Genomic DNA, 115,343 nt, shown 5'->3' on the forward strand with positions numbered 1-115,343 from the left:
TTCGAGTTGTTGTCCCCATCTTAGAGGCAGGTTATCTACGCGTTACTCACCCGTTCGCCACTATTTGTTGTTCAACACCCAACCTTCAACTGAAGTGTTATCCTCTTTGATAACGCGTTCCCTCTTCGCTTTCGCTCATCGGTAACGCCTCCGCAAAGATTCGGTGTTAAACAACAAACCGTTCGACTTGCATGTGTTAGGCACGCCGCCAGCGTTCGTCCTGAGCCAGGATCAAACTCTCCATAAAATTATGAAGAAGCTTCATCAGCTCTTTATAACAAAAACATTATTGTTTGTTGAGTCATCATCACCGAAGCGATGACGTCTCCGCACATCTGGCTTTTCATTCTTTTCCACATTATTCAGTTTTCAAGGAGCACCACCGCTTTCGCGGCCGGAACATCAGTTTAGCACAGTCACTCGAACCATGTCAACTACTTGTTTCCGTTTTTCTTTTTCAGTTGCTGCCGCCGTTTGGCGACTTGCTTATGTTAACATTTCGTAGTCGCCGCTGTCAACCTTTTTTTCTCTTTTCTCAAAGAAACATTATAGCCAATAAAAACATATCCCGATCAGGAGGTATACCGCCATCAATTGGACTCCTTCCAGCCAATTGGATTGTCCGTCTCCGGCCACCCGATTGGCAATCCAGACAGCTACAAGAATCGACGCCACTTCTACATCGATAAAAACAATACTCATTGTCCTGTCAATTAACGCGCCAAGTATGACCAGCAACGGCATGACAAAAAGCAAGATCTGCAAACTGGATCCAACGGCAATTTCTATCGCCACATCCATCTTATTCTTCATCGCCATCCAAATTGCAGTGCTGTGTTCCGCTGCGTTGCCAACAATCGGGATCAGAATAATGCCGACAAAAAACTCGCTGATTCCCCACTCTTGCGTCACCGGAATGATCGAAGCAACGAGGAATTCGCTTTCCACAGCGATAATGATCGTCGTAGCGAGCAAGACTACGATAGCTTTTCGCACGCCCCACTGCCCTTCAAATTCTCCGCCATTCTCCTCTTCCTGTCGATAAAATTCTCGATGCGAGCCAAAAGAGAAGTACATCTTCAGCAAATATATCCCCAGCATGATAACTGCAATCAATAAACTAAGCGGTTCATATCTCCACGAATCGAGCGTTCCCGTTCCTACGCTGCGCAAGAAAATCGCCGGCACGCATAAGCCGATTGCGCCAAATGTCAGCATACTGCTCGACACTTCGACTAAATCAACATTGAACGTCTGTACCTTATGGCGCAGTCCACCAGCAAACATGCTCGCGCCCAGGACAAGCAGAATATTCCCCATCACAGAACCGGCAAGCGAAGCTTTTACCACATCATATAACCCTGCTTTCAGCGCAAAAAAGGCAATGATCAGTTCTGTTGCATTTCCGAACGTCGCATTGAGAAAACCACCCCACTGATAACCGACAACGTGCGCAATTTCCTCTGTCGCTATGCCCATATACATGGCCAATGGAATGATCGCCATACAGGAAGCGATAAATACAGTTGCCGACGACCAATGCAAGACTTCCGCTGCAATGCTCAGCGGCACTGCCAGCAGCAAAAATTTCATCATCATCATTTCACTCACTTCCCTTCGCTGCCGTTTCATTTCGCCTACGAAGCTGACGAGACCGCATTTTTTTATCCTTTGTCAATCGGATTGTGCAGCACTTTAACTCCATTCTTTCTATTTTTCTGCAAATATTTTACATATCCTTTTCGCTTCAACCTCTTTGCTCGATAAATGGCAAGATAAAGACCGGGCTTTCGCCCGGTCTTTATCTTGCCATTTTTTAATCGTTGTTTTTCATCCCCGCACGCAACATGGTGATCGAGGTATAAAGGATTACACAAACAACAACCCATTTCAAAATCTCAAGCGGCATTTCTTTAACGATGTACGCAGCGATCAGGACGCCGACCGATCCGGCAATCGTGATGGCAATCGAGGCTTTGATGTCATAAGCAGCTTCTTTGACGAATTTAATGCTCGCTGCCGGCATCAGGAATGCGCAGGAGCACATCATGATCGGAAATGCGACTTTCGGACTCATACCCAGTGCATAGACCAACGCCATGCATGGCGCGTACAGGCCGATACCGATTGTCATCAGCGCACCCAGGATGAAGTTGCCCACTACGCCAATGCCTAATTGAGCACCTTCCAGACCAATAGCTTCGCCGCCAACCGGCATCCACTTCAGTAAGCCGGCGACAAAGACGAACGCTACGATCATCAGCGCAATGCCCATGCCCATCTGTATTTTTTTCTCCGGCAGATGCGATACTATTCCCGCACCAAAAATTGCGCCAACCATGGAAGCGGCAACCATGGCAATTAACGTCGTCGGATCGACTTTAATAACGGTTATAAATATCAAGGCTTCCACTACAACCGGAATCGTCATGCTGACATTCAACGTACCGGGAATCAGACGATCCGGCACAAGGTCCATGGCTTTAAACATGGCTGTGGTCGGGGCAAAGCTACCGATACCGAGGGTATCAAAGAAGTTAGCAATGAAGCCTACACCAGAAAGTTTTCCCCAGCTCTTGTCAGACATTTGCTCCTTGTTCTTGGCAGCATGGCCGAAAAACACCACGCCGAACCAAGCAGTTACCAATACTAACGCTCCTTGGACCGCAGCAATAATTGACATACTGTCCCTCCTCTTTTTCTCTTATTCGTTCACCCTAACATAAATCCATGTTTTACCGGATCATTGGGATCGATGACAAATTGATTGAAACCCGTAATGTAGGCACTGCCGGTTATTTCCGGCACGACCGCTTGAAACTCGCCGACCATGGCTGTTTCTACCAAGCGACCTCTAAATAAAGTTCCGATAATGCTCTCGTATACAAACTCCTCCCCTAATTTTAAATGCCCTTTTGCATACAAAGTCGCCATTTTAGCACTGGTTCCCGTGCCGCATGGTGAACGGTCGGCCTGTCCTTCACCGAAGATAACCACATTTTTGTAGTTCGCCTCCGGATTTGTCGCTTTGTCATAAATCTCCACCAAATCAATCGTATTGATATGCGCCAGCGTCGGATGCTGAATCTGCAGTTGTTCATTTGCAGCCTTGCGAATCGCAAGTCCCAGTTTCGTCAGTTCGTCGATATTGCCCGGCGTTACTTCAAGCTTTAACTGCTCCGCATTCACAATCGCGAAAAAACTGCCGCCAAACGATACATCCAACGTGATTTCACCCAAACCTGGAACATTGACCTTGGCATCCTTTCGATAGAGAAACGCCGGTACATTGCGAATCGTCACCGATTTAACAACGCCATTCTCCACTTTTGCCCGTGCAGTGATAAGTCCCGCCGGCGCATCAAATTTAACGCTTGTTTCCGGTTCTACCGTCGGAACCATCCCGGTATCAATGGCTACCGTTACCGCTCCGATCGAACCATGACCGCACATATTAAGATAACCGCCGCCATCCATAAACACAATGCCAAAATCGGCATCTTCGTGCACCGGTCGGGTAATAATCGAACCGAACATGTCTTTATGCCCCCGCGGTTCATGCATTAGCGTTGTCCGCACATAATCAAGATTCTTTTCCAGATATTCTTTGATGTCTGCCATGGTTTTACCCGGAATGTTAGGCAGGCCGCCTACCACGATCCGCGTCGGTTCTCCCATCGTATGGGAATCCACCGCCATAATCGAACGGTCAAATTTCATAATGAACGCCTCCGTTTAATGGTAATCCGTTTCTTCAATATTTTCAGAGCTCTAATCACATCGGCGGCCTGGACGCCGTTGTCCTCCACCACCTCCGTTTCCATGCCCTGAAACGTCTTGTCCAAATCAACCAAGTCCTGCATATATTCATTTTCCACAACGAGTCCGTTCCCCTTGTAAGTCAGGCCGACTACCGGAATGCCTCGCCGCCCCACTTCTGCCATATGCGCCGCGAAGTCAACATGTTGGTTGCCAAAGCCTTCGACATGAATCAGAACGCCATCGACATTCATCGCTTCCGCCAACATTCCGATTCGTTTTGCAACATAGTCTTTGTCGCTGTTTTCTCCCGGGCTGCCCACTATGGCTACGCCAGCCAATTCAAGCTCCGGATCGCGCCTCGTCAATTCCAGTAAGGGATCGCGGAAATGATGCAGCGTAGTTTCTTTTGTCGATGGACTAACGCCCATTTCATCCCCTCCTATGTCATAGAACGAATCGCTCCATCCTTGATTTCATTCGCCGACAAAAGTACCGGCACATTGCCAAGATCGATAATCGACCGTCCACCTTGCACACCGCCCGGTTCCAAAGGCAAAAGCAATTTTTCATGCATCGCGCCCTGACCGCCAACCTGCTTTACTATCAGGATTCGCATCTTCCCCGGCTTTCTTTCATCCTGGTAAACAGTCTCACGCACCGCCTGCTCCAACGGCAAGCGCTTTAATTCCTGGCGTACCGCTGCTATGATCTGGTCACACGCCTGATGCGCCGCCAGAGGCCCGCGCCGTTCCATGCCGCTGCCCCGTTCAATCACCACATCGATGCGCAGAATGATGTCTTGCTGCCCTGGCGTTCCCGGCATGCCGAACCGTATCTTGCGATCCAGCCGCCCATGCGACGAGCCGAATTCCGCCACCTGTTTCCCATCTTCATCCACCCCGGTAAGAGCCACGACAACGCCGCTCAAACTGTACGTCACGCCTTCCCCCAAATCGCCTTGCACTTTAGTTGCGATCGGCAACAAATCCATGATCGTGTTCGTCATCACGTCACGTTTTTCCGGCGTTATGACATCAATTGTGATTTTCTTCACCAACGGGGTATGAAAAAGGACGCTCTTAGTCAATTCCTGATCCAAATATAAGGTATTGCCGCGAATCGCCGTCTCTGTACTCAATTCTATTCTATTGATCGAAAATTCGCAAATTTTCAGTGTGCGGAGTATTTGACTTTTTTGCGCGCCGTTTATTACTGCTTGTTTTTCCCGCTGTTCACGCGCAGCCTGTCTCGTCGATTCCATCAAGTGATCCGGCGCTTCCAGCGTCACACCTTTAGCCTGGGCTGCAGATAACTTAAACATGCTACCACCCTGCCCTCAGGCTCGGGTCGGGCGGCGCGTAGTGCACGCCGCCCGCCGGCCTGGATATTTTAGACCTTGGACTTATACTCGTATGGCAATGGTATGATCTTGCCAAAGGATTCAATCGTTTCCATCGCATGCAGCGTGTCTTTCAACACGCCGGTTTGCATCGGGATATCGTGCGGCGCCCCCACGTTGGCTCCCATCGGAACCAGCGGTGCGGAAACGCGCGGCGATCCCTGTTGTTTGGCTACCGGAGGCAGTGCGGCAATAATAATTGTAGGAATGCCGGCGGCCTCAATCGCTCTCTGCACAATCACGGCAGAGCGGTGACAGGTGCCTCAGCCAGCGGTTAGGAGCGCGATATCGACTTTGTCCTCTTTGAGGGCAGCCGCGATGGCCGGTCCTGTTTCCTCCTCGAATTTTTTTATGTTGCCGCCGCCACCCATAAAGCCGATGTGATGAGGCGCAACTTTGCCGATGAATCCTTCCGCAGCGAGTTCGCGGATTCGGTCAACGGCGAGCATCGCATTGATGTCTTTGTTAACATCGCTGTTATCGTAACCGCCATGAGTTACCATCAGCTCTTCCGTTTTGACATCGCAAGGAATCATGCGATACGTGAAATCGCCCGCTAAGGCAAAGGGATCCTGTGTCTTTAAGTGGACGCCGCCTGCAGTCAGCAAGGCTACGGTACAATCCTTGACCGCTTTGGTCATGACCGTGTAGACTGCCGGAGGCGTGATGGGCACGAATATTTCTGATTGCAAACCTTCTACAACCGAAAGCTTCATGTTTTCCCCTCCTCTTGTTTTATTATTTTTCTTCTTATTTCGAGGTTACGTTGACATAGCTGACGTAAAATTCTACTTCATCGCCGACTACCAGTGGCTTGTCGGTAAACACCATCCGCAGCGGAACGCTAAGCATTCCCAGTCGTCCGTTGATTTCAATTTTCACGCCAACTTCGGTTACCTCAACCAGTTTTCCATTGACCAGTCGGGGCGTCAGCTCTATGTCCATATTACTTCAACGCCGCATCGACAAGTTTTTGATTCCCCTCGATAACCGACTGTTCCCATTTGCGCCCCGGCCCCTTAATCTCAACGCCTGCCATTTTCGTCTTCAGCATCAGCAAGGCACGTTCGGCATCCCAGGGGCAAAGCGTATTGTCACCAAGGATTTCCGATTCGAAACCGCGATCGTTCTTGTTGAGATCGATCATCGAGTTCATGTACTTGTTGCCGACAACCAAAGCTCCTTGATAGGCGGAATAAGTAACGCCGACAACTGCAACACCACGTTTGCCGATTTGTTCAATGTGGCTGGCAAAATCGATATGATTGTTGCCGAAGCCTTCGGTCGTCACGATCGCGCCTTCTACGCCAAGCGCTTCGACAATCGCGCCGATCCGGCCGGATACATACATTTTCTCATCATTGATCTGCGGGCTTCCGACGAATACGACGCCCACCAGATCGATTTCTTCATCCTTTGCCATCAGATCGACCAACGGTTCGCGGAAGTAATGCCGGGTGTTTTCTTTCGATGCCGGACCAATGCAAGTCAGTGCATGCACGCCGCCGTCCCGCACTTCATTCGCCGACAGGACCACCGGTACATTGCCTAAATCGACGTTGGGACGACCGCCCATGATGCCTGCCGGTTCACTTGGTAAAATGACATTGTCATGCATCGCGCCCTGTCCCATGATTTCTTTGACCAAAACGACGCGCGGCCGGCCCAGTTTGCGGATATCTTGATATTCTTTCGTCTCTACTGCGCCTTCTGCCGGCAGTTTCTTCAATACTTCGCGGATTTCCTGAATGATCGTGTCGCATGCTTTATGCGCCGCGAACGGTCCGCGGCGTTCCATGCCGGTACCGGCTTGAATCGTCGTCATGACCCGTACGATGATATCCGCTTTATCCGGACAGCCCGGACGGTCATAGCGGATTTTTTCATCCATGTATCCTTCACAGGAACCGAATTCGTGTACCTGCATGCCGCTTTCATCCACACCGGTCAAAAGCACTACAACGCCGACCAGTGAATGGCTGACGCCTTCGCCCAGCTCGCCTTCCACCTTGGTCGCCATCGGAATGACGTCCATGATCGTCGGCGTATAAATATGCTGGTTGTCCGGCGTAACAATATCGAGTTCAATCTTCTTCACTAGCGGATCGGCTTTAAGAGCCTCCTGGCAAAGCGCCTTGCGAATCGTCAGTACGCCGTTTTCAAAAGCGGTCGCGTCGCCAAGCTGAACCTTGTTCACCTTGTACTCACGCTCGATCAGCGTGCGCAACACTTTGTTCTCGGTTTTCACTACAGCGGTTTCCGGTGCGAGCGCAGCTTGGCTCGCCGAAGCCGCAGGAGCATTGCCGCTCATGACGACTGCCGGAAATTCGAGGTTGATGCCTTTGCCTTCTTCGATATGAATGCGAATCATTCCGCCGGATGACATGGTCGCGGCCGCTGGCTGCTGCACCTGCGGAGCGCTTGTTTCCGGCGCCGCCTTTACTTTTGCCGCAGGAGCCTCTCCTGCCATCTCCTGCATGCCTTCCAGAAATTCACCGGTCAGCGGCGTCAATGCGTCAACCGTCTTTGTCAGTTTCGCTCCGATGACCTGGCCAATCTTAGCCACATTTGCAGGCAGCGTCAAAAGCCCCGAATCTTCAAGATCCGGGAAAATGCCCGGGTCTTCCAAGTCGGCAGGACTGATGACCGTACCGGCAGTTGTCAGACAGCAAACCACTGCCGGATCATTCTTGTGCTCTGCCGCAGTTTCCTTGGTAATCGACATCGTTTATACCTCCTTCTGCTTTCCTATTCCTCCGTCTTCAAGCGCCTTACAAGGCGATGTCCCACCGTCCGCATGACATGGTCGGTATGGTGATATACGGGGATTTTTAATTTCGGAGCTACGCCCATGACCGTATTGGTACAGTCGCTGCAATTGCTGACCAGTACCACTTCAGCTCCAGCCTTTTTCAATTTAAGGATTTTTTCCGCTTGCCCCGGGCAATTGCCGGGATTTTCGCACTTAATGGCATTTTTTACATCCATCACCTGTTTACAGCGCTGTACGCCGACAACCGGCGCTCCCATCTTATCGGCCAGTTCCCGCAGGCGTGTTTCATTAGCGCCGCAGGCACAGACCAAAAGCCCCATCTTGCGTCTTTCATTCGGTAAAGGCATGGTAACGATGATGCCGCCGCTGGTTTTGGTGACAACCGCGTTTAAATCGACACTCTGTCCTGTAAACGGCCCGCCCATAATGATTTCGCCATAAGCTCCATCAATGCCGCCTGCCTGTTCGATCAATGCCCTGATTGGAGTACCGATTGCAACATTCTCAAACACCATCGATTGACGGCCGTTTTTCAATTGACCGACTACCGTCAAACTCTTGCTTAGTACCGGTTTTTTCAATTCGACTGCTTCGCAGATTTTCACAAGAGTCTCCACATTGCTGATCACGGCTTGCGCTGCCGACGGCAGCTGATCCGGAGCCAAGACCACGCCAAGGATTTCACGGACGATGGCTCTCTCCTCACCCATTGGATACATATCCGGCAACGTTTTCACTTCGATACGCGGATCATCAATCACCGCATTCAACGCGGCTACCGCATCCTTATTCTTGGCCTTAACGGCAAAAATCCCCTTCGCCGCCCGGGTCGCTTCCATTGCATACTTGAGTCCGCGATACATCGTGGCCGCCTGCTCCTTCATCTGCTTCACATTATGTTTCAGCAGCGGCTCGCATTCGACGCCGTTAGCAATGACCACGCCGCCCTGCAAATCAATGTTCATCTTGACATGCGTCGGAAATCCGGCGCCGCCCATTCCCACAATTCCTGCTTCGGCAATCATCTCAACGATAGTGCCCTCTTTAATCGGCACGAACGTATTCGGTTGGTTATCCGCCGCTTCAATCGTGATTTCTGTTTCCGTGATACCTACGACCTTCCCTTTTACGCTGGCATGAATCTTAGCGCCAAGTTTCGGCGGCGTCGCAATCAGTTGCCCCCGTTCCACCTGATCGCCGACCGCGACGACAGGCGTACACGGTGCGCCGATATGCTGCTGCAAGCGCAGTTGATATAACTTGCTCATCTCTCCATCTCACCTCCTTCACTATACCCCGCTTATACATAACGCAATTATCATGCCAACTCCTTTTTACTTTGCAAATTTAGCTGTTTTATGGCATTTTCGCATTTTTTCTCTCACTTTACCGCTTTTTTCACCCCTATCCATTTACTCACTATTTTTAAGCTAAATATTTTATCTATCGTTGTTTTTTAACTTATCTGATTATTGTAAAAAAACCGTCAGCATTCTGACACTTTTTTCTAATTTATTCCTTTAGACAAGCTTCTATTCCCTATTTTTTCTAGAAAAAGAAAGAAGTGTCCAATAAACTGACACGCGTCAATTTATTGGACACTTCTAAGCTATGCATTGCTTTTTTTCGTTTCCATCTTTTGTAATTTATAATAAAGCGTGCTTCTTGGTATGTCAAGTATTTTCGCCGCTTTGGCCTTATTGTTCCCAGCGGCTTCGAGCGCTCGCATAATCGCCTGCTGTTCCGCCGCAAACAAGGTCTCTTCCAGTTTTAACAATGTCTTAAACTGCGCAGCCAGTTCCGGCTTTTCGCCATCCTCCAGGCGCTGCAGATTTTCCAAGACCATCGGCAACTGCTTTGCCGATATCGAATTCCCATCCGCTAGTACGACCAGACGCTCCATAACATTTTTCAATTCGCGCACATTGCCCGGCCAGTGATAGTGGCGCAGAATCGCCGTCACTTCAGGATCGATGCGGTCAATAATTCGGTTATTGAGCACCGAATAACGCTTAAGATAAAAATCGATCAGGAGCGGAATGTCATCCGGACGTTCTCGCAGCGCCGGTATCTTTAACGTGAAAACGTTCAGACGGTAATAGAGATCCTTGCGAAAAGTTCCCTGCGACAGCATGGAGACAAGCGCTCGGTTCGTCGCAGCAATCACCCGCACATCCACCTTGATCGGCTTCACGCCGCCAACCCGGTAAAATTCCTGACTTTCCAAGACCCTAAGCAATTTCGACTGCATCTCAAGCGGCAATTCGCCAATCTCATCGAGAAAAATCGTTCCGCCATTGGCAATTTCGAATTTACCCTGCTTGCCTTTTTTATTGGCGCCGGTAAAGGCGCCGGCTTCATAGCCGAACAATTCACTTTCCATCAGCATAGCCGGAATCGAACTGCAATCGACAACCACAAACGGACGTTCCTTACGCATGCTTTCGCCGTGAATCGCCTGGGCAAACAAATCCTTGCCCGTACCGCTTTCACCAACGATCATCACTGACGCATCGCTTTCCGCAACACGTTGCGCCAGCATGATCAGATCGTACATCAGCTTGCTCTTGTACAGCACTTTTTGAAAGCCGCTCTTGCCATGAATCGTCTGAATGATTTCTTCCGCATATTCCAAGTACTTAATCCGGTTCTTCGCCTCTTCCAGCTCATTGCTAATCCTACGAATTTCCGTGATGTCCTGATCGATCGAAACGGCGCCGATCAGTGCATCATTCTCATAGATTGGAATAGAGCTGATCATGACCACATTGCCTTCGCGCGGTCGATGTTCGACATATTCAACTGCTTTGCGTTGCTGCAGAACTTTCAGACATAATGCATTCGGGAAAAAGGTATGTACCGTTTTTCCGACGATTTCTCCTCTTTTGATCCCGTATGTCGCTTCGAAGCTCTTATTGATATAAGTAACTACCGCGTCTTTATCAACAACGCATATTGCTTCATTGATATTTTCTAAAACCTGTTCAAAGGATATTCGCAAAGGCGTCTGCATCATCAGCTGATTGCTCCCCTCTCTGCCGCATCCGTCGGAACTATTTCGCCTTGGCAGCTTGGTATTCTGCCACTTTAGCAAAAGCAACTTCCGCCGCTTGCAGTGTCCGTTCGATTTCAGTTTCTCCATGTGCATAGGACATGAAGCAGGTTTCAAATTGTGACGGCGACAGGTAGATTCCCTGTTCAAGCATTGCATGGAAATAGACATTGAACGCGCCGACATCCGAAGTCTTTGCGGTCTCATAGTCATATACCGCTTTGTCATTGAAGAAGATGCCGAACATACCGCCAATGGCATGTGCCTGAACGATCACGCCCTGCTTTTGTGCAGCGCGCTGCAAGCCGGTCGCCAACTTCAGCGACATGGCGGTGACTTTTTCGTACAATCCTTTTGTCTCGATCAATAGCTGCAATGTTTTTGCACCCGCCGACATTGCCAGAGGATTGCCGCTTAACGTGCCCGCCTGATATACCGCGCCAAGCGGCGCAATCTGTTCCATGATTTCACGGCGTCCGCCATAAGCGCCGACCGGCAGACCGCCGCCAATGATCTTACTGAGGCAGGTCAGATCCGGCTTAATGCCGAATACGGCTTGGCAGCCGCCAAGCGCAACGCGAAACCCGGTCATGACTTCATCAAAGATCAAAAGAGCGCCATAGCGCGCGGTGATTTCCCTTACGAATTGCAGATACCCTTCCTGCGGCAGAATCAGTCCCATATTGCCCGGCACGGCTTCAATGATCACTGCAGCAATATCACCGCCGTCCTTTGCAAAGACTTCTTCCATCGCCGCCTTGTCATTAAAGGCGACGGTCAGCGTATTTCCGGCAATGCTGGCCGGAACACCAGGGCTGTCCGGCACGCCGTATGTCATTGCGCCCGAACCGGCTTTGACGAGCAGACTGTCATGATGACCATGGTAGCAGCCGGCAAATTTGACGATTTTATTCCGTTTTGTATACGCCCGCGCCAGACGCAGCGCACTCATAGTCGCTTCCGTGCCGGAGTTGACCATGCGCACCATTTCCATTGACGGGATCGCTTTGTTGACAAGTTTGGCCAGTACCGTTTCCACTAGAGTCGGCGCGCCAAAACTGGTGCCGTTATCCACTGCCTCATGAATCGCCGCAATGACTTTCGGATGGGCATGACCGAGAATCATCGGCCCCCAGGATAAGACATAGTCGATATATTCATTGCCGTCCACATCGTAAATCCGGCAGCCTTGACCGCGTTCGATGAAACGGGGCGTTCCGCCGACACTGCCGAATGAACGCACCGGACTGTTGACGCCGCCGGGAATATATTGTTTCGCCTCGGAAAAAGCCTCTGCTGATTGCTGTACTTTCATGTTTATCGCTCCTCTTCGCAGCAAACAGCCGCCCTTCGGCCGGCTGTTTGCTCTTTTTTATTAGAGTTGTTTAAATAACGCCTGAACATCGCTCAGGTACGTATCGACATCGATCAAATGCACCTCGCCCGTCTTACGCACACGGCATTCGACTTTATTTTCCTTCAGCGCCTTTGGTCCAATCGTAATGCGCAGCGGATAACCGATCAGGTCGGCATCCTTGAATTTAACGCCGGCACGATCGTCGCGGTCGTCAAGTACCGTCTCCAGGCCGGCTGCATTCAATTCTTTGTACATTTTTTCCGCAATCGTCCGTTGCGCCTCATCGGCGATGCTGACCGGAACGATAATCACATGGTACGGCGCAATCGCAACCGGCCAGATGATGCCGTCCTTGTCGTTGTTCTGCTCGATCGAAGCCGCCATCGTACGACCGACGCCGATGCCGTAACAGCCCATAACCATCGGCTTTTCTTCGCCGTTTTCATCGACAAAGATTGTATTCAGCTTTGCGCTGTATTTTGTCTGCAATTTAAAAATATGTCCGACCTCAATACCGCGCTTAATATCCACTGGCGCACCGCAACGCGGGCAGGGATCGCCCTTACGAATCAAGCGGATATCCGCTACAATATTGGGTTTGAAATCTCTTCCCGGATTGACGTTGATATAATGATGATCAAGTTTATTAGCGCCGCACTCGGTATTGCACATGTTCATAACCGTATTGTCAGCAACGACGATCGTTTCCTTGCTGATGCCGATCGGTCCCAGATAGCCGCCCGCACTGCCCATCAGGTCATTGATGACGGTCGCATCCGCCATGTTCAGGAACAGACAATCCAATTTATTCTTCAATTTAATTTCGTTAACTTCGTGATCGCCGCGCACCAAAGCCAGGATCGGACCTTTGTCCGAATAAAAGGCCAACGCTTTAATCGCATGTTCCGGTTTAAAGCCTAAGAATTCAGCGACTTCTTCCATCGTCTTGCAATTCGGCGTATTGACGATTTCCAGTTCCTTCATGGGTTCTTTTGTCGCTTCAATCGGATGCATTTCAGCCCGCTCGGTATTGGCGCCGTAATTGCATTCGTCGCAGAAACAAACATCGTCTTCACCGGAATTGGCCAGCACCATGAATTCATGCGAACCGCTGCCGCCGATTGCGCCGGAGTCGGCTTCTACCGCACGATACGTCAAACCGCAGCGGGTAAAGATGCGGCTGTATGCATCATGCATATCCCAGTAACTCTTGTTCAAGCCTTCATCATCCCGGTCGAACGAGTAAAGGTCTTTCATGATGAACTCGCGTCCGCGCATCAGGCCGAAGCGCGGGCGGATTTCGTCGCGAAACTTGTCTTGGATCTGGTATAGCATAATCGGCAACTGGCGATAGGAACGAACATCCTGACGCACCAGCGTTGTGATCATTTCTTCATGCGTCGGTCCAAGACAAAAGTCGCGACCGTGACGATCCTTCAAACGAAACATTTCGTCGCCATAAACATCCCAACGCCCGGTTTCCTGCCAGAGTTCCGCCGGTTGTGCAATCGGCATCATTAATTCCTGGCCGCCTTTTGCGTCCATTTCCTCACGGATGATTTGCGATACTTTACGCAATACCCGCCAGGCTAAAGGCAGGTAATTATAAATGCCAGGCGCCACTTTGCGGATCATTCCGGCCCGCAACATCAGCTGATGGCTTACAACTTCGGCGTCTGCCGGTGTTTCTCTCAGGGTGGGAGCATACAGGTGTGATACTCTCATTTGTCTTCCTCCTCTTACTGTTCGCACCTTGACCGTCGCCAGCCAAAATACACCAATGAAATTATTATAACAAAAAAAATGCTTCGCTAACAGCTAGTTTCCGTTTTCGTTAAGATTTTAGATATATTGTAGAAGGGAAGATCTTTATACTGCCAAAACTCGTCCCTCTTTCTTTTTTCTTCAAATCTTCATGTTGAAACACCATCGCGTCCCTGCAAGCACGCGCAGCGCTCCGCTTCGCCCATTGACAAAGACAGACGACCTCACGGCCGTCTGTCTGGTTCGCTTACTCTTTATGACGCATGTGCGGGAACAGCAGAACGTCGCGGATGGAGTGACTGTCGGTCAAGAACATCACCAGACGATCAATGCCGATGCCCAGTCCGCCCGTAGGCGGCAGACCGTGTTCCAAAGCCGTTACATAATCCCGATCCATCATATGCGCTTCATCATCACCAGACTCGCGCTGTTCAACCTGACCTTGGAAACGTTCTTCCTGATCGATCGGGTCATTCAGTTCAGAGAACCCGTTGGCAACTTCGCGCCCGAAGATAAACGCTTCAAAGCGATCGGTAATTTCCGGATTTTCTTTGTTGCGCTTAGCCAATGGTGATATCTCGGTCGGATGACCCATGACGAAAGTCGGTTGGATCAGTTTTGCTTCCGCCACTTCTTCGAAGACATTATTCACAATGCCGCCGATGCCTTGCTTCTTTTCATATTTTACGCCAAGCTGATCCGCCAGCTTACGCGCTTCTGCCAAATCTTTCACATTGCGGAAATCAACTCCGGAATATTTTAAAATCGCATCCGGCATTGTAATTCGATTCCAAGGCGGAGCCAATTCAATATCCTGTCCCTGGTAAGTAATCTTAGTCGTCCCTAAGACTTCCTGCGCAATTCCGGCAACCACTTCTTCAGTCAAACGCATCAGATCTTCATGATCTGCATAAGCCTGATACAGCTCTACCATAGTGAATTCCGGATTATGTTTAATTGAAATTCCTTCGTTACGGAACACGCGACCCAGTTCATAAACGCGTTCAAAACCGCCGACAATCAGTCGCTTCAGATACAGTTCCGGCGCAATCCGCATATAGAGCTTCATATCCAGCGCGTTGTGATGGGTAACAAACGGACGCGCCGCCGCCCCGCCGGCGATCGGATGCAGAATCGGCGTCTCCACTTCTAGGAAGTTGCGTCCGTCAAGAATATTGCGCAGTGTTTTTAAAATCTTACTGCGCGCAATAAACGTCTTTTGCACATCCGGATTGACAACCAGATCCAGATAACGCTGACGGTAACGTGTTTCCACGTCTTTTAAGCCATGCCATTTTTCCGGCAAGGGTCTAAGCGCCTTGGATAAGATTTCAAAGGATGCCACCTTGATGCTGATTTCGCCTTTTTGCGTACGGAACACTTGCCCGGTAACGCCAAGAATATCGCCGATATCCGCCAGTTGTAATATTTCATACGCCTCTTCGCCAAGTGCATCCTGGCGCAGATAAATTTGAATCTTGCCGCTCATGTCCTGAACATGTGCAAACGTCGTTTTGCCATGACCGCGTACGGTCATCATGCGACCGGCCAGACTCACGGTTTGTCCTTCCAGCGTTTCAAACTCCGCTACAATCTCGGCCGCATGATGCGTTACATCATAACGACGGCCAAACGGCTCCAAGCCTTTTTCCGTCAGTGCAGCCATTTTTTCGCGCCGCACTTTCATTTGTTCGTTTAATTCTTCCGGTTGCCCGGATGTCGTAGTATTCTCTGCCATATTACCGTCTCCTACTCACGCTCGATATCTATGATCTCATACTGCAAAATTCCTGCAGGTACATTCACTTCGATGACGCTGCCGACTTTCTGTCCCAAGATCGCTTCGCCGACCGGCGATTCATTCGAAATTTTCAACTCGGACGGATCCGCTTCTGCCGATCCGACGAGCGTGTATTTCAGCTTGTCGCCATATTCCAAGTCTTTCAAAGTGACCGTACAGCCAAGGGCGACCATTTCAGTGCCGATTGCCGCACCATCCAGTACTTTACTGTTGCGCAGCATTTTCTCCAGCGTCAGGATCTCGCCTTCGATGAAAGCCTGTTCGTTCTTAGCATCCTCATATTCCGAGTTTTCGCTAATGTCGCCAAATTCAATCGCTTGTTTGATCCGTTCTGCTACTTCACGACGACGTATCGCCTTAAGATATTCCAGCTTGGTCTCGATTTTTTTCAAGCCTTCCGCAGTTAGGATGACTTCCTTTTCTGCCATCTGTTCCAGCTCCCCTTTTGCTCGTAATTCATAATCACTTCTGCTGTCATTTACAATATAAAGTTGTTTGGCTGCCTATAGACCAGCCAAACAATAGAAAGAGTGTCAAGTGATGACTTGACACTTGGCGCAGGCATAGCCTGCTTCTTTTATGCAACTAATTATAGGTTTAATCCGCTAGCTTGTCAATATTTTCTAACTTATTCAACCAATCTCTCTAGCGCCCACCCTGCGTTGCTGACTCTGCAGCGCATTTTTGCGGATGATTTCGATTTCCCGTTCCGTGATCGCTCTTTCAAAGCTGCGAAAACCAGCTAGCTTGAAACCATGTTTCTCTGCCAGTTTGGCAATCGTTTCAATCTGCTCAACCGATAATTCACGCCCCAGCGTAAAAGGCTCATAGCGTCCTTCCAGCGCTAAAATCATCGTTTCCGCCATACACGCATACGCGGTTCCCGGCGGAAAACCGAACTGCAAACCAAAGTCGACATTTCCCGGCACCTCGACGACGCCGCCTTCAATCACTAAGACATCGTTGCGTTTTTCCGCCACTTGGCGCGACACATTGCGCGGTCTGGCCACGTCGCAGACAATTGCGCCCGGTTTCAGGTCTTCCGGTTCGATGATCGTATCGAGCGCGCTGGTGACCGCAATGATGATATCGGCCGCTCGGACCGCCGTCTTCACTTGCGAAGTTGTTTTTGCACTGCAGCCGCTTTCTTTATACAGCTCTTGCGCCAGCTGTTCCAAACGCTGTTCATTCCGCGCCGCGAGCGTTAGGTTGCGCACTTCCCGTCCCAAAATTCGCGCACAGGCGGCTCCGATCGAGCCGGTTGCCCCGAGAATCAAGACATTCGCCTGACGCAAATCGACGTCCATCACCTTCGCCGCCTGGCGGGTTCCCTGCAGCGCAGTCGCCACCGTATAGCTGTTTCCGGTGGTCACGGCAATATCCAAATTTTGTGCAATCGTAATCCCGGCATCGCCGACAATCGAGGTGAATGCACCGAGGCCGACGATCTTCGCGCCCAATTTTTCAGCCGCTTTGCCGGCCTGAATGATTTTTTTCAACACTAACTCTTCCGGCAATTCTATCATTTGACGCGTCGTCAGCGGACACGCCATGAACCAGCCTTCCGCTTCTGCGTGGGCCGATTGAATTCCGGTTATATGAGACGCCTTAAACGACGGCACATGACGAATGATTCCTTCAATGACACCATCGGGTAAGCGCTGGCAAATCGAAAACTTCCGTCCGAAATCTTTGGCTGCCAACGGATGCAATATAAAGGCGAATTTTTCCATCTTATTCCTCCCCTTCCCCTTACGTCCAGCACTCAATGCGCGGTTTGACGGCCAAACGATCCAATAACGCTTCATAATCTTGCGCAGTCAGTTCCGCAGCCTTTTTACCCGCCATCGCGACAAGCACCGCTTCCATCACATTCGTCCCGAAGGAACGACCGTCAAGTTCGGGCGTTGTTGTAATCAGAAGCGATGCGCCGCTTTGCCGCAGCAGTTCTTTGTCTTTGTCCGTCACCGTATTCGTAATGACGATTTTTCCTGGCAGCCGATCCGGCATATAGCGCCGGATAAAATGAAGATCACCGGCAATAATGTCTGCAGCGTTAAACGCCGCAGCAAATTTAGGTCGTCGTTCCTGTTGCGTTTCGCCTGTCGGATAAAAAAGACTGACGGGCAGTCGCGTCACAACCGGCGCCAAGATCCGCGCAAGACGATCCAGCGCCTTCAGGCTGTGCAGCGGAAGCGGCAGGCCAAGGCCAAACATCAGATCGCCATAGCTATTGATGCAGCCCACTTCCTCTAAGGCTTCCGCCATGCCAAAACGGTCAACCGCGCACACCATCAGAGCCCGCTTGCCCTTAAATTGAACAATGCCGTCTTTTGCCAACTGGCGAATGACGCGCCGTTCCAACGTATTCTTCAGGCCGCTGCCGTCAACAATCGGCGTTTCCTTTGCAACCGCCGCGATTTCAGCCGACTCCCGAAAGGTATAACGGCGGTTTCCTGCATAAATAAATAAATCGGTACCGCCCAGACCGAACGCATCCACTTGACCGTCCAGTCGCCGCAGCAAAGCTTTAGCTGCGGCTTTATCGCCATCAGTCCCGATCCGTTCCAGTCGGACTTTCTGTCCGGCAAATTCGCTGACTGCCACGTGATTGCGGCTCGACGAACCCAGACTGATGCTGACCACATGCTTTTCCATTAAACTACCAACTCTCTTATCAAACTACGCAAGCGTTCCGGATCAACATAGCGGTCATCCTCAATCGGAGACTCGCCGATCTGCAAACCAATCACAGCCTTATCAAGCAGCGTCTCCATCAGCTTGATCCTAAGGTTTGATCCCAGCATGATGATAATGTCATATTTACGTAAAGTCGCCATAATTTCCATCAAGCCATTAAACAACTCTACGCCGCTCTTGCTTTGTAAAAAATTCCAACGTTCTTTTTCCGACATCAGCAGAACGAAATCTACGCCTTCTTCTTCAGAAATTTGGCGTAGTTCCTGGCAATTTTCAATAGGAAATCCGACCAGTGCCAAACGGGCTCCTTTGCGCACTTCCCCGACCGTTTCCAGTTTTGAAACCAAGCTACGATCGATGCCAAGTGAATTCGCCGCTTCCTGCTGTGAAAAGCCTTGACGACGCATATCCAACATGTCATCGACTAATTGATAAATTTTATTACGGTTAACAATTTTGTCTCCAATTCGAAGCAACATAGGAAACCATCCCGTCATTTCTATTGTGCGCATAAATGCGCACATAGTTATTCTACCATTCTTTCCGTAAAATAACACGTGAATTTTTTCTTATTACCCCCAAGGATCAAACGGAAAACGGGCGATGACTTGCTGATATGTCTTAAGCTGCAAGACCGTATCATCATGGCTCATGCCTTTTTTCAAACCCTGCATGACCCTAAGACCCGGCGCTAAACTAAGCCCGATTTCACCGGTCAGCTCCGACATCGTCTTGCGCCGCGCCTCGCTTAATGAACGCGCCATTCCTTTACCGCCTCTAAGGTTGTCGGTAAAATCGCGCGCCAGATAAAAGCGGGCCAGATTCGTCATCGGATTTCCGCAAATGCCGCTATCGGTATGCCCGATGATTTCCGGCAAGGTAAACCGGATGCTGTTTTCAACCGACTGCTTCAACTCCGTCGTTTCGCGAATCACCGACATCAGCAACGTCTTCGCCGTGCACAAGCCATAGCCGCTCAGCGCGCGAATGATGGCATGTTCGATCGTGTGCGCCTGCTCTTTCGAGACCAGTCCGCCCAGATTCGCGCTCACGCTGACTTCCCGCTCGCTCTCCAGATCGGTGCCGTAAATCGTCACCGGCAAATCAGCTTCACTTCTAAACTCGGTATAACCGCCTTGCGGCAGCCAACCGGCGCCGGAAATCACCGGATATGTCTTGCGGCTTTGACGAAAATTCATCCGCTTTAGCTGTCCGGCAAAAAAGTAACCATCCTCTTCCCGCAGACTATGCCAGCGTACGTGTTCGCAGCCTTCGAGCGTCGCCAAATAAACGACAAGCGGCGTACCGTCTTCTGCAACCGCCTGTTCCTGAGAGATTTCCCTGATGCGAGCACTGACCCCCACCGGATAGAGACTCTCCTCTTCCGCCTGCCAAGGACAAAGCAAGACTTCATTTTTCGCGCCCACTTGAAACAGCGCATCGCCGCCCTGTTCCGGCAAAAAGACGCCGGCAATGATGCCGCCGCCCGGCCGCGGCAATATTCCATTGGCTACCGGCAGGACCAACATCGCTTCCATTCGGCGTCCTCCCTTATTGTTTGAATTCCGCCATGACGGCGGCAAAATCCGCTTTGCTCTGCGCCTGATTAAAGCGCAGGCGCAGTTCGGACGCACGCCGCAACCCTTTCGTATACCAGGACGCATGGCAACGCATTTCCCTTACGGCAATATATTCACCCTTATGTTCCGTCAGCATGTCCAAATGACGCAATACCATATCGATTCTTTCATCCAAATTTGGCCCCGGCAACAGCGTGCCGTCCGCCAGATAACGGACCACCTGGCGAAAGAGCCAGGGGTTCCCCTGTGCGCCGCGGCCAATCATCACCGCGTCGCAACCGGTTTCTTTCAGCATCCGCGCCGCATCCTGCGGACTGCGTATGTCGCCATTGCCGATGACCGGAATGGACACGCTCTCTTTCACCGCTTTAATGATGTCCCAATCCGCCTGACCGGAGTAAAATTGTTCGCGCGTTCGGCCATGCACGGCGATGGCGGCAACGCCGGCCTGTTCCGCCAGCTTCGCCATCTCCACCGCATTGCGGTTTTCTAAGTTCCAGCCGGAGCGGATTTTGACCGTCACCGGGATATCGACCGCTTCAACGACCGCAGCCATGATGCGATATGCCAAATCCGGCGTCCGCATCAACGCGGATCCTTCACCGTTTTTAACGATTTTCTGCGCCGGACAACCCATATTGATATCGATGATCTCAGGTTCTACTGCGGCAACAATCTTAGCCGCTTTGGCCATTGCCGCAGGATCTGAGCCGAATATTTGAAGCGCAACCGGACGTTCTTTCTTTTCGATGCGCAGCATTTCCAATGTTCGTTCGTTTTGGTAAACCAGGCCCATATCGCTGACCATTTCCGAATAAACCAAACCACACCCCATCTCGCGCACCAACAAACGAAATGGTTGATCCGTAACCCCCGCCATCGGCGCAAGAATTACCGGATTTTCTAAAACAAGCTTACCGATCTTCATTTCTTTCTCCTACGTTATTAAAAATAGCAAGCGGCACCCGGAATTGGGCCGGATGCCGTTATCTCATGCAAACGATTTTACTGGTTGCGTTCATAGATGATTCTGAGGCCTTCGAGGGTTAAGAAATGTTCAACCGCATTAATCGTCTTCGATTCCTGCGCAATCAAATTTGCCAGACCACCCGTAGCAACGACAAACGCTTCTTGTCCCATTTCTTCCTTCATGCGGCGAACAATTTCATCCGCCTGGCCGACAGCGCCAAAAATAATGCCGGACTGCATGCTCGTTACCGTATTGCGGCAGATCACCGATTTAGGCGTGACCAACTCGATTCTTGGTAATTTCGCCGCACGCTGGAAGAGCGCTTCGGTTGAAATTCCGATTCCCGGTGCGATCGCACCGCCTAAATAAGCGCCTGTTTCACTGATTGCACAAAAAGTGGTCGCCGTACCAAAATCGATAATAATAAGCGGACCGCCATAGCGATGAACCGCAGCGACTGCATTTACAATCCGGTCAGCGCCGACTTCACGAGGATTTTCATATTTAATACAAATTCCTGTTTTAACGCCCGGTCCGACAACCAACGGCTCGACCTTGAAGTAGCGCTGACACATCTTGACCAACGGCACAATCAATGGCGGCACAACCGATGAAATGATTATGGAATCGATATTCGCAATACTTAAACCGCCATACGTAAACAGGTTATTTATCAGCATACCGTATTCATCGCCCGTTTTTTGCCGATCGGTCGAAATGCGCCAATGAGACAAAAGTTCTTCTCCGTCGTAAACCCCAAGAACGATGTTAGTATTGCCGATATCAAACACCAGAAGCATGATTGAAATCCTCCAGAATCACTTATTCGCCACGGTCAGGCCGGCCTTCAGCAACGATTGACGCACCCGCATGCCCAGATAGCTGGCCATGACGGCTTTTACAAGATCAAACGGCAGAAAAGGAAGGATTACAAGTGACGCCGCCTTTTCCCACGTCATCGGTTTGTGAAGGAAAAACTCAAAACTAGCCATAAAACCTGCCCACCCTAGTATATAAACTGCACCCACTCCTGTCAATATTGCAATGGCGCTTCCAAACGAAGTAATCTCACGTCCTTGCGCATAACGACCGACAAGGTAAGCGCATACGACAAAGCCAATCAGAAAACCGCCTGTCGGGCCTAACAACACCGCGGCCCCTGCCTTGCCCTGTGAAAAGACCGGCAATCCAAAACAGCCAATTACAATCCACAAGGCTACGCTAATCGCGCCGAGTCGCGCGCCAAGCACTAAACCCGCCAAGATCACGACAAAAACCTGCAGCGTATGCGGTACCGCCCCTAAGGTGATGGAAAACTGAGAACTCACCGCCAATAGCGCGGCAAACAAAGCCGCAAGCGTCATTTCACGCACATTCATTTTCGCTCCACTCCTTTTTGCGCTCGAATCGACACGTCTCCAGCCAGGACGCGTCGCAATCCTTTCTCCGTCTTCACCAAAAGCGCACCATCCTCGTCGATATCTTGCGCAAGGCCGACAAACTCTTCTTTAACACCGCTTACCGTAACTATTTCTCCCAACGTGACCGAAAGCTCGCGCCACGCCGCTAAGAGCGGGCTAAAGCCTTCGCGCATCACTTGCGCATAGACAGCTTCCAACTCGATAAGCAGCGCCTGCAAGACATCCACCCGACTGATTTCATGTCCGGCAACCGTCGCCAACGAAATGCCGATATCCTGCAATTCACTGGGGAAGTCGTTTTGCGCGATGTTCACATTGATCCCCATACCGATGACAACATAGTTGATCGCATCCATCTCCGCACTCATTTCCGTCAGGATGCCAACTATTTTGCGCCCCTGCCACAAGATATCATTCGGCCATTTTATGCCGCATGCGACGCCGCTTACTTTCCGAATGGCCCTAGCAGTCGCCACGGCCGCCATCAACGTACATTTTGGCGCTTCCTGCGGCGCGAACGGAGGTCTGAGAACTACGGACAGCCAAACCCCTCGCCCTGGCGGCGAAAACCAGCCTCGCGCCAACCTGCCGCGCCCTAGCGTTTGTTCTTCCGCTACGACCAGCAAGCCTTCCGGGCAGCCTTGCGCCGCTACCTGCTTCGCCACATTATTGGTCGAGTCGACTTGATCAAGATGTACAATGCCATGTTGGCCCAAAATCTTTGTTTGCAACTTGTTCCGGATTTCCTCCGGCAAGAGTCGATCCGGCGCCTGGCAAAGGCGGTATCCTTTGCGGGCATGCGCTTCTATCTCATACCCTTCTTCTTTCAGCGCCCGCATATGTTTCCAAATGGCCGTCCTTGAGACAGACAGCCGGCGGCTTAATTCTTCACCAGAAAGATGACCTTCGCCCAAATCACGCAACAGCTGCAAAATCTTTCCCCGCATCGTCATTTTCCTCCCGTTTCATTCGTCAACTATATAGTAAATGCACGTTAACCAATTGTCAACCTTCTATCTTTTTTACCGAAGAAGGCAGCCCCTTTGGCGTCTACGTCAGAGAAAAAACGAAAACGGCCGCCTCAAAGCCAATGAGACGGCCGTTCTTTTATTCCGCGTAGAGCGGAATCTTATTCTTTTTTCGCTTCAACCAACGGTTCCACCGTTGGTTGAGCAGCAACCGTTTCCGGAGCCGCTACGTTTTCAACTACAGGTGCCGCTTCCGACTTGACTTGCGCTAAAGGCACTTCCGCAACGTCTGCGTCCGCGATAATTTTCTTCGGCAGTACGCCTTTTTCCAACAGTTCATCAAGCTCGCTGCCTTCCAATGTCTCACGATCCAACAGCGCTTCCGCAATCAAATGCAGCTTGTCGATGTTTTCGCTCAGCAGCGCTTCCGTCCGGTTGTAGGCATCTTCGATGTAAGAGCGGACTTCGCGGTCGATAGCCGAGGCTACTTCTTCACTATAGTTGCGGTCACGAGAAATGTCGCGGCCTAAAAAGACTTGCTGTTCCTGTTTGTGACCGAAGGTAATCGGCCCCATATTTTCGCTCATGCCGTATTCGCAAATCATTTTACGCGCCAGACCGGTGACCCTCTCCAGATCGTTTTGTGCACCAGTGGAAATTTCTTTCAGCACCAGCGCCTCCGCTACGCGGCCGCCTAGCATGACCTTCAATTGATCCAAAAGTTCCGAACGCGTCGCATAGTTGCGATCTTCCTTCGGCAGCATCAGCGTATAGCCGCCTGCACGACCGCGCGGAATGATCGATACTTTATGAACCGGATCCGCATGCGGTAAGAGGATGCCGATCAGCGCATGACCCGCTTCATGATACGCCGTTAAGCGGCGATCCTTATCGCTAACCACCTTGCTTTTCCGTTCCGGTCCGGCCATTACGCGCTCCACGGATTCCTCGAGTTCATCCATTTCAATGCGTTTCTTGTTGCGCCGCGCCGCCAAGAGAGCGGCTTCATTGACCAGATTGCTCAAATCGGCTCCGGTAAACCCAGGCGTCCGGCGCGCCAACACTTCAAGATTGGCCTCCTTGGCCACAGGCTTGCCTTTGGTATGCACCTTGAGAATTTCAAAGCGCCCCTTGACATCGGGTTTATCCACTACGATGTGGCGGTCAAAGCGACCCGGACGCAACAGCGCCGGATCAAGAATGTCGGGACGATTCGTCGCTGCAATGATAATAATGCCTTCATTGACGCCGAACCCATCCATCTCGACCAATAACTGATTCAACGTTTGTTCCCGTTCGTCATGCCCGCCGCCGAGACCTGCGCCGCGTTGACGGCCGACTGCGTCAATTTCGTCAATGAAGACGATGCAAGGCGCATTTTTCTTGGCCTGTTCGAATAAATCCCTAACGCGTGATGCGCCTACGCCGACAAACATTTCAACGAAATCGGAACCGCTGATGCTGAAGAACGGCACGCCAGCTTCACCGGCAACTGCACGGGCCAGCAATGTCTTACCCGTACCGGGCGGTCCAAAGAGCAGGACTCCTTTGGGTATGCGTGCGCCCAGATCGTTGAATTTTTTCGGCTGTTTAAGAAATTCGACAACCTCTTCCAATTCCTGTTTGGCCTCATCAGCTCCGGCCACATCATGAAACGTTACTTTGATGCGTTCTTCGCCCTGCATCTTAGCCCGGCTTTTGCCGAACGACATGACTCGATTCCCACCGCCTTGCGTTTGCTGCATGATGAAGAACCAAACACCGATCAAGAGCAACATCGGTAAGATCGAAGAGAAAATACTGGTCCACCACGGCGGCTGCGGCGGCAATTGCGCTTTGATGTCAACGCCTTTTTCCCGCAACGTGCCGATCAGTGTCGGATCATTCGGTACGATTGTCATGAACTTCGTGCCGTCGCTAAGCGAACCCTCGACCGTATTGTCTACAATCGTCACCCGATCCACCTTACGTTCGTCCAACTGCTTTAAGAACTGGCTATAATTGACCTCCTGCTTGTTGGTGGTCCGTGACGAATAATAGTCGATAATCGAAATGGCAATAATGATGATCAGCAAATAAAAGCTGACATTCCGGAAAAACTTGTTCAAAATAGCCCTCCTCTCACTGGAGTACACAATACTCTATGAAATCAGTATATTTCATAGAATCCGATTATATCACGAAAGATGCCTTTTCTCAAGATTACTCGTCGCCTTGATACACTTCCGGCTTCAGAATTCCGATATACGGCAGATTGCGGTAGCGTTCCGCATAGTCAAGGCCGTAACCGACAACAAAATAATCTGGTACGTCAAATCCGTTGTAGTCGATGTTTACTTCTACCTTGCGTCGCTCCGGCTTGTTCAGCAGCGTACAAAGTTTGATGCTCGCCGGCTTGCGGCTTCTCAGATTGTCGAGCAGATAATTAAGCGTCAGACCGGAATCGATGATGTCTTCTACGACCAATACATGACGGCCTTCGATCGACTCGTCCAAGTCTTTTAAAATCCGTACCACGCCGCTCGAAGTCGTTCCTGCCCCATAACTCGATACGGCCATGAAATCCATCGATACATGCAGCTCAATGGCTCTCGCCAAATCCGCCATAAACAACACTGCACCGCGCAATACTCCGATCATCAGGATTTCCTTGCCGGCGTATTCCGTACTGATCTGTTTGCCCAGTTCGGCAATGCGCCGCTTTAATTCTTCTGTACTGATTAGGACTTTCTCTACATCATTGTGCACGTTGGTTCCTCCTGTTTTCTATAAATAGTGAGCCGGATGCATTTGTCTTCTTTCTCTTTTGCGCACGCTCTGTTGGCCCGGCGTAAACCGACCAGCCATAAAATTCCCAGCGCATCACAGACGAGTGGAATGTCATCCCGCAATTCCCGCGGTACTTTTTCGTCAATAAAGAAATCTTTTAGCTTTTTGCTGCCTGTCATACCCAGCGGTTGGAAACGATCCCCGGGCAGGCGCGTGCGAAGCAATAAATCGCCCTTTACGGTTTCCCGCGCAAGCACGATGCTGTCGCTTTGCTCCGCGTCCGTAAAACAGCCAAGTTCGGCGAGCACGACGATGCCAAGTTCCGGCACTTCGCTTCGCCCAGGCACGGCAAGCACAGTTCCCGGCCATGGGCTGCGCAGCTTAGTCTCCGGCCCCTTCGCTTCCAGGCAAATCCCCTGATAGGTTCGCCTGGCCTGAAGGTCGCCCGGCAATTCCCGCCGACTCCCTACCGGTAAAGACAGCATGTCTAACAAACTTTCAACATGATCAAAGCTTATTCCTGTCAACTGTCCACGTTTTTTTTCTATCGCCAGGCGAAATATTTCCCTTTGCAGCGCCACATGCTTTTCGCCAAGTTCTTTTGCCGCTAGATGCAGCGCCTTCTCTTTCCAGGTCGCCACTTCCGCCAGCGCCTCTTGCGCTTGCGCGCGCAGGTAGTCCTGCTGCTCGCCAAGCAAACGGGCCGTCCTGTGCAACGTCTCGGGCAACGCATTATTGTAGCGGCGCAAGGCAGGCATCAGTTCCAGGCGCAACCAATTACGCTGGTAGCAGGTTTTTTCATTGGAACTGTCGCGTTGCGGGACAAGCCCTTGTTCGCTGCAATACGCTTCGATCGCTTCTCGCTTTATCCCCAACAGCGGTCGAATGAGATCGCCCGCAACCTCACGCATCGCGGCCAAACCTTTCGGCCCGGCGCCGCGCAATAAATGCAGCAGTAAGGTCTCGCCTTGATCTTCCAGCTGATGGCCGGTCGCAATGCGCGCGGCGCCCCACTTTTTTGCAATGCGACGCAAAAATGCATAGCGAACTTGTCTCGCGCCATCCTGCGTCGAAAGACCCTGTCGCCGCAAAATATCCGGCATATCCACCGCCTCGCAAAAGCAGGGGATATTCCGTGCGTTGCAAAATTCCTCGACAAAAATAGCTTCTGCCTTTGATTCCACGCCACGAAAACCATGTTCCATGTGTGCGGCCGCAACCTCAATCGACAATACCGGCTGCAATCGCCATAATAGATGCAGCAGCGCCAATGAATCCGGCCCACCCGAACAGGCCACCAGGACCTTATCGCCCGTTTGCAGCATATTATGCCGTTCAATGACGGCCTTTACTACTTTTAGCATCAGAGCCTCCATTTTCCCGCTTCAGACCAACAACCAAGAAGAGGCACCCCTTCGGAGTGCCTCATGTGCCTGCGGTATATCAGTCGCGCCGACCAGCGCCGCGTCCGCCCCGCTTGGAATCGGTATGACGTTTCAGGTCAGTCAACCGCTCATCGCTGTCTTTGAGAAATTTGCTCAGCTTGTCCTCAAAAGACGGTGCATTGACAACTCTTACCGGACGGCGATACTCGCTGGGCGGCGGTCTTCTCACGACTTCGCTTTGCTGTTCTACCGGCGGGCGAAGCTGTTTGATCGACAATCCGACTTTTCCCCGGTCATCAACTGACAACACCTTAACCTTGACTTGCTCCTGCTCTTTTAAAAAGTCTTTCACATCACGAACATAGACGTCAGCCACCTCTGAAATGTGGACTAGGCCTACCTTGCCGCCCGGCAGTTGCACAAAGGCGCCAAAGTTGGTGATACCGGTGACAACCCCTTCAACCACGCTGCCAACTTCAATGGACATACGAACAGACTTCCCCCTTAACATACTGTTTTTGCATCCTCATTATACCGCCCCCGGTTCGACAGTGTCAATATAAGCAAGACACGTTTTCCGAAGAAACATAATATATAAAACGAATGCTTTTACTGCTGCTTTTCCCCTTGCATGAACAGCACTTCGCCCGGTTTGGTCAAACCAAGCTGCTCACGTGCTAACTTCTCCACATATTTAGGTTGCTGCAATAATTCCGCTTCTTCTTTCAAATCCGCATTGCTTTGCTGCAATTGCTGCAATTTAGCCTGCGTCGCGTCGCGCTCAGAGCGAATCGCACTCAGCTGCATTTGCTGTTCGACGCATAGATAAAGGCTATAGCCCAGCAAAAGAACGCAAAGCAAACGAAACCAGCTAAACCGTTTCCGGCGTTGCTTCATGGATATCCCACCTTCGCATAACATAACCAACTGTCATATCATTCGCCGGGCAAAAGCGGAATTCCTGCTATTGGTGTTGCGCCAACTGGCGTTCCCACAAGCGAACCAATAAATTAAAAGCCAAAATCCCCGCAATCAGCAAAGCCCCGACGCCATTCGCGACGTCCATCCTGTCAGGCACAAGACCAATCGCCATGACATACCACATATGCACGGCCAACGTTTCGCCGCCAGCCATGACATTGAAATCCGGCATATGCCTTGAGACGGTCGTCCCCGCGGTAAAAATCAGAATCGCCGTTTCGCCGATCGCACGCCCTGCCGTGAGGGTCACGCCGGTCAAGATGCCGCTTAACGCATTCGGCAGTACGACGCGCCAGATTGTTTGCAGTTTCGTTGCGCCTAAGGCCAGGCTGGCCTCCCTGTATGACTGCGGCACCGTTTTGATCGCTTCTTCCGTAACGCGCACCAAGACAGGTAAATTCAATAAGGTAAGCGTAAGGGCTCCGCCAATGATGCTGAAACCAAGCCCCAGCCAATTCACAAAAAGAATCATGCCAAACAAACCAAGGACAATAGAAGGAACCGTCGCCAAACTTTCGGTGCTAAGGCGTATCGCTTTCGTCAGCCAGGTATCCGGCGCATATTCAGCCAGGTAAATGCCGGCGCCGATTGCCGCTGGCAAGGAAAAGCCCATCGAGAGCAATAAGATATAGAGTGAATTGAATAACTGCGCGCCGACACCGCCTCCGGCGCTAATGTCGCTGGAACGACCGGTAATAAATTCCCAGCTGAGTACCGGCAGCCCTTTCCATAGCATATAACCAAGAAAAGCCGCTAAGATCGCAATAATCATAAATCCCGCCAACCATAATATCATCGTGGCCAGTTTGTCATATACCGCCGCTTTCATACTGCCACCTTCCTTTCGCCCAAACGACGAATCGCAAGAATCAATACCAGCGACATCACCAATAAAACCAGCGCCATCATAAATAAGGAGTTGCCCCATGGCGTACCAAAGGGAGTGTTGCCCATCTCTACGACAATCTCACTCGGCAGCGTCGATGTCGGTTGAAAAAGGCCCGCAACGAGTTGCGGCGTATTGCCAATCACCATCTGCACGGCCATCGTTTCGCCGACTGCCCGCGCCATACCAAGGACAATCGCCGTCAAGATTCCCGGACGCGCCGCTGGCAGCAGGACGTGCCAAATCGTCTGCCAGCGCGTAGCGCCAAGCGCCAGGCTGGCTTCTTCCAAACTAGCCGGTACCGAACGTACCGCATCCTCTGAAATACTGATCACGGTCGGCAATATCATAACGCCGAGAATAATGCCGGCCGCCAGCAAGCCAAAGCCCGTACTGACGCCAAACGTTTCACGAATCCACGGCACCAAGATTGTAATACCGATAAAACCATAAACGACAGAAGGTACAGCCACATAAAGATCCGTCGCCGGGCGCAAGATGTCACGCGCCCATTTCGGCGAAACTTTCGCCATAAAGATCGCGCCCAACAAGCCGAGCGGCCCACCCAAAAGAACGGCTAGCAGCGTTACCGCAAGCGAACCGGCAATAAAGCTGAGTGCGCCAAATTGTCCGGCCATCGGATCCCAACGCGCGGAAAAGAAAAATTCCAACGGACTGACCGTACTGAAGGTCTGCAAACCCTGTTGTCCGATAAAAACGATAATTGACAAAACAATCACCGTCAGCAACATGGCACAAGCCAAAAATAAATATCTCACGTAACGATCCGCCATTAATTTTCGTGCATGCAAAGACTGTTTCGCAGCCATCGCCTTGTTCTCCTTTGCCAACATTGCGTTTTCACAATACGATTCCATCTTCATTCTCCTTTGCCCCTCTTCCTCTTGCTTTCATTATAGACTTTCGTCCCGCCGTTCACGTTAACGGCATGTTACGTTTTTGTTAAGAAAAAAGACCATGCCGCTAGCGGCATGGTCAAGGCCAAACACTCTTTTATTTTTTCATCTTCGTCATCGGAACGAAACCGTTCTTTTCCGCATAACTATTTTGGAATTCGGCGCTGGTGACATAATCGATGAACGCCTTCACTGCACCGGTCGCTTCGCCTTTGGTGTACATACGTCCGAAACTGTATACCGGATAGGTTCCATTGGCAACATTGTCGATTGAATACTTCACGCCGTTATAGGAAATCGCTTTGATCGACTGATCAACATACGCAGCGTCGACATAACCGATCGCACCAGGCGTACTGGCAATCGCAGCACGAACCGCGCCGTTGGAGTCTTGAATTACCGCATTATCAGTAAAGTTAGCGCCGTTCAAGACGACCTGTTCAATCGTACTACGCGAACCGGATGATTTGGCCCGGTGAATAATTGTGATTTTCTGATCTTTGCCGCCAATATCTTTCCAGTTCGTGATTTTACCGCTAAAAATATCAACCGCTTGCTGCTGCGTCAGATTATCGACATTCACATCCGGGTTTGCTATGAATACGAACGGAATTCCAACTAATTTGTACTCGACCAAGCCCTTGTCTTTCAAGGTGTCCTGCAACGCCACATCAGAATTGCCAATGTTTACTGCACCAGCTGCAACTTGATTTTGTCCGGTAAACGAACCACCACCAGAAATATTGACCGTCACCTTGCTGAACTTTTTCTGAAATTCTTCCTGACCAGGCTTCAATAAGGGCAGCAATGCTGTCGAACCGGCCGCCGTCACTGTACCGGATACTTCTTGACTAGCCGCTTTTTCTTCCTTGTTTGCACCACATCCGGCCGCAAATACAGCCGTCAACGTCATCAAGGCTCCCACTGCGACAATCTTCTTCCACGATTTAACCATTTGAACATCCTCCTTATGATTGCAACTCATTCATCTGTTCCTAGTATAACGCGCTGCTCGGCAGCATATGTTACGCCATTGTTAGGATTTGGTTAATTTCGTTCAACCGACTTGGTAGCAGCTGCGCCAGTCGAGCTTGCACTTTTTTTTGATGCGGCCCGCCCTTTCGGCCAAATCCACCAAATTGGCGGGCCACTGCTTTCCCCCATCCACCACTGCAATCGACAAAGACACCAACGGAAAGCGTTCCACCATGCCGTGTCGATTCGTCGCTGTGATATAACCGTTTGCGCGATCATCGACATTGAAAAACTGTTGCACTTGGATATCAAAGTCTACTATGATTCGCTGGCATACCCTTTCCGCTTCCGTTCGGTCCGTCACGGCAATAAAATCGTCACCGCCGATGTGCCCGACAAAACCACGCCCGCATGTGCCTTCCTTCACCTGCAGTTCAATGATCCTGCTGACCATACACAACAATTGATCGCCGCGTTCAAAACCGTACGTGTCGTTATACGCCTTAAAATTGTCTAGATCAAAATAGAGAGCCGCAAACGGCTGCGTGCCGATTAACATCTGCTTTAACTTTTGTTCAATCAGCAGATTACCGGGCAACCCAGTCAACGGGTTGGCATGCTTTGCACGCGCAATTTCCAGTTGCGTCGTTTTTTCCAGCAGTCTTTTCACCGTCGTGATGCCCCAATAGTATCCGTCTTTGGTGATGATAATGTAGTCATACAAACTTTCTTCCGCACGTGAAGTCGCAAAAGTGGATACCTTTTCTAGCGGCGTATCATATTCGACCACCAGGGAGTGGCGATCCATCATCAAACTTACCGGACGGTTTCCGTACACCGCCAAGCCATATTGCGTCGCCAGATAACCGAGAAACTTGTTTTTCATCAAAAGCCCCGTCGGCCGTCCGCCTTCGGCCACTACCGCCCCAAGCAGCATCGGCATCGCCTCGAATGCCGCCGCCAATTCCCGCCCCGTCATTTGCGGCTCTATCGCTTCATCACGCCTGGCTATTTCGCCGATCGGTATTGTCATCGCGGTATGAAAACTTTCCTGCTGCTTGCGACGATACATTTCGCAAATATTATTCCGCATTTTTTCTTCAATATCGGAAAAACCAATCTGCGGTCGTTTTAGCAAATAACCTTGCCCATACGATACGCCGATTGAAATCAGAGCCTTTAACTCTTCAAACGTCTCAATGCCTTCGGCAATGACCTTCATATTGGCTACTTGCGCAAAATCACAAATTGAACGGAGCAGCGCCTGACGCAGGGAGTCTTTGTCTACATCGCGAACCAGCCCCATATCAATTTTAATAAATTGCGGCCGGGTTTCCGCCAGCATCATCAGGCCAGAACAACCGGCGCCCGCATCATCAATTGCAATTTGGTATCCTTGGCTGCGGTAATTTTCCAACACACGACGAAAATGGCGGTAATCCTCGACTGCCGTCCGCTCCGTTATTTCAAAGACGATGCAACTGGCCGATATTTGCTGCTGCTTCAAAAGCTCTGACGTCAATCCTTTTTCAAAACGGGAATCTTTAATGCTGTTCGGATCAACATTGATAAACATCAGACAGGACGCAGGCAATTCCTTCGCCTGTTCCAGCGCTTTACCCCGGCAGAGAAGCTCAAGTTCCCACAACTTACCGCATTGTTCTGCTTCGCCAAACAACAAGTCCGGACGTTCCAGCCTTGAGCCTGCCGGCCCGCGACTTAGCGCTTCGTATCCCATAACGACGCCGCTTTCCAGTGATACAATCGGCTGCAGCACGGTTCGGATTTGCTGTTTTGTTATAATTTCTTCTAATTCGGTATGTGTATCCATTTTCGCCTCCAGAAGCCACACTTCATCTTCCTATCCACTTTAATACACCATACTACATGCCCGCGCCGTTTTTGTTAGCGTTGCATTAAAATTGCGTTAACGCAACTTGCTGACAGGTCTTGTCTGCCGCAAGAGCGAATAAACTAATTATATTCGCTGCACTAGTGCATCAAGGAGGTTGCTATGGCTCACTTATCGATTCGGAACCGCCTATTAAGCGTGTTTCTCGTGCTTATCACTCTGACAATTGCCGCATTAGGCAGTTATTTTCTTTGGTATTTTCATCGTTATAACATCTCAAATCTTACGACGCATCTGGTAACACACGCCCATATCACAGAACAATTCGTCCGCGAATATCTCGGCGGCATCTATGACCGCCATAGCCTGGATAATAAAATCAAGGAAATCTCCACCAGTACAGCCATCCGCATCACCGTCATCGAGACAGACGGCACCGTATTGGCCGATTCCTGGGAAAATCCAAGCAGCATGGATAATCATCGCACTCGCCCGGAAGTCAGCTCAGCGCTAACCGGTCACCAGGACACCGCGACGCGTTACAGCAGCACACTGCAGCAAAATGCTTTGTATGTGGCCGTTCCTGTTTTTGATGCAACCAATCAGATTCGCGGCGTCGTACGTGTGTCAAGCACCTTGACCGCAGTCGATGCCGGATTTGCCGAGATACGCTCCGCTATTTTCACAGCGCTCTTTTTAACGCTCTGTCTGGCTAGTCTGATCAGCCTCCGTCTTGCCCGCCAATTCACGGCGCCGCTGGAATCGATGACCCGGCTGGCAAAAGAGATCGGCGCCGGCCACCTCGAGCAGCGCCTTCACATTCGCACCGGCGACGAATTGGAAGTTCTTGCGCATACGCTAAACAACTTGGCCTCAAACCTAGACGACACTTTGGCGGAGATCAAAGAAGAAAAGTCTAAACTGGAATTGATCCTTTCACACATGGATAACGGCCTTTTCCTGCTGGATCGCCAGGGGCGCATTACCAACGCCAATCGGAAAGCCAAAGAATTATTCAACCTTAAAGCCAGCATGCTCGGCCAACACAATTTGACCGTGCTTGGTTACAATCAATTCGACGTCGCACTGCGCAAGGTCGTCGCGGAGCATTGCTCCTTGACGCTTGATCTGCGAACCAGCGCCAAAGACGCGAATCGCTTTTTCCAAATCTTCCTCGGCCCGATCGAGTCGGAAAAAGGCGTTCAGGCGGTTCTGGCCGTTTTTCATGACATCACGGCTCTGAAAGAGTTGCAGGAGCGCCAAGCGGAATTCATCAACAATGCTTCCCACGAATTGGCCACGCCGCTTACTTCGATTAAAGGTTTCGCCGAAACGCTGCTCAGCGACGATCCGATCGATGCCGCCTTGCAGCAAAAATTTGTCCGTATTATCTTTAGTGAAGCGGAACGCATGCAACGCCTTGTTCAGGATTTGCTCCAGCTGGCACGCCTGCAACCCGAGGAATACCGCAAGCAGGTTTCCTTTCAAAATATTGAAATGACCGACTTATTGCACGAAGTCATTCAAGAATTTGCGCCCCGCTTTGCTAAAAAGGAGCTTCACTTCAGCAGCAATTGCGCAGAAGTTTCACCGTCTCCTGTTTGGGGACACGGCGATTATTTAAAACAGGTTTTGATCAACCTGCTTGATAACGCCTGCAAATACACCCCTTCCGGCGGACGGCTAACGCTTCATTGCAGTCAGGCCAATGAGCGCCTCTACATCGCACTAAAAGACAGCGGCATCGGCATTCAACAGCAACATTTGCCGCTCTTGCTTGACCGTTTCTATCGCGTCGACAAGAGCCGTTCCCGCCAGGAAGGCGGCACGGGCCTTGGCCTGTCGATTGTGAAATTCATCCTGGACTTGCACGACGGTACAATCGACTTCGTCAGCAAACCGGATGAAGGCACGACTGTCACAATCAGTCTGCCTTTGGCAACAAAGCAAGATCATACTGCTATTTAGGAGGACATCATTATGCCAAGCACTCACAAACGCGAAAGTCGCAAACATCTATTTCTCCGCTACTGTTTTCTTCAACTCGGTTCGATCCTGGCCGCCGCCGGTCTTGAATTTTTTCTGATTCCAAATCAGGTCATCGACGGCGGCGTGGTCGGCATTTCGATCATGTTGAGCTATCTTTTCCACCAACCGCTCAGTCTCTTTCTGCTGATCCTGAATCTTCCGTTTCTCTATCTTGGCTACAAACAAATCGGCATCTCTTTTGCCCTATCGACGCTCTTTTCGGTCATCAGCCTCTCGTATTGGGTCGCTGTCTTTCATCCGATTCCCGGACTTACGACGGATCTTTTTCTTGCCACGGTTTTTGGCGGCATCATTCTTGGCATCGGTGTCGGTTTGATCATTCGCTACGGCGGATCGCTGGACGGAACAGAGATCGTCGCCATTTTACTCGACAAACGCACCGGCTTTTCCGTCGGTGAAACGATACTCTTCATGAACCTGTTCATCTTGGCCAGCGCCGGCCTTGTCTTCGGCTGGGACAAGGCTATGTATTCACTGGTCGCTTATTTCATCGCCTTTAAGGTCATTGACGTTACGATCGAAGGTCTTGATGAGTCAAAGGGCGTTATGATCGTTACCGACGAACCAGAAGAAATCGCCGCTGCATTGATGGATCGCCTGGGACGCGGCGTCACCATCCTGCATGGTCAAGGCGGCTATAGCGGTGAGGCAAAAGAAGTATTGTATTCCGTCGTCACCCGCTTGGAAGTGGCTAAATTAAAATCAATCATTCACGAAAAAGACCCTTCCGCCTTCGTTACCATTCATGAAGTCCACGAAGTCCTCGGCGGGCGGGTGAAAAAGAAAGCCATCCATTAGAAAAGAGCGGACTTGCTATGGCAAGTCCGCTCTTTTCCCTTAAGGGTAATGCGACGCTAGAGTATTCGCTCCAAGAGCAGCGGCAATTCCTGGCGTGTCGTGACATAGTCGGCCTGAACCGCCAATTGTTTGTCATTAATCAAGTCGTCTGTCACCAGACACGTTTTAATCCCTAAGCATCCGGCAATCAGATCCTCTTCGACATCATTGCCGACCATTAGGCACTCTTCCGCCCGCCAACCCATCCGATCGATAATTTCCTGGTAATAGTCCGGATTCGGTTTACAAAAATGACTGTTTTCATAAACCGTCACCAACGGAAAAGCATAGGATTCTAATCCTGCCCAGACCAAGCGTTGTTGTGTCGCAAGACGCGGAAAAATCGGATTGGTCGCGATGACGGCTACGCCGCCTCTTTGCAGCACGATTTCTACCGCTTGGCGGGCTGCGACAGCGGGACGCGTGACCTTACGCAACTGCCAAAAAGCATTTTCATAAAAGTCCATGATCCGTGCAACGACCCGATCTGCCTGTGCGCCAAGCCCCGCAGTAAAATGCTTCATGAAGACCTCTTCATTGGTAAGTGACGAATCCTTGTCCTTGACCATAAGCGTGGTTGCAGTCAACAACTGCTCTATGACGACTTTAGGTTCCATGACTTCCTTGACATGGCTTCCTAAATAATGAAAATAGGTTTTGGCAAACTCCTCATTATTCATCGGCAGTAAGGTTCCGTCCAAATCAAATAAAACCTGTTTTATCATCCAAATCTCCTTCATCCAAACGATTCGTACGCTGCTCAGAGACAACGCTTCCTTTTAGAAAAATTCGTCATGCTGAACGGATCTTCCTTCCCGTAAAAAAAGAGCCTAAGGAAGATCGTTCCCTCGGCTCGCCGTAGCTTTTCCCTATTTTTACTGTTTACGCATACGCTGTCCCGTCGCGAGGTAAATCACCCATTCGCCTATGTTCGTCGCATGATCGGCCACGCGTTCGAGATAACGCGCCACGAATAAGAGTTGCGCGGCTTGCTGGATGTTCTTATGATCCTGCATCATGTAAGTGAGAAGTTCGCGAAAGACCTGCTGATAAATGGCATCCACTTCATCATCGGCCGCGCATACCTCTGCGGCCAGCTGCGTGTCAAGCTCTATATAAGCACGCAGCGAATCCTTGACCATCTTGCGTGCGCTGTCCGCCATGCGCGGAATATCAACGAGAGGCTTAATCAGCGGCTGACCGATCACCTCCAATGTTATCTTCGCAATATCAAAGGCATGATCGCCGACCCGTTCCAGATCCGTGGCGATTTTGAGTCCGGTTGCTACGATCCGAAGATCCATCGCGAGCGGCTGCTGTCTGGCAATCAGCATCATGCACTTGTCTTCAATATCCTTTTCCATCTCATCAATCGCATCATCGCCCGCCATGATCTGTCTGGCCAGGCCCTCATCCTGCGTACTCAGCGCTTTTACGGCGCCGCCGATCGCTTTTTCCACCCGGTTCCCCATATCGAGGATTTCCTGGCGCAACGCTTCCAGATCATTTTGATAATGCTGACGTACACCGCTTACGTTCATGACCGCTCCTCCTTAACCAAATCGTCCGGTAATATAATCTTCCGTGCGCTTATCTTGCGGGCGCGTAAACACAGCATCCGTATCATCATGCTCCACCATCTCGCCGTTAAGAAAGAACGCCGTGCGATCCGATACACGCGCCGCCTGCTGCATGTTGTGCGTCACCATGACAATCGTATAGCGGCTTTTCAGTTCACCGACCAGCTCTTCGACTTTCATTGTCGAAATCGGATCAAGCGCGGAGCAGGGTTCATCCATCAGCAATACTTCAGGTTCCACCGCCAATAAGCGAGCAATGCAAAGGCGTTGTTGTTGGCCGCCTGACATTCCCATCGCCGAGGTATGCAAACGATCCTTAACCTCGTTCCAGAGCGCCGCGCCCTGCAAGCTTTGCTCCACCAAAACGTCCAGTTTTTTCCGTTCCTGAATGCCATGAATACGCGGCCCATAGGCGATATTGTCATAAATCGTCATTGGAAATGGATTCGGACGCTGAAAAACCATGCCGACCCGCTTGCGGAGCATGACGACATCCGTATCCGGATGATAAATATTGGTGCCGTCAAGTAAGACTTCACCTTCGATTCTGACGCTGTCGATCAAATCGTTCATTCGGTTCAATGTCTTGATAAACGTCGACTTGCCGCAACCGGACGGCCCGATCAACGCCAATACGCTATTGGCGCGCACAGTCAGTGAAATCTGATTCAACGCGACTGCCGAGCCATAATATAATTTAAGCTTATTTACCTGCATCTTGTTGTCCATGTCACTATGCCTCCCCAGCGTTATAGCTGTATGATAGCATCCGCTGGCGCAAGAGGCGTTATGCTTTTGTTATCTTTTCGTTAAATATGAAAGTGGTGTCTCAATTTTAGTTGAGACACCACCTTTATATTTCGCTGAAGCGATATCCGACGCCGCGAACGGTTTCAATCGCTTCCGCCACATTCGGTTCGATTTCCAGTTTGGCCCGTAAGTGACGTACATGGACATCGACCGTACGCGTATCGCCAAAATATTCATAGCCCCAAACCTTGTCCAAAAGTTGTTCCCGGCTAAACGCACGCCCCAGGTTCGTAACAAACAGTTTCAATAACTCATATTCTTTTGGCGTCAGTTCCAATTTGTCACGCCCCAAGAAGGCCTCGTGGCGGCCAAAGTTCATGCGCAGCGGGCCAAAGGCCAGTTCGCCTTCCGTAACACTGTCTCGCGCACTGCGACGCAGCACCGCTTTGACCCGGGCCACCAGTTCGCGCGGGCTGAAGGGCTTGGTCATATAATCGTCGGCGCCCATTTCCAGCCCCAAAATCTTATCCACCTCTTCATTACGCGCCGTCAGCATGATAATCGGGATAGACGATGTCGCCGCCTGTCCTTTTAAACTGCGACATACTTCCAAGCCATCCATGCCAGGCAGCATTAAATCGAGCAGTAACAACTCCGGCTTTTCACGTCGCACTTCGCGTAGCGCCTCATTGCCATCGACTGCTTCGACGACTTCATAACCGGCTTTCAGCAAATGAAATTTAACCAATTCACGAATAGATTCTTCATCATCAACAACCAAGACTGCCACAAAAACACCGCCTTCTTCGTTCAACATCGCTGCACCAGAAATAACTCCTACTGTGTTTTCGGTCAAACGCTACCTTTTTCCTGCTTTTTATCACTGACTAAAAAAAGAAAAGCCAGGTGTATACACCTGGCTTTCGTTCTCTGTACGCTTATTTATTTACAGCGTCTTTCAGACCTTTACCGGCTTTGAATACCGGATTTTTGGATGCGGGAATAACAATTTCAGCGCCGGTTTGCGGGTTGCGACCTTTGCGCTCTTCCCGTGCTTTTACTTCGAACGTGCCGAAGCCGATCAATTGTACTTTGTCGCTCTTTGCCAGAGCCTCTTCCACGCTGGCGAAGAAAGCGTTTACAGCCTTCTCTGCATCCTTCTTGGTCAGACCCGCTTTTTCAGCAACACTTGCAACTAATTCAGTTTTATTCACAAATCTAGCCTCCTCATGATAAATCATTACGTTAGACGTATTCGCTAAAACCTTTACGAATTCCTCTTTCTCTTTGAAAAAAACAGTAAAAAAACCGCAAAAAATCTACATTCCAGCCTTTTTTGCCTCATTCCAGAGCAAATCGAGTTGTTTTAACGACATTTTTTTCCATTCCTCGCCATTTTTCATGATCTTTTCTTCGATATAGCCAAAGCGGCGGCGGAATTTTTGGTTCGTTGCCGTCAACGCCGTTTCAGGTTCTACCGACAAAAAGCGTGCTAAGTTGACGAGCGAGAACAGTGCGTCACCCAGTTCTTCCTCGATGGCTTTCGCATCTTTCTTTTCCACTGCCTCACGCAGCTCCTGCAGTTCCTCCGCAACCTTCTCCCATACCGGCGCCGCATCCGGCCAGTCGAAACCGACTTTAGCCGCTTTCCCCTGCACCTTATATGCATGCATCAGCGCCGGCAAGCCGGCGGGAATGCCGTCCAATATCCTTTTGCGGTCAGAATGTTCCCGCCGTTTGATTTCTTCCCAGTTCACCACCACATCGGCCGCATCGGCGACAGTGACTTCGCCGAAGACATGCGGATGACGCCGGATCATTTTTTCCGTCACGACATCGACTACATCCTGCATGCCAAATTCGCCGCTTTCTTCGGCAACCCGCGCGTGAAAAACGATTTGCAGCAGCAAATCGCCTAATTCTTCGCAGAGTTTTTCGCTGTCGGCCAATTCAATCGCTTCTAAAACCTCATACACTTCTTCCACTAAATAGCGGCGCAGAGTCTTATGATTTTGTTCGAGATCCCAAAGACATCCTTCCGGCGAACGCAGCTCGGCCATCACCGAAACCAGCGGTTCCAACGAAAAGACTTGCGGCGACTTCTCTTCCGGCTTAGGAACATAGAGGCTGGTCAAGTGATCGATGTCCGCCTGGCGATCCAGTTCATAAAGAGGAATCCGGCGAATGCTTTCTTCCGGCAAGCCCAGACCGCGTACCAGCGTCACTTCATAATCATCCGGCAAGCTATCCATCAGCGTCAGCTTAACATCGGAAGCCACCGTCTGATTATACACTTGCGTAATCACAAGCGCCGTCGTCGTCGCAAACGCGGTTTGCGCCAAATCACAGGCATCAAGAATGCTCAGTCCCTCAATCGGATCGACGCCGAGCCTTGTATAGAGCACTTCGAGAAAACTCATGCCCGGCAAAATCGTAACGGGAATCTGTTTCGCTCTCGCAAGCTCGCGGATCAGGATTACCGTCCGTTCGGCCACCAGCGGACTGCCGGGTACGGCGTAGACGATCTTCTCGCCCGCGAGCGCACGCGCGACGCAGTCCTCGGCAATCGCTGCATAGACCTGTTCAAACGTTTCATGTCGCTCATAGTATTCGTCGTAGCTTGCGAAAGAAATTTCCCGCTGCAGCAACCCCGCCACGGTCGGATGCTTAGCCGTGCGCAAGAGCAGCGTTTGCGCTTGCTGCAAAATTTCCAGCGTTTCCAACGTCATAAATTTAAAACTCCCGGGCCCGAGTCCCACAATAACGATCTCACCCATCATCGATCCTCACCTTTCAAGTCGAAGTATGTTCTGCACTGATGCGTCAAAGCAGGCTGCCAAAGGCAACCTGCTTATTGATGAAACGCTTAGTCGCGCAGCAATCTGATTTTTCTGAGCACAAGAACCAACAGCTTGCCTGCTTTAGGAATTCTTTCAATATCTCTGGCTTCCACGCCGCCCAGTAAAACCAAAGCCAAAAAGTAAACGAGTCCGCCGATTAGAATCGCCGCCAGCGTTGCCAATGAGCTTTTGCCCGCAACTTGCTGCAAGATAAAGGCAAAACTGAAATGTACGGTCACGCCCATCAGCGCGGCGGCGACAACCGCCTTTGCCGTTTCCTTCAAATCCATTCGGAAACCGACGTAGCGCTGGATAAAATACATATTAAGCAGCGCCGCTACCAAAAAGTCCGCATTGGTCGCCCAAGCCGCGCCCTTGATGCCGAGCGCCGGAATCGCCGTCAGTACCCAGTTCAAAACAATTTTCACTACCGCTGCAGCGAGCATCGTCAGCAACGGAATATTGATATGACCGAGACCCTGCAGTATTCCCGTCGTCACCTGCTGCCAGCCGAGCAAGACAATGCCGAGAGAAAGGATCGCGATCGACACGCCCGCCTGCGGCGTGCCGTACAGCATCTTGGATATCGGTTCCGCTAAGAGACCCATACCGACAAAAGCCGGGATAACCACCAGATTGGTCAGGCGCATCGCGGTCGCCGTTCTCTGATAGATAGCTTCGCGATTGCCCAAGGTGAAAGATTCCGAAATGGCCGGCACCAAACTGGCCGCCATCGACAAGGTCGGAATCGTCGCCATCGCAATCAGCGGAATCGCCATACCGGTCAGATAGCCGAATTGCTCGGTCGCCTGCTCGATCGAAAACCCGGCGGCTTCCAGGCGCACCGGTACGATAAACAAGTCGATGTTCTCCACGATCGGCACCATGATGCTGGCCATCAAAACCGGCAATGCCAAACGAATAATGCGTTTTACGATATTGATTGTCGATTCCTGAATAATATCTACCGACTGTTCATCGACTCGCTCACGCAAAATCCGGCTGTGACGCCAATAATAAATCATCAGCACGACCAGCGCCGCGACGGCGCCAGGCCCCGCGCCAAAACTCGCACCCGCAGCGGCAAATTCAAGACCGCGCGGCAACAGCCAGTACGCCAGACCGATCATTGTCACAACGCGCAGCAGCTGTTCCATGATTTGCGACACGCCGGTCGGTATCATGAACTGCAAGCCTTGGAAATAGCCGCGATAGCTCGAGAGCAATGTCACGAAAAACAAGGCCGGAGCCAAAGCAACGATCGCATAGTAGGCACGCGGATCACGCACCAGTTGATTGTCAATCAACCAACGTGCGCCATAAAATAACAGACCGGTGAAAAAAAGTCCCGTGACCACCAGCATCGCCAGTGAAATCTTGAAAACGCGGTTGGCGCCCCGATAATCGCCGAGAGCCACCCGTTCCGACACCATAATCGATATGGCGACCGGAATACCCGCCGATGAAATGCTAATCGCAAGCAAATAAATAGGGTATGCCATCTGATAAAGACCGATGCCCTCTCCGCCTAAGAGACGCGAGAGCAGAATCCGGTTCACGGAACCGATAATTTTTACGACAACTCCAGCCACTGTCAGAATCAGTGCGCCTTTTAAAAACTTATCTTTACTCACCTAAGTCATTCCTCTCCCTTAGTCACGATAAAACACAAACTAAATTATATCATAGAATGACGTTCCACTTCATCCTTTGTTTTTGCCGAGCAAAATTTCGAGCGCCGTCAGCAACAATTTCATCAATTTCGCGTCCTTCAGTTGCAGGCTTTTGATGCGGATGCCGTCCGGATACATCGCCACCCGATTCGTATAGGTCTCTTTTAGCGCAATCACTTTCTCCGGGCTTATGTTCGGCAGTTCGCCAACGACCAGATCGACATAGTTCGGACGCTCCTGCACCGCTTTCAGTCCTAATTCTCTGGCCATGTTCTTTATGCGCGCTACCGCTAAGAGATTCATCACGCAGGTCGGAGGTTCCCCAAAGCGATCGATCAATTCATCCAGCAGCTCACTGATATGACCTTCACGGCGTACTGCTGCGATGCGTTGGTAGACTTCGATCTTGTGCATCGGATCTGGTATGTAATCGCCGCTGAGATAGGCGTCGATATTCAGTTCCAGTACCGGTTCGGCGGCAATTTTAAGCGGCGTCTCGCCTTTAGCCTCGCCCACGGCTTCTTCCAGCAAACGGCAATACATTTCAAAACCGACATTGACGATGTTGCCGTGCTGCTGCGAACCAAGCAGATTTCCGGCGCCGCGGATTTCGAGGTCGCGCATCGCGATCTTGAATCCGGCGCCGAGTTCTGCGAATTCCTTGATTGCCTGCAATCGTTTTTCCGCAACCTCCGTCAACACCTTATCGCGGCGATACGTGAAATAACCGAACGCCAAGCGATGCGAGCGCCCTACCCGCCCTCTCATCTGATAGAGCTGCGACAAGCCGAAACGATCCGCGTCATACACGATAATCGTATTCGCATTCGGCACATCAAGACCGCTCTCAATGATGCTGGTGCAAAGCAGAATATCATCTTTGCCTTCATAAAAATCGACCATCACCTGTTCCAACAATTCTTCCGGCATTTGCCCATGCGCAGTCTGAATCTGTGCTTCAGGCACCAGTTTGCTGAGCTTTTCCCTCATCTTATCAATCGTCTGCACGCGATTGTAGACAAAGTAAACCTGCCCGCCACGCTTCATTTCCCGGCGGATCGCATCTCTGATCAGATCTTCGCGATATTCCACGACATAACTCTGCACCGGAAAACGTTCTTCCGGCGGTGTTTCAATGATGCTCATATCGCGCGTACCCAAGAGCGACATATGAAGCGTACGCGGAATCGGCGTGGCGCTTAACGTCAGCACATCAATATTCGTACGCCATTGTTTGATCCGTTCTTTTTGCTTTACGCCGAAACGCTGTTCTTCGTCGACGATCAGTAAACCGAGCTGTTTGAATTTCATATCTTCTTGAATCAATCGGTGCGTACCGATAATGACGTCGATTTGACCGCGCACCAGTTTGTCGAGCGTCGCTTTCTGCTCTTTGGCGCTGCGAAATCGGCTGATCACGTCAACGCTCGGGCCGAACCCGGCAAAGCGGGCGCTGAACGTTTGAAAATGCTGCTGCGCAAGCACGGTCGTCGGTACGAGCACCGCGACCTGACGGCCGTTCATGACCGCTTTAAAGGCGGCGCGGATCGCCACTTCTGTCTTGCCGAAGCCGACATCACCGCACAACAGACGGTCCATCGGACGGGCCGCTTCCATATCGGCCTTGATTTCAGCAATCGCCGTGAGCTGATCCGGCGTTTCTTCGAACGGAAAAGCATCCTCAAATTCACGCTGCCAGGCCGTATCGCTTTCAAATGCATAGCCTTCGGCAGTCTGCCGCGAAGCATAGAGTTCCAAGAGTTCCTGCGCCATATCGGCGACCGCCTTCTTGGCTTTCGATTTGGCCCTGTTCCAGTCATTGCCGCCTAAACGGCTGAGGCGCGGCGCATCGCCCTCGGAGCCGATGTATTTTTGCAGCTGCTGTACCTGGTCGGTCGGAACGTATAACTTATCTTCTCCGGCATAACGGATATGCAGATAATCGCGATGCACATCGCCGACTTGCAGCGTCTCCACGCCGAGATACTTCCCGATGCCATGACTCACATGCACGACATAATCGCCCATCTTGATGTCCTGAAAATATTGGATCTGACGTTCCTTCGACGTACGCAGCCGCGTCTTTTTCTTTTGCCGCCCGACGATGTCCTTTTCGGTCACCACCGCCAGATGGGCATGCGGCAATTCAAAACCGCCTTCCAATCGAGCGACCGTCAGTTGGATGGCGCCCGGCATCAATTCGCGCAGTTGCGGCTCATAGACGACATTGACGCCTTCATCGGCGAGCGATTGTTGAAGTGCCGCCGCTTTTTCTCGCTCGGACATCAACAGGACGACCGCGAGCTTGCGTTCCTGCCAGCCTTTCAATTCATTGGCCAGCATATCCATCTGTCGATGAAACGGCGCTACCGTACGCGCCGTCATGCCCAAGATTTCATCCGGCGTGCCGTGCGGCAGTTTTTGCAGCATCAACGACAGATACAAAACCGAATACCCTTTTAGCGTTTCCATCCAATCCGCCCAGCCTGCCGCACGGCGCTTCAGTTCGGGATTTTCCCGCAGCAGGTTGACCAATTGTTCTCTGATTCGCGTCGGTTCGTCCAAGACAAGCAATCCGCCGACCGAAAGATGTTCAAATAAAATCCCCGGCTCTTCTTTGCCGCTTTCAACGAGCGCCATCACTTCGGCGCTGTCCAGCGTATCCTGCGAACGCTGACTTTCCGCCTGAAATTCGCGCAGGGAATCGATTTCATCGCCGAACAGCTCAAGCCGAATCGGCAGTTTGCGATTTACCGGATAGACATCGATAATCCCGCCGCGCACGCTGAATTGCCCCAGTGTTTCCACTTGGTCGACTCGTTCATAGCCAAAAGCCACTAACTGTTCCAGCAAATGCTCGCGTTTGATTTCCGCTCCCGCAGTCAGCGTCAGCCGACTGTCGCGAAATTGCGCCATGCTCGGCACCGGAAGAGCAGCCGCTTCTGCGGTCGCCAATACGATGATCGGCTTACCGCGATACAAGCCCGTAAGCGCCTCCAGACGACGCGCCGCGAGTTCACGCCCCTTTGCCGCCGCTGTAAAGGTCGACATGTCTGCAACCGGAAATTCGAGCACCGCCACTTCCGGCAGCCAAGTCGACAAATCCGAACGCCAAAATTCCAAGGCCTCATAATTGCTGACGACAATCAAAAGCGGACGAGGCTGCTCCCGATACACAGCCGCGAGCACCGCTTGCTTTTGACTGCCCATCAGGCCATACAGTTGCGTCTGACGCCCCGTCTTGCCCAGTTCATATTTCAATTGACGGACTGTTTCATCCGTCGCGATCCGTTTGATCAACGCATCCATTCAAAGCACCTCGCTTGGCCAGCGCAAAAGGGGCTTTAGCCTTTGCTAAAGCCCTACGCATCCATTCCATTTCTCTGACGGCGACAACACGCCGTCAAACGCACATTAATTATATGATTCCAGCTCAGCTGCGTCAACAAGAAAAAGCCTTTTCTCTCCTGCAGTTAAAAAAGAACAGGCCCCTTCACGGGCCTGTTCTCGCTTCTTACAGATTTGCGTTCTTCCAATCTTCCATAAAACGTTTGATGCCGCTGTCCGTCAACGGATGGTTCAGCATCGTCAGCAATACTTTATACGGTACGGTAGCGATATTCGCACCGGCCATCGCAGACTGCGTCACATGCATCGGATGACGTATGCTGGCGGAAATAATCTCCGTTTCGATGCCATGAATGGCAAACATGTCGGCAACATTTTTAATGAGTTGGATGCCGTCTTCGCTGATATCATCGAGGCGTCCGACAAACGGACTGACGTATGACGCACCGGCCCGCGCCGCAAGCAAGGCCTGGTTCGCGGAAAAGATCAAGGTCACATTGGTCTTGATGCCTTCCTGGCTCAGCACTTTCACCGTCTTAAGGCCTTCCGCATTCATCGGTACCTTGACCACGACGTTTTTAGCAATGGCCGCCAGTTGCCTGGCTTCCGTTATCATATCCTTCGATTCTGTACTGACGACTTCCGCGCTGATCGGCCCGGCAACGACGGCCGCGATTTCAGCGATTGTCTCCGCCAAATTGCGTTTTTCCTTCGCAATCAGCGACGGATTGGTCGTTACACCGGCGACGACGCCTAGATCCACCGCTTCCTTGATTTCCGATAAATTAGCCGTATCCAAAAAAAACTTCATCCGTAGATCCTCCTCACCTTATTAGCGCAGCCGTCTGTCAGCGGTTGCGCCTCGAGCGTCGGGGCGACATCAAGTCAATCCGTTCAAGCGAACGAACATATTTCATATCGCGATCTTCCTTGGCCGAGATTATGACCTGCCCGCCGCAGCGTTCACAATACAACTGAATGCAGTCCGGCAGCAGCTCAGCCCCGATTTCCTCGCCGCCGCAATTACAGAGAATTTGCCCCGCTTCCGCGATATCGTGAACGCAATTGAGAACTTCAAACATCACTTCCGGATTTTCGACATAATCATCGTAATCCGAAACCAAGCGCTCGAATTCCCTTTTATAATCGGCCACCATCGCAGCGATCACTTCACGTTCACCGACAAAGCCGAGTTCCACATTGTTTTCCAGGCAATACAGTTTTTCAGTGCCATTGCGCCACATTTGCCGACCATCGAGGCAAATCACATGTTCTTTTTGACAAACGACGCAGGGAATGTTGATGAGACATTGCCGCGGACCGCCGCTGATCAGCGTCCCTTGCTGCGCGCCACAAGCGCAGAGAAGTTCCCTTCCCGTTTCCTGCGCCAAACGAAAGCGCGACAAGTCATGGAAATGGATTTTTCCGCAACGCGCGCAATGCAGCGCCAGTACGGTCACAGCCCTGATAATCATCTTCATCCCCCTTTCTGTCTTAGTCATATTTCGACACGCGCACAAAAAATTCCTGCCCTGAAGAAAAGCGCTCGGAAGATTTCCGAGCGCTTTTCTCTCTTTATTATTCGCTTGTCGCTGCACCGCTTTCAATTTGTTCACGAATGATCGTACATAAGGCGATGATGTCGAACGGCTTGGTAATATACGCATACGCGCCGAGTTCTCTCGCCTGATTGACCAGTTCCAATTCGCCGTAAGCGGTCATCATGATGACTTTATCCGCCTGCCCCATCTTTTTCAATTCGCGCAAGGTTTCAATTCCATCCATGCCTGGCATTTTCATATCCATGAGGATTAACTGCGGCATGGCTTCCTTCACCTTTTGAATTCCTTCAAACCCATTCGCGGCAGTCTCTACGCCGTAGCCTTCTTCTGCCAGAACTTCCGTCAGCAGCCTGCGGATTCCAGGTTGATCATCAATGACTAAAATAGTAGCTTTTGCTTCAGACATATCCGCTCTCCTCACTTTGCAACTTCTCTTCGTTTGCAAATATAGCACTCTTTTTATTTATTCGCATTTTTGTGAGGAATTCCTGCTCTACTTTCGCGCCTTTCCCCTGAAATAGCGCTTTGCCTATTTTCCGCCTTTCAGTCGCTGTAGAAAGCGCATGCCCTTGGCCAACGTCTCTTGATGCCAGATTTCGAGCGTGTAGCTCGCCGTTTTGTCATCCAGGAGGAAGGCAATGTCATTTTCCGGCGTAGGAAGTCCCGATGTGCTGTAAATCGGTTTTCCGTCTTTTAACACCCGGACGCGAAAGGCATCTTCGCGATGATAGAGCGGGTATTTGACTTTGACCGTATGCGGATGCTCCGCATCGACCGGTATGTCGCGCCCGAGAATTTGCAAGGCGTATTCAGAGCGCAGCCAGCCGTCTTTTAAACGCTGGCCGTAAAGCACGACTGGTCGAGGCGCATAATAATCAAGGTACGCCCGCACCAAATCACCCGCCGTGCCGAAGCGCAGCAGTTGAGTCTCGACATAGCGCTGTTTGAGGTACGTAAGATGCTCCTCCAACGCCCTAAACTGACCCCCGCTCGTACTGCGCCAGTCACCATCGCCCATCACAAACATGGCGTGCGTAAAGCCGATGATGCCGTGCACGCCCGACATGACACGGCCGTCGGCCGCGAAATAGCGCATTCCTTCATCGGCTTTCGCATTCATCACGCTTGCCGATTGCAGGTCATAGGCAATATTGATGCGTGGTGTCGGCCTGAATTCGACCAGGGCGGCATCCGCAAGCGTAGCTGTCGGATGGTTAATGTCGCTGCTGCCGGCAAGATAAATCTCATTGCCGTAAGCTCCGGACGTCAAGCCGCCTTGATTGCCGTCCGCGTCCGTCGAGCCCCATAAGCCTACCGCGCGATAGGCACGACTGCTCGCCGCCTCGCTTTCCGCTCCGTTGCCGAAATCGAATGAACCGGCACGTGACGTGATAATCTGCCCTTGCGGTGAATCAGCCGTCAGCTGGTCCAAAATACGCTGATATCGATACAGCATGCCCGCCCGGCTGATCGGATCGCCAAGCGTGCCTTCCTTTTCCAGCAAATGCGACCAGCCATGTTTCAGATGGTTCGCCCATAGACCATCGCTCACCGGATCATAGGACAACACATTGCCCGGCAACTCGGGATCATAATCGCCATGCATATGCACGCCGTACTCATGCCCTTTCGCCGCCTCCTGCGCGACCGAAGTCCTTATGTCTGCGACAACTTGCCGCCACTCGTTCTTCGCCGATCGCTCCGCCGCCCACTCCGCGGCGCGGACAGCAGGCCAAGCAATATAATGCGTCCACTTTGCTCCGGCCTTATCCGCGATACGGTTCAAAGCCTCCGCTTTACCGATCAGCTGCCCACGGTATTCTTCCGGCTGCAGCCAGCCGCTCTGATTGCCCCAGGCGGTCGGATATCCGGCTGCATCCATCGGTTCTAAATCTTCGGTCATGACATAGAAGATCTCTCCGGGCCGTTCATCCGCCACGGACAGCTTTGTTTGCGCCAGTGGCGTGCCGTTGAGCGTCAGCACCAGCGGCCATGGCTGATTCATATTCACGGCGTCGGCCCGCTGCGCCTTGACCGTCCATTGGAAGCTGCGTTTCTCGCCCTCCGGCCACGGTCCACTGAGACGTTGCGCTCCGTCTTGTAGCATCACGCCATAGCCAAGCGGTTCTTGCAGCGCAAGCACCGCATTGTCAATCATGCGTCCGCTCTGATTCACCAGCTCCGCAGTCAGCGTCGCCGAGTCGCCGCGCTGCAACGTTTTCGTCGGCCCCGTCAGCTGTGCGCTTAACGAACGCCGCCAATCCGTTTCCAAAGCAAACGCGCGCAAAAGCACATGCTGGCCCTGTCCGGCTTCGACGCTCAGTCGATAACGGACCGCTTTAGCGCCCGTATTCGTCATTTCCTGACTGGAGAGAGTTTCTTTGATCCAGTTTCCCTGATAATTATCCAAGTAGCGACGATCCTGCTGGCCGGGCAGCAAAGCTCCGGTAAACGCCATGTTTCGACTTGCCAGAACCTGACCTTCACTATCCAACGCTTCTAGGCTGATCCGTCCCGTTCCCTGCGTCGAAAGGAATTGAAGGTCATAACTCGCCGTAGCATTTCTGCCGACATTGGACTCGACGCTGTAACGCAACACCCCGTCAGGACCTGCCGCAAGTTCCAACAACTCCTCGCCTTGCGCCGAGCGAAGCGAACGTTTCACATTGCCGCCGCCCGATTCATACAAGCGCTCCGCCAATTGCCAGCGCGCCGCTACCGCAGCGTCCGCCTGCAAAGCCGCAGGCGGAGAAACGTTTTTTTTCGCGCAAGCGCCTGCCAGAACAAGCAGCAAAATCATGCTTCCGACCCAGAGCCATTTCCGCCTCATATCATCCCGCCTTCCCAAATCATTTCTATGCTGACTGCGATAAGAACGAGCAGCAACGCCACTCCGAGCATCAGCCAAGGCATCAGCAAGACCAAAACCGCTTTGCTGCGAGCAAAGCCGTACACTGCGGCAATCGCCTCAACGTCCAGCCAGATTTTCCATGCAACGATCGCAAGAAAAGCAAGCACCGCTGCTACGCCATTGCTTGGAAAAAGCAAGAGCGCAGCCGCCGGTAAAAGTTGAAAGAAGAGTGGAAGATGGGCGCAGCCGCTGGCTGCCAACAGCGCTTTCGCCCGCCCCTTTCCGCCGACAAGTTCCGCGGCCAGATGCCAGAGCGCAACGCTGACAAGCCAGCAAGACACGCTCAGCAAGACAGCGGCGATTACTAATCCTCTTTCCCCGTTCATATTCTCTTGCGTCTGCTGCCAAGGCAATGAAAAAAGAACGCTGCCCGTCAAATAACCGCCAACGACAAACAAGGTCGCACGCAGCGGCGAAACGCAGCTCGCAGCCTTGAGCATTCCTGCACGCGGCGCAAAAATGACGTCATAAATCACTTCCCATTGACTGTACATGTCATTTCACCTGCCAGTTTTCCGGCAATGCCAATGGCGCCAGTTGCTGCGGCGCATTCGGCAAAGTCGGCAGCAGCATTTGGCGCAGCAACCCCTGCGTCTCTCCGCCTGTCAACATCTGCCACGGCGATGTCTTGCCGTATTCCTGCAGCTTCGGTTTTCCGTGAATGCCCGCCAATGCAGCAGCACCTTCCACTGCATCATACATGTTACCCAGTTCATCGACCAGGCCCAGTTCCTTCGCCTGATTGCCGGTATAGACCCGCCCGTCCGCTAACTGGCGCACCCGCTCAAGTTCCATATTGCGCCCTTCGGCAACAACCTGGATGAACTGCTGATAGATATCGTCCACCATCGATTGCAACATCGCACGTTCCTCCGGCGTCATGGGGCGATCCGGCGATAAGATATCCTTATGCGGCCCGCTTTTGATCTTCTCTTGCTGAATGCCGACTTTTTTAAATAATTCTTCCCAGTTCGCATAGGGAATGTAAACGCCGATGCTGCCGGTCAGTGTCGTCGGATTTGCATAGATCCGTTCCGTACAGGCCGCCAGCCAATAACCGCCGGAAGCGGCAATATCCCCCATCGATGTCACGACCACTTTACCGCTGCTGCGCAGTTTCATTATTTCTTCGCCGACTTCCTGCGAAGCGGGAGCGCTGCCGCCCGGGCTGTTAATACGCAGGACAACAGCCTTTACGGCCTGATCGTCGCGTGCCTGGTGCAAGAGACGGATCAACTGATCGGTCCCGCCTTGTTCGCTTAGGAAGCCGCTTTGTCCACGCCCGCCGAGAATGACGCCTTCGACATGGATAATCGCTATTTTTTCGCTCTCTGCTTTTTTCCAGTGTCCGCTACCGTTTAGAACGACGGCCGCTCCCGTCAACAGCAGCAGCAATAGGATGACGACGACTTTTTTATGCATGGCTCTTTCCCGCCTTTCTCCGCGCTACACGCGTCTTTCGCCTCAAACATAGCAAAAAGCAACTGCCGGACCTGCCGACAGCTGCTTGCCTGTATTATTTTTTTTGCCCCAGGGTTGCCTTGATGAACTCACGGAACAACGGATGCGGATTTGTCGGACGCGATTTCAATTCCGGATGGAACTGCGTTGCGACAAACCAAGGATGATCCTTAAGCTCCACAATTTCCACCAGACGTCCATCCGGCGAGGTACCGCCGATAATCATGCCGGCCGAAGTGATCTGCTCCCGGTAAGCATTGTTGAATTCGAGACGATGGCGATGGCGTTCATAAATTATCGATTCGCCGTAAGCCGCCTGCGTCAGCGTATTTTCCGTCACTTTGCACGGATAAATGCCCAGACGCATCGTGCCGCCCTTGTCTTCCACTTCTACTTGATCTTCCATCAACGCAATAACGGGATGCGCCGTATCTGGATTCATTTCCGTACTATGCGCGCCGTTCAGTCCGCAGACATTACGGGCAAACTCGATCACTGCCGTTTGCATACCGAGGCACAAGCCAAAATAAGGCACTTTGTTTTCACGCGCATATTGAATTGCTCTGATCTTGCCTTCGATCCCACGATCGCCAAAACCACCCGGTACGAGAATGCCTTCGACATCGCCGAGCATTCCTGGCAAATCGACATTGTTGCCTTCCAGTTCTTCGGCATTGATCCATTTAATCGATACCGCCGTACTATTTGCAATGCCTGCATGGCGCAGCGATTCCGTAACGCTCATATAGGCATCCGGCAACGCAACATATTTTCCGACGACCGCCACTTTGACTTCGTGTTCCGGATTGACGATCTTGTCAACCATCGCTTTCCACTCTGTCATATCGGCCTCGCCGGCTTTTAAGTTCAGTTTGTCCATGACGATTCGATCCAGACCTTCTTCCTGCATCATCAACGGCACTTGATAGATGGACGCAGCCGTCTTGTTCTGAATCACGGCATTTACGTCGATGTCGCAGAACAGCGCCAATTTATCCTTCATATCCTGTGAAATGTCATGTTCGCTCCGGCAGACGATGATATCCGGATGGATGCCGATGCTGCGCAATTCTTTTACGCTGTGCTGCGTCGGCTTTGTTTTCAATTCCCCTGCTGCCGCAATATACGGCAACAGCGTCACATGCAAATAAAGGACACCTTCACGACCGACTTCCTTTTTCACTTGACGAATCGCTTCTAAAAACGGCAGACTCTCAATGTCGCCGACCGTGCCGCCGATTTCAGTGATAACGACGTCCGCGTTATCTTCTTTACCGACCCGGTAAATCCGTTCTTTGATTTCATTGGTAATATGAGGGATGACCTGAACCGTGCTGCCAAGATAATCGCCTTTACGTTCCTTGTTGATGACCGACCAGTAAATCTTGCCTGCCGTCACATTGGAACCCTTGCCCAGGTTGATATCAATAAACCGCTCATAATGTCCCAAATCCAGATCCGTTTCGGCTCCGTCATCGGTGACGAACACTTCGCCATGCTGATAAGGGCTCATCGTACCAGGATCGATGTTGATATAGGGGTCGAACTTTTGAATCGTCACCTTCAAACCGCGGTTTTTCAGAAGACGCCCCAGCGATGCGGCAGTAATGCCTTTACCCAGGGAAGAAACGACGCCTCCAGTAACAAAAATGTATTTAGCCATAGAAAAGAATCCTCCTAAGCATGCCTTGCAAAGTTTTGGCGTCCGGTTTCGAACTTCCGTTCCCGCTTTAAAAACGGAAGAGCCGCAGTCTAACTTCGATGCGATAGAGCGTTCTATCTTTCATCGCCGCTGGCTGCCCCGTCCTCCCGGATCGCTCCAAGCACTTCAATTATTTTATCCTTCGCATGGAGCAGTGTCAAGAGGAGTTATTCTTGTTCGCCAGTCTCAGCTGCCGCCGCGACATATTCCTGCTGGATCTCTTCGAATAATTTTTCTCGGCGCGGCGTACTTGTCCCGCTGCCGCCCCATTCGCCGTCTTCGGCCATTCGAGCGTTCATCTGCTGCGGCGTCCACTCCGCCAAGCCCCACATTCCCTTACCCATGTGAATAAAACGACTGTCCATGTTGATCTGCGTATGCACTTCTGCCATTGCATGCGCCTGCGACGAGGCCCGTTGACCGGTTTGCGTCAGCACGCTGCCGATGAGGTCACGAAAATACATGGCATACCCCCGGCTCCGTAAAACTTGATATGCAACTTCCACTTCTGAAACTGCTTTCATGTTATTCCATTCCCTCCGCATATATAGATATCACCTTTTGATTTACGCGCTGCACGCAGCAGGCAAATCATTTCGTGATAATATTCACCATTTGCACTGAAACTCCTTTTTTTTTGCAAAAATGAATTTTACATACGGTCCGGAGCACTGACGCCCAATACAGTGAGCGCATGACGAATTGCCGACTGTACGCCTTTCGCCAGCGCCAGACGGGCTGTCTGCAAGTCCGCTTCTACGCCGACGATTCTGCATTGGTTGTAAAAGGTGTGAAATTGCCCCGCCAAATCATGGACGTAGCGCGCGATTCGATGCGGTGCACGTTCCTCTGCCGCCTGAGAAATCTCTTCCGGATACTCGCCCAGTTTTTTAATCAGATCCACTTCCCATTGACTGCTGAGCAGCGACAACTCTGCCGCCGAAAGATTTTGCGTATCGGCTCCGGCTTCTTCCGCCTGGCGGAAAATGCTGCAGATGCGCGCATACGCATATTGGATATAATAAACCGGATTTTCATTCGTCCGCGATTTCGCCAGATTCAGGTCAAAATCCAACTGGCTGTCGATCGAGCGCATGATGAAGAAGAAACGCGCCGCATCAGTACCAACTTCCTCCATCAGCTCCGTCAGCGTGACGCTTTGTCCGGTCCGCTTTGACATCTTGACCAATTCGCCGTCGCGGAATAGGCTGACCATTTGCAAAATCAGCACTTCCAACTGTTCCGGTCGATAGCCGAAGGCGGCAATCGCCGCCTTTACGCGGCAGATATAGCCATGGTGATCCGCACCCCAGATATTGATCAGCTGCTCAAAACCGCGTTCCATCTTATTGCGATGATACGCGATATCGGCGGCTAAATACGTAGGAACCCCGTTGTCGCGGATCACAACCCGGTCCTTGTCGTCGCCGTACGCGGTCGATTTCAGCCATTGCGCGCCATCTTGCTCATAGAGATAGCCTTTCTCACGCAATTCTTTGCATGCGCTCTGAATCGCATCGGCTTCGTGCAGCGTTCGTTCACTGAACCAATGGTCGAACTGGACGTTGAACGCAGCCAGATCTTCCTTAAGCGCCGCAAGCTTCTCCTGCAGTGCGATTTCTTTAAACTGCTCGCGCCGCTCTGCGACCGACAGCTTCAGGAATCGATCGCCATGATGTTCAATGATCCTGCGCGCCGTGTCGACAATATCCTCGCCATGATAGCCATCGGCTGGGAACTCGACCGTTTGGCCCAGCAACTCCAAATAGCGCGCCTCTACCGACAGCGCCAAATTGTCGATCTGGTTGCCGGCGTCATTGATGTAATATTCGCTGGCCACGTCATAACCGGCGGCACGCAGCAAATTGACAAGCGCACTGCCCACAGCCGCGCCGCGGCCATGTCCTACATGGAGAGGTCCTGTGGGATTAGCGCTGACAAATTCAACCTGAATACGCTGTCCTGCACCATGCTTCGTGTTGCCGTATCCTTCACCCTGCGCCAAGATGCCAGCCAGAAGTTCGTGCACCCAACGCGGATTCAAGTAAAAATTCAAAAAGCCCGGTCCGGCTATTTCCACTTTCTCCAACCATTCTTCCTGCAACTCTTCGACAATCGCCTGTGCGATGCCGCGCGGATTCGCTTTTAAACTGCGCGCTGCCTGCATCGCAAAGTTGGAAGCAAAATCGCCAAATTCTTTCTGCGGCGGTACTTCGAGTAAAATTTCCGGCAGCTCACCCTGCGGCAACTTTCCGGCTGCCATCGCGGCCTTCGCCGCTTTTTCAATGGCTGTCTGCAATACGATTTTCATGTCCATGTCCCTTATCCTCCTGTATCGTAACAGATAGACGGTTCGCACTCTGCCACTGTCCGTTAATTTCCAAATCATACTCAATCTCCAGACTGCCGCTGAGTTCTTCCGTCAGCGCAATCTTTAGGTTTTTGGTCAGCACAGCCATCTCGATCCGGCCGTACTGCGTGATATAAGGCCCTTCATAGCGTTCGCCCACGCTAAAGATCTGCTTGTGCTGGATGACGCCGCTGCGATTGATGATCACGCGATCAGGGCGGATCTTTATCGTGACCATGCTGTTCTCTAAGCCCGATATCTGGCTGTCCTGATAAAGCAAATACGTCATTCCGTTTTTAACATAACAGCGGCCGGCGGTCAACAGTTCTACGCTGTCTTCTTCCCCGGCGGCGTCACGTTGTACGCCCACAATCTTCATAATGACAGCCTTCACTGTTTATCCCCTCCCAAGCTTCGGCACATGAATATATTATAGCGAACCAGGCGGATAATGCAAGGAAAAGGGGGCTTTCCGGACAAAATAACAGACTGCGCAACTTTTTCGTTGCACAGTCTGCGCACAGCATGCTCTAACGCGTTTTAGCGAAGCAGCCAGGCCATCAATTGATTCACCCAATCGAGCGTCATCTCAAGCGGCGGTAAAATCTCATTGATATACAGCCACTCCAGACCGAACGCGACCAGATAGCCGACGACGATCTGGCGCATCCAGTTCCAATGCTGCGCATCAAGGTATTCCTGTTTCTCCGCCAATTGACGGCGCTGCAGGCCTACATCGCGTATTGCATCGCGCAATTGCTGTCGATATTGAACCAAAGCCTTCTTATTGCGCGACAAAGCGTGGTACATCTCGCGAAAATCTTTAAACCACCGATCCAGGATGCGCAAGTATTGGCGATCCTTTGCCTCTTCCATGCGGAGCAGGCTGACCTCATGCTTGTAACGCCACCAATGGACATAAAACGGAAACATCGTCAAACGCAAGAAAAAGAAGGACATCACCAGAACCAAAATATCATAAATGAACGACCAGAGAAACCGCATCCCTTGTCCGGTATCGCTGTAGACAAAAGTAAATGCGCGTTGCACGACCGGAAAGGTAAGATGGATCAAAATAAATACATATGTGATCAGCAGCAACCAGTGCCAAAGCGTCATCAGGCTGCTGCGTCCTTGCGGACTGAAAAATTCGCCGCTGCCGCACTCTTCCTCCGCCTTGCAGGAGGGGACGCGGTGGATATGAAGCAACAATCGACCTGCCAGAATTTCGCCGCCGATGATGACCAGATTGTGGCGCAATCGCCGGTATTTCGGCGAGACCACCGTCGTCACATGTTCGCGCAAGTCAATCTGAATCGCCTCCGGCGCCAAACGCAGGGAAACCCCTTCATTCGTCGTGAACGTGCCGACCAGATAGGACAGACGCAGCAAAAACGGCACAAGCAACTTCGCTGCGACTCCTTTGCCGCCCGTTTCTTTCACGATCACCTGATGCAATTTCACTTCCAGGCTCGAGGTATAACGATCATGCCATAAATCCGCCAGTGAGCAATTCAACTCCACCTCGCCCAACCATGCCAGTTCAAGCTTCAAACGAATCAAGCCATCGGACGGCAAACACAATTCAAGACGGCGTAACCCGCCCCGTCCCGCCAAACGTTCATTGAGCCAGTCGGCGAGCTCCACCTCACTCAGGACCACTTCCTGTTCCTGGCCCAGCAAGGCGTTTCCTTCATCCTCTTCTATTTCCTGCACTGGGTTTTCTTTCCCAAACCCCAGCCATCTTCGTAAAAATCCTGTAAACACGTTTTCTTCCTCACCATTTCTTTTCATCTCTTATCCTGCATCATTACAACCGCTATATTCTCACCTCGTCAGCATCCTATTTTCCCATTTAGGATAAGATTCCCCCTGCTCGTCTTTTTTCCTGCCGCCGCTCCGCATTAAACAGCAAAGCAGCTCCACTTCGGTTCGCAAAGTGGGGCTGCTCGTACTTGCCGCTTAGCGACTGTCGTTTGCCGTCAAAACATATTTTTCGATCAGCCGGATCGGCTGGTAGGCGAGCTTCGCTTTGCGCAAATTTTCTTCGCCCATGTCCTCTTCTCGATTGATGTAAGCGACATCGCTCCATGCATGTTGGCAGTAATCCTGACAGATCGCGGTATAAATACCGCGCAGTTCGGTATCCGCTTTTTCGGCATGCACTACCGCGGTATCCGAATTGATCTTCTCCCCAAAAGTGACTGCTTTCATTTCATTTTTCACATAGATTGCGCCGCCGCTTATGCCAAGCGCACGGAAATTCTGCAATCCAATCGACAGCGCCTTGCGCTCGCAGTCCAAGCTATCGCCTTTTTCACAATCGCGCTGCCGACACCATTCTTTGAGAAAAGTCTGCGTTTCCAGCGCAACCGTCTCATCCATCACCCGGTACTCATATTCCGGATAGCTTTGTCGAAACGCATTGGCATGGTTTTTTTTCTTATGAAATTTTCGTCCTTTCAGTTCGCGCAAGTCTTCCGCCTTATACAGGTAATCGAAGTTGTCGCGGTCTTCTTCCGCCCGAAACGCGCCCGGCAATTGCTCGTCCAGCAGTTCCAGCATAAACTTTTCACAGCCGCGCAACAAAAATTCCCGGCCATCCCCGCTCAAATATCGTTTGAGCTGCAACACTCCATCGCCGAAATTGCGGTCGCTGCCGAACGGCGGCAACACGAAGTGGCTTCCTTCCCAGCAGGCCTTGACTAAAATAAGATCTTCCCATGCCGTCCACTGAATATCATAGGCTTTTTGCCACATAAAGAGATTCGTAAAATTAAAATGGGCGTTCTCATAACGTCTGGCTGCAAACGCCTTATCAAAGATCGGTTTATCGGCCAACTCCACTGCCTTAAAATCGATTGTACTCGCCTCCGTCTCTTGCACAGCACTTCTTTTCTGCTTATTATTTTATGCCATTTCCAACCGATCCGCAAGTCGTCGCCTCCGGCGCCTCCAAGAAGAAGCCTTCATTCTCCAATGCAAAAAGCACCCGGCAACGCCAGGTGCTTTTTTTACAGCCTACAATTTGACAAGACCAACGGAGGCGAGAAAAACGACGATCAACAGTACCGGCGTCACGTAACGCAAAATGCTGTATAACATCCCCACCATGCCCGCCATCGCCAGACGGCCTTGATTGGTGAGTTCGGCCACCACCTGCTCGCGCGGCATCAGGTAACCGACAAAGATCGCCGTCAGCAAGCCGCCGATCGGCAAGAGGATGTTGGAGGACAAATAGTCGAACCAGTCGAAGAAACCGCGTCCCATAAACGTCATCTGACCAAGCAGGCTTGAAGGATCGACGGACAGTGTTGCCAAAACGCCGACGCCGGCGATCAGTATTCCGTTAAAAACAGCGGCACCGGTACGGGACATGCCGCGTTCCTCAATGCAGTACGCAACAGGAACTTCGACCAACGACAGCATCGCAGTTGTTGCTGCGATAGACGCCAGAAAGAAAAATGCGATCAGCAGCAGATTGCCCAGCGGCATTTGTGCGAACACGAGCGGCAGCGTCATAAAGAGCAGCCCGGGACCTGCGCCCGGCTCCATGCCGAATGCGAACACCGCCGGAAAAATAGCCAGGCCGGCCAATAAAGATACCAGCGTATCCGAAAAGGCAACCTTAGCTGCCGTACCCAACATATTATTGTCCTCGGTAAAATAGCTGCTGTACGTGATCATGCAGCCCAAACCCAGCGACAATTTGAAGAAGGCAAGCCCCAACGCCGTGAGAACCGCAGCGCCCGACAGCTGGCTGAAATCGACATGAAAGAGAAAGCGTACGCCTTCCCATGCTCCCGGCAGCGTCAACGCGCGCAAATCGCACGCTAGGATCAGCACGAAGAGCAGCGGCATCAAAGTCTTTGTTATCTTCTCAATCCCTTGTTTAACGCCCATGATCAGGATTCCCGACACCACCGCCATGACGATGCATTGCCAGAGGATCGGCGACCAGGGTCCCATGATAACAGAGCCGAACTGCGCTTTTGCGCCCTCCATCGTAATACCGGACAATTCACCGGTTAATGCTTTGAACAAATAAAAATAGACCCATCCTGCAACACAACTGTAAAAAAACATAATCAAATAGGTCGCCAAAACGCCCATCGTCCCGACATGCTTCCACAGCGTCCCCGGCATTATCGCCTTAAACGCGCCGATCGCGTTCTTGCGTGCCGTACGTCCGATATAGAATTCGCTCATCATGACCGGCAGGCCGACAAATACAATACATAAAAAATATACCAATAAAAATGCGCCGCCGCCGTTTTGTCCGGTAAGGTAGGGAAATTTCCAAATGTTCCCGAGACCTACCGCCGAGCCCAATGTCGCAAAAAACACTGCCAGGCCCGAGGAAAACGTCTCTCTTTTTTCGTTGCTAGCCAAACTCTTCACTCCTTTATGCGTTTGTTTTTTCGCCCATGCCGTAGCGCAGCCTGGTTACTATGTAAATACTAGCAGAGACTTTTATCCATGTCAACGCTACATACGTCGCCTTTAAGGTTCATTTGTACTTTTCCAATGGACTTCCCTCACTCTTTTTCCTACCACGTCGTCGTCACATTCCCCTTCCCTCTTATTTTTCATGGAAGAGACGCTTTTTAAGTCATTTGTGGAAATTGTAACATTCTCACTATTTCGCCTGAGAAAAGAACGCATTTTTTTCCTCTTCGGGCAGTATAAAAAGAAGGCTGTCTCCATCGTTTTTGAGACAGCCTCCTCTAGTTTATCGATAATAATTAACGCCTGCCTTAAATAAGCCCTGATCCTGATTGCCGGGTATGTTCTTTGCGACATGCTTGCCGCAGCGTTCCGAGTGGCCCATCTTTCCGAGAATCCGTCCGTCGGGACTGATGATCCCTTCCACTGCCGCCAGTGACCCGTTGGGGTTATAAGGCAGAGCAAGCGTAGGCTTTGCTTCGTCATCCACATATTGCGTCACGATTTGTCCTTGCAGCGCCAATTTTTCCAGCCACTGCGGCGTTGCCTGAAAGCGTCCTTCACCATGCGAAACTGGAATCGTATGCAGATCGCCGACTGTCAGATGCGAAAGCCAGGGTGAGTTCGTCGCCGCGACACGTGTTTGCACCATGCAGGAAACATGGCGGCCGAGTGAGTTAAAGGTCAGCGTTGGGCTGTCCTGCGGTAAATCGCAGATCTTGCCGTAGGGCAATAGCCCCAGCTTGATCAGAGCCTGAAAGCCATTGCAAATCCCAAGCGCCAAACCGTCCTGCCTTTCAAGCAAACGGTGCACAGCCTCTTTTAATCGTGGATTGCGCAACATCGTCGCAATGAATTTCCCCGAACCATCCGGTTCATCGCCGGCGCTAAAACCGCCCGCCAGCATCAGGATCTGCGCCTTGCCAAGCGCATTTTCCAAGGCAGTAACCGACTCTTCGACGGCTGCAGACGTCAGGTTGCGAATCACCAACGTTTCCACGCTTGCGCCAGCCTGCTCGAAAGCGCGCGCCGTGTCATACTCACAATTCGTGCCGGGGAAGACCGGAATCAAAACGCGCGGCTTAGCAAGCTTAGCAATTGTCCGTTTTACTTCTTTTCGCTTTTCAACCACCAGTTCTTTAAACACCGGGGCGTCAAACGCAACCTTCGTCGGGAACACAGCCTCCAACGGTTTTTCCCAGGCCGTCTGCAGTTCTTCGAGCAGCAGCGTTTCACCGTTTACGCAGATTTTCCCTTCCGCTTGTGTACGCCCCAGCAGTATCCAGCCTTCCGCCGCAATTTCCTCCGGCGCAACTTCTTCCGCCAGTTCCAAAATCAAACTGCCGTACTCCGGTGCAAACAGAGCCTCCTGCCGCCACGCGCCGCGCACTTCGACGCCGAGACGGTTGCCGAAGCACATTCTGCTGAGTGCAACGGCAATGCCGCCTTCTCTGACGCTTTGTGCGGCAAGCACCTTACCGGCGCTCGTCATTTCCTGCACCTTGCGCCAATGGCGCGTCAGCGTCTCCCAAAGAGGAAGCTCATTACCGTCGCGCGGCGCAGGCACAAACGCCAACAAGCTGCCGCTTTTCTTTAACTCTGGCGAGACAATCCTGCCGGCATCCGCGACATTGACCGCGAACGCCGCTAACGTCGGCGGTACATGCAATTCGAGAAAAGTTCCCGACATGCTGTCTTTGCCGCCGATCGCCGGAATGCCGAGACGCCGTTGAACGAGCAGCGCGCCGAGCAGAGCGCTGAACGGTTTGCCCCATTTGCTCGCATCTTGTCCAAGCCGCTCAAAATATTCCTGCAGAGTCAAGCGGATCCTTTGGTATTCTCCGCCCATCGCAACAATTTTGGCCACCGCTTCGACCAGCGCATAAACTGCGCCGTGAAAAGGACTCCAATTCGCAATCTTCGGATTAAAGCCGCAAGTCATCAACGTCGCCGTACTTGTTTCACCGCGCAAAAGAGGTAATTTTGCCGCCATTCCCTCCGCCGGCGTCGCCTGATAACGGCCGCCAAACGGCATCAAGACGCTGTTCGCACCGATGCTGCTGTCAAAGCGTTCTACCAGTCCGCGTTGGCTGCAGGCATTCAAGTCTGCCAAACGCTCTGTCCAAGCCGCCCGCAAGTCAACGTTGCTCGCCTCCGCTTTAAAGTAGTTCGCGCTAAATTCCGGCGCGTTCACTTTGACGCGACTTTCCTGACGCGCACCGTTGGTGTCGAGAAAGTCACGGCTTAGATCGACAATCGTATCACCCTGCCAAGTCATGACCAGACGCCGTTCTTTGCTTACCACAGCCACAACGGTCGCCTCGAGATTCTCTTCCAGCGCCAGCGCAATAAACGAACTTGCATCTTGCGCAGCAACAACCACAGCCATTCTCTCCTGCGATTCGGATATGGCCAGTTCCGTCCCATCCAGACCTTCATATTTTTTCGGCACGGCATCCAGATCGATCCGCAGACCGTCCGTCAACTCACCGATCGCCACCGCGACACCGCCTGCGCCAAAGTCATTGCAGCGCTTGATCAGACGGCTCGCTTCCGAACGACGAAACAAGCGCTGTATCTTATGCTCCGTCGGCGCATTTCCCTTTTGCACTTCCGCACCACAAGTCGCCAGCGAATCTTCCGTATGTTCCTTCGAAGAACCGGTCGCTCCGCCGCAACCATCGCGACCGGTACGGCCGCCGACTAAAATGACCAAGTCGCCTGCTGCCGGTTTCAAACGCACGACCTGACTGCGCGGCGCGGCCGCGATGACGGCGCCGATTTCCATTCGTTTGGCGACATAGCCTTCGTCATATACTTCCGTGACCTGTCCGGTTGCCAATCCGATCTGATTGCCGTAAGAACTATAGCCGGCTGCAGCGCCAGTCGTGATCCTGCGCTGCGACAACTTGCCGGGCAGCGTCTTTGAAACCGGTCGCCTTGGGTCGCCGCTACCGCTGAGGCGCATCGCCTGATAAACATAAGAACGGCCCGAGAGAGGGTCGCGAATCGCACCGCCCAGACAAGTAGCCGCGCCGCCGAACGGTTCGATCTCGGTCGGGTGGTTGTGCGTCTCATTCTTGAACATGACCAGCCATTCTTCTTCCTGCCCGTCGATGAGCGCCGGAACCACGATGCTGCAGGCATTGATTTCTTCCGACTCATCAAGATCCGGGAGTCGTTTCTCATGGCGCAGCGTTTTCATTCCCATGACGGCGATATCCATCAGGCATACGGCGCGCTCTTGTCCGCCGTAAACGACCTGACGATCCGCAAGATACTCTTCATAAGCCTGGCGGATCGGCTGGCAGCGTTCCCCCTGAGCGAACTCGACATCCGTAATCGCAGTCATAAAAGTCGTATGACGGCAGTGATCCGACCAATACGTATCCAGCACCTTGATTTCCGTTACGCTCGGCTCCCTTTTTTCTTCCTTGCTGAAATAAGTCTGGCACAGCTTTAAATCTGCCAGACTCATCGCCAGTCCCTGTTCCTGTCGCCACTCTTCAAGCGCAGCTTCGCTCCAGAGAGCAAAGCCGCCGATTCGCTCGACCGCTTCCGGCTTGACTTCTTCCGCACGTAAATTCAGCGGCTTCTCGAGCGCAGCTTCGCGGCACTCCACCGGATTGATCAGGTAGCTTTTTATCGCTAGCAGCTCTTCCTTCGAAAGACTTCCATATAATAAGATGACTTTGGCGCTGCTGACCTGCGGACGTTCCTTTTGCGTCAACAGTTGCACGCACTGCGCCGCCGAATCGGCGCGCTGATCGTACTGCCCCGGCAAAAATTCGACCGCAAACATCGCATCCGCTTCCGCGCGAGGTATGCATTCATCATAAGCCTTATCCGCCACCGGCTCGGCAAAAACCGTCCATTTTGCCGCGTGGTATTCCGCTTTGCTCAAGCCCGACATATCATAACGGTTCAGCAGGCGCAGGCCAGCCAACGCTTTTATGCCAAGGTTATCCCTTAAATCGGCCAACATCCCGCAAGCTTCCACATCAAAGCCCGCTTTCTTTTCGACAAAAACACGGCGTATTTGCTCCACAATACAAACCTCCTCTTGGGTTTCTGCTTTTATTGTAGTACAATTAGTTCAATAATAAAAATTAATTTTACTGATCACATTAATAAGGAGTTCTTATGAAAGACGTCAGCTTTGAGTTATACAAAGTTTTTTATCACGTCGCCTCATTAGGCAGTTTTTCCGCTGCCGCCGCCCGCTTGTTTCTCTCGCAATCGGCGATCAGCCAATCCATTAAATCGCTGGAAGAACAGCTTGGCGTCCAGCTGCTCTGGCGCAACAGCCGTCAGGTGTCGCTGACGCAGTCCGGCGAACTTCTCTACTCGCATGTGGAGCAAGCCTTTCAACTATTAAAAACAGGCGAACGCTCTTTGCTCGAATTGACGACCTTGGAACAGGGCGAACTATCAATCGGCGCAAGCGATACGCTTTGCAAATATCACCTGCTCCCTTTTTTACAGCAGTTTCATCGTCGTTTCCCGCGCATTCGACTTAAGATCATCAGCCGCCCCTCTCCTGTTTGCGTCGACCTGCTGACGAAAGGTCAGGTGGACGTCGTCGCGGTGAATCTGCCGCATGCCGGTTCTTATCCGCATACGATTTTGCACCATCGCTTTCCGCTTCAGGATGCGTTTGTCGGCGGCCCTCGCTTTCGTCACCTTCAAGCCCGCGCACTGACGCTTCAAGAGCTCGCGCAGTTACCGCTTCTGACGCTCGAATCCGGCACCGGTACGCGTCGTTTCCTCGACCATCTCTTCACCAGCCAGGGACTACAGCCTCAGCCGGAGATCGAACTTGACAGTCTCGATCTGTTGCTCGATTTGGCGGAAATCGATCTGGGCATCACTTTCGCCAGCCGCGAACATCTGAGCAGCCGTCTGAAAAACGAAACGCTGTTTCTCTTGCCCGTCGATACGCCGATTCCGCCGCGCGAATGGGGCCTTTTGGCGCACAGCCGTCTGCCTCTGCCTCCGGCGGCCCTGGAATTTCTTCGCCTCTTTGAAGGATAAAAAAAGACCCCGGATTATTCCGGGAGTCTTTCTCTTTCTGTCTTTTTCTCGTATATTTCCGCTACCTGCTTGTACATATCGCTGTGTTTGAACTGATTGCCGCGCCCTTCCGCTTCTTCCTTCGTGAGCGTGTTAAGCAGATTGTACATCTCATGCATGATCTGAGGGATCGCTTCGAGTTTGATGATGCCGCGCTCTTCCGCGGCTTTTAGAGCCAGCCGGGCATAACCAAGAGCCTGCGAACGCGTATATTCCGGTTGCACAAACATAGCCGTCGCCTCCTTTACCACCAAGCACTTCTTACCTTTAGTATACTCTAGCATGTCGATTTCCACAAGAATATGCAGAAAATTCCATCTATGTTTTTCAAAGAAAAAGCAGCCTGCCTCGCAGACTGCTTTTTCTCATACCTTGGGAATATTCCGGCCGTAGAATATCTCGGCCATTTCGCGTTTCAGGCTTTGCTTTATCTTTTTCTTTTCACCCGGCAACAGTTCGCTCTTCGCCGTACCGAATAAATAATTATCCAAGTCAAATTCTTTCAACAGCATTTTCGTGTGAAAAATATTTTCCTGATACACATTCACATCGATCATTTGATACTGCTCGCGCGTTTCCGGTTTGATGTAATTTTGGATCGAATTGATTTTGTGATCGATGTAATATTTTTTGCCGTTTACGTCGCGTGTAAAACCGCGCACGCGATAATCGACGATTGCGATGTCCGCGGAAAAACAGGAGAGCAAGTAGTTAAGCGCTTTGAGCGGCGAGATTTCGCCGCAGGTCGATACGTCAATATCGGCCCGGAATGTGCTGATACCCGCTTCCGGATGGCTCTCCGGATAGGTGTGCACCGTGATATGGCTCTTGTCGAGATGGGCTACGACCGCCTCCGATTTCGGATCTTCCGGCGCGGCTTCTCCATTCCCCTCCGCCTCTTCAACCTTGCCTTCTGAGATCAGCACGGTCACACTGGCGCCCTGCGGATCATAGTCCTGTTTTGCAATGTTGAGAATGTTCGCCCCGATCATATGCGTAACTTCCGTCAAAATCCTGGTCAATCGTTCTGCATTGTACTCTTCATCGATGTACTCGATATAAGCCTGACGATGTTCCGGACTTTTGGCATAACAGATATCGTACATATTGAAACTGAGGGTCTTCGTCAAATTATTGAACCCATACAGCTTGAGTTTTTTGAAGGACTTGATTTCCAATTTTTTCTCACCTTACTTTATCAGAATCGAATTTCAATATTACATATAGTATACTAGTTCCTTCTCGCTGTAAATAGGTGCAAAAAAATTATCTGCAGAGAAGCTTTGCCGCGACCTTTACGACTATTTTTTTCACCTTTAGCGGCTCTGTAAGCGCACAGCCCGGACGATGCACTTCGCCCGGCCAGAATATGCCATAACGGTCTGATTCGAGTAATATTTCACTTTCACCTGTCGGCGGTCGAAAAAATAGCAAATCCGCCTCTGCCAGCCGATCTTCCTCGACGACAAGATCATCGCCCGCCGGACGCCAACCGATGATTTCCACACCGCGTCCGAGACACTGAATATCGAGATAACGCTGATGGGCTTCCGGCCGTTTGTCTTTCCACGGTTCGGTTTCATATTCAGAAACGGAGACGAAGATATCTTCCCCCTGGATCAGATGCTTCCCAAGCGGCAACGCCGCCAAATCCGTCCTGGCCAGATAGTCAAGACCGGTCACCAACGCCGCCGGCAGCCACTGCCTGTCACGCTCCAGTTCATGCAATACGCCAAAGATCATAGCAAGTTCCCCCTTGTCCTTTTATCAGGAAAGTTCGACTCGCTCTGCCGCTTCACCTGCCTGAAGACGCTTAGACGCTGTCGCCGTGAATTTCGCTTCGCCTGATTTCGCCGATCGCGTTGTTTTCATTTAGAAGCACGACAGTAGGCCGGAAGCTTTTCGCCTCGCTTTCCTCCATTAACGCATACGCCATGATAATCACGATGTCGCCCGGCTGCGCCCAGCGCGCCGCCGCTCCATTCAGGCAGATGACCCCAGAATTGCGTGGCCCCTTGATCGCGTATGTCTCCAAACGGCTGCCATTGTTGTTGTTGACGACCTGCACCCGTTCATTGGCGAAAATTCCGGCCGCCTCCAACAGATCTTCCGCAATCGTGATGCTGCCGACATAATTCAGATTGGCTTCCGTAACCGTCGCGCAGTGCAGTTTCGCTTTCAGCAAGGTTAATAACATCCTTCAGTCCCTCCCAGAATCAGATTATCAATCAGACGCGTTGCGCCAAAACGCACGGCAAGCGCAACAATTGCCTGGCCAGCCACAGTTTCCGTTTTCGCCAAATCCGGATACGAATACACTTCAACATAATCGATGACGGCCAGCGTTTCTTTGCTAAGCTCCTCCAGAATCAGTTGCTTGAGTTCCTGAACACTGCGTCTTCCGGCAGCAAATTCTTGCTTCGCTAAAGCCAAGCTGCGTGAAAGGCTCAACGCAGCCTGACGCTCTTTGGCGTTAAGATAGGCATTGCGCGAACTCAACGCAAGCCCGTCCGCTTCCCGAACGATCGGTACAACTTCGATTTCCAGCGCCATATTCAGATCCGCCGCCATACGTTTTAAGACAAGCACCTGCTGCGCATCTTTTTGCCCGAAGAAGGCCACATCCGGCTGGACGATGTTAAACAGCTTGGTCACCACTGTCGCTACGCCGCGAAAATGTCCCGGACGCGATTTGCCGCAGAGCAAATCGGTAATCCCGAGAACATCGACCTGCGTCGCATACCCAGTCGGATACATCTCTTCCACCCGCGGCAAAAAGAGCGCCGCCACGCCGACGGCGGCAGCTTTTCGCGCATCACCCTCGCTGTCGCGCGGATAAGCTGCCAAATCCTCATTGACGCCGAATTGCATCGGATTGACGAAAATGCTTGCCACGACGATGTCGCAGCGTTCGCCCGCCTTGTGAAAAAGCTCCTGATGCCCTTGATGCAAGGCGCCCATTGTGGGCACAAATCCGATTGTTTTTCCCGCCCCGCGCTGTTCTCTCACAAACTGCCTCATTTCTGCAATCGTTTCAATTATTTTCATCATCGCGCATCTCCTTAATACAGTTTTTCCAAAATACCGTCATCCATCATAAAACCGTGTTCCGGTGCCGGAAATGCCCTCTGCGACACTTCATCGCGGTATGCGGCGACAGCCTGAGCCGCCTGAACATGAAGCGTCGCGTACTGTTTGACGAATTTGGGCGTAAAACCATCGTACATGCCGAGCAGATCCTGCGTCACCAGCACCTGTCCGTCGCAGTCGCAACCGGCGCCGATGCCGATTGTCGGAATCGGGAGCGCCGCGGTAATCCGTTTCGCCAAAGCAGACGGCACGCATTCCAAGACCAGCGAAAAGGCACCGCACTCCGCAAGCAGCCTGGCATCATCGAGCATTTTTTGCGCAGCCGCCTCATCCTTGCCCTGCACACGAAAACCGCCCAGCGCATGCACCGATTGCGGCGTCAGTCCCAGATGACCGACGACCGGAATTCCGGCGGCGACAATCGCCCTTACGGCATCGGCGACCTCTTTGCCCCCTTCCAATTTTACCGCCTGCGCACCGCCTTCCTTGATCAGACGCCCTGCATTCTTGAGTGCTTCCTGCGGCGATATCTGATACGACATGAACGGCATATCCGCTACCACCATCGCCCGCTGTGCGCCGCGGCATACCGCCTTGACATGATGAATAATATCTTCCATCGTTACCGGCAGCGTCGAGTCATACCCCAACACCACGTTACCCAACGAATCACCGACCAAAAGCATATCGATCCCCGCGCCATCAAGCATCTGCGCCATCGAAAAATCATAGGCCGTCAGCATCGTAATCGGCGTCCCCGCTGTTTTTCTCTCTCGTATCGTTGTCGTCGTCACCCGCTTATTCATTTCAAATCCTCCTTTGATTTTCTAGCAGTCCGGCAATTTCTTTGCAAACGTCTGTCGTAAGGCGCTGCTTCTCAACAAGCGGCGCCAATGCGCCGCGGCCCAGCACCTGATAAATTTCCCGCTCCAACCCATCCGGCAGTACCGCCAAATGCGCCGCTACCGTCGCCGCATCGCCGCGGCTGATCGGTCCGGTTAAGGCTTTTTCCGTACCGACGCGCTGCAAATTCAACACAGTCCCCCGAATAAGAGGCAGCAGCGCAGGCAGCGCGTCTGCTTCTGCAAGGCCAAATTCGCCGTAGCGTCTCACCGCCCACTGCACAAGTACGACCAGATAATTGGAAACCATGCAAGCCGCCGCATGGTAGCGCGAACGCTCTGTTTCCGGCAGTTGAAACGCCCGACCGTCCAGCATTTCAACCAACCTCCCGGCACACGCGCACGCCTCCGGATCGCCGTCTATGGCAAAAAAGACATTCTGAAATGCCTCCTTCGCTTCACCTCCGGCAAAAGTCTGCAGCGGATGCAGGCAGCCGAGGCTCGCCGGGCCGCCTGCCAAAGAAGCAAGCGGTTCGCCGCCAAGCGCGCCCGCCATGTGCAGTACGCTCTGCCCTTCGCGCAGACAGCCTGCGCTGCGCAATTCTTCCGCCACATCAGCGATAACCGCGTCCGGAGTTGCCAGCAGCACAACGTCAGCCAGCGCCGCGGCTTCGGCGGCGCAATTCGTCACCGTCGCCCCCACTTCCTGAGCCAGGCGCTCCGCACAGGAGCGACGCCGACTGAAAACAGCCGCGATATCGCAGCCCGAAATCTGCAAAGCGCGCGCCAACGCGCTGCCAACTTTTCCAGCGCCAATGACGGCAATGGTTAACGTCACTTTTCTTCGCCTCCCTCTTCGCAATAAAAAAAGCCTTTCCGACGCACTACGTCCGAAAGGCACAGAAAAATCCTGCAACACCTCCCGTCCCAGTCTGTCTTACAGATCCAAGCGGTTATTTGGTCACACGCGAAAAGCTTTTACTTGTCTGACCCGCAGCCGCACTGCCGCAGTGCGATTCCCTAAGGATATCACCCGCATCGTTGTCAGGCCTAAGGTCAACTAGATAGTACCACAGACACTCCGTTCCGACAAGTATTTTTACGCTATACAAAATGCTGCCGATAAATGTTACAATAAAGGGGAGATAAGGAGGTGCCTTAATGAATACTTCCATTACTGCCGAACAAAAACTGTTGGCTGTCTTAGCCCATATTTCTTATTTCTTGGGTGGACTCGGTTTCATTCTTGCTCCACTGCTGATCTTTCTTCTGCGCCGTGACGATCCGTTCGTCTATGAGCACGCACGCCAAGCTTTGGTCGCTCATCTGACCGTTTTGGTTCTTACCGCCGGCGTGTTCCTGCTTTCCTTTCTGCTAATCGGACTTCTCTTAATGCCTCTTCTGGCGGTCGTTTGGCTGGCATTGCTCGTCACATCGATTTTGGCTTCGATACGCGCCGCCGACGGCGCTGCGTACCGCTACCCTTTGATTCAAGCTTTGGTGCGTCGCATCCAATAGACCAATCTGACAATGAGGTGATCTTTTTTCCCATGAAACGCATTCGTTACACTTTGGCCAGACAGGCCAAGCGCTACCTGATCATAGCTGCCGCTTCCCTTTTAGCCGCCGCAGCCGTCAATCTCTTTTTGATTCCGCATCAGATGTTGAGCGGCGGATTGGGCGGCATCGCCATCATTCTCTATCTGCTCTTCAAATGGCCGGTCGGCTTGTTGGTCGGCATGATGAACGTACCTTTGTTTGTCGCCTCCTACCGCCTGCTCGATAAGCAATCGGTCATCATCGGTCTGTACGGCATGCTCGCGTTTTCCTTTTCGCTCGATGCGACTGCTTTTCTTGTCCCTTACAGCGTGACGGATGACATTTTATTGGCCGCCTTATGCGGCGGCGCCGCCAGCGGTTTCGGCTACGGACTCGTTTTTCGCGCCGGAGGGCACGGCGGGGGCGCAGATCTGATCGCCATTTTGGTAAAAAAATACTACGCCTTTGACATCGGCGTAGTTATCTTCATTATCAATTTTATCTTGATGACCACTTCCGCTTTCTTGTTCGGCTTTAAACCGGCGATGTACACTTTGCTTTCCATGTACGTCACTTCAGCTGTCACCGATAAGGTCATCGAAGGATTCAACCGCAAAAAAACCGTGACGATCATTTCTGACAACTGTGATGAAATCGCTACTGCGATTCTGCAAGAAATCGGCCGCGGCGTCACCTTTTTGCATGGCGAAGGCGCTTTCACGCAACAAGAGCGTAAAGTTATTTTAGTCGTCGTCACTTTGACGCAGGTCGCCAAAATAAAGTTCATCATCGAGAACATCGATCCAAAGTCTTTTATGTTTATCCAAGATGCCGCCGAAGTCAGCGGACGCGGCTTTACCTTACCGCTGCCGAGACGCCAAAAAACGAAAGAGTCTGTCGAAACTTCCGCTCCGCTGCGCGATTAGCCGCGTTGACAAACGATCGGCGCCACCCGGCGATATACCGCCAGTGTCAGAAGGGAAACGGCAACTCCTTTTAACAGATTAAACGGCGCGATTGCCCATGCGATGAAACTGGCAAGGTCAACCACCTTCGGATTGGCGGCGCTGCCCAGCGCTACGACTTTTTCGAGCGGAAAATGCAGTGCCAGCTGGTAAAGCGGCAATAATACGAAATAATTTAAGAGCGATGCGGTAAAGACCATGGTCATTGTACCTGCGGTCAATGCCAGTATCGCTCCTTTTGTTGTCCGACTGCGCCTGTAGAGCAGACTGGACGGTACGACAAACGAAACGCCGACTAAAAAATTAGCCGTTTCCCCGATCCCCATCGTTTGCGAGTTCATGCCGTGCAGCAAATTTTTGATCATTTCAATCCAAATCCCGCCGAGCGGTCCAAGCGCAAAAGCGCCAATCACCGCTGGAAGTTCACTTGCATCCAGTTTTAAAAAACCAGGCATCAACGGCACAGGCACTTCGATATACATCAATAAGACGGCAATCGCCGATAGCATCGCCACCTTCGTCAAATACTTCGTCTTGTTGTCCTCTCTCACCATTTTTCCCTCCGTATTTCTAAAAATTGCGCCCCGCGCAAGTCGCTTTATAGACTTCCGTAAAACAACGTTAATTTTATCAGCGCCAAAGAAGTTACGCAAGCCTTACAGGTATTGCCCGGCTAACGTCAGAAAAATTCTGACTATTGACGTTACTGTTTTCCCGACAGGCAAATCCGCGTTTTTACCGACTCTATTTTTCTTCAAACTATGCGATAATAACATCACTGGGACTCCAGCAACAAGTCCCGGCAAAGAATCGTAAGATTCTTGCTTCCCTCGATCATTTTGTAATAAAACCCTTACCTTCTTAACGAGGCCATCCGCCCTTTTCGGGCAGATGGCCTCCTCTCTTTGCCTAAGCAAGCATCTCCTTAAGAATGTCCTGCAATAGCATAATATTCAAACCGCTGACAATCGCTGCAACCAGCCACAATAAATATTTCAGCCAGCGGCCATTGGCGTATTTCCCCATAACCTTCGTAGAAGAAGTCAAATAGACCTGAAGAAAAATAGTCCATGGCAATTGAATGCTCAGCGCTACCTGTGAATACACCAGACCCTCGAACGGACTGTCGATAAAGAGGATCACGAGCAACGCCAGCACATAGGTTAATGAAACGCCAAGCAACGAATGCCGGTCTTTTATGTCATAGGGTTCATTGAACATCCCTGCAAAAATGCTGCCGCCTGCCATTCCTGCGGTCACGGTCGAGGATACCCCGGAAAACAAAAGCGCCAGGGCGAAAACCAGAGCCGCAGAGCTGCCAAGCAAAGGCTGCAGAAGATCTTTAGCCTGTTGTAGCTCCTCGACCGCAACACCGCTGGAAAAAAACACGGTCGCCGCCATCAAGATCATCGCACTGTTGATCGCCCAGCCGATCAGCATGGCTATTAACGTATCGGCAAATTCATACTTTAACTGGCGTTGGATGACAGCTTCGTCTTCCAAGTTCCACTGCCGACTTTGAATGATTTCCGAATGCAAAAAAAGATTATGCGGCATCACAACCGCGCCAAGCACGCTCATAACAACAGCCATCGAGCCATCCGGTATCACCGGCACGACCCAGCCTGTCGCCGCCTGGCCCCAATCAACCTGAACCAGACTGAGTTCATAGAGAAACGAAAAGCCAATCAAAGAAACAAAAAGCATGATCAGACGTTCCAATTTTTTATAAGAATTCGACCAGAGCAGCCACGCGCACAAAAACGCAGCAAGAACGCAGGCGATTTTTAGCGGCACATGAAAGAGCATCGTCAGCGCAATGCCGGCACCCAATATCTCCGCCATAGCGGTCGCCACTGACGCAGCAACCGCGGTAAGCAAAACAGAGCGAGACAGCCACGGCTTCAAATGCTGCGTCGCCGCTTCCGACAGGCACAGTCCGGTGGCAATTCCTAAATGGGCGACGTTATGCTGCAAGATAATCAGCATAATTGTCGACAGCGTCACCATCCACAGCAGCTTATAGCCGTATCCGGCGCCAGCCGCCAAGTTCGACGCCCAGTTTCCAGGATCGATAAACCCAACCGTAACCAGTATGCCCGGCCCGATATAACGCAATATTTCACGCGCCCTAATATCAAGTCCATGATTTTCGCGTAAAAAAGAAAACATAGCAACCTCTTTCCAGTAATCATTATCAATTAGTAGTTATGTTTTACTTTAACGCGATTCTCTCATTTTGGCAAGCACTATTTGCACCGTGCAGCACGACGCTCGGTATAGATTTCCAGCAGCTTCGGCGCTTCTTCACTCTTTAGCTTACATTCAGGCACAAGAGAGGCAACGCGCTCTACCGCAGCCTGAAAATCATAATAAACCTGCCATTTCGCCTTGACCAGTTCTTTTCCGCTTTGGCGCAGCAGATAGGCCGGGTGATACGTAGCGATCGCCGGAATGCCGTACTTCGTTTCGAACCAGTTTCCCCGGTCACGCGTAATCCGCGCTTCCTCTCCCTTCAGATACTTCAAAGCCACGCTGCCAAGTGCAATAATGACCTTAGGCTTGACGCAGGCCATTTCCTCATCCAGCCAGCGCAGCGCGCAAAAGCAGCTTTCTTCTAGCGTCGGCGTGCGATTACCTTTCGGCCGGCACTTGATTACATTCGTCGTATATATCCGGTCACGCGTGACGCCGACGCTATGCAACGCTTTATCAAGCAGCTGCCCGGACGGTCCCACCAGCGGTACGCCGTATTCATCCTCGACCTGTCCCGGCCCTTCGCCGACGATCGCAAGCTGCGCCGCAACATCCCCATTCCAGGAAGTCGCGCCCCGGTTCCCCGCCTGCGCCAATGGACAGGCCACGCAAGCCAACAGCTCTTTTTCCAGTTTTTCCGTTGATTCGTACAATCGCTTCATCTCCGCTTCGCTTTTCTCTCTTTATCTTTTAGTTTGACCTTCCTTCTTTAAATCCTTCCACATATAGGCGAAAGACTTTGTCACCTTTTTCTTCGCTTGGCAGAACCGATTTATTTTTTCCCCGGTGATTGACTTTGTATCATTCAGCCGTTACAATATGTCCATATCCAAACAAATTCATAACGGGTACATGACTGGCGGATTAGAGTGGGCAACCACGAGGGAATGTACCTGACTGTGCAGCTAACGCACATAGCCGGCCGCCTGGGCACTTTCACCTTTGCCTGGGGGGTCTTTCTGTTTTCATTTTTCTTTTGCAAGGAGGTTTTTTTATGACTGACGCCTGGAACAATTTTAAACGCGGACAGTGGCAAGAGCGCATCGATGTCCGTGACTTTATCCAAAACAACTACCATCCCTACCTTGGTGACGCGACATTTTTGGCAGATGCGAGCGGACGTACAAACGCGTTATGGCAGGAATGCACCCGTTTGCTTAAAGCAGAACGGGATAACAACGGCGTATTGACTGTAGACCCGACAACTGTTTCAACCATCACTTCGCACCAGCCCGGCTACATCCGCACAGAGCTTGAATGCATCGTCGGCTTACAGACTGATGCAGCGCTGAAACGCGGCGCGATCGTAAACGGAGGCGTTCGCATGGCCGAACAAGCCTGCACTGCTTATGGCTGCACGCTTAATCCCGAAATCAGCCGAACCTATCGCGAAGACGTCACCACCCACAACAGCGCTGTCTTTGGCACTTACACCGAGGAAATGAAAAAGGCGCGTAAACTCGGCATCATCACCGGCTTACCGGATGGCTACGGACGCGGACGCATCATAGGAGATTACCGCCGCGTTGCCTTATACGGCGTCGACCGCCTCATTGCCGCCAAGCAAAACGATCTGAACAATCTGGCAAAAAAAACAATGGATCAGGCAACAATCGGCCTGCGCGAAGAACTGAACTCGCAGATCAAAGCCTTGCTCGCCATGGCCGTCATGGCCGACAGCTACGGTTTCGATATCCGCCGTCCGGCGGAAAATGCCAGCGAAGCAGTACAATGGCTCTATTTTGCTTATCTGGCGGCCATCAAAGAACAAAACGGCGCCGCCATGTCGCTGGGCCGCATCTCCGGTTTTCTCGACATTTATATCGAACGTGACCTTCAGAACGGCCTCCTCGATGAAAGCGGCGCGCAGGAACTTTTGGATCAGCTGGTCATCAAGCTTCGTCTGGCTCGCCATCTGCGTACGCCGGATTACAACGAACTTTTCGCAGGCGATCCCATGTGGATTACCGAATCGCTCGGCGGCACCGGACTTGATGGTCGCACTCTGGTCACCAAAACAGCCTTTCGCATGCTGCATACGCTGTATACGTTAGGCCCCGCCCCAGAACCGAATCTGACGATCCTTTGGTCAGAGAACCTGCCGGACGGCTTCAAAAAATTCTGCGCTAAGACGTCACTTGATACCAGTTCCATCCAGTACGAAAACGATGACATCATGCGCCCGCTCTATGGCGATGACTATGGCATTGCCTGCTGCGTTTCCGCAATGCGCCTCGGCCAGCAAATGCAGTTTTTCGGTGCGCGGGCTAATCTGGCCAAAGCCCTGCTCCTGGCTATCAACGGCGGACGCGACGAAAAAACAGGCGAGCAACTGGGGCCGGAATTACCGCTGCCAAGCGGCGAAACACTCGACTACGCAGAAGTACGGCGCAATCTTTCTACTGTACTCGACTGGCTGGCCGGACTCTACGTCAATACATTGAACATCATTCATTACATGCATGATAAGTACGCCTACGAAAGCGCGCAAATGGCGCTGCACGACAGCAATGTTGCACGCACGATGGCTTTCGGCATCGCCGGTCTGTCGGTCACTGCGGACTCCCTCAGCGCGCTCTTGCACGGACAGGTTCGCGCCGTACGCGACGAACGAGGCATCGCGACAGGCTTTTGCGGCGCCGGTGAATTCCCCTGTTTCGGCAATGACGACGACCGCGTCGATCGCTTGGCAGTCGAATTAACGGAAGAATTCATCGCCAAACTACGCCAGCATCCGACCTATCGGCAGGCGGAACATACCTTGTCCGTGCTGACGATCACTTCCAACGTCATGTACGGTAAAAAAACCGGTGCAACGCCGGACGGAAGAAACTCCGGACAGCCGTTTGCCCCCGGAGCCAATCCTATGCACGGACGCGATAAAAACGGCGCGCTGGCCGCACTGCATTCCCTTAGCAAACTCTCTTACGACACCTGCCGTGACGGCATCTCCTACACCTTTTCCATTCTTCCCGCCACGCTCGGAAAAACCGACGCCGCGCGGCAAAACAATCTGGTCGGACTGCTCGACGGCTACGCCAAGCAAGGCGGCCATCACATCAACATCAACGTCTTGGACCGCTCGATATTGGAAGCAGCCCGCCGTCAGCCGGAAGATTATCCGCAGCTTACGATCCGCGTCTCCGGTTACGCCGTGCATTTCATCAAACTGACCGCGGCGCAGCAGAGTGAAGTCATTGAACGTACCTTTTACGAGGCATTATAGGCAGGTGATTTTTTCTGGACGCTTTTTATCATTCCGTCGAACGCTTCGGCGTCGTAGACGGCCCCGGCATCCGTTATGTCCTCTTTTTGTCCGGCTGCTCGCTGCGCTGCAAGTTCTGCCACAATCCCGACACTTGGCTGGCAGGCGACCAGACAATCAGCGTTGCAACCGTACTGCAGCAGTATGAACGCTCGCGCCATTTTTACGACGCCTCGCACGGGGGCATCACACTAAGCGGCGGAGAACCACTATTACAGGCGCAGTTTGCCGCCGAACTCCTCTCCGCTTGCCAAGAGCGCGGCATTCATACGCTGATCGACACGGCCGGACATTATCCGCTCGAAAATCTGAAGGCGGTGCTGCCTTATCTGGACGGAGCAATGTTCAGCATCAAATCGGCACTGCCGGAAAAACATAAGGCAATCTGCGGCGCAGAGGCGACTTGGTCCTGGAGCACCCTGGCGCTTTTAGCCGCCCACCTTCCGCTAACCTTGCGCTACGTCCTGATCCCGGGCTACAACGATTCACCGGACGACAGCGCGGCGCTGGCCAAGTTAATAAAAAAGCTGCACGGAAAAATCACCGTCGAACTTTTACCCTACCACAGCCTGGGCCGTGATAAATGGCAAAAACTCGGTCTTACTTATCCGCTTGCCGACGTAGCGGATGCAACGAACGCCGATCTAGCGGCCTTCGCCGCTCAGTTGCTCGCGCTTCGCATCGAGCTTCTTCTACCAAGCCGTTAACACGATAAAAAACAACGCAGACTGATTTTTCAGCACTGCGTTGTTTTTTATTAGCCCCTCTTCTCTTCGGCATCTTTATTGAAACTCGGCGCATACAGCGCAGCCAAGTAGATCGCTTCGACCATGCTGACTTCACTGACGCTGCCGGAACCGGCAATGTCGAACGCCGTGCCGTGATCCACCGACGTCCGCAGAAACGGCATGTTGTTAGTAAGCGAGATCGTTCGCTCAAAATCGACCATCTTGGTCGCGATATGTCCCTGATCATGATAGAGGGAAAGCACTGCATCATAGCGTCCCTTTAAGCCGAAGTGAAAGACCGAGTCCGCCGGAACAGGTCCGACGACCCGGACGCCGTCCGCTTGGGCCCGCTTCACCGCCGGTTCGATTTCGTTCACTTCCTCATCGCCAAAGAGGCCATGTTCACCGCTGTGCGGATTCAGTCCCGCAACGGCAATAGAAGGATTCTGTACGCCTAATACCTCAAGCGCTTTCACGCAACGCTGAATGAATTCATATACGCTGGCCTCAGTGACCAAGTCGCAGGCACGCCGCAGCGATACATGACGCGTCAGAAAAAAGACGCGTAAATCAAAAACCTGGAACATCGTGAGCGGATTCTTCGTCGCCGTCAGTTCTTCCAGCATCTCGGTATGACCGATATGCGGCACATCGGCAGCGCGCAAAGATTCCTTGTTGATCGGCGTCGTGGCAATGGCGTCGACTTCTTGCGCGAGCGCCAATTGCGTCGCCTTTTCCAGATAAGCAAACGCAGCTTTACCGGCCTGCGCCTGGACTTGGCCGATTCGCAGCGTCTTCACGTCCACATTCGCCATATCCAGCAGCGTGATCGTCCCTTCCGCATAGCACCCCTGCGCTGCTTTCTCGACGACTTCAATCGCCAGACGGCTCTTGCAAAAGGTCATCGCCTGCTCAAGTACGGCCCTGTCGCCAACAATGAGCACTCTGGCTGCCATCTGAACCTTCCTGTCCTGCAACGCTTTTATGATGATTTCCGGTCCTACGCCCGCGGGATCGCCCATTGGCACTGCAATAATCGGTTTATGCAAGTCAATCCTCTCCTCTTTCCGCTTGTCCTTGCGCTCTTTTTTGCCCAGTAAAAAGCGAGGCCGCTCTTTGAAACGCCTCGCTTATCGATCAGCCCAGATCCGGCCTTGTCGCGCGAATTTTTTGCCATAACTTTTCAAACATTTGCGGCTGACCGCTGTCGGCAGCCTTCGTCCAGCTGGCCTTACGCGGATCTTCGCCGCGCCAGTCGTATAAAACGCCACCCACCGTATCGAGGCACTGATGCGACATTACCGTATAACTGAGATCTTCCGGTTTGCCCGGGTCGACGCGCAGCAGCATACCGACCATCGTGCTGTCATAGCGTTCCAGTACCGCATCGTTAAAACCGCCGCGCTTCAGGGTTTCTTTCGCTTTTTTCAAGCCGGCTTCGCTATGCGTCGTCGAAACAAAGACTGCAATGAATTTTTCCCGTCCGCTACGCGGCACGTCTTTTACAAATTCATCTTTGTTCTCCATTTGAATAATCCGATTGGTCACGAGAAATTCATAGTCATCCGCATCCGAGTAAAACCAGCCAGGCTGCGCTTGTGGAATCATGGCCTGCGCACCGGCCGTACTGGCAAAACAGAACATTGCTACCATGACGAAAGCCATTAGAACCTGTATTTTTCGCATTTTCTTGCCTCTTTTCCCTTAGTGTTACGAATCATCGCCGCTATCCCAGCCGCCGCCATCATCGCTCGACGACGCGTCAGCATAGCCGCTGTCGTTTCCGCCGCCAAACAAGCCGCCGCCGGAAAAAAACAGCCAGGATAAGACGATTCCGATCACGATCAAAAAGATAGTGATCTTGATGATGCTTTTGATAAAGATCAGACACAGTACGGTCAATACAATGAAAATCACGACCGCCCAGAGACAACCGTTTTTCCCTTTCGCCGCTTTAGGGGGCGGTGACATTTCCCCCGCTCCTTGATATTGATATTGCGTTTGCGGCGGCGTTTTGGGCAGCGTAGGCGGTATCAGCGGCGCAGGCGGTGGCGGAACCGGGCTGACTTCTCGCAGCGGCGGCGGCCCTCCCTTTCCCTTTTCCGCAAGCGCGGTACCGCAAGCCGGACAAAAAGAATCTTCCTGATTCAATTCCTTACCACATTTCCCACAAAACATCGCTTCGTTCCTCCACTCGCTTTACTGGCAACTACCGCAACAACCGCTGCAACCATGCGGCGCAGAGCTTGCGCTGCCGCACGGCGCGCCGCCCTCGGCCTGCCTCGCCGGTGCGCTTACCGACAGTTTTTTCTTCAGACGTTCCCCCTGACAAGACGGACAGGGAACTCCGGCTTCTGTCGTGCCCATTTTCTGCAGCAGTTCGACGACTGCGCCGCATTGCTCACAGGAATATTCATATAATGGCATCTTCTCCTCCTTTTTCTCCACGCGTCAAACATCGCTTCGCTTATCGCCGTCAGCGACAATGCGTCATCGTTTTACAGCATAATGATAGCTATAATTCTGCAAGCAGGCGGCAAATCCTGCCTGCAGCGACAAATCCATCCGCTTGGGCAGAGAAAAACGGCCAGCCTGTTCGGCTCGCCGTTTCTTCATTTAAAAAAAGATATCCCTTTTCCCCGCTTCCAGTTCCGCCAGTTTTTCCAGCGTCGCCTTGCGTGTCTCCGGTCGCTTGATATCGGCCAGATGCTTCTGAATTACGCGTTCGCCGAGTTCTTTCAACTCCGGCGTCGCATAGTCGATGAGAAATTCCTTGAAGGTCAAAATGGCATTGGGCTGGCAAACATTCTGTATCTCGCCGCTTTTTGCCAGTTCCATGAAACGGTCGCCGGTCCGGCCCTGACGATAACAGGCCGTGCAAAAACTGGGCAACCAACCGGATTCACACAGTGCCGTCAGCATATCATCGGTCGAGCGATGGTCATCGACATAGAATTGCGGGGTCTCGCCGCCCTTGCCGTCGCGTTCCTGCTGATAGCCGCCAACGCCGGTACAGGAGCCGGCCGAAACCTGTGAAACGCCGTATGCCAACAACTTGTCCCTCGATGCGGCATTTTCACGCGTCGATAAGATGATGCCCGCATATGGAACAGCCAAGCGCAAAATCGCGACGATCTTGGCGAATTCGTTGTCGTTGACCAGGTAGGGAAAGGTTTCATAATTCACGCCAGCCGCGGGGCGCATGCGCGGCACGGAAACCGTGTGCGGCCCGACGCCCATCGTTTTCTCCAGGTCGAGTGCATGCAAGAGCATCGCGATCACTTCAAATTTGTAGTCATAAAGGCCAAACAATACGCCAAAGCCGACATCGTCGATTCCGGCCTTCATCGCGCGGTGATGCGCCGTGGTGTGCCAATCATAATCCGCCTTAGGTCCGCCCGGATGCAGTTTCTCATAGGTCGGACGATGATAGGTTTCCTGAAAGAGGATGTAAGTGCCGATCCCTGCTTCTTTCAATTTGGCGTAGTTTTCAATCCGGTCGGCGGCAATATTGATATTGGCACGGCGGATACTGCCGTTTTCAAATTTTTGTGCATAAATCGTCTGCAACGATTCCAGTACATAATCGATCGGACATTCCTGCGGATGTTCACCGGCCTCGACGGCAAGGCGTTTATGCCCCATCGATTCGAGAATCTTGACTTCTTCGGCCACTTCGTCCTGGCTCAATTTGCGCCGGTTAAATTTATGATCCTTGCGATAGCCGCAATAGGTACAGTCATTGATGCAGTGGTCACTGATGTAGAGAGGCGCAAACAAGACGACGCGTTTGCCGTAAATGCGCTCCTTGACCCGTCCGGCTACAGCATACAATTCTGCCAGCAATGTTTCATCCTCAAGGTGAAGCAAGATCGACGCTTCCTCCGGCGTCAGGCCTTTGGCAGCCTCAGCCTTGGCTAAAATCGCTTTCACGTCCTGCGGCGTTGCATTCTTCCCCGCCTGCAGCAGCGTTTCGATGGCTTCGTTGTTGATAAAGTCAGCGGCCTTCCACTGTTCGCCATGTTTTTTCTGCAATGAAAATCCCATCATTTCTTCCTCCTTTGTTATCTCCGTATGCCGTCGCCGCGATCGAGCGCGACCGGCCTATTGATCTCCTTCAACATCGCAACGACCCGTTCATGGGATGCCATAGCATCCTCGGTCGTCCCCACTTTGCCCGGATAAAGTTGATACGCTTTGCGAATGACCGTCGGTGAAAGGTTCGGCATCACCACATTGGCGCCGCAGGCCAGCGCCCGCCGTTGCCCCTGCGGATCAAGCGTCCCGATCGCACTGGTGGCCGGCATATGAACCGTCGGCAGCAGCAGGCGGGCCGTCGCCAACGCACGCAGACTGTCGTCGAGACTTCCGGGCGCCGCTTCGCGCAGCGGTGTTTCCGGATGCGGCAAAAAGGGACCGATTCCAGCCATTTCGACGCCGATTTCCTGCAGCAGCAATAAATCCTGCGCCAGCGTCCTTCGTGTCTGTCCAGGCAGGCCAATCATGAAACCTGAACCAACCTGCCAGCCTTCTTGTTTCAGCCATTTCAGACAGGCAACCCGTTCTTTCAGTTCTGTTCCCGGCCGTAATTTAGCAAAAACATCGGGTTCAGAAATCTCCTGTTTCATCAAATAGCGATCCGCACCGGCACGGCGCATTTTCTCAAAGTCGGCGCGGCTGCGCAGTCCGACGCTGAGAGTGACGGCAACATCGGCGATCCGCTTCACACGACGCACCATATCGGCCAATTGATCACCGCTATAGAAACCATCCTCGCCCGCTTGCAGCACCAAAGTACGATAGCCATGTTGCGCGGCAAAGAACGCCGCCGCTTCCAGTTGCTGCTCGCTCAGGCGATAGCGATTCACTGTTTGATTGCTGCGCCGCAGACCGCAATAATGGCAATCCCAGCTGCAGTAATTGGAAAACTCGATCAGACCGCGCAAGTGAACCGCATCGCCAAGTTCCTGATGCCGTACCACATCGGCGGCGGTAAACAGCATCTCTTCTTCCGCTCCAGAAGAAGCGGAAAGCAGCAGTTCCAGCTGCGCGATCGACGGTTGACGCCGTTTCTTCAACTCGGCAAGCGCAACAGCAAATTCTTCCCGCATCAGCATTCCTCCCCGGCCAGGAATTGTTCCGCCAAAAGAGGAAACGGCGATAGCGCACGCGGTAGGATGCCCTGCAATGCAGCGATCGCAACGCCGTAATTCACAATCGGCACGCCGGCCTGCCCGGCTTCCATGATGCGCGCCATCATTTCACGCCGGTTCAGCATACAGGCGCCGCAGTGGACGATCAAACGGTACGAGGAAAGATCACGAGGAAAAGTGTGCCCACTGCTCCATTCGAATTCGATCTCGCCGCCGACATGCTGGCGTATCCAGCGCGGCAGCTTGACGCTGCCGATATCGTCTTCCACCCGATGATGGCTGCAGCCTTCGCTGATCAACACCCGATCGCCAGGCCTAAGTTCAAGCAATGTCTTGGCGCCGCTGACCAACGCTTCCAGACTGCCCTTATAGCGGGCGAAGAGGATCGAGAAAGAAGTCAGCAACACATCCGGCGGCGTATCCGCATCAGCCTTGAGAAAGACCTGCGAATCGGTAATCACAAGGCGCGGGCGCTTGGCAAGCGACGCCATGCATTCCTTCATTTCGCGTTCTTTCACGATATACGGCATCGCATCATGATCCAAAAGATCACGAATGACCTGTACCTGCGGCAGAATCAGACGGCCTTTTGGCGCCGCAAGATCGATCGGCGCGACCAGCACGACCGTATCACCCGGACTGACCAAATCGCCGGCCAGCGTCTGTTCATCCCAGTGCGGCGGCGCATAGCGCACCAGCGCGACCTTGAGATCGCCAATGCCCTGCCCCGTCAGCGCGCTGACGTTCACCACGCCGACCGCCTGCAGCGACTGTTGCAGCTGCCCGCTTTTCACTGCGGGCGACTCGGCCAAATCGCTTTTATTGATGACGAGCAATAACGGAATCTTTCGGGCATGACACTGCTTTGCCACCTCTTCCTCCCAGTGTCCCGGCTCCTTCCCGCCATCGAGCACCAGAACCGCCAAATCAGTCTTAGCCAGTACCGCGAGCGATTTCTCGACACGCAACAGCCCCAGTTCCCCTTCATCATCAAGTCCCGCCGTGTCAATCACCACGACAGGGCCAAGCGGAACAATCTCCATGCTTTTATAAACCGGATCGGTCGTCGTTCCGGCAACTGGCGATACGATCGCCAGGTCTTGACGCGTCAACGCATTGATCAGGCTCGATTTTCCGGCATTGCGCCGACCAAACAATGCAATATGCAAGCGGTTGCCGCGCGGCGTATTATGCATATCCGTTTCCTCCTCTACTTCTTAACGACGCTCCCCGGTCGGGTCAACACTTCCGGACGCAGCAGCGAGCTGATTTCCGAATCCGTCAAAAGCTTTTCCTGCAAAATGACGTCTTTGATATTTTTGCCTTCCGCCAGCGCCCGTTTGGCCAATTCTGCCGCCCGGTCATAGCCGACCAACGGCGCCAGCGCAGTTGCCAGTGCCATGCTCGATTCCAAGTGACGGCGGCATACGTCAGGCGCCGCTTCAATGCCGTCGATGCAAGAGAACGCTAACTGCTTGATTGCCAAGGCCAAGCTTTCCAACGCCGGCAGCAGATTGGCGGACAAGAGTGGTAAAAAAGCATTCAATTCGAGCTGCCCGCCCTGCACCGCCAATGTGATCGCCAAGTCCTGCGCCATGACTTGGTAGGCGACCTGCGTCACCATCTCCGGCAAGACAGGATTCACCTTGCCCGGCATGATCGAAGAACCAGCCTGCAACTGCGGCAGTTTGATCTCGCCAAAGCCGCCGCGCGGCCCGGACGAAAGCAAGCGCAAATCACCGCACAGTTTGATCAGCGTCGCAGCGCAGGCTTTGATCAATCCAGCCACCTCAACGAAAACGTCGGCGTTTTGCGTACCGTCCATCAGATTTTCATCCTTGGCAAGACCAAGTCCCGTCAGCGCACGCAAGCGTTCCACCACGCCAAAGACATAACGCCGATCGGCATTGATCCCGGTACCGACTGCCGTTCCACCTAAGTTAACTTTGCGCAAACGTTCTTCCACTTTATAGAGACGCCAACGGTCGCGGCTGATCGCCTCCGCCCAGGCGGAAAATTCCTGTCCCAGCGTGATCGGTACCGCATCCTGCATTTCGGTCCGTCCCAACTTCAATATGCCCGCGAACTCGGCTTCTTTTTTTTGCAAAGAACCTTGCAGATCGGCGCAAGCCTGCGCCAACGGCAAGAGAAGACGGATCGCCGCAATGCGCAGCGCCGTAGGATACACGTCATTGGTCGACTGCGATAAATTCACATGGTCAAGCGGATGCACAAGCGCATAATCCCCTTTTTCTCCGCCGAGAATTTCGATCGCTCGGTTCGCCAGCACTTCATTCATGTTCATGTTCGTCGATGTTCCTGCGCCGCCTTGCAGCGCGTCGAGAATGAACTGCTCCGCCAATTCGCCTTGCGCAACTTCACTGGCTGCCTGACAAATCGCATCGCCGATTCTTTTCTCCAAATAGCCCGTCTTCATATTCATTTCCGCGGCCGCCTGTTTAACAACGGCCAACCCTTTAATCAGTTCCGGATGAACGCGTTGACGACTGACCGCGAAATTTTCCGAGGCGCGCAACGTATGGATGCCATAATAGACCGACTTCGGCAATTGACGCCGCCCAAGAAAATCCTCTTCCCATCGCTCCATTTCTTTCCTCCTTAACGACTGCTCAATGCCGATTTTACCTGAACGCCCTTGACATTGCCGAGCCGCCCGGTCATCGCACCGATCTCATCATTTGTCCCATGCACGATCAAGGAAATCACGGACACGCCGCGCTCTTTATGCGACACGCGCGGCACGCCCATGCGCCCGATGATGATTTCGCCGTATTGGCTGAGAATATGGTTGATATCCCCTGCCTTCAGACTGTCTTCGATAACGATTCCGACGACGCCCAGTCTCTCTTCCGCCATGACATCACTCCCTTTTAAAATGAAAAATCCGCCCTTAAGGACGGAAAGATGCGACAAACCCGCAGCCGAAAAACATTTCTCCGGCTGCCGTGCTCATCCTGGTACGTGATCTCCTTGTCTGCCGCACCTGCGTCAGACTGAGAAACCGCGTTATCTTGTCCGCCCCTTCGGCGCAGCCTTCGCCGCAACCGTCAGTCGCTATCCTGCTTCTGTTTCGCTTTTACTCTATTCGCCGCGCGAAGGAAAATCCCTTCCGTTTCACTTAACGCTCGACGCAATTATACGGATCCCAATCCGTCACCTGCTGCAACTTTTTTGTCGCCAGGGCAATGTCGGTCAAAAGGCGCTCTCGCTCTTTCGGCAGCGTCGCTGCGAGATTGACGTAATTTGAGATATGATTGCTGCGAAACAGGCAGTGGTGGCCTTCGGGAAATCGAATCGACTCGACGATCCATCCCAGTTCTTCCATCAATTCCGCCGGATTCAAGATCTGAAACGTACCCGCTTCAAACTCCTCTTTCAACTCACTGCCCCGGTAAAGCATCAGCGTCAGCGCGCTCAGCAAGTCTGGACAAATGGCGCTGACCGCTTCAGCTGTGCTTTTCGCATGCGCAGCGCTGGCCTCCCTGCCGCCCAGTCCGAGAATCATCATCAGCGATAACTTTATCCCGGCCGCCCGGATTCGTTGTCCAGCCTCGATCGACTGCGGCCCGTCGACGCCTTTTTGCACATGCTGCAATACGTCGCTGTCGCCCGACTCCATGCCATAGTAAATCAGCTTCAGACCGGCTTCTTTAAGCGCCAGCAGCTCATCCGGCCGCTTCGCGAGGATATCGCGCGGCCCGGCATAGCAGGACACGCGCTGCAGGCGAGGAAACGACGTACGGAGTTCTTGCAAAATCGGCAGCAAGCGCTCCGTATGCAAAACCAGTGCGTTGCCATCAGCAAGAAAAACCCGACGAATTTCCTGCCGGTGCGGCAAGGCCATTTTTATCTGGCGCTGCACCTCAATGTGCGGACGCACCTGGAAAGGAACGCTTCGATACATATTACAATAAGTACAACGATTATGCGAACAGCCGACCGTCACGCGCAACAAAAAGCTGTTGGCTTCACTTGGCGGACGGAAAACCGGCCCTTGCGCCGTATCAAAATAAAGATTCATGCAGCACTCCTTTTATTGTTCGGCATCCTCTAACCACAGGAAAAACCCGGAGCCATCCCCTCCGGTTATGATGCAAAATACTCTGCAGCCCATCCTCGTTTCCAGCTCATTTATAAACGACAGACCAGAGCCAGTTCCTCTTCAAACAATTCTGTCCGGTTGCGTCCGTCACGCTTTGCTTTATAAAGCGCGCTGTCTGCACGCGCAAAAACAGCTTCTTCGCCATAGCGTCCATCATTGATCGCCACGCCGATCGATACGCTCACCGGAACCGCAACGCCTTTGCAGCTAAAACAGTTTTCCGCAACCTGAAGCCTCAGCCGCTCTGCAACCTGCAGCGCCAGATCCGCGTTTGCCCCCGGCAGCAGGATGACGAATTCTTCCCCGCCGTAACGAAACGCCAGATCGCTCCTGCGCAAACTTTTATGGATGATCGCGCCAAGCCGCACCAGTACCTTATTGCCGAAATCATGACCGTACGTGTCATTCACTTTCTTGAAATGATCAAGGTCAAGCACCAGCAGCGCATACTGTTCCACCTTACCGACTTTTTCCTGATACGCTCTAAAATTATACAAACCGGTCAATTCATCGGTAACCGCTTTTAACTGAATCGAGTCATTATTACGCGTCAATTCCTGCATCTTTTGCACATTATCCAGATTGCGCTGCAGCACCAATTGCAGATAAAGCGCCGCAGCCGCCAAAATCGTCATCACTAAGACTTCATAAGCCAGCCGCCAGAAGAAAGCGCTTTCTCCAGCGTTCAACCTCCAGGCGCTGAGCAGATACAAACCGCTCAGCAGGAATGTCACACGCGGAATTTTCGCCGGCGAAATGCGCAGCGCGATACGTGCCAGGAGCAGTTGGAAAAGGATGCCGCTGAACAAAGCGGCCTGCGCAGTGATGGCGACTGCAAAAAAAAGATTCAGCAGCAAATCCCACGGCCCTTTGCCGAACTTCGTCTTTTCCGCCGCAAGATTGTAAGCGAGGGATGCAATGCCGAAAACAGCCAGCCAAAAAAAAGACTGCCCGCTCTGGCCGCCGACGCTTTGCAGAAGAATGAAGACAACGAACAACAAGCCGGCGCGTCGCACCAGCAATTGGACGTATTCTTCGCTTTTTTCCGGCAAGAGCGCGATTTGGCGACCTTTCATTTCCGTCGACCTCCTCGACATGTTTTCACGATCCTTACATGTCGGCTCTAGTTTGTTACATTTAAAGTGTATATATTCTTCAGACAATGGCGATTTCCTGCCCACACTAGAGCAATTTCCAGCCGTCCAGGTATAAATCGTCAAAACACAGGACCCGGCGGAATTGTATCGTCAGCTTTTCCGTATAAGCGAAACCATTCGGCAAATACACGTCGATGCCGTCAATGCGACGGCATTCATAGCTTGTCTGATCAGGCGGCAGGCCGATGCGAACCGAAGGGCCAGGATTCATCTGACCGCAACACAGCTTCAGATTCCCATAGTCATACAAATGGAGGCATCCGCCTCGTTTCAAAACGTATTCCCTTGCCGCCGCTGCAATCTCTATCATTTTTCGCGCCGCTCCTTCCCAGGCTGCAAGAATAGCGCGCGGTATTCACCGTAGCCTGCATCTGCCAAATCCTCATAGGCAATGAACTTGAGCGCCGCCGAATTGATGCAGTAGCGTTTTCCGTCCGGTCCAGGCCCGTCAGGGAAAAGGTGCCCGAGATGAGAACCGCCTTTTTGACTGCGCACTTCCGTGCGAAGCATGCCATGACTCCGATCCTCTTTTTCCGTTATCGCCGCCCCCTCGACTGCCCGCGAAAAGCTCGGCCAGCCGCAACCGGCGTCAAATTTGTCCAGCGAACTGAACAGGACTTCGCCTGAGACGACATCGACATAAATGCCGCGCTCCCACCGATCCCAATATTCATTGGCAAAGGGCGGCTCCGTTCCGTTCTCTTGCGTCACATGCCGCTGCAACGCCGTCAAGGCAAGCAGGCGCTTCGCCTTGTCGGTTTCCTCTTCTTTTCTCGTCATCTTCTCGCCCCCTATTTTCTGCTCGTCCACGCCGCTATTCCCAGGCGCTAAGCTGCGCGCCGCGCTGAATCCGCCACCAGGAAAACGCACGACCGGCATCGATCTCGCTTTGCCGTTCCGCCAATTTTGGCGCTTCGTTCGCAGCCTGCCCGCTGATAAGCTCTTCTTCGCCGGTATCCAAATTTCCCACGGCAGCATGATTCAGATACATTTGAATATTATAAGCAAAATCGTTACCGCGCGTTAGACTTTCGCCGACCGCGTAATATTCAAAACCAGCCGGAGCGATCAGTTCAAGCAGCGTCGGCGTCACATTCATATGGCTGCCCGACACCTTGGGCGGAAAAATCGTCTTGCTGACGCCGCTGCCAATGACGATGAACGGAATTCCATACTGCTTGTACATGCCCGGCTGCGTTTCTATGTTCAATCGATCGGCATGATCTCCGACGACAAGGAATAGACTGTCCGGATAACGTTCCCGCATATTTCGAATGAAACGGGCCATCAGACGATCCGCATACCAAAAATGTCCCAGTTCTTTTACCGTCTGTGCATTGGCCGCCACGTCTTTGGGCAGTGCAGCCTTCAGCTTTTCGGCATTAAATCCTTCCGCGGCCAGATCGGCAGTGAATGGCGGATGATTAGACAGCGTCATCAGTACATGCAGCGCCGGTTCTTCTTCCCGTACGCCTTCACTGACTGCAGCGTAGAGATCCTTATCGTCCGCCCCCCAGACATTCGTACCCGATTTCGCCAGATCGCCGCTCGCATAAAAATGGTCAAAGCCTTGCGCCAACGTGAAATCCTTGATCCTTTCCCATGAACTAGCGCCCGCATACCAAAAGTTCGTACGGTAGCCGAGGCGCTTCATTTGCGGCGCCAATGACGTTTCATAAGGACTCTGATAACTTTGCGCCTGATAGTTAAGATACAGGTTTACTTCACTGAAGCCGGTAATGATCCCGTTAATTCCGGCAATCGTCCCCATGCCGTTTGGCAGGAAAGCCGGCACATATGCCGCATCCGGAGCGGCCAAAAGCTCCTTCATCCCTTCGGCAATCCCCAGCTTCTCATATTCGGGCAGCAACGGCCAGTTGGCGTAGCTTTCGCCGATAATCAGAAAAATCTGGCGGGGTTTTGCTATTTTAGCGCCTTGTGCGTTCTTACGAAACGCGTCGGCCGTCTGATCGCCCTTTAGAGGGCGATGCGCCAGCAGTTCGCCGTATTCCGCCATCCGACCGCCATCGACCGCCAATCCAGTGGAAACGCGGATTCGTTCATGCAAGACATAGGCACGATATAGCGCCGTAAAATCATCCAGGATCGCTTCATTCAAGAAGCGATCTTTCGTTACGCCGGCATTCTCCCAGCTGACGTCATAAGCATACGTCAAACTGCCGCTAAAACGCGAAAAAAGAATGAACGGGACCAACGCGCCTACCAGAACGGCACGCCGCATCCAGCGTACTCTCGCATCCTTTGCCGCTGCCGGTTGCCACACCGGTACAGCTAAAAAACGCTTTAGCAAAAGCGCCAGGCCAATCGACGTCAATAACGCGAGACCGAGACGCGGCAGCAGATGATATTGTTCCAGCATCGTCGAGAGCAGCGCCGCCTGATCATCATACAGTCCGGTAAAAACGAACTGATTGAAACTCATGCGAAACTGCTCATAATAGGGAATCCGTGCCTGAAAAAGCAGACTGGTCAATGCCAAGCCTACGCTGCCCAATCCCAAGCGCAAACGCTCTGCCGGCCAAAGCCGCCAAAACGTTGCCGGCAGCGTAGCGGCGACAAAACTGAGCAACGCTATGCCTCCGGCGCTCTTCAAACTGACGCGCAGTCCGTAATACAACGACTGCAGGATATCGCTCCAACCGCTGCTTGCCTCCATATAGCGCTGCAGCCAAAAGATAAAAATCAAACGCAGCAAGCTGGTTGCCGCCAAGACAAGTAGATACACTTTCAAATCCTGTTGCAAATTAGAAAAAAAACGTCGCCACATTGTTGTCCCTTACTCCCTCACTCGCTCATTTGACTGGCCTGGGTAAGCAAAAACCGGCCACCGGCCGGCTGCTGTTTGCGCCTATTATACCATGATTAGACAGTCACTCCAAGCAAAAGAAAAAGGAAAGTCGCTGCTTCATCCTTCGTGCCCCGCATTCTTGCTCTTAGCGTATAAATTGCCAATTTTAATCACCGCTTCTTCATCAAGCACCCGATCGACAAACAAGGTCAATTCTTTGCTCAGATCCCGTTCACACTCTTCCGCCGCACAGACGCGTCCCTTATCATCCAAAATAATTTTCACCTGCGGCCGCGAGGCCATTCCTTCCGGCACGGCCGTGACAACGCCGGTTTCCTTGTTACTGAGGCGCACCACGCTGCCAATCGGATAGCTGGCAACGCGCTCCAGAAACACTTTCAGAATATCCGTATCCAAAAAACGTCCGGCCATCGTCATCATCAGCTCACATGCCATATGACTGGCAAAACCGGGACGAAACGGCCGGTCCGCCACTAAGGCGTCATAGACATTGGCAATCGCGACAATACGGGCGTATTCATGAATCTCTTCCCCTTTCAAATTCCGCGGATAACCGCTTCCGTCAAAATTCTCATGATGTTGAAAGGCAATATGCGCGACTGGAAGCGGGATATTAAGACTCCCTTTGCGCAACAATTCAAAGCCCAGCTCCGGATGTTTTTTCACTTCCGACCATTCTTCCGGCGAAAGCTTCCCCTGCTTGCCGGAAATTTCCGGAGGCACTTTCATCTCACCTAGGTCGTGCATCAACGCACCCCAGGCCAAGTCCTTGAGACGGCTGTTGTTATAATCCATATTCACGCCGATCATGACCGACAATACCGCCACATTGACCGCATGCGCATATAAATAATCCGTATAGGTACGCATGTCGGTCCCCTGCAGCATCTGCTGACGATTGGCCAGCACCTCTTCGACGATCTTATCCGCGATGTTTTCCACGTTCCGACTGTCGACCGCTTCACCTTTCGGATACGCCTGATAGGCCGCCTGCACTGCCTTCACCGCATTGACGCGCGTTTCCTCCTTGACCATTTCCGGCAACTCGACATTTTCAAGCAACGGGTTCACTACATAGATAGAGCCTATATTCATGCGGCGCAGGCGATTCACATATTGATCGATCAATACCATGTTCGCCTTTACCAGCACCTGTCCGGCCGCGTCATATACATTGCGCGCCGTCACCATGCCTTTGCTGATATTATTCATCGTCACTCTTTGCATTTAAATTCCTCCCATTGTTTAGCATCGCTTAACGGAATCGCCGCAGTTTCCCCATTTCTCCAAGCGGCATAATGAGGCGACATGATTTCAACGCCCTCTTTATGAAACGCGTCCTGTATCGCTTGATGCAGTCGCGAATACAAAAGCGGAATCTGATCGGCTTGTCGCGTAAAAACATTCAATTCATATTTCGCATAAAAATCCTCTAATCCCGTTTGCAGTACGAACGGCAACGGTTCCTGCAGAATTCCGTCTGTGTTCGCAGCTGCAGTCAGCAAGAGTGCATGAACTTTTCGCCATGAAACATCATAGCCAATCGTAACTTCTGTATGGAGGATCAATCCACCGCCGGATGCTTGCACACTATAGTTGATAATATTACTGCCCAGCATCGTAGCATTCGGCAGCGTCACTGTTTCATTTTTCGGCGTCAACAGACGTGTTACCAGGATAGAGCGTTCGAGGACCTTGCCAAAATGCGTTCCGACCATAATATAATCGCCAACCCGATACGCGCTCGTGTAAATCAGTACAAATCCAGAAAATATATTATTCACCATCGAAGAAGATCCCAGCGAAATCAGCAAGCCTAAGAAGACGCTGATTCCTTGAAATACCGGTGATTGAGAGCCCGGCAAATAAGGAAATACAGCAATCAACGTCAGCGCCAGCATCAGAAACCTTACAATATTATAGGTCGGCATCCCCCACTCCGCATCAAAGCCGCCAACGACAATCTCTTTTGTTTCGATCTGACTGGCAACATGCCGCACACCTTTCAGCAGATAACGACTCAGCAGGATGATCAAAAGCACGATCACCAGGTTCGGCAAATATTCGACGATGCCAATAACCATATTATGCACCGGTTGGAGAGTATAGGACAACAGACTCTCCGCATACGGAACACTCGCAGGAAACAGACGCAGTAGCGTAATCAGATACACAACCGCAAAACTTCCCCTTAGCAGTAAATAAATCGGCTGCAGCAAGACGACAGCGCTACCGATTATTTGGCGTTGTAGAAAGCCGCTCAGATCTTTTGGCAATAATGTGACATTCTTCTGTAACGTGATCAGTTTTCGTTCAATGCGCGGACGAATAAATCGCATGCCGCGAAAAGAGCCATACAGGAGCAGCGTCCCTATTATGCCAATGCCGCTGCGTATCCAAACACTTTTTTCGCTGCGCATTTCCCGATAAGAAATCACCGCCTGTTTAATAATCTGCCAACGCTGTGCGGTCAATTCACTACGTAATTTCCCAGCAGCAGCAGCCTCTTCATCTGTAATCGAAAACAGCACCTGTTTTCCGACAATCACATCAATACCGCCCGGATAGGGCGATTCTTCCACTTCTAAACCAAGCTGCGAATTATCCGCCAAGACTTGAATTCGCGTCGCGACAACCGCAGCACGATCCTCTGCACTAAACGAACCAATTCCATAATCAATACTGTACAGCTCCATCCCTTCAAACATGACGCCGGCAGCCGCAGCAATACGAGCCCCCCACAACAGCAGCCCGAAGAGACATATGACAAGGATCATTCCATACTGTCTTTTCGCATTCATTTCATCACCTTGCCCTCAGCCAGTGTCGATCGCTTCATCGATATCATTATGAATTTGTTTCGCTACTCATAAACAAAAACCTGTAAAAGAAAAGAGCCGCAATAAATTTTTATCGCGACTCTTGTTGTTTATGCTTTATTCAACATTATTTTCAGAATTTGATCATCCGTTTCGACCATGCCCCGGCAAGCCAGTTCACCCAGATTAGCGATCGAATCATCCACATCATCCGCTACAATGCCTTCATTGCCGGTGACCTGCATTCCCTCAAGCGCCATCAGCACCGCCTTGTACGCTGCCGCTACCGAAGTGGAGACCTTCATTGCGCAGCTGTTCGAAGCGCCGTCGCAGATCATCCCGGCCAGATCGCCGATCATGCTTGATATCGCCATGCTTACCGTCTCAAAATCGCCTTTCAGCAGGTAAGCCATCCCGGCTGCCGCTCCCATCGCCGCAGTCGTTACCGCACAAAGCGCCGACAACTTAGGCAGCTTGCTATGGATATAGATCGCCATCAGATGCGAAAGCAGCAGTGCACGCAGCGTAGTTTCCTGCGACGCTTTAAGATGCTCGGCTACGACAAGCACCGGCATCGTCGCGGTAATGCCCTGGTTGCCGGAACCGGAATTCGTCATCGCCGGCAAGGTCGCACCGCCCATTCTGGCATCGGAAGCCGCCGTCGTCCGCATCAGGATATGCGTCAACAAACCGTCCGCCATCAGCCCTTTATCGATCTGGCGACACAGCGTCGCGCCGATGTGAAGTCCGTATTGACCGCTCATGCCTTCCTTCGACAGGCAATCGTTCAACCGGGCGGCTTCGCCGATAAAGGAAATCATCTCCAACGGCGCTTGTACGGCAAAATCAAAGACATCTTGGGCGCGAACGCCGGCCATCGAGTAGCTCTCGGCTTTTTTAGCACCGTTTACTTCTTGTTCCAGGCGATAAACTACTTCGCCATTTTCTTCGATCAGAATCACCTGTGTATGATAATCGGCGATGCAGACCCTTACCCAATCCTTGCCGTGTATAACCTTGGCCTCGGAGTAAAGAATATTGTCGACGTCTGCAGTCGTCAAAACTACTTTCTCTTCTTCAATCATTTTTTTGCCCGCTGCGATCTGCTGTGCCGTCAGTTTCTTCAAGACTTCCAGTTTTCCGTCGGGATCGCCGCCCAGTGCGCCGACAGCCGCCGCAATCAGCAAACCGGTCGTACCGGTTCCAGGCACCGTTACCCCCATGCCGTTCTTCATCAAATTCGCCGAAACTTTCGCTTCAATCCGTTCGACTGGCTTAGCCAGACGTTTCGCCGCAGTGGCCGCCGCGAACGCTAAGGAGATCGGTTCCGTACAGCCGAGTGCAGGTACCACTTCCATTTTAATCGCCTTGATGAATTCCTGCCATAATGGATTTGTCGCTTGCTTCATTGTATAGCCTCCTCTTTATCTTTCACGAATCGCTGTTCTTTGCATATGAAATCAGCTTTTTCTTGCCTGCTTACTTTCTTTGCAAGATTCATGCCAAAAGAGAGATTCCCGTTGATCCAGGAATCTCCCCTTTGATTTCTCAGTATAACATGAGAAGATCTGATAAATTTTGCGAAACTTCTCACCTTACTCCAAACCATACTTTTTCATTTTCCGATATAGCGTCGCCAGACTGATGCCCATGCTCAACGCAGCTTGCCGCTTGCCGTCAACATCGCTGCCGAAAGAGGCCAGCGCCGCCGCCAAACGCTTTTTTTCCGGCGCGGTTTCCCGCGCGCTGCGCAGACGGTTCGGCAAATCGGCCGCAACCACCGTCCCGCCCGACGCTTTGACGACCGCGCATTCCACCGCATTCTCAAGTTCCCGCACATTGCCCGGCCATTCATATTCCGTCAGACATTCCATAGCCGCCGCATCAAAGCCCTGCAAATCTTTGGCGTATGCTTGCGCCTGCTGCTGCAGGAAATGCTGCGCCAACAAAGGCACATCTTCCTTGCGCTGCCTTAGCGCAGGCAGATGCAAACTGATTACATGCAGGCGGTAAAAAAGGTCTTCGCGAAAACGCCCCTCGCTTACCATTGCACTTAAATCACGGTTACTGGCTGCCAAGATTCTGACATTTACCGCTATCGCCTGTAGCGAGCCAACCCGTTCCACCAGCTTGTCCTGTAGAACGCGAAGCAGCTTCACCTGCAGCGCGACAGGCATGTCGCCAATTTCGTCGAGAAACAGCGTACCGCCGTTCGCCATCTGGAATTTTCCCGGTTTGCCGCCGCGGCGCGCTCCGGTGAACGCGCCCTCCTCATAACCGAACAGTTCACTTTCAAGCAGCGTTTCGGGAATGGCCGCGCAATTGACAGCGACAAACGGCCCCATTCTGCGCTCACTGGCAAAATGGATCGCTTTCGCCAACACCTCTTTTCCGGTACCGCTTTCGCCGCCGATCAGAATCGTCGATGTTCCGCTCGCAGCCTGTTTCGCCTCATCCAAGACCTGGTGCAGCGCCCGGCTCGTACCGATGATATCTTCGAACTCGACCGGAGACGTGCTCGGCGCCGGCCCGACCTGCGCTCCGGCCAGGCGAAAGCTGGCTACCACGCCTTGAACGACGACGCCCTGCAGCATCGGTTTCGCACTGATGAAATAATGGTGCTGCTTGCCGCGCTGCCACAGTTTTACTTCCCGGTCAACAAAGCCATTGCCGTCACGCAGAACCTCTTCCACCGGCGTACCGGGAAAAACCTCGCTGATATGAAAGCCGATCACCTCCGTCGCCTTCACCTTGAGCAGCTTTTCCGCCGCATAATTAAGATTGATGATCCTCGCCTGATGATCGACCGCAACAATTCCTTCTGCAACAAAATTCAAAACGGTCTCCATCTGGTTTTTAAGCAGCAACGTCCGCTGCATCGCTTCGCTTTCCAAAACTTTCGCAGCCACCAGTTCCGCCATTTTTCGCATGAAGACCAAAAGCTGCGGCCCCTGCTCCGCTAACTCACGCTGCTGTTTTGCGGAAAAAGCGACCAAACCGATAACGCCGATGGTCTCTTGGCCCAGTAAGACCGGACAACACAGCTGCGCCAACTCGGCGCAACTGTCACGCCGTCCGCAGTTTTCGCAGGCATGGCTCGTACTGACGTCGCTGATCAAATATTCATTGCCGCCGCTCAGCACCTGGCTATAGACATTGTTTCCCGTTATATCCTGACCGATTGTATTTTGGTGGCAGCCGGTACCGGCGATGCGAACCATCGTTTCATCCACAATCGTGACATCCATGCCCAAGACACTCGATATCGCCTCGGCGATTTGTTGCGTGGCAATTTGCACGCCTTGCAGTCTAGTCATCCCTTCGTCCTCATCTCTTTGCGTTTTCTCATTTTTCTCATCTTCATTTTATCTGAAATGAGAAGACTCGGCAACGACCATTCTGCTACGAATCGCTCAACGCATGTAACTTTCTCTCTTTCGTTGCCATCAAGGCATAAAAAAACGACCGCCCCTTCTTAAAAGAGGCAGCCGTTCTTCATTTATCTTTCTTAGCCGAGGATTTTTTCCACCGGAGTAAAGTCTTGTTTCAGACCTTCTGCGACTGCTTTGTAGGTGATTTTTCCATCTACAACGTTCAGGCCTTTTGCCAGACCGGCATTTTCCTGCAGCGCTTTTTTCCAGCCTTTATTGGCAATTTGCAGCGCATAGTCAAGCGTCACATTCGTCAATGCCATCGTAGAGGTTCTGGCTACTGCGCCCGGCATATTCGCTACGGAATAGTGCACAACGCCGTATTTAGTGTAAGTAGGTTCGCTATGCGTGGTAACGCGGTCGATCGTTTCTACCGAACCGCCTTGGTCGATGGCAACGTCGACGATTACCGAACCAGGTTCCATGCTTTTTACCATTTCTTCCGTCACCAGTTTAGGCGCTTTTGCACCCGGCAACAGTACTGCGCCGACGAGCAGGTCGGCTTTTTTAGCCCAACGGGCAATGTTATAGCTGTTCGACATTACAGTCACTACACGACCGGCGAAAATATCATCCAAATAACGCAGACGATCGATGGAACGATCGATGATCGTAACGCGTGCGCCCATGCCCAACGCCATTTTTGCAGCATTGGTGCCTACGATGCCGCCGCCGACGATAACGACTTGCGCTGCATCAACGCCAGGAACGCCGCCCAGCAGAATGCCTTTGCCGCCCCAAGGTTTTTCCAGGAATTGAGCGCCGATTTGTACCGACATCCGACCAGCCACTTCGCTCATCGGGGACAAGAGCGGCAGCGAGTGGTTTGCGCCTTCAATCGTTTCATATGCAATACCGACAACCTTTTTCTCCAACAACGCTTTCGTCAGCGCAGGTTCCGGAGCTAAATGCAAATAAGTATAGAGGATTTGGCCTTCATGGAACATGCCATATTCAGATGCAATCGGTTCTTTTACTTTAATGATCATTTCCGATTTATCAAACATAGCCTGTTTGTCAGCCATGATAACCGCACCGGCTTTTTGATAGCTTTCATCAGAGAATCCACTGCCCAAACCGGCTTCTTTTTCCACCATAACCGAATGACCGGCTTTACAAAGTGCTTCAACACCTGCTGGAGTCAGACCTACCCGATTTTCATTGTTTTTGATCTCTTTTGCTACACCAATAATCATGCCAAATCCCTCCAAAAATATTATAATGGGTTTACGTTGATACTATATAGCAAGAAGCATGCCAAGTTATAAAGTCCCGTTTTGTCAGGACTTTTCAGTTTTCTTGTAACGATTTGTTTCCGTTTCTCGGAAGTAAATCGTTACACTTGGAATATTTTATTTCCAAGCAGGCAGGTTTTTTTCTTGTTTTGCCTAATTCTTATGAAGATAGATTATCGTCGCAGAAAGGTGGACTTTTATGCGTTTCAAAATACCTAACCTGGATCGAGTCGGGTTGGTACTCGATATTTCGCAGGCTCTGGCCGAACGAAAGATCAACATCCTCTCCATGGAAGTCGAATTGCGTACCATGTACCTGGAAATCGTTCCTCTTTCAAACATCGCTTATCAGGAACTGGTCGATCATTTGAAAAGCATCAGCGGCATCTTAGAAGTGCATCCGATTGATTTAATGCCGCATCAGGAACGTGCAGAACAGCTTAAAGCGGTTCTGACTTCGGTCAGCGACGGAATCCTCGCCATTGCGCACGACGGTTGCGTAACGCAATATAACCCTGCAGCGGAACAAATTCTGCACATTCCGCCTTCCGAAATGCTTGGCCGTCCTTTGACGGATGTCCTGCCGGACAATCCTCTCTTACTTGAAACGCTGTATCATGGCAAAACTTTCAACAACCGTGAGTTTTTCCAAAAAGATCCGCAAAGCCACTATCTGATCAGCAGCCGCCCCGTGACTGACCAAAGCGGCAAGACCATCGGCGCCGTCGCAATCTTAAAAGATATCCGAGATGTCCGCGATCTGGTGCAGAAAATGGCAAGTCAGATGCCGTTTACCTTCTCCGAAATTTTGCATGTCAGCCATCGCATGAAACAAGTCGTCGCACTTGCCAAAGCCTATGCCCGCGGCGGTTCCACCGTCCTGATCCGCGGTGAAACCGGTACCGGTAAAGAGCTGTTCGCCCGTGCCCTCCACGCAGCCTCCTCACGCAGCGATGAAATCTTCATACCCGTCAATTGCGCCGCCATTCCCGATACTCTATTGGAAAGCGAATTGTTCGGTTATGAGGAAGGAGCGTTTACCGGCGCCAGTAAAGGCGGCAAACAAGGTTTGTTTGAATTGGCCAACGGCGGCACGCTGTTCTTGGATGAGATCGGCGAAATTTCCGGTCCGTTGCAAGCCAAGTTGCTGCGTGTCTTACAAGATAAAAAAGTCCGACGCATCGGGGGGAGCCGTGAAATTTCGGTCGACGTTCGCATCCTGGCTGCGACCAACCGTAATCTAGAGGATATGATCGCCAATGATCGCTTCCGCGAAGATTTATACTACCGTCTAAATGTCATCCCCTTATACCTCCCCGCATTACGCGAACGGCGCGAAGATATTCCTTTATTGGCCCAATATTTTCTGCAACGTTTCACAGCCAGACTAAACAAACAGGTCGACGCGATCAGCGAAGCCGCTTTGCATACGCTTGAACATTATCATTGGCCGGGCAATATCCGTGAATTGGAGAATGTCATCGAACGTGCGGTCAATATCGTTGACGGTTCCGTACTCCTGTCCGAACACATCCTGTTGTATCGCGAAGGGACGAATACGCCGCCGCCGACAGCCTCGCGTCAGCGCAAACTAAGCGAGGTCATGGCCGATACCGAACGCGAAGTTTTGCGCCAGGCGCAGCGCCAATATCGGACGTCGCGCCAGTTAGGCCAGGCTTTAGGTCTTTCTCATACCGCCGTACTGAACAAACTGCGCAAACACGGTCTGCAGCAACCAGAGCAGTAGAAAAACACTGAAAAAAGGATGCCTTCCGATCAAATCGGGGAGGCATCCTTTTTTCAGTGTTTTTTTAATTTTTCGCCCAGCGCCAAGAGAAGACAAAGCCGCTCCGCGCCATCCGCTACCAACTCTTCGCCTGCTGCCAAACATTCTTCCAGACGCATCGGTCCAGGAACAACGCTCGCAGCCGCATCGATGCCCGCCTCCAAAACAGCCTGCCACCCCTGGCTCAAACCGCCGGAAAGCAGCGCAACCGGCACAGCGTGCCGTTTTGCCGCACTCGCCACGCCGATCGGAGCTTTACCGAATGCGGTCTGTTGGTCGGTTCGCCCTTCCCCTGTCAAGACCCAGTCGGTATCGAGCAGTTGTTTTTCAAACTCGGCAACCTCCAGAACCATTTCGACGCCCGGCCGCAATCGCGCGTTAGTCAGCCACAAAAGTCCGGCACCGAGTCCTCCAGCCGCTCCAGTGCCTGGTTTTTCCGCCACAGCTCGTCCAGTGGCTTCTGTCATGATTCCGGCATAGACCGCCAGCGCCGCATCGAGCTGTGCGACCATTTCCGACGTCGCGCCTTTTTGCGGTCCATATACGGCGGAAGCGCCCTGTGGTCCGCAAAGCGGATTATCCACGTCGCAAGCCACCCAGATTTCCGTTTCCGCCAAACGCGCATCCAGAGCCGATAGATCCACCGTTTCCAGACGAGCCAACGCTGCACCGCCCGGCTGCAATGGTTTCCCCCAATCGTCATAGAGTTTAGCTCCCAGCGCCTGCGCCATGCCGGCGCCGCCGTCATTGGTCGCACTGCCGCCAAGGCCGATGATGATCCGCTTCACCCCTTTGTCCAAGGCCGCCACGATCAACTCGCCAGTGCCATGGCTGCTGGCGCGCAGCGGATCGCGTTCTGCGCTGCTAAGTAGCGGCAAACCGGATGCTGCCGCCATCTCGATGACAGCAGTTTCGCCTGAGGCGACAAGGCCCCACTGCGCAACAACCGGCGCTCCAAGCGGTCCTTGTACCGTTGTTTCCACCATTTCTCCGCCCAGCGCGGCCACCATCGCTACGACCGTACCTTCGCCGCCGTCCGCGATCGGCATCTGAACCACCTGCGCCTCAGGATACACTCTGCCGATACCGCGCGCCATCGCACTCGCGACCTGCACAGCCGTCAAACTTCCTTTATAGGAATCGGGTGCAACGATAATCTTCACATATCTTCCCCCTCTACTTGCCTCACGCTATCGGGTCTCTATACGCCGCAATTGCGCCGCCGTTATCACTTTGCAGCCACCGCGTCCGCTGTTGGCAGCCTCAATCAAAGAAACTGCCACCTGTTGCGCTTCTACGCCTCTCCATGCCAGCGGCAGAAAGCGATTGATTCGAAGCAGCAACCACTCGCCCAGCCTGAACTCACTTCTTTTTCCGAGCAGCAGCGACGGTCGCGCGATGACCAACATCTCAAAAGACAGTTTTGCCAGCGCATCTTCAAGCGCCCCTTTTGTCCTCAAATAGAAAAAGCGGGATTTTGCCGAAGCGCCGGCCGAACTCACCAGCAGAAACCGTTTTGCACCTTTTTTCAGCGCAAGCTGCGCCAATTGGAGCGGATATTCATAATCCACATTAACAAAAGCCGCCTTTGAGCCGGCTTTTTTGCGCGTGCTGCCTAGCGCGCAATACACGTCATCAACCGTCAGGTCGGCGGTCAATTCTTCCAAACGGGAAAAATCGCCTTCACGCACAATAAGCTTTCCGCCTTCGCGCCAAGCCGTTTTGCGGCAAACGACCACGATCTTATCGTAGCGTGGATCCGCCAAGAGCCGTTTCAATAAGATTCCACCGACCAAACCGGTCGCTCCGACTAGCATAGCCGTTTTACCCATTTCAGCCTCCTGCGCTGCCATTTTTATTTCCCCAGCCATTGCCGAATTCGTTCTACACCTTCAGCCAAGCGCGCTTCCGGTTGGACAAGCGCAAAACGCACAAAACCTTCGCCGCATCGTCCGAAGGCGCTGCCCGGGATGACAGCCACGCCGGTATGTTTCAATAAGTCTGCCGTAAACTCAAGCGACGATTGCCCGCTCGGCACCGGAGCCCATACATACATCGATGCCTTCGGTTTGTCGAGTTGCCAGCCGATCCGGTTAAGGCCGTCGACGACAACGTCGCGCCGCCGTTGATACGTGTCGGCTGTAGCCCTTACATGCGCCTGCGATCCCGTTAACGCCGCAACAGCAGCGGCCTGCAACGGCGCAAACACGCCATAATCGAAATTTGATTTTAGGCGGCTCAATAAACCGATGACCTGCGCATTGCCGACGACATAACCGACGCGGCAGCCGCATAGATTATACGTTTTTGACAACGAATTGAATTCAACGCCGACTTCCTTCGCACCGGGAATGGCCAAAAAGCTTTCCGGTCGATAGCCGTCAAAGACCAGCTCGCTGTAGGCAAAATCATGGCAGACGACAAAGCCATATTTAGCCGCCAGTGCCACCACCTCTTGAAAAAAGCTTCGACTGGCAACCGCCGCCAACGGGTTGTTTGGATAATTTAAGATCATCATTTTGGTCCGGTTAAGTACCGCTGGCGTTAACGCTGCCAAATCCGGTAGATAGCCGTTTTCCGCCCGAAGCGGCATGAATTCGAGCTGCGCTCCGGCCATCAATGGGCCTGCGCAATAAATAGGATACCCCGGATCAGGCACTAAGACGACATCTCCGGGATTGACCAGACAAAGACCGATATGCGAAAGCCCTTCCTGAGAGCCGATCAGCGAATGGACTTCGCTTTCCGCCTCCAGCGTTACAGCATGATGTTCGCGGTACCAGTCGGCTACGGCGTTTAAAAAATCAGGCCGCCCCTTCGTCAATGTATAGCCGTAGCTGTCCGCATTGCCTGCGCTTTGGCGCAGCGCCGCAACGACATGATCCGCCGGTAGCAAATCCGGACTGCCGATGCTGAGTTGAATCACATCCTGTCCGGCAGCCTGCGCGGCTTTTTGCATCTGCGCAACCTGAGAAAATACCGCAGAGCCTAATCCTTTCATCCGTTCCGCTTCCTGAAACATCTTCACCACTCCCCATTTCCGGCGATACGTTCATCGCTTTTCTTTGCTCTTATCCTTATAGACGATTTCTTAGTTTGTATTTCGCCTTCCGCTCGCTATCCCCTGCCAAAAAAGCATTTATGCATAGAAAAACGGACCGATCATACGATCGGTCCGCACTATGCATCGAGTTATGCCAGCAGCGACAGCATTCCCTGTTGTTGCTGCATAGTCTTGGAAAGCGCCATGATGTTGGCGTACAGACCTATGCCTGAAGCGCCAAAAAGCGTCGCCTCTTTCGCCATGTCCGCATCGCGGTAACGCGATTCTGCCGCCTGAAGGTTTTCTGCCGAAGAAGAGGCTATGTCACTGCTATACTGCAGCCCATTCACAGACGCGCCTACGCTGCTGCGAATCGACGACAGGTTCGCCATGCCCGTGTCAATCGAATCCAGCGTTGTTGCCGCCGCTGCCTGTGTCGAAACATCGAAACTGACGCCTAATCCGGCGGCTGAGGTATTGCCGATCGAAGCGGTTGCCGTCTGTCCGGCATTTGCGCCCACCTGACTTGTCATATTCGACAAGGTTCCGTCATTCGTATTGATCCCGTTAAACTGCGTATTGCTGGCATTGCTGTTCAGCTGCGCGCCCAGTTGGTTCATTTCCTGCTGAATCATAGAGCGATCCTGATCCGTCAGCGTTCCATTGCCCGCCTGAACAGAAAGCTCCCGCATACGCTGCATCGTGTCAGCGCTGCTGTTCATGCCGCCTTCGGCGACATTCAACATCGAGATAGAATCCTGTGCATTGCGTTCAGCCTGGTTCGAACCCGAAATTTGACCACGCAGTTTTTCCGAGATCGCCAGTGCGGCAACGTCGTCCGCCGCCTTATTGATCCGTTCACCTGTCGCCATGCGCAACATGGCTTTTTGTTGATTTTGCAAGGCATTGCTGTAATTTGAGTATGACGGAGTATATGCGCCAATTTGCATATTATTCACCACCTCGCAGACTACTTCTTATTGTCATTGTACACCGTGCATCCGCAAGATAAAATAGGTCTTTTGCCTTATTCTTCAGCAGCTGTTATTCCACTTCCAGCATGTACCCGGTACGTGGGATCGCCTTGATCAATGAACCTTTATCCTGCAGTTTTTTTCGCAGGCGGTATACCAGTGTGTTGATCTCACTCAATTCCACATCCGGAACACCGGCAGCATCAGAAACACGTTCCGCCCAGACCACTCGCTTGATGTCTTCATAACCGACTACGCCATTGGCATGCTGGTATAAGAGCAGCAGCAGGTCCCACTCTTTGCCCAGCATCGGCGAAACCTTGCCGTTTATGATGCATTGACGCCGCTCTTTTTCAATCACAAAGCCGGTATGTTCCAACAAGCGATGCTCGGCAATCTCCATCGTTTGTTCAAACTGATTCGATGCCAGATAGCGCAGCACTACATTCCCCAAAGCCATGCTGACAATATCGCCATCCTTGAGAGCGATGTCTTCGTGTTCCCGTATCGTCTGTCCATTGATCAACGTCCCGTGCTTGCTGCCCAAATCCTGCAACCAGTGTCTTGCCTCGCGATAATGCAACTGCAAATGACGCCGGGAAACGAAATAGTTGCTGAATCCCAAATCAGGCTGAACAGAACCGCTGGAGCGCCCGATGATCCACGCATCGCCTAAAATAGCCAATCGCGTTCCCGCTTCATATGGCTCGCCTTTTATTACGATAAAGCTAGCTTCTTTCGACACCCTGTCAACCTCCCTATCGGCTTAAAACGCACCCTGTTTTCAGGATACCTGATATGACTTGTTTTCATCTATGCCAAGCGCCTTATAGCATACTGGCAAGAACCTAACACTATATAATTCCATTTTGCGGAGCAAATTCCTGCCATCGCTCAAGAGCGATTACGTTCGCCTTCTTTATCAACGTTTTTTCAAGTGTCATTTCTCTTTTCCGGCTTTTTCAAAAGCGAATATCGCGCCTTGCAGTTTCAATATTCGCTTTATTTATAAAATTACAAATAATAAGCAGGAATATCCGCTTTCGCCGCGGAATGATAGTAGTGCAAATTGCGAAGCACTTTTTGAAAAGTTTTTACGGGAGGTGATCCGCCCGCATGCTCCAGCCTCCCCTGGGCGCGCGGGCCTTTTTCATGCCGTAAAAAAGGCAAAAAGCCGCGCACCTTCTATCTGTAAAGGCACGCGGCTTTTCTCAAAAAATCAGTTCTTCGCCATCCAGCGGTATTTTCAGCCGCGCGTCCGGAATCAAGCTGCGCAGCGCTTGCCGCGTCAGTAGGCAATGGTTGAACGCTTCCATATGCACGGCTACGACATCGGCCTTTGAAGCCTTCAGCAATACCCTGATATCGTTTTCATCCATGGTGATCGGCTTGTCGTTTAGAAATCTCGCGCCGCCGCAATAGGCAATGATGATTTCCGGTTTATGCTTCAAAAGAGCGGCTTCGACCTCCTGACACCAGACCGTGTCGCCGGTAATGTAGAGCTTCGCTTCCCCTTGCGCTTCGAGCACATAGCCCGATACTGGTCCCATCGCATTCGCAGTCGCCCCGTAACCGTGCCGCCCGCCGGTACGCGATAAGCGAATCCCATTCCACTGCACCTCGTCGAACAGCGGAGTCACCTGCGAAAACCCGCTTTCCAAAAGGCGCCGTTCATCCTCCGGCTGACAGAAGACCGGCAACGTTTTCGGCAGTTCATCAATCGCCGCCTGATCAAAATGATCACGGTGACAATGCGTGATCAGGATCGCTTCCGCCTCATCAAGCATCGCGCGCTTTGGAAATTCCACGAGAGGATTTGCGCGCGGCAATGGCGAATTTTCTACGGGCGGCATTGTCTCAGCCAGCGCCAGCATCGGATCCAGCAAAATTTTTCGTTCTCCCAGCGTCAAAAGCATCGTTGCATGACGGAATAAATTCAGTTTCATTTTTCTCCTCCTGCTTTTCTTTTCATTATAATTCTTTGCGCTTTTTCCGCCCATACCCTGAGCCAAGTGTTTCACCGTCAAAACTTGATTGTTGAAAGGATGTCCGTTATGTTCCTTGATCAGACCGACAAACAAATTTTATCCGCCTTAAGGCAAAACAGCCGTTTACAATGGAAAGAGCTTGGCGAAAAAGTTCATCTTACCGGACAGGCGGCCGCCGATCGCGTCCGCCGCTTGGAAGACGCCGCCATTTTAAAAGCCTATACCATCACCGTCGACGAAGAAAAACTGGGCAACCGGACTCAGGCATTGATCCATGTCTTTCTCAACAACGACTGCCATCCCGCCTTTCAAAACTTCATCCGCAAGCGCGATGAAATCCGCGCCGCGCATCGCATCAGCGGACATGGCTGTTATATCCTTGAAGTCATCCTCGCCGACAGCGCAGCGCTGAACGCACTGCTCGACGACTTGCTGCCGTACGGCAACTACCAATTGAATCTTTCAATCCAACAAATAAAATGAGAACCGGCCGCTGGCCGGTTCTCATTTTATTTGTCGCTTTCCCTTTCATCCAGTGCCGCTTTCGCCAATTGATCGGCCATTTCATTTCCTGCAACTCCGGTATGTCCGGCCACCTTTACGAAACGGACCAGCGAGCTCTGCTTGCGCATAAAGCGCGCATACGCTTGAGTAAATTTGTTTTTAGCCTGCCAAGACCCTTCTGCCCAGGCGGAAATCCCTGAATAGTCATGGTGAATATACACGCGTTCCAAGCCTTCTCTCAACGCCCATTCGACCGCCTGCACCGTCGCGGCCAACTCACCGGCCACATTGCGGATAGCAGCCGCTTCCTCATCCATGCCGAGTCCTTTGTCGCAGTGAAGCAGCTCTCCTTTTGAGTATACGGCGTAGCCCCAGCTATAACGACCGGCCCGGTAACTGCCGTCGACATAAATGTCGATCCGCCCTCGCTCTGATGCAGCGTCGCACGGTTCCTCCGCCAAGACACCGGCGCCAAAATCACCGGCCACATACGCCTTCGCCTCTTCCTGCGTCGGAAAGCTTTTGAACGCCGCATTCGGATATCCTTTCACCTGCGCCTCGCATTGCGCCCAGCTCGTGTAAATACCAGGCAATCGCCCGGTTCTGACCGCATAAAATTTACCCTTTTTGTTCATATGCCACCTCACCACTTTTACGGCAATTGCTTGCCGTTCTTGACCCGCCACCAGGAGATCGCACGCTGCGCTTCGACTTCCTGGTACACCTGATAGACACTAGGCGGCTGCGTCGTGCTTTTCGCATCCGGCAAGGCCTCCGAACCCTCTTGGCAGATCTTGCCGAAATGCTGCGCTGTTATCCAAAAGCCATAATTGAAGCCCATTGCATTGCCGCGCGTCAGACTGTCGCCCACCGTATAGTATTTGAAACCGCGCGGCGCGATCAGTTCCATCAACGTCGCACCGACGTTGATATGGCTGCCTGCCGCGTCAGACGGCAGCATTTCCTTTTGCACCCCTTTGCCATGCACGATGAACGGAATCGCATAGCGCTTGAAATTCGTCGGGTTCAGCTCCACATTGACCCGGTCCGCATGATCGCCGACAATGACGAACAAACTGTCCGGATACTTCTCTTCCATTTCCTTGATGAAGCGCGTCATCATTTGATCCGCATACCAATGATGGCCCAGTTTTCGAATCAGCTCCGTATCCTCTTTTCGATCCGGCGGCAGTGCGTCGATGACCTGTTGGCGCGGAAAACCGGCCGCCGCAAGATCGACCGTATACGGAGAATGGTTGGAGACCGTCAGCACGACATGAAAACCGTCTTCCTGCGGATTCAGATTCTTTTCAACGGTATCAAACAGATCCTTATCATCGCAGCCCCAGACGTTGCCGCTCGGGCCGCCGACATCGCCGCGGCTGTGAAATTCATCAAAACCCTGCGCCATGACGAAGTCCCTTACCCGTTCCCACGAACTCGGTCCGGCATACCAAAACTTCGTCTTGTAGCCGAGACGTTTCATCTGAGGCGCGAGCGCGGTAGAAAATGTCTCTTTGTACGATTCCGGCAGATAGGTCAGGTACAGGTTCACTTCCGCCAGTCCCGACACGATTCCCATCACGCCGGAAATCGTACTGAGGCCGTTCGGCAAAAAGGAGCCGACATAGGCGGTGTCGGACTGTTGGATCAATTTATCCATGCCCGCCGTAATGCCAAGCGCCTTATACTCCGGCAGCAGCGGCCAATTCGCATAACTTTCACCGATGATCAAAAAGACCTGACGCGGCTTTTTCACCTTCGCACCCTCGGCATGACGTGAGAGGTATTCATCCAGATCATCTCCCTGCACCGGCCGTCGCGCAACAAAAGAAGCGAATTCGTGCATCCGCGCCTGGTCGGCATCGACGCCGGTCGAAGCAGAGAGACGGTCATGCAGGATATAGGCACGATACAAGGCCTGGACATCGTCGAGAATCGCTTCATTCAACAACTCGTCTCTGGTGATTCCGGCATTTTCCCAGTCGAAATTATCCGCATAGCCCGTACTGCCGCCGCTGACGGCATAGAGAGAGAATTGATAAAACATCCATAGCGCCAGCACACGCAAGGCGATATTGACGTACCAGCGCGACGTCACCGGCAGACGGAATGTCCTTACCTCAAGCCAGCCCTTCAAGAGCCAGCATAGCGCCGCTGCCGTCAGCGCGATCAGAGCAAGACGCAGCGGCAATTGATACTGCTGCACCAGCGTGACAAAGAGCGCCCAGACATCGTCGCGCATCGTATTGAAAACCAATTGGTTAAACCCCATGTGAAACTGTTCATAATAAGGAATTCTGGCATAAAACAAAAAGCTCAGCAAAAGTACATAGAGGCTGCCCAGACTGAGACGCAGTTTCCCCAGGCGCGCCGCCGGCACCAACGTCCGCAAGCAAGTACTCAGTCCGAAGGTCACCGCCACCAAGACGGACGCGCTTTTCAGACTGATGCGAAAACCGTATTCCAGCGCAGTCAGCAAGTCCTCCTGCGTGGTCGCCGGATTCAGATACTTATGCATGACAAGAACAAATGCAACCCTGAATACGGTAAACAGGGCCATAAGAAACAGATATAATTTGAAATCCTGCTGCAATTCATGAAATAAAGCTTCCCAACGTTTCGTCACAGTGACTGACTCTCCCTTTTTTACTTACGCTGCCGCTGTGCAGATCAGCATCGACACAACGTTCATTTTACCTGTGTTGCGACGATATGACCAGTGCTTTTCAGAATAAAAAGCCGCTTTCGGGCAAGTTTCTTTGCGAACCTTCTTTTCTTGAAAGGATTTTCCGCCTTACAACGCGAACCCCTATCAAACTAGAAATAAATTACAGATATTTTTGCATGGAGGAGGACGCGCTTATGACCGCCCTTGAACCGGCCAACATCGTTATTTTTGGCGCCTCCGGCGATTTGACCCACAAAAAGATCATGCCTGCCTTATTCAATCTCTTTCTCGACCGCTTGCTGCCCGCACACTTTCAAATTATCGGCTTGGGGCGAAGTGATTTGACGCGGGAAGAATTCACGCTCCAGCTTCATTCCGGCTGCGCGGCGCATTCGCGTCGTCCGCCAAAAGAAAAGAATTGGCAGGATTTCATCCGTCATCTTAGCTACCGGCGTTTTGACTATCACTCTTTCGCCGATTACGACGCTTTGGCGAATGACCTTCCGTTCTCCAGCAGTAAGAGCGGCAACACCATCTTCTATCTGGCCACGCCGCCGACGCTCTTTCCCGTCATCGCCGGACAGCTTGCCCACTTTCCCTCGCTGCGCGGCAATGAGCACTGCCGTATCGTGATCGAAAAGCCTTTCGGACACGATCTGGCGAGTGCACACACACTGAATGTCGCGTTGGCGCAAACGTTCTCCGAGCGTCAGATTTTTCGCATCGATCACTATTTAGGAAAAGAAACCGTGCAAAACATTCTGGCTTTCCGCTTTGCCAACGCCCTATGGGAACCGATTTGGAACCGTAATTTTATCGACCATGTCCAGATCACCGTAGCGGAACCAAGCGGTATCGGACGCCGCGGCAACTATTATGAACAAGCAGGTGCACTGCGCGACATGGTGCAAAATCATCTCTTGCAGCTTCTCTGTCTGATCGCGATGGAACCGCCGACTTCCTTTCAGCCCGATGAAATTCGCAATAAGAAATTGGACGTGCTGACCGCATTAAAGCCGTTGGCATGCGGCGATGCCGTACGCGGCCAATACGCAGCCGGTTTCAGCCAGGGCGAAGCCGCCGTCGCCTACCGCGAGGAAGCAGACACTGCGCCGGACTCAGAAAGCGAAACCTTTGCCGCGCTACGTGTTTGGCTTGATAATTGGCGCTGGCAAGGCGTTCCCTTCTATCTGCGCACCGGCAAACGCCTGCCCGCGCGCGTTTCAGAAATATCGCTTCAGTTTCGCCCGGTTCCGCATCATCCTTTTTCCGGCCCGCCTTTGCCGAGCAATCGTCTCGCGATCCAAATCGCGCCGCTCGAGGGCATCTTGTTGCGTACCCAGGCTAAGGAACCCGGGCCCGGCATGAAGATCCGTCCGGTCGAAATGCATTACACCTACCAGGAGATGTTCAACACTCCCTCGCCCGAAGCGTACGAAACGTTACTACTTGACGTACTGCGCGGCGATCCCGGTTTGTTCATGCGCGCCGATCAAGTCGAAGCCGCCTGGACTTTCCTCGATCCGCTCTTGCACGCCTGGAAAAAAGACGGTTCGCCGCTCACTTTCTATGAATCGGGCACTTGGGGCCCACAAGAGGCCAATGCGTTGATTCGCCAGGACGGCCGTAGCTGGCTATTGCCGGCTTGCCTGGAAATACACGGACAGGAGGGACACTGCCATGCCTACGACTAAGATTTTTCAAGACCTTAGCGCTCTCAGTCATGCTGCCGCTGCGCTTTTTTTAGAAAAAGCACGGGAAGCGATCGCCAGTCATGGTTCATGCCGCGTCCTTTTATCCGGCGGCGACACGCCGCGCCTGCTCTACGAAATATTAGCCCGTCCCCCATACAGCACGGACGTCCCCTGGTCAAAGCTGGAGGTTTTTTGGAGCGATGAACGCTGGGCGCCGGCAGACAGCCTTTACAGTAACCAAGGCATGGCCGCCAAACTTTTGCTCAACCACGTGCCGATTCCAGCCGGACAGATCCATGCCATCGCCTATTCCGACAATATTCATCAGACCGTCGACGATTATGAAGCACTGCTGCACAACCTTTTCCCCAAGGATGGTTCGCCGACTTTCGATCTCGCATTCCTTGGTTTGGGCAGCGACGGCCATACGGCGTCCCTCTTTCCCGATGCCGGCCTGCTTCCGACGGACGAGCACTGGGTTTATCCGGTCTTCTTCGACGATCCGGATCTTAACCGCATCACTTTGATGCCAAGTCTTCTCAACCGTTCCGCACTGACCGTCTTCTTAGTCTCCGGCGCAGGCAAAGCCGAAATCATGCAGCGATTCTTTAAAACGCCGCCTGCGCTGCCTTTACTGCCTGCGCAGTGGATACAACCTCTTAACGGCAAGCTTTATTGGCTGCTGGACGAAGCGGCCGCGAGCCTGTTGCCGAAAGAAAAAAAGGATTGACCGTGTCAGCCGCCGGGTGCAGCCGCATCCGGCGGCTTTTCCTTTATCGTTTCCCGAGCATCAGTTCTTCCGCCAGCTGTATGAACGCTTTTAACGCCGGCGACAGCCACTTGTCGCGATGCAGCATCATTTGCGTCTTGATGCCAAGATGCGGTCCGCGCCAAGGCAGTTCAAGCAAACGCCCCTGTTCCAGCTCCTGCTCCACCGCAATGCGCGGCATGACCGATACGCCAAGGCCGATCGCAACACATTCCTTTATCGCACCGATACTGGAAAATTCCAGCATCGGTCCGGTGGTGACATTGGCTTCCTGCAGCATATTTATGACAAGCGGCCGATAACCGCAAGTCTTTTCCGTTAAGATAAACGCCTGTCCTTCCAAATCCTCCGGTACGAGAAAGGACTTGGCCGCCAGCGGATGCGACGGATGCGCCACGACGATCATCGGTTCTTTTATCAAGACGGTTGTCTTCATATCAGCCAAGCGAATCAATTGCGTCAATGAAAAGGCAACGTCAATGCTTCCGTCACGCAACATCCCGGCAAAATTCTGACAGCTGTTGACCTCAAGATGCAGTTCCACTTGAGGATAGCGTCGCCGATATTCACGCAATAAAGACGGCAGGCGATACACACATAACGATTCGGCCGCGCCGATCGATACTTTCCCTCTGATTTCCTGTCCGGGTTTCATATCGTCACCGATTTCTTGAATTTGTTGCAGTAAGTGCTGTACATGCACCTCGAATTTCCGTCCGGCAGCCGTGAGATAAATTTGCCGTCCCAAACGGTCGAATAATTTCACGTCCAACTCGTCTTCCAACTGCCGTATCTGCGCCGTGACATTCGATTGGACATAACCAAGCTCTTCTGCCGCTTTCGTAAAACTGAGCCGGCGGGCAGCAACCGCAAAAATCCGCAATTGACGTATCTCCATTTTTTCCTCCGTCTTTGCATCATTTCAAATGATACTTTCAATCAATTTAATCATCTTTACTATACAATATAGGAATGCTACAATCAAGGCACAGAGAACGTATTACGTCAGAGAGTTTCACGTTAGATTGCCAAGTGACCCCTCACCGCGATCTTCGTCAACTGATCAATCAGAAAAATTGATTAATTCTGATTGCGCACCCCACTATAAAGGAGGATTTTTCATGGACACTTCAATTTTATTGGCAACCGGTGCCACCACCGTTCTTTACACGTTGAGCCGCATGCTCTTTTGGAAAGGCGTCGCCGCCGAACCAAGCACTCCCGCCTATTGGAATCGCCAATATCTGAAATACTAACTCTTTCCCTCGATAGACGGTCGACTGCATGACCAGTCTACAACAAAAAAGGCCGGGCAAATGCCCGGTCTTTTTTGCGTCTCCTTTTCAAATCCCTTCGCTCTCCCTGATTTCCTGCGCTATTTTTGCGTGCGGTCCAGCCCAGATCACTTGCTGCCAATCAGACATCTTACGCCAGCAAAGGGATTTCGCTGCCAGTTCTTTTCGTTCCACCGTTTCCGTCGCATAAACCGTCATCTGCCATTGCCGGTGACTGAACGTATGCGTTAGTTTTTGCACTTCCTGCGCTAATTCAACTTTAAAGCCCCACGCGGACAAACGCGCTTCCAGCGCCGCTTGAGCCGCCGCCCAGTCGACGCCTTCCGCTGCGGGAAATTCCCACATCCCCGCTAGAATCCCCTGCTTGGCACGGCAATGCAAGAGAAATTCTCCCGCCCGATTACGCAGCGCCGCTACGGCAACCGCAACAGGCAACGGTGCTTTTTTCGCTTTTTTCAGCGGCAGTTGCCGCTGCAGTCCCTGCCGGCATCCTTCGCAGCACTCCACAACCGGACAAGACTCGCAGCGCGGCGCTTTCGGAATGCAGATAACCGCCCCCAGATCCATCAGCGCCTGATTGAAATCTCCCGGGCAATCGCGCGGCATGACTTCGAGCACTAAGTCGGCAATCCGCTTTTTCACACTCGCTTTTCCGACATCATCCGCCAACGCATAGATCCGGCTGAAAACGCGCAGCACATTTCCGTCAATCGCCGCTTGCGGCTGGTCATAGGCGATACTGAGAATCGCCCCCGCTGTATAATCTCCGATTCCGGGAACGCGCAAAATCTCCTCGCGTTCCTTTGGCAGTTCGCCATTATATGCGGCCTGCACTTCGCGCACGCCTTTTAAGAGATTGCGCGCCCGCGAATAATAACCGAGGCCCTGCCAATATTTTAGAACCTCCGTTTCATCGGCCGCAGCCAATTCACCCATGCTCGGAAAGCGCCGCATCCAGCGTGCATAGTAGTCTTTCACCGCTTCCACGCGCGTTTGCTGCAGCATGACCTCCGACACCCAAATGCGATACGGATCCTTATTCTCGCGCCAGGGAAGAGTTCTTCCCTGACTGCGATACCAGGCCAAGAGTTGCACAGGCCAGGCATTTTTCAGTTTTTCCTTTTTCAAATCGGCACCCTCCTAGCCTGGCATTCCAATGACAAAGCGGCTTTTGCTGCCCTGCCTTCCGTTTTGCACCTCCAGGCGCGCATCAATCGATTCCTTCAACTCCGGCACATGCGAGATAATTCCGACCAGACGCCCAGCCTCTTGCAGTTCGAGCAGGCAGCGGA

General features: G+C 52.2%; 107 protein-coding genes, 1 rRNA gene and 1 riboswitch (1 of these 109 running past the window's edge). Of the genes, 12 read left to right on the top strand and 96 right to left on the bottom strand.

Annotation, left to right across the window (positions count from 1 at the left end; all coding sequences use genetic code 11):
* The 33 genes from QTL79_RS03865 to QTL79_RS04020 all read right to left on the bottom strand — a co-directional run.
* Window positions 1–247 (bottom strand): 16S ribosomal RNA (locus QTL79_RS03865); the annotation flags it as partial.
* Between the two features lie 299 nt (window positions 248–546).
* Entirely contained in the window at window positions 547–1,632 is a 1,086-nt protein-coding gene (gene cax / locus QTL79_RS03870; RefSeq protein ID WP_346353633.1) for a calcium/proton exchanger, read from the bottom strand.
* Between the two features lie 184 nt (window positions 1,633–1,816).
* A complete protein-coding gene (locus QTL79_RS03875) occupies window positions 1,817–2,683 on the bottom strand; it encodes a sulfite exporter TauE/SafE family protein (RefSeq protein ID WP_346353634.1) in 867 nt (288 codons plus the stop codon).
* 29 nt (window positions 2,684–2,712) lie between these two features.
* Window positions 2,713–3,720, bottom strand: coding sequence for a proline racemase (locus tag QTL79_RS03880; protein ID WP_346353635.1), 1,008 nt, complete (start codon window positions 3,718–3,720; stop codon window positions 2,713–2,715).
* The gene (locus QTL79_RS03885; RefSeq protein WP_346353636.1) at window positions 3,717–4,190 is read right to left on the bottom strand and encodes a glycine/sarcosine/betaine reductase component B subunit; all 474 of its coding nucleotides are present in this window, start codon (window positions 4,188–4,190) and stop codon (window positions 3,717–3,719) included. Before QTL79_RS03885 ends, QTL79_RS03880 begins: the two co-directional genes overlap by 4 nt.
* Window positions 4,191–4,201: 11 nt before the next feature.
* On the bottom strand, window positions 4,202–5,083 hold the full coding sequence (locus tag QTL79_RS03890) for a proline reductase cluster protein PrdD (protein ID WP_346353637.1): 882 nt from the start codon (window positions 5,081–5,083) through the stop codon (window positions 4,202–4,204).
* 68 nt (window positions 5,084–5,151) lie between these two features.
* On the bottom strand, window positions 5,152–5,397 hold the full coding sequence (locus tag QTL79_RS17945) for a hypothetical protein (RefSeq protein WP_487249738.1): 246 nt from the start codon (window positions 5,395–5,397) through the stop codon (window positions 5,152–5,154).
* Window positions 5,398–5,424: 27 nt separating this feature from the next.
* On the bottom strand, window positions 5,425–5,877 hold the full coding sequence (locus QTL79_RS17950; RefSeq protein ID WP_487249739.1) for a glycine/sarcosine/betaine reductase selenoprotein B family protein: 453 nt from the start codon (window positions 5,875–5,877) through the stop codon (window positions 5,425–5,427).
* A 34-nt stretch (window positions 5,878–5,911) separates the two neighbouring features.
* Entirely contained in the window at window positions 5,912–6,106 is a 195-nt protein-coding gene (locus QTL79_RS03900; RefSeq protein ID WP_346353639.1) for a CBO2463/CBO2479 domain-containing protein, read from the bottom strand.
* A 1-nt stretch (window position 6,107) separates the two neighbouring features.
* Window positions 6,108–7,886: a D-proline reductase (dithiol) proprotein PrdA gene (gene prdA, locus QTL79_RS03905; protein ID WP_346353640.1), complete on the bottom strand. Its 1,779-nt coding sequence runs from the start codon at window positions 7,884–7,886 to the stop codon at window positions 6,108–6,110.
* Window positions 7,887–7,909: 23 nt separating this feature from the next.
* Window positions 7,910–9,202, bottom strand: a complete 1,293-nt coding sequence (prdC, locus tag QTL79_RS03910) for a proline reductase-associated electron transfer protein PrdC (RefSeq protein ID WP_346353641.1) — start codon at window positions 9,200–9,202, stop codon at window positions 7,910–7,912.
* Between the two features lie 341 nt (window positions 9,203–9,543).
* The gene (locus tag QTL79_RS03915; RefSeq protein WP_346353642.1) at window positions 9,544–10,950 is read right to left on the bottom strand and encodes a sigma-54 interaction domain-containing protein; all 1,407 of its coding nucleotides are present in this window, start codon (window positions 10,948–10,950) and stop codon (window positions 9,544–9,546) included.
* Between the two features lie 37 nt (window positions 10,951–10,987).
* Complete coding sequence (gene hemL / locus QTL79_RS03920) at window positions 10,988–12,301, bottom strand: glutamate-1-semialdehyde 2,1-aminomutase (protein ID WP_428845455.1); 1,314 nt, start codon at window positions 12,299–12,301, stop codon at window positions 10,988–10,990.
* Between the two features lie 60 nt (window positions 12,302–12,361).
* Window positions 12,362–14,068 (bottom strand): proline--tRNA ligase, encoded by a 1,707-nt coding sequence (locus tag QTL79_RS03925; protein ID WP_346353643.1) that lies wholly within the window; start codon window positions 14,066–14,068, stop codon window positions 12,362–12,364.
* Window positions 14,069–14,354: 286 nt separating this feature from the next.
* Window positions 14,355–15,845, bottom strand: a complete 1,491-nt coding sequence (lysS, locus tag QTL79_RS03930) for a lysine--tRNA ligase (RefSeq protein WP_346353644.1) — start codon at window positions 15,843–15,845, stop codon at window positions 14,355–14,357.
* Between the two features lie 11 nt (window positions 15,846–15,856).
* Window positions 15,857–16,336, bottom strand: a complete 480-nt coding sequence (gene greA, locus QTL79_RS03935; protein ID WP_346353645.1) for a transcription elongation factor GreA — start codon at window positions 16,334–16,336, stop codon at window positions 15,857–15,859.
* 204 nt (window positions 16,337–16,540) lie between these two features.
* Complete coding sequence (locus QTL79_RS03940; protein ID WP_346353646.1) at window positions 16,541–17,641, bottom strand: polysaccharide biosynthesis protein; 1,101 nt, start codon at window positions 17,639–17,641, stop codon at window positions 16,541–16,543.
* A gap of 19 nt (window positions 17,642–17,660) precedes the next feature.
* A complete protein-coding gene (locus tag QTL79_RS03945) occupies window positions 17,661–18,566 on the bottom strand; it encodes a quinate 5-dehydrogenase (RefSeq protein ID WP_346353647.1) in 906 nt (301 codons plus the stop codon).
* A complete protein-coding gene (locus tag QTL79_RS03950) occupies window positions 18,566–19,087 on the bottom strand; it encodes a transcriptional regulator (protein WP_346353648.1) in 522 nt (173 codons plus the stop codon). The genes QTL79_RS03945 and QTL79_RS03950 overlap by 1 nt, the downstream gene beginning before the upstream one ends.
* A 93-nt stretch (window positions 19,088–19,180) precedes the next feature.
* Complete coding sequence (locus tag QTL79_RS03955) at window positions 19,181–20,146, bottom strand: hypothetical protein (RefSeq protein ID WP_346353649.1); 966 nt, start codon at window positions 20,144–20,146, stop codon at window positions 19,181–19,183.
* Between the two features lie 13 nt (window positions 20,147–20,159).
* Window positions 20,160–21,116 carry a tRNA dihydrouridine synthase DusB gene (gene dusB, locus QTL79_RS03960; protein ID WP_346353650.1) on the bottom strand — a complete coding sequence of 319 codons (957 nt, stop codon included), beginning with the start codon at window positions 21,114–21,116 and terminating at the stop codon, window positions 20,160–20,162.
* A gap of 77 nt (window positions 21,117–21,193) precedes the next feature.
* The gene (locus tag QTL79_RS03965) at window positions 21,194–21,958 is read right to left on the bottom strand and encodes a type III pantothenate kinase (RefSeq protein WP_346353651.1); all 765 of its coding nucleotides are present in this window, start codon (window positions 21,956–21,958) and stop codon (window positions 21,194–21,196) included.
* A gap of 18 nt (window positions 21,959–21,976) precedes the next feature.
* Window positions 21,977–22,537 carry a biotin transporter BioY gene (locus tag QTL79_RS03970; RefSeq protein WP_346353652.1) on the bottom strand — a complete coding sequence of 187 codons (561 nt, stop codon included), beginning with the start codon at window positions 22,535–22,537 and terminating at the stop codon, window positions 21,977–21,979.
* Window positions 22,534–23,526, bottom strand: coding sequence for a biotin--[acetyl-CoA-carboxylase] ligase (locus QTL79_RS03975; protein ID WP_346353653.1), 993 nt, complete (start codon window positions 23,524–23,526; stop codon window positions 22,534–22,536). The genes QTL79_RS03970 and QTL79_RS03975 overlap by 4 nt, the downstream gene beginning before the upstream one ends.
* Before the next feature lie 182 nt (window positions 23,527–23,708).
* Window positions 23,709–25,655, bottom strand: a complete 1,947-nt coding sequence (gene ftsH / locus QTL79_RS03980; RefSeq protein ID WP_346353654.1) for an ATP-dependent zinc metalloprotease FtsH — start codon at window positions 25,653–25,655, stop codon at window positions 23,709–23,711.
* 94 nt (window positions 25,656–25,749) lie between these two features.
* Window positions 25,750–26,295: a hypoxanthine phosphoribosyltransferase gene (gene hpt / locus QTL79_RS03985; protein ID WP_346353655.1), complete on the bottom strand. Its 546-nt coding sequence runs from the start codon at window positions 26,293–26,295 to the stop codon at window positions 25,750–25,752.
* Entirely contained in the window at window positions 26,280–27,680 is a 1,401-nt protein-coding gene (gene tilS / locus QTL79_RS03990) for a tRNA lysidine(34) synthetase TilS (RefSeq protein ID WP_346353656.1), read from the bottom strand. Before tilS ends, hpt begins: the two co-directional genes overlap by 16 nt.
* A 79-nt stretch (window positions 27,681–27,759) precedes the next feature.
* Window positions 27,760–28,188 carry a S1 domain-containing RNA-binding protein gene (locus QTL79_RS03995; RefSeq protein WP_346353657.1) on the bottom strand — a complete coding sequence of 143 codons (429 nt, stop codon included), beginning with the start codon at window positions 28,186–28,188 and terminating at the stop codon, window positions 27,760–27,762.
* Window positions 28,189–28,310: 122 nt separating this feature from the next.
* Complete coding sequence (locus QTL79_RS04000) at window positions 28,311–28,598, bottom strand: FtsB family cell division protein (RefSeq protein WP_346353658.1); 288 nt, start codon at window positions 28,596–28,598, stop codon at window positions 28,311–28,313.
* Window positions 28,599–28,665: 67 nt separating this feature from the next.
* A complete protein-coding gene (gene pstA / locus QTL79_RS04005) occupies window positions 28,666–29,511 on the bottom strand; it encodes a phosphate ABC transporter permease PstA (protein ID WP_346353659.1) in 846 nt (281 codons plus the stop codon).
* Entirely contained in the window at window positions 29,508–30,422 is a 915-nt protein-coding gene (gene pstC, locus QTL79_RS04010) for a phosphate ABC transporter permease subunit PstC (RefSeq protein WP_428845461.1), read from the bottom strand. The genes pstA and pstC overlap by 4 nt, the downstream gene beginning before the upstream one ends.
* A 160-nt stretch (window positions 30,423–30,582) precedes the next feature.
* On the bottom strand, window positions 30,583–31,440 hold the full coding sequence (locus QTL79_RS04015; RefSeq protein ID WP_346353660.1) for a phosphate ABC transporter substrate-binding protein: 858 nt from the start codon (window positions 31,438–31,440) through the stop codon (window positions 30,583–30,585).
* Between the two features lie 102 nt (window positions 31,441–31,542).
* A complete protein-coding gene (locus tag QTL79_RS04020) occupies window positions 31,543–33,291 on the bottom strand; it encodes a GGDEF domain-containing protein (protein ID WP_346353661.1) in 1,749 nt (582 codons plus the stop codon).
* 183 nt (window positions 33,292–33,474) lie between these two features.
* On the opposite strand from QTL79_RS04020, the gene QTL79_RS04025 reads away from it, so the two are divergent.
* Both QTL79_RS04025 and QTL79_RS04030 read left to right on the top strand, forming a co-directional pair.
* A complete protein-coding gene (locus tag QTL79_RS04025) occupies window positions 33,475–35,280 on the top strand; it encodes a sensor histidine kinase (RefSeq protein ID WP_346353662.1) in 1,806 nt (601 codons plus the stop codon).
* Between the two features lie 12 nt (window positions 35,281–35,292).
* On the top strand, window positions 35,293–36,159 hold the full coding sequence (locus tag QTL79_RS04030) for a YitT family protein (RefSeq protein ID WP_346353663.1): 867 nt from the start codon (window positions 35,293–35,295) through the stop codon (window positions 36,157–36,159).
* 56 nt (window positions 36,160–36,215) lie between these two features.
* Here QTL79_RS04030 and QTL79_RS04035 read toward each other — a convergent pair whose 3' ends face one another.
* From QTL79_RS04035 to QTL79_RS04140, 22 genes are all read right to left on the bottom strand, one after another.
* Complete coding sequence (locus QTL79_RS04035; RefSeq protein ID WP_346353664.1) at window positions 36,216–36,923, bottom strand: HAD family hydrolase; 708 nt, start codon at window positions 36,921–36,923, stop codon at window positions 36,216–36,218.
* A gap of 150 nt (window positions 36,924–37,073) precedes the next feature.
* Window positions 37,074–37,739, bottom strand: a complete 666-nt coding sequence (gene phoU / locus QTL79_RS04040) for a phosphate signaling complex protein PhoU (RefSeq protein WP_346353665.1) — start codon at window positions 37,737–37,739, stop codon at window positions 37,074–37,076.
* 12 nt (window positions 37,740–37,751) lie between these two features.
* Complete coding sequence (pstB, locus tag QTL79_RS04045; RefSeq protein ID WP_346353666.1) at window positions 37,752–38,507, bottom strand: phosphate ABC transporter ATP-binding protein PstB; 756 nt, start codon at window positions 38,505–38,507, stop codon at window positions 37,752–37,754.
* A gap of 124 nt (window positions 38,508–38,631) precedes the next feature.
* Window positions 38,632–39,345, bottom strand: coding sequence for a response regulator (locus QTL79_RS04050; protein ID WP_346353967.1), 714 nt, complete (start codon window positions 39,343–39,345; stop codon window positions 38,632–38,634).
* Window positions 39,346–39,466: 121 nt separating this feature from the next.
* A complete protein-coding gene (locus tag QTL79_RS04055) occupies window positions 39,467–39,742 on the bottom strand; it encodes an HU family DNA-binding protein (protein ID WP_346353667.1) in 276 nt (91 codons plus the stop codon).
* Window positions 39,743–39,847: 105 nt separating this feature from the next.
* Window positions 39,848–41,305 carry a bifunctional methyltransferase/pyrophosphohydrolase YabN gene (yabN, locus tag QTL79_RS04060; protein ID WP_346353968.1) on the bottom strand — a complete coding sequence of 486 codons (1,458 nt, stop codon included), beginning with the start codon at window positions 41,303–41,305 and terminating at the stop codon, window positions 39,848–39,850.
* 89 nt (window positions 41,306–41,394) lie between these two features.
* The gene (locus QTL79_RS04065) at window positions 41,395–43,002 is read right to left on the bottom strand and encodes a putative polysaccharide biosynthesis protein (RefSeq protein ID WP_346353668.1); all 1,608 of its coding nucleotides are present in this window, start codon (window positions 43,000–43,002) and stop codon (window positions 41,395–41,397) included.
* A 69-nt stretch (window positions 43,003–43,071) separates the two neighbouring features.
* Window positions 43,072–46,350 (bottom strand): transcription-repair coupling factor, encoded by a 3,279-nt coding sequence (gene mfd / locus QTL79_RS04070; RefSeq protein WP_346353669.1) that lies wholly within the window; start codon window positions 46,348–46,350, stop codon window positions 43,072–43,074.
* 205 nt (window positions 46,351–46,555) lie between these two features.
* Window positions 46,556–47,200 carry a fructose-6-phosphate aldolase gene (gene fsa, locus QTL79_RS04075; RefSeq protein ID WP_346353670.1) on the bottom strand — a complete coding sequence of 215 codons (645 nt, stop codon included), beginning with the start codon at window positions 47,198–47,200 and terminating at the stop codon, window positions 46,556–46,558.
* A 37-nt stretch (window positions 47,201–47,237) separates the two neighbouring features.
* Complete coding sequence (locus QTL79_RS04080; protein ID WP_346353671.1) at window positions 47,238–47,864, bottom strand: hypothetical protein; 627 nt, start codon at window positions 47,862–47,864, stop codon at window positions 47,238–47,240.
* Between the two features lie 103 nt (window positions 47,865–47,967).
* Window positions 47,968–48,357, bottom strand: coding sequence for a response regulator (locus QTL79_RS04085; protein ID WP_346353672.1), 390 nt, complete (start codon window positions 48,355–48,357; stop codon window positions 47,968–47,970).
* 123 nt (window positions 48,358–48,480) lie between these two features.
* Window positions 48,481–50,781, bottom strand: a complete 2,301-nt coding sequence (locus QTL79_RS04090) for a hypothetical protein (RefSeq protein WP_346353673.1) — start codon at window positions 50,779–50,781, stop codon at window positions 48,481–48,483.
* Window positions 50,778–51,356, bottom strand: coding sequence for a YIP1 family protein (locus tag QTL79_RS04095; protein ID WP_346353674.1), 579 nt, complete (start codon window positions 51,354–51,356; stop codon window positions 50,778–50,780). Before QTL79_RS04095 ends, QTL79_RS04090 begins: the two co-directional genes overlap by 4 nt.
* Window position 51,357: 1 nt before the next feature.
* Window positions 51,358–52,284, bottom strand: a complete 927-nt coding sequence (gene sppA / locus QTL79_RS04100) for a signal peptide peptidase SppA (protein WP_346353675.1) — start codon at window positions 52,282–52,284, stop codon at window positions 51,358–51,360.
* A gap of 94 nt (window positions 52,285–52,378) precedes the next feature.
* Complete coding sequence (gene pyrG / locus QTL79_RS04105; RefSeq protein ID WP_346353676.1) at window positions 52,379–53,986, bottom strand: CTP synthase; 1,608 nt, start codon at window positions 53,984–53,986, stop codon at window positions 52,379–52,381.
* 206 nt (window positions 53,987–54,192) lie between these two features.
* Entirely contained in the window at window positions 54,193–54,549 is a 357-nt protein-coding gene (gene rpoE, locus QTL79_RS04110) for a DNA-directed RNA polymerase subunit delta (protein ID WP_346353677.1), read from the bottom strand.
* Window positions 54,550–54,677: 128 nt separating this feature from the next.
* Window positions 54,678–56,342 (bottom strand): arginine--tRNA ligase, encoded by a 1,665-nt coding sequence (argS, locus tag QTL79_RS04115; RefSeq protein ID WP_346353678.1) that lies wholly within the window; start codon window positions 56,340–56,342, stop codon window positions 54,678–54,680.
* Complete coding sequence (locus QTL79_RS04120) at window positions 56,308–56,769, bottom strand: YwiB family protein (RefSeq protein WP_346353679.1); 462 nt, start codon at window positions 56,767–56,769, stop codon at window positions 56,308–56,310. The genes argS and QTL79_RS04120 overlap by 35 nt, the downstream gene beginning before the upstream one ends.
* A gap of 146 nt (window positions 56,770–56,915) precedes the next feature.
* Complete coding sequence (locus QTL79_RS04125) at window positions 56,916–58,169, bottom strand: hypothetical protein (protein ID WP_346353680.1); 1,254 nt, start codon at window positions 58,167–58,169, stop codon at window positions 56,916–56,918.
* A gap of 168 nt (window positions 58,170–58,337) precedes the next feature.
* Window positions 58,338–59,261, bottom strand: a complete 924-nt coding sequence (locus QTL79_RS04130; RefSeq protein WP_346353681.1) for a DUF2156 domain-containing protein — start codon at window positions 59,259–59,261, stop codon at window positions 58,338–58,340.
* Window positions 59,262–59,396: 135 nt separating this feature from the next.
* A complete protein-coding gene (locus QTL79_RS04135) occupies window positions 59,397–60,767 on the bottom strand; it encodes a sodium-dependent transporter (RefSeq protein WP_346353682.1) in 1,371 nt (456 codons plus the stop codon).
* Between the two features lie 340 nt (window positions 60,768–61,107).
* A complete protein-coding gene (locus QTL79_RS04140; protein ID WP_428845456.1) occupies window positions 61,108–64,869 on the bottom strand; it encodes a phosphoribosylformylglycinamidine synthase in 3,762 nt (1,253 codons plus the stop codon).
* A 95-nt stretch (window positions 64,870–64,964) separates the two neighbouring features.
* On the opposite strand from QTL79_RS04140, the gene QTL79_RS04145 reads away from it, so the two are divergent.
* Complete coding sequence (locus tag QTL79_RS04145) at window positions 64,965–65,855, top strand: LysR family transcriptional regulator (protein WP_346353683.1); 891 nt, start codon at window positions 64,965–64,967, stop codon at window positions 65,853–65,855.
* Between the two features lie 14 nt (window positions 65,856–65,869).
* Here the strand turns inward: QTL79_RS04145 and QTL79_RS04150 are convergent, their stop codons facing one another.
* The 7 genes from QTL79_RS04150 to QTL79_RS04180 form a co-directional block, all read right to left on the bottom strand.
* Complete coding sequence (locus QTL79_RS04150; protein ID WP_346353684.1) at window positions 65,870–66,124, bottom strand: hypothetical protein; 255 nt, start codon at window positions 66,122–66,124, stop codon at window positions 65,870–65,872.
* Window positions 66,125–66,259: 135 nt separating this feature from the next.
* Complete coding sequence (gene speD / locus QTL79_RS04155) at window positions 66,260–67,072, bottom strand: adenosylmethionine decarboxylase (protein ID WP_346353685.1); 813 nt, start codon at window positions 67,070–67,072, stop codon at window positions 66,260–66,262.
* A gap of 88 nt (window positions 67,073–67,160) precedes the next feature.
* Window positions 67,161–67,637 carry a NanQ anomerase/TabA/YiaL family protein gene (locus tag QTL79_RS04160; protein ID WP_346353686.1) on the bottom strand — a complete coding sequence of 159 codons (477 nt, stop codon included), beginning with the start codon at window positions 67,635–67,637 and terminating at the stop codon, window positions 67,161–67,163.
* A 70-nt stretch (window positions 67,638–67,707) separates the two neighbouring features.
* A complete protein-coding gene (gene panD / locus QTL79_RS04165; protein ID WP_346353687.1) occupies window positions 67,708–68,091 on the bottom strand; it encodes an aspartate 1-decarboxylase in 384 nt (127 codons plus the stop codon).
* Entirely contained in the window at window positions 68,082–68,942 is an 861-nt protein-coding gene (gene panC, locus QTL79_RS04170) for a pantoate--beta-alanine ligase (protein WP_346353970.1), read from the bottom strand. The genes panD and panC overlap by 10 nt, the downstream gene beginning before the upstream one ends.
* A 14-nt stretch (window positions 68,943–68,956) precedes the next feature.
* Window positions 68,957–69,790: a 3-methyl-2-oxobutanoate hydroxymethyltransferase gene (gene panB, locus QTL79_RS04175; RefSeq protein ID WP_346353688.1), complete on the bottom strand. Its 834-nt coding sequence runs from the start codon at window positions 69,788–69,790 to the stop codon at window positions 68,957–68,959.
* A gap of 1 nt (window position 69,791) precedes the next feature.
* On the bottom strand, window positions 69,792–70,664 hold the full coding sequence (locus QTL79_RS04180) for a Rossmann-like and DUF2520 domain-containing protein (protein WP_346353689.1): 873 nt from the start codon (window positions 70,662–70,664) through the stop codon (window positions 69,792–69,794).
* 323 nt (window positions 70,665–70,987) lie between these two features.
* Between QTL79_RS04180 and QTL79_RS04185 the strand changes: the two genes are divergently transcribed.
* Both QTL79_RS04185 and QTL79_RS04190 read left to right on the top strand, forming a co-directional pair.
* Window positions 70,988–71,344, top strand: a complete 357-nt coding sequence (locus QTL79_RS04185; RefSeq protein WP_346353690.1) for a DUF4870 domain-containing protein — start codon at window positions 70,988–70,990, stop codon at window positions 71,342–71,344.
* A 32-nt stretch (window positions 71,345–71,376) separates the two neighbouring features.
* Complete coding sequence (locus tag QTL79_RS04190; RefSeq protein WP_346353691.1) at window positions 71,377–72,291, top strand: YitT family protein; 915 nt, start codon at window positions 71,377–71,379, stop codon at window positions 72,289–72,291.
* Here QTL79_RS04190 and QTL79_RS04195 read toward each other — a convergent pair.
* The 3 genes from QTL79_RS04195 to QTL79_RS04205 all read right to left on the bottom strand — a co-directional run bounded on the left by QTL79_RS04195 (window position 72,288) and on the right by QTL79_RS04205 (window position 75,248).
* Window positions 72,288–72,884, bottom strand: a complete 597-nt coding sequence (locus QTL79_RS04195; RefSeq protein WP_346353692.1) for an ECF transporter S component — start codon at window positions 72,882–72,884, stop codon at window positions 72,288–72,290. The two genes, QTL79_RS04190 and QTL79_RS04195, sit on opposite strands and share 4 nt — an antisense overlap.
* A gap of 355 nt (window positions 72,885–73,239) precedes the next feature.
* Window positions 73,240–74,502 carry an Nramp family divalent metal transporter gene (locus QTL79_RS04200; RefSeq protein ID WP_346353693.1) on the bottom strand — a complete coding sequence of 421 codons (1,263 nt, stop codon included), beginning with the start codon at window positions 74,500–74,502 and terminating at the stop codon, window positions 73,240–73,242.
* A 77-nt stretch (window positions 74,503–74,579) separates the two neighbouring features.
* A complete protein-coding gene (locus tag QTL79_RS04205; RefSeq protein ID WP_346353694.1) occupies window positions 74,580–75,248 on the bottom strand; it encodes a uracil-DNA glycosylase in 669 nt (222 codons plus the stop codon).
* 180 nt (window positions 75,249–75,428) lie between these two features.
* Window positions 75,429–75,525: riboswitch (ZMP/ZTP riboswitch) on the top strand.
* Window positions 75,526–75,580: 55 nt separating this feature from the next.
* On the opposite strand from QTL79_RS04205, the gene pflB reads away from it, so the two are divergent.
* On the top strand, window positions 75,581–77,812 hold the full coding sequence (pflB, locus tag QTL79_RS04210; RefSeq protein WP_346353695.1) for a formate C-acetyltransferase: 2,232 nt from the start codon (window positions 75,581–75,583) through the stop codon (window positions 77,810–77,812).
* 14 nt (window positions 77,813–77,826) lie between these two features.
* Window positions 77,827–78,558: a pyruvate formate-lyase-activating protein gene (pflA, locus tag QTL79_RS04215; RefSeq protein ID WP_346353971.1), complete on the top strand. Its 732-nt coding sequence runs from the start codon at window positions 77,827–77,829 to the stop codon at window positions 78,556–78,558.
* A gap of 50 nt (window positions 78,559–78,608) precedes the next feature.
* On the opposite strand, the gene pdxA is transcribed toward pflA, so the two are convergent.
* The 20 genes from pdxA to ald form a co-directional block, all read right to left on the bottom strand.
* Complete coding sequence (gene pdxA, locus QTL79_RS04220) at window positions 78,609–79,628, bottom strand: 4-hydroxythreonine-4-phosphate dehydrogenase PdxA (protein ID WP_346353696.1); 1,020 nt, start codon at window positions 79,626–79,628, stop codon at window positions 78,609–78,611.
* Between the two features lie 88 nt (window positions 79,629–79,716).
* Window positions 79,717–80,265 carry a hypothetical protein gene (locus tag QTL79_RS04225; RefSeq protein WP_346353697.1) on the bottom strand — a complete coding sequence of 183 codons (549 nt, stop codon included), beginning with the start codon at window positions 80,263–80,265 and terminating at the stop codon, window positions 79,717–79,719.
* A gap of 24 nt (window positions 80,266–80,289) precedes the next feature.
* Window positions 80,290–80,757 carry a zinc-ribbon domain-containing protein gene (locus tag QTL79_RS04230; protein WP_346353698.1) on the bottom strand — a complete coding sequence of 156 codons (468 nt, stop codon included), beginning with the start codon at window positions 80,755–80,757 and terminating at the stop codon, window positions 80,290–80,292.
* Window positions 80,758–80,778: 21 nt separating this feature from the next.
* Window positions 80,779–81,006 carry an FmdB family zinc ribbon protein gene (locus tag QTL79_RS04235; protein WP_346353699.1) on the bottom strand — a complete coding sequence of 76 codons (228 nt, stop codon included), beginning with the start codon at window positions 81,004–81,006 and terminating at the stop codon, window positions 80,779–80,781.
* A gap of 63 nt (window positions 81,007–81,069) precedes the next feature.
* Complete coding sequence (locus tag QTL79_RS04240; protein ID WP_346353700.1) at window positions 81,070–81,195, bottom strand: hypothetical protein; 126 nt, start codon at window positions 81,193–81,195, stop codon at window positions 81,070–81,072.
* Window positions 81,196–82,629: a [FeFe] hydrogenase H-cluster radical SAM maturase HydG gene (gene hydG, locus QTL79_RS04245; RefSeq protein ID WP_346353701.1), complete on the bottom strand. Its 1,434-nt coding sequence runs from the start codon at window positions 82,627–82,629 to the stop codon at window positions 81,196–81,198.
* 14 nt (window positions 82,630–82,643) lie between these two features.
* Window positions 82,644–83,690 (bottom strand): [FeFe] hydrogenase H-cluster radical SAM maturase HydE, encoded by a 1,047-nt coding sequence (gene hydE / locus QTL79_RS04250; protein ID WP_346353702.1) that lies wholly within the window; start codon window positions 83,688–83,690, stop codon window positions 82,644–82,646.
* Window positions 83,690–84,928 (bottom strand): [FeFe] hydrogenase H-cluster maturation GTPase HydF, encoded by a 1,239-nt coding sequence (gene hydF / locus QTL79_RS04255; RefSeq protein WP_346353703.1) that lies wholly within the window; start codon window positions 84,926–84,928, stop codon window positions 83,690–83,692. The genes hydE and hydF overlap by 1 nt, the downstream gene beginning before the upstream one ends.
* A gap of 14 nt (window positions 84,929–84,942) precedes the next feature.
* Entirely contained in the window at window positions 84,943–86,340 is a 1,398-nt protein-coding gene (locus QTL79_RS04260; RefSeq protein ID WP_346353704.1) for an aspartate ammonia-lyase, read from the bottom strand.
* A gap of 11 nt (window positions 86,341–86,351) precedes the next feature.
* On the bottom strand, window positions 86,352–86,609 hold the full coding sequence (locus QTL79_RS04265; RefSeq protein ID WP_346353705.1) for a TM1266 family iron-only hydrogenase system putative regulator: 258 nt from the start codon (window positions 86,607–86,609) through the stop codon (window positions 86,352–86,354).
* 262 nt (window positions 86,610–86,871) lie between these two features.
* Window positions 86,872–87,774: a radical SAM protein gene (locus QTL79_RS04270; protein ID WP_346353706.1), complete on the bottom strand. Its 903-nt coding sequence runs from the start codon at window positions 87,772–87,774 to the stop codon at window positions 86,872–86,874.
* A 110-nt stretch (window positions 87,775–87,884) separates the two neighbouring features.
* Window positions 87,885–88,931, bottom strand: a complete 1,047-nt coding sequence (locus QTL79_RS04275; protein ID WP_346353707.1) for a GGDEF domain-containing protein — start codon at window positions 88,929–88,931, stop codon at window positions 87,885–87,887.
* 106 nt (window positions 88,932–89,037) lie between these two features.
* The gene (locus tag QTL79_RS04280; RefSeq protein WP_346353708.1) at window positions 89,038–89,322 is read right to left on the bottom strand and encodes a CC/Se motif family (seleno)protein; all 285 of its coding nucleotides are present in this window, start codon (window positions 89,320–89,322) and stop codon (window positions 89,038–89,040) included.
* The gene (gene msrB, locus QTL79_RS04285) at window positions 89,319–89,792 is read right to left on the bottom strand and encodes a peptide-methionine (R)-S-oxide reductase MsrB (protein ID WP_346353709.1); all 474 of its coding nucleotides are present in this window, start codon (window positions 89,790–89,792) and stop codon (window positions 89,319–89,321) included. The genes QTL79_RS04280 and msrB overlap by 4 nt, the downstream gene beginning before the upstream one ends.
* 34 nt (window positions 89,793–89,826) lie before the next feature.
* Window positions 89,827–91,800: an LTA synthase family protein gene (locus QTL79_RS04290; RefSeq protein ID WP_346353710.1), complete on the bottom strand. Its 1,974-nt coding sequence runs from the start codon at window positions 91,798–91,800 to the stop codon at window positions 89,827–89,829.
* A gap of 138 nt (window positions 91,801–91,938) precedes the next feature.
* Window positions 91,939–93,069: an HD-GYP domain-containing protein gene (locus QTL79_RS04295; RefSeq protein ID WP_346353711.1), complete on the bottom strand. Its 1,131-nt coding sequence runs from the start codon at window positions 93,067–93,069 to the stop codon at window positions 91,939–91,941.
* The gene (locus tag QTL79_RS04300) at window positions 93,057–94,643 is read right to left on the bottom strand and encodes a mechanosensitive ion channel family protein (RefSeq protein ID WP_346353712.1); all 1,587 of its coding nucleotides are present in this window, start codon (window positions 94,641–94,643) and stop codon (window positions 93,057–93,059) included. The genes QTL79_RS04295 and QTL79_RS04300 overlap by 13 nt, the downstream gene beginning before the upstream one ends.
* Before the next feature lie 128 nt (window positions 94,644–94,771).
* Window positions 94,772–96,070, bottom strand: coding sequence for an L-cysteine desulfidase family protein (locus QTL79_RS04305; RefSeq protein WP_346353713.1), 1,299 nt, complete (start codon window positions 96,068–96,070; stop codon window positions 94,772–94,774).
* Between the two features lie 186 nt (window positions 96,071–96,256).
* Window positions 96,257–97,978, bottom strand: coding sequence for a sigma-54 interaction domain-containing protein (locus QTL79_RS04310; protein ID WP_346353714.1), 1,722 nt, complete (start codon window positions 97,976–97,978; stop codon window positions 96,257–96,259).
* Between the two features lie 191 nt (window positions 97,979–98,169).
* Window positions 98,170–99,288, bottom strand: coding sequence for an alanine dehydrogenase (gene ald, locus QTL79_RS04315; RefSeq protein WP_346353715.1), 1,119 nt, complete (start codon window positions 99,286–99,288; stop codon window positions 98,170–98,172).
* A 238-nt stretch (window positions 99,289–99,526) separates the two neighbouring features.
* Here ald and QTL79_RS04320 point away from each other — a divergent pair, with 238 nt between their 5' ends.
* Window positions 99,527–101,074 (top strand): sigma 54-interacting transcriptional regulator, encoded by a 1,548-nt coding sequence (locus QTL79_RS04320; RefSeq protein ID WP_346353716.1) that lies wholly within the window; start codon window positions 99,527–99,529, stop codon window positions 101,072–101,074.
* Between the two features lie 53 nt (window positions 101,075–101,127).
* Here QTL79_RS04320 and QTL79_RS04325 read toward each other — a convergent pair whose 3' ends face one another.
* The 6 genes from QTL79_RS04325 to QTL79_RS04350 form a co-directional block, all read right to left on the bottom strand.
* A complete protein-coding gene (locus tag QTL79_RS04325) occupies window positions 101,128–102,276 on the bottom strand; it encodes a glycerate kinase (protein WP_346353717.1) in 1,149 nt (382 codons plus the stop codon).
* 27 nt (window positions 102,277–102,303) lie between these two features.
* Window positions 102,304–102,945, bottom strand: coding sequence for an NAD-dependent epimerase/dehydratase family protein (locus QTL79_RS04330; protein ID WP_346353718.1), 642 nt, complete (start codon window positions 102,943–102,945; stop codon window positions 102,304–102,306).
* A 23-nt stretch (window positions 102,946–102,968) separates the two neighbouring features.
* Window positions 102,969–104,135, bottom strand: coding sequence for an aminotransferase class I/II-fold pyridoxal phosphate-dependent enzyme (locus tag QTL79_RS04335; RefSeq protein ID WP_346353719.1), 1,167 nt, complete (start codon window positions 104,133–104,135; stop codon window positions 102,969–102,971).
* A gap of 170 nt (window positions 104,136–104,305) precedes the next feature.
* Window positions 104,306–105,106 carry a flagellin N-terminal helical domain-containing protein gene (locus tag QTL79_RS04340; protein ID WP_346353720.1) on the bottom strand — a complete coding sequence of 267 codons (801 nt, stop codon included), beginning with the start codon at window positions 105,104–105,106 and terminating at the stop codon, window positions 104,306–104,308.
* A 94-nt stretch (window positions 105,107–105,200) separates the two neighbouring features.
* On the bottom strand, window positions 105,201–105,875 hold the full coding sequence (locus tag QTL79_RS04345; protein ID WP_346353721.1) for an FHA domain-containing protein: 675 nt from the start codon (window positions 105,873–105,875) through the stop codon (window positions 105,201–105,203).
* Between the two features lie 466 nt (window positions 105,876–106,341).
* The gene (locus tag QTL79_RS04350) at window positions 106,342–107,076 is read right to left on the bottom strand and encodes an MBL fold metallo-hydrolase (protein ID WP_346353722.1); all 735 of its coding nucleotides are present in this window, start codon (window positions 107,074–107,076) and stop codon (window positions 106,342–106,344) included.
* 108 nt (window positions 107,077–107,184) lie between these two features.
* Between QTL79_RS04350 and QTL79_RS04355 the strand changes: the two genes are divergently transcribed.
* Window positions 107,185–107,601: an Lrp/AsnC family transcriptional regulator gene (locus tag QTL79_RS04355; protein ID WP_346353723.1), complete on the top strand. Its 417-nt coding sequence runs from the start codon at window positions 107,185–107,187 to the stop codon at window positions 107,599–107,601.
* Between the two features lie 26 nt (window positions 107,602–107,627).
* Here QTL79_RS04355 and QTL79_RS04360 read toward each other — a convergent pair whose 3' ends face one another.
* Window positions 107,628–108,257 carry a ribonuclease H1 domain-containing protein gene (locus QTL79_RS04360; RefSeq protein WP_346353724.1) on the bottom strand — a complete coding sequence of 210 codons (630 nt, stop codon included), beginning with the start codon at window positions 108,255–108,257 and terminating at the stop codon, window positions 107,628–107,630.
* Between the two features lie 17 nt (window positions 108,258–108,274).
* A complete protein-coding gene (locus tag QTL79_RS04365; RefSeq protein WP_346353725.1) occupies window positions 108,275–110,251 on the bottom strand; it encodes an LTA synthase family protein in 1,977 nt (658 codons plus the stop codon).
* 236 nt (window positions 110,252–110,487) lie between these two features.
* Between QTL79_RS04365 and zwf the strand changes: the two genes are divergently transcribed.
* Together zwf and pgl are read left to right on the top strand one after the other, a co-directional pair.
* Entirely contained in the window at window positions 110,488–111,987 is a 1,500-nt protein-coding gene (gene zwf, locus QTL79_RS04370) for a glucose-6-phosphate dehydrogenase (protein WP_346353726.1), read from the top strand.
* Window positions 111,974–112,717 carry a 6-phosphogluconolactonase gene (gene pgl / locus QTL79_RS04375; RefSeq protein ID WP_346353727.1) on the top strand — a complete coding sequence of 248 codons (744 nt, stop codon included), beginning with the start codon at window positions 111,974–111,976 and terminating at the stop codon, window positions 112,715–112,717. The genes zwf and pgl overlap by 14 nt, the downstream gene beginning before the upstream one ends.
* 43 nt (window positions 112,718–112,760) lie before the next feature.
* On the opposite strand, the gene QTL79_RS04380 is transcribed toward pgl, so the two are convergent.
* Window positions 112,761–113,654 (bottom strand): LysR family transcriptional regulator, encoded by an 894-nt coding sequence (locus tag QTL79_RS04380; protein WP_346353728.1) that lies wholly within the window; start codon window positions 113,652–113,654, stop codon window positions 112,761–112,763.
* A gap of 223 nt (window positions 113,655–113,877) precedes the next feature.
* On the opposite strand from QTL79_RS04380, the gene QTL79_RS04385 reads away from it, so the two are divergent.
* Complete coding sequence (locus QTL79_RS04385; protein ID WP_346353729.1) at window positions 113,878–114,012, top strand: hypothetical protein; 135 nt, start codon at window positions 113,878–113,880, stop codon at window positions 114,010–114,012.
* Window positions 114,013–114,099: 87 nt separating this feature from the next.
* Here the strand turns inward: QTL79_RS04385 and mutY are convergent, their stop codons facing one another.
* A complete protein-coding gene (mutY, locus tag QTL79_RS04390; RefSeq protein WP_346353730.1) occupies window positions 114,100–115,179 on the bottom strand; it encodes an A/G-specific adenine glycosylase in 1,080 nt (359 codons plus the stop codon).
* Between the two features lie 12 nt (window positions 115,180–115,191).
* A protein-coding gene (locus tag QTL79_RS04395; RefSeq protein WP_346353731.1) for an AAA family ATPase crosses the window boundary here: on the bottom strand, window positions 115,192–115,343 show its final stretch. It continues 2,968 nt past the right edge of the window; only the last 152 of its 3,120 coding nucleotides appear in the window; its start codon lies off the right edge, out of view — the gene reads right to left on this strand; the stop codon is at window positions 115,192–115,194.

Origin of the sequence: Azotosporobacter soli (assembly GCF_030542965.1) — a bacterium.
Taxonomy (GTDB): Bacteria; Bacillota; Negativicutes; order SG130; family SG130; genus Azotosporobacter; species Azotosporobacter soli.

Excerpts from the sequence above, each read along its gene's own strand:
- QTL79_RS04340 (WP_346353720.1), bottom strand. The coding sequence starts at position 105,106 with ATGCAAATTGGCGCATATACTCCGTCATACTCAAATTACAGCAATGCC.
- QTL79_RS03975 (WP_346353653.1), bottom strand. The coding sequence starts at position 23,526 with ATGCGGGGAAAGATTTTGCAGCTGTTGCGTGATTTGGGCGAAGGTCAT.
- prdA (WP_346353640.1), bottom strand. The coding sequence starts at position 7,886 with ATGTCGATTACCAAGGAAACTGCGGCAGAGCACAAGAATGATCCGGCA.
- QTL79_RS04270 (WP_346353706.1), bottom strand. The coding sequence starts at position 87,774 with ATGAATCTTTATTTTGATACGGCGCAAGGGCCGGTTTTCCGTCCGCCA.
- QTL79_RS03955 (WP_346353649.1), bottom strand. The coding sequence starts at position 20,146 with ATGGAAGCGATGTTGGTCCTGCCGGTAGCCAATGGAATATTGCCGCGG.
- QTL79_RS04300 (WP_346353712.1), bottom strand. The coding sequence starts at position 94,643 with ATGAATGCGAAAAGACAGTATGGAATGATCCTTGTCATATGTCTCTTC.
- QTL79_RS04320 (WP_346353716.1), top strand. The coding sequence starts at position 99,527 with ATGCGTTTCAAAATACCTAACCTGGATCGAGTCGGGTTGGTACTCGAT.
- QTL79_RS04190 (WP_346353691.1), top strand. The coding sequence starts at position 71,377 with ATGAAACGCATTCGTTACACTTTGGCCAGACAGGCCAAGCGCTACCTG.
- QTL79_RS04305 (WP_346353713.1), bottom strand. The coding sequence starts at position 96,070 with ATGAAGCAAGCGACAAATCCATTATGGCAGGAATTCATCAAGGCGATT.
- QTL79_RS04310 (WP_346353714.1), bottom strand. The coding sequence starts at position 97,978 with ATGACTAGACTGCAAGGCGTGCAAATTGCCACGCAACAAATCGCCGAG.
- QTL79_RS04335 (WP_346353719.1), bottom strand. The coding sequence starts at position 104,135 with ATGTTTCAGGAAGCGGAACGGATGAAAGGATTAGGCTCTGCGGTATTT.
- QTL79_RS04380 (WP_346353728.1), bottom strand. The coding sequence starts at position 113,654 with ATGGAGATACGTCAATTGCGGATTTTTGCGGTTGCTGCCCGCCGGCTC.
- QTL79_RS04050 (WP_346353967.1), bottom strand. The coding sequence starts at position 39,345 with ATGTTGAACGAAGAAGGCGGTGTTTTTGTGGCAGTCTTGGTTGTTGAT.
- QTL79_RS04090 (WP_346353673.1), bottom strand. The coding sequence starts at position 50,781 with ATGAGGCGGAAATGGCTCTGGGTCGGAAGCATGATTTTGCTGCTTGTT.
- QTL79_RS04225 (WP_346353697.1), bottom strand. The coding sequence starts at position 80,265 with ATGCGAAAAATACAGGTTCTAATGGCTTTCGTCATGGTAGCAATGTTC.
- QTL79_RS04330 (WP_346353718.1), bottom strand. The coding sequence starts at position 102,945 with ATGGGTAAAACGGCTATGCTAGTCGGAGCGACCGGTTTGGTCGGTGGA.
- rpoE (WP_346353677.1), bottom strand. The coding sequence starts at position 54,549 with ATGAAAGCAGTTTCAGAAGTGGAAGTTGCATATCAAGTTTTACGGAGC.
- QTL79_RS04095 (WP_346353674.1), bottom strand. The coding sequence starts at position 51,356 with ATGTACAGTCAATGGGAAGTGATTTATGACGTCATTTTTGCGCCGCGT.
- QTL79_RS04125 (WP_346353680.1), bottom strand. The coding sequence starts at position 58,169 with ATGAAAAGAAATGGTGAGGAAGAAAACGTGTTTACAGGATTTTTACGA.
- QTL79_RS04200 (WP_346353693.1), bottom strand. The coding sequence starts at position 74,502 with ATGTTTTCTTTTTTACGCGAAAATCATGGACTTGATATTAGGGCGCGT.
- QTL79_RS03890 (WP_346353637.1), bottom strand. The coding sequence starts at position 5,083 with ATGTTTAAGTTATCTGCAGCCCAGGCTAAAGGTGTGACGCTGGAAGCG.
- QTL79_RS04015 (WP_346353660.1), bottom strand. The coding sequence starts at position 31,440 with ATGGTTAAATCGTGGAAGAAGATTGTCGCAGTGGGAGCCTTGATGACG.
- panB (WP_346353688.1), bottom strand. The coding sequence starts at position 69,790 with ATGAATAAGCGGGTGACGACGACAACGATACGAGAGAGAAAAACAGCG.
- hydE (WP_346353702.1), bottom strand. The coding sequence starts at position 83,690 with ATGCGGGAAGAATTTGCTGTTGCGCTTGCCGAGTTGAAGAAACGGCGT.
- greA (WP_346353645.1), bottom strand. The coding sequence starts at position 16,336 with ATGGCAGAAAAGGAAGTCATCCTAACTGCGGAAGGCTTGAAAAAAATC.
- QTL79_RS04195 (WP_346353692.1), bottom strand. The coding sequence starts at position 72,884 with ATGGTGAGAGAGGACAACAAGACGAAGTATTTGACGAAGGTGGCGATG.
- QTL79_RS03915 (WP_346353642.1), bottom strand. The coding sequence starts at position 10,950 with ATGATGCAGACGCCTTTGCGAATATCCTTTGAACAGGTTTTAGAAAAT.
- QTL79_RS03900 (WP_346353639.1), bottom strand. The coding sequence starts at position 6,106 with ATGGACATAGAGCTGACGCCCCGACTGGTCAATGGAAAACTGGTTGAG.
- ald (WP_346353715.1), bottom strand. The coding sequence starts at position 99,288 with ATGATTATTGGTGTAGCAAAAGAGATCAAAAACAATGAAAATCGGGTA.
- pstA (WP_346353659.1), bottom strand. The coding sequence starts at position 29,511 with ATGAAAGCGGCGGTATATGACAAACTGGCCACGATGATATTATGGTTG.
- yabN (WP_346353968.1), bottom strand. The coding sequence starts at position 41,305 with ATGGGTGAGATCGTTATTGTGGGACTCGGGCCCGGGAGTTTTAAATTT.
- QTL79_RS04265 (WP_346353705.1), bottom strand. The coding sequence starts at position 86,609 with ATGGCGGAAGAGAGACTGGGCGTCGTCGGAATCGTTATCGAAGACAGT.
- QTL79_RS03880 (WP_346353635.1), bottom strand. The coding sequence starts at position 3,720 with ATGAAATTTGACCGTTCGATTATGGCGGTGGATTCCCATACGATGGGA.
- pstB (WP_346353666.1), bottom strand. The coding sequence starts at position 38,507 with ATGGACAACAAGATGCAGGTAAATAAGCTTAAATTATATTATGGCTCG.
- QTL79_RS04385 (WP_346353729.1), top strand. The coding sequence starts at position 113,878 with ATGGACACTTCAATTTTATTGGCAACCGGTGCCACCACCGTTCTTTAC.
- hemL (WP_428845455.1), bottom strand. The coding sequence starts at position 12,301 with ATGAAAGTACAGCAATCAGCAGAGGCTTTTTCCGAGGCGAAACAATAT.
- tilS (WP_346353656.1), bottom strand. The coding sequence starts at position 27,680 with ATGCTAAAAGTAGTAAAGGCCGTCATTGAACGGCATAATATGCTGCAA.
- QTL79_RS04035 (WP_346353664.1), bottom strand. The coding sequence starts at position 36,923 with ATGATAAAACAGGTTTTATTTGATTTGGACGGAACCTTACTGCCGATG.
- msrB (WP_346353709.1), bottom strand. The coding sequence starts at position 89,792 with ATGACGAGAAAAGAAGAGGAAACCGACAAGGCGAAGCGCCTGCTTGCC.
- QTL79_RS03875 (WP_346353634.1), bottom strand. The coding sequence starts at position 2,683 with ATGTCAATTATTGCTGCGGTCCAAGGAGCGTTAGTATTGGTAACTGCT.
- QTL79_RS03945 (WP_346353647.1), bottom strand. The coding sequence starts at position 18,566 with ATGGAAAAGCATGTGGTCAGCATCAGTCTGGGTTCGTCGAGCCGCAAT.
- QTL79_RS04240 (WP_346353700.1), bottom strand. The coding sequence starts at position 81,195 with ATGAAGAAACGGCGAGCCGAACAGGCTGGCCGTTTTTCTCTGCCCAAG.
- QTL79_RS04360 (WP_346353724.1), bottom strand. The coding sequence starts at position 108,257 with ATGAACAAAAAGGGTAAATTTTATGCGGTCAGAACCGGGCGATTGCCT.
- QTL79_RS04230 (WP_346353698.1), bottom strand. The coding sequence starts at position 80,757 with ATGTTTTGTGGGAAATGTGGTAAGGAATTGAATCAGGAAGATTCTTTT.
- dusB (WP_346353650.1), bottom strand. The coding sequence starts at position 21,116 with ATGAAGATCGGTAAGCTTGTTTTAGAAAATCCGGTAATTCTTGCGCCG.
- QTL79_RS04025 (WP_346353662.1), top strand. The coding sequence starts at position 33,475 with ATGGCTCACTTATCGATTCGGAACCGCCTATTAAGCGTGTTTCTCGTG.
- fsa (WP_346353670.1), bottom strand. The coding sequence starts at position 47,200 with ATGAAGTTTTTTTTGGATACGGCTAATTTATCGGAAATCAAGGAAGCG.
- pgl (WP_346353727.1), top strand. The coding sequence starts at position 111,974 with ATGCCTACGACTAAGATTTTTCAAGACCTTAGCGCTCTCAGTCATGCT.
- QTL79_RS04080 (WP_346353671.1), bottom strand. The coding sequence starts at position 47,864 with ATGATTATCAGGGCTGTGACCGTACTGGCGCTGCATTGCGCGCGTTGC.
- phoU (WP_346353665.1), bottom strand. The coding sequence starts at position 37,739 with ATGAACGTAAGCGGTGTACGTCAGCATTATCAAAATGATCTGGAAGCG.
- QTL79_RS04235 (WP_346353699.1), bottom strand. The coding sequence starts at position 81,006 with ATGCCATTATATGAATATTCCTGTGAGCAATGCGGCGCAGTCGTCGAA.
- QTL79_RS03925 (WP_346353643.1), bottom strand. The coding sequence starts at position 14,068 with ATGAGAGTATCACACCTGTATGCTCCCACCCTGAGAGAAACACCGGCA.
- QTL79_RS03950 (WP_346353648.1), bottom strand. The coding sequence starts at position 19,087 with ATGTTGCTTCGAATTGGAGACAAAATTGTTAACCGTAATAAAATTTAT.
- QTL79_RS03965 (WP_346353651.1), bottom strand. The coding sequence starts at position 21,958 with ATGCTTCTGGTGTTTGATATCGGCAATACTAACATCGTTCTTGGGGTT.
- QTL79_RS04160 (WP_346353686.1), bottom strand. The coding sequence starts at position 67,637 with ATGATCTTTGGCGTATTGCATGAACTGGAGCGTGACAGGCAGTGGCTG.
- QTL79_RS17950 (WP_487249739.1), bottom strand. The coding sequence starts at position 5,877 with ATGAAGCTTTCGGTTGTAGAAGGTTTGCAATCAGAAATATTCGTGCCC.
- QTL79_RS03940 (WP_346353646.1), bottom strand. The coding sequence starts at position 17,641 with ATGGAAAAATTCGCCTTTATATTGCATCCGTTGGCAGCCAAAGATTTC.
- QTL79_RS04145 (WP_346353683.1), top strand. The coding sequence starts at position 64,965 with ATGAAAGACGTCAGCTTTGAGTTATACAAAGTTTTTTATCACGTCGCC.
- QTL79_RS04295 (WP_346353711.1), bottom strand. The coding sequence starts at position 93,069 with ATGCAAAGAGTGACGATGAATAATATCAGCAAAGGCATGGTGACGGCG.
- QTL79_RS04275 (WP_346353707.1), bottom strand. The coding sequence starts at position 88,931 with ATGAAAGGTCGCCAAATCGCGCTCTTGCCGGAAAAAAGCGAAGAATAC.
- QTL79_RS04260 (WP_346353704.1), bottom strand. The coding sequence starts at position 86,340 with ATGGAGCGATGGGAAGAGGATTTTCTTGGGCGGCGTCAATTGCCGAAG.
- QTL79_RS04030 (WP_346353663.1), top strand. The coding sequence starts at position 35,293 with ATGCCAAGCACTCACAAACGCGAAAGTCGCAAACATCTATTTCTCCGC.
- QTL79_RS04185 (WP_346353690.1), top strand. The coding sequence starts at position 70,988 with ATGAATACTTCCATTACTGCCGAACAAAAACTGTTGGCTGTCTTAGCC.
- zwf (WP_346353726.1), top strand. The coding sequence starts at position 110,488 with ATGACCGCCCTTGAACCGGCCAACATCGTTATTTTTGGCGCCTCCGGC.
- QTL79_RS04150 (WP_346353684.1), bottom strand. The coding sequence starts at position 66,124 with ATGTTTGTGCAACCGGAATATACGCGTTCGCAGGCTCTTGGTTATGCC.
- lysS (WP_346353644.1), bottom strand. The coding sequence starts at position 15,845 with ATGGCAGAGAATACTACGACATCCGGGCAACCGGAAGAATTAAACGAA.
- QTL79_RS03995 (WP_346353657.1), bottom strand. The coding sequence starts at position 28,188 with ATGTCCATTGAAGTTGGCAGCGTGGTTGAAGGGGTTGTCACCGGTATC.
- QTL79_RS04280 (WP_346353708.1), bottom strand. The coding sequence starts at position 89,322 with ATGATAGAGATTGCAGCGGCGGCAAGGGAATACGTTTTGAAACGAGGC.
- cax (WP_346353633.1), bottom strand. The coding sequence starts at position 1,632 with ATGAAACGGCAGCGAAGGGAAGTGAGTGAAATGATGATGATGAAATTT.
- QTL79_RS04290 (WP_346353710.1), bottom strand. The coding sequence starts at position 91,800 with ATGTGGCGACGTTTTTTTTCTAATTTGCAACAGGATTTGAAAGTGTAT.
- panD (WP_346353687.1), bottom strand. The coding sequence starts at position 68,091 with ATGTTATTAACCTTGCTGAAAGCGAAACTGCACTGCGCGACGGTTACG.
- QTL79_RS04350 (WP_346353722.1), bottom strand. The coding sequence starts at position 107,076 with ATGAAACTGAATTTATTCCGTCATGCAACGATGCTTTTGACGCTGGGA.
- panC (WP_346353970.1), bottom strand. The coding sequence starts at position 68,942 with ATGAAAATAATTGAAACGATTGCAGAAATGAGGCAGTTTGTGAGAGAA.
- pstC (WP_428845461.1), bottom strand. The coding sequence starts at position 30,422 with ATGTTGGCAAAGGAGAACAAGGCGATGGCTGCGAAACAGTCTTTGCAT.
- QTL79_RS04355 (WP_346353723.1), top strand. The coding sequence starts at position 107,185 with ATGTTCCTTGATCAGACCGACAAACAAATTTTATCCGCCTTAAGGCAA.
- pyrG (WP_346353676.1), bottom strand. The coding sequence starts at position 53,986 with ATGGCTAAATACATTTTTGTTACTGGAGGCGTCGTTTCTTCCCTGGGT.
- pflB (WP_346353695.1), top strand. The coding sequence starts at position 75,581 with ATGACTGACGCCTGGAACAATTTTAAACGCGGACAGTGGCAAGAGCGC.
- QTL79_RS04000 (WP_346353658.1), bottom strand. The coding sequence starts at position 28,598 with ATGAAGCAACGCCGGAAACGGTTTAGCTGGTTTCGTTTGCTTTGCGTT.
- hydG (WP_346353701.1), bottom strand. The coding sequence starts at position 82,629 with ATGATGGGATTTTCATTGCAGAAAAAACATGGCGAACAGTGGAAGGCC.
- QTL79_RS04205 (WP_346353694.1), bottom strand. The coding sequence starts at position 75,248 with ATGAAGCGATTGTACGAATCAACGGAAAAACTGGAAAAAGAGCTGTTG.
- prdC (WP_346353641.1), bottom strand. The coding sequence starts at position 9,202 with ATGAGCAAGTTATATCAACTGCGCTTGCAGCAGCATATCGGCGCACCG.
- QTL79_RS03970 (WP_346353652.1), bottom strand. The coding sequence starts at position 22,537 with ATGAATGTGCGTGAAATGACGCTTGCGGCTTTGTTTGCCGCGCTATTG.
- sppA (WP_346353675.1), bottom strand. The coding sequence starts at position 52,284 with ATGCATAAAAAAGTCGTCGTCATCCTATTGCTGCTGCTGTTGACGGGA.
- QTL79_RS04020 (WP_346353661.1), bottom strand. The coding sequence starts at position 33,291 with ATGGATACACATACCGAATTAGAAGAAATTATAACAAAACAGCAAATC.
- QTL79_RS04085 (WP_346353672.1), bottom strand. The coding sequence starts at position 48,357 with ATGTCTGAAGCAAAAGCTACTATTTTAGTCATTGATGATCAACCTGGA.
- QTL79_RS03885 (WP_346353636.1), bottom strand. The coding sequence starts at position 4,190 with ATGGGCGTTAGTCCATCGACAAAAGAAACTACGCTGCATCATTTCCGC.
- argS (WP_346353678.1), bottom strand. The coding sequence starts at position 56,342 with ATGGACATGAAAATCGTATTGCAGACAGCCATTGAAAAAGCGGCGAAG.
- mfd (WP_346353669.1), bottom strand. The coding sequence starts at position 46,350 with ATGGATGCGTTGATCAAACGGATCGCGACGGATGAAACAGTCCGTCAA.
- hydF (WP_346353703.1), bottom strand. The coding sequence starts at position 84,928 with ATGCATAATACGCCGCGCGGCAACCGCTTGCATATTGCATTGTTTGGT.